Genomic DNA, 115,343 nt, shown 5'->3' with positions numbered 1-115,343 from the left:
TCTGCCTCGATCCCGAGGCGGTCGAAGCGGCAATCACGGAAAAGACGAAGGCGGTCCTTTGTGTTCATATGTGCGGGTCCATGCCCCATCTTGACCGAATCAAGGCGGTTTGCGATCGCCATGGTGTCACCCTGATCGAGGATGCCGCCCAGGCCTTTGGCGGATCCTGGAAGGGGCGGGCACTCGGAACGATCGGTCGGGTGGGCTGCTATTCCTTTGACTACGTCAAGACCATGACCTGTGCGGAGGGTGGGGCCATCGTGACCGACGATCCCGCCCTTTACGATGTGATCCAGGCCTATGCGGACCACGGACACGACCACAAGGGCGTTGATCGTGGCGCCGACCTTCATCCGCATATTGGAACCAATTACCGGATCAGTGAGCTGCACGCCGCGGTGGGTCTGGCCCAGCTGCGCAAGGTCGACCGGATGATCGAAACCCAGCGCCGCAACAAGCAATACCTCAAGGACGGTCTTTCCGATCTTCCCCGGGTCCGTTTTCGCGAGATCCCCGATCCCGATGGCGATTCCGCCACCTTCCTCTCGTTCATGCTTCCGACCGAGGCCGAGACCCGCGAAGCTTCGGCCCGATTGGGGGCGGCCGGAGTTGACGGTTGTTTCTACTACTACGTGAACAATTGGCACTACCACACCAAGTGGGATCACTTCAAGAATCTGACCAGTCCCGCCTTGCTGCCGGTGGCCCGGTGGGAGCCCGAGCGGGAATGGAAATCACTTCACCTCCCGAAGTCGGATGCCATCATTTCGCGCAACATCTCGATGTTAATCAAACTCTCCTGGACCGAGGAGCAACTGGCGGACCGATTGGCGAAAATGCGGGCGATTCTGGCCTGATTGGAGCGCCCCGCTCACCGAGCCGTCATGGGAAAATCCGTTGCCATCATCGTGCCCGCCCGGGTCGCCTCGACCCGGTTCCCCAAGAAGCTGCTTCATGAAGTCGCGGGCAAACCGGTCATCCTCTGGACGGCCGAACGGATCCGCCGCGAAGCGCCGGAGTATCCGCTTCATTTCGCCGTCGACAGCGAGGAACTCCTGAAACTGCTCGAGCGCGCCGGTTTCGATGCCGTCATGACCGATGTCGACCACACCTGCGGAACGGACCGGATCGCAGAGGCCAACCGGGAGATCGGTGCGGACCAGGTCATCAATGTCCAGGCCGACGAACCCCTGGTGACGGGCGGACAGATCCGCCAGCTGGCGGCACTCATCCAGGAGGACGTCGAGATGGCCACCCTCGGAACACCGTTGCTGGAGGAGGCGGATTACTTCAACCCGAATCACGTGAAGTGTTTTTCCGATCGCGATGGACGGGCCTTGATTTTCTCGAGAGCTCCCGTTCCGCACTTCCGCGACCGCAACGGAGGGTTTGACCGCGAGGCCGCCGCCGCCATTCCCCTGCTCATCCATCTCGGGCTTTATGCCTATGATGGCGCTTTTCTTCAGCGATTTGCCACGATGCCGCCGGGTCGCCTTGAGCAGGTCGAGAAACTTGAAATGCTTCGCGTGCTTGAGGCGGGTTATCGTATCCGGATGGGGGTGACCCACGATGCCCTGATCGAGATCGACACCGCCGAACAGGCCGCCGCCTTCGAATCGGTCGTCAAACAGCAGTTTTCCTGAAGGCCCCCTTTCCCACCCACCTGATGAATCCAAACTACAAGAACCTGCGGGTCGTCCCGCAATTGATTTTCGGCCGCGGCAGCGTCCGGCAACTCGGAGATGTCCTCTCGACCAGGCGAACGGACGCGGCCACGCCGACTGTCTTCCTGATCGACGATGTGCTTGAGGACAGGGACTGGGTCAAGGCCCTGCCGTTCCTGACCCGGGACCAGGTCATCTTCGTCAACTGCGATGTGGAGCCGAAGACGAAGTATGTCGATGAACTGACCCTGCGGGTGAAGGATTTCTCCTCCCGCATGCCGGATGCGCTCGTCGGGATCGGCGGTGGCAGTACGATGGACCTGGCCAAGGCGGTTGCCCTCATGCTGACCAATCCGGGCTCGGCCGCGGACTATCAGGGGTGGGATCTGGTGAAGAACCCCGGTATCTACAATGTCGGGATACCAACCCTGGCCGGAACCGGTGCCGAGGTCTCCCGGACGACTGTGCTGACCGGACCGGTTCGGAAATTGGGCATCAATTCCGATTTCACTCCATTTGATCAGATCATCCTCGATGCCGACCTTATTGCCGACGCCCCGAGGGATCAGCGATTCTACACCGCGATGGACTGCTATATCCATTCGGCGGAGTCGTTGAACGGCACCTTCATCAACGAGTTTGCCCGGGCCTTTGCCGAGAAGTCCCAGGAAATGTGCCGGGAAGCCTTTCTGGGTGATCTCAGCGACGCGGTGGCCGATGAGAAACTGATGGTCGCCAGCTATTTCGGGGGATTGAGCATCGCCTATTCCCAGGTGGGAGTCTGCCACGCGCTCAGCTACGGGCTCTCCTTTGTCTTCGGAACCCGCCACGGGGTGGGCAATTGCATCGTCTTCGATCAGTTGGAGGAATACTACCCGGAAAACGTGCGGGAGTTTCGCCGGATGATCGAGCGTCACCACATCACGCTTCCTCGCGGGGTGACGAAGGACGCCACCGAACACCAGATGAGTGAGATGATCCGGGTCGCCCTGAGTCTTGATCCGCTCTGGCAGAACGCCCTGGGGCCGAACTGGAAGGACCATATGACGCCGGAGCGCGCGCGAGCTCTCTTCGAGCGGATGTGACCGATCTGCTGATGGAGAAGAGACGAGGCTTTGTCTGCCCCTCCTGGCTGGCCAGACCGGCCTACTTCCTCTTCAGCGCGATTGTCTTTCCATTGGTGCTGGCTTTGGGTTGGCCGTTCCTTCTGCTGAAGGAAAAGCGGCGGAAGACATTGCTGCCGCGCCTGGGATTTCAGCCGTATCCGAAAACTGATGTCGATGGGCCCGGTCCGGTCTGGATCCATGCGCTTTCCGTGGGCGAATTGCTCTCGGCCGTGCCCCTGATCGAAGGACTGCGCGCCCGGCTTGGAGACGCGCGTCCGATCGTGGTCTCGGTGTCGACCTTGAGCGGTCGGTTGATCGCCGGGAAGAGGCTGGAAGGAAAGATCGACGGTCTCTTTTACTTTCCCTACGACACCCCGTTGGCCTACCGGCGTTGCTTTTCGCGCATCCGGCCCGACCTCTTCGTCCTTGTCGAAACGGACGTCTGGCCCGGATACCTCAGTTTCTTCAGGTCCCGCGGTATCCCCTGCGTGCTGGTCAATGGGCGCCTGACCGAGAGGTCTTTTTGTTCCTTTGCGCGTTGGTGGAGTCTGTTTGGTCCGGCCTTTGCAGTCTTTCGGATGATTTACCCGCAATCCGTCCGGGAGGCTTCGAGGTTCCGCGACCTGGGAGTCGGGCCCGACCGGTTGGGCCGGCCGGGCAATCTCAAGTTTGATGCCAATGGTGGTTCGGTCAGCGAGGATGGCGGCCGGTCTCTGCGCAAAATCCTCGGGTTTGAGCCCAATGATCGGATTCTCATCGCCGGCAGCACCCATGCAGGGGAGGAACGCACACTTCTTGAGGTCTTTGCACGGCTGCGAGGGGAGGTTGATGGGTTGAAACTGATCCTGGTGCCGCGGCATCCGGAGCGGGGGCTGGAGGTCAGGGATATCTGCCGGGCCAGTGGGTTTGAGGTCGCCCTGTTGACCGATCGCCGGATCGAGCGACCGGATGTCGTGGTGGTGGACCGGCTTGGATTTCTCGGTCGTTTCTATCCGTTGGCCGAGATGGCTTTTGTCGGAGGGAGCATTGTGCCCAAGGGGGGGCAGAATCCGATTGAGCCGGCTCTGGCCGGCAAACCGATCGTATTCGGGCCGGACATGAGCGACTTTCCAGATATTGCTCCGGAATTGGTTGAACGGGGCGGGGCGCGGGTGATCACCGATGGTGACGCCCTCCACAAGGTGATGCTGGACTGGCTGATGCACCGGGACGAAGCGGCTGAAGCCGGCGCGAAGGCGCTGGAAGCGGTTGAGGCCCATCGCGGCATCACCGATCATCTGGTGGAGGAGCTCGTCGAGCTTCTTGCCGCGACCTCTTCGGCTTCAGGTCGTACGGTTTATTCTGGCCCCGGGAAGAGTCCGGACTGAAGGTGACGAATGCGAAGCATGTTGGATCGCCTCGTTGTCATTCTTGCCCGTTTCCTCTTCGAGAGCCTGCGCGCCCTGCCGCTCCGCGGTGCAGCGCGTCTCGGCCGATTCTTCGGCGGGATGGCCCATCTGGTCGACCGCCGGCACCGAAAGGTGGCCGTGACCAATCTCACCGCGGTCTTCGGAAACGAGAAAACCCGGAACCAGATCGCGGCACTCGCCAGGGAGAACTTCAAGAGGATCGGTGAGAGCTTTGTCTGCGGAGTCTGCACTGCCGGAATCAGTCCGCTCGACCTGGACAAGATTCTTGAGGTGGATGGAGGGGAGAAACTGCTGGAGGTCGGTGAAGATGGGCGGTCCCCCAGCCGGATTCTTGCCCTCGGCCATTTTGGCAATTTCGAGATTTTCGCCACGGCGGCGCATCGTCTGCCCGGCATGCAACTGGTCACCACCTACCGGGCGGTCAAACCCGCTGCGCTCAACGATCTCCTGCTCTCTTATCGTCAGAGTCTGAACTGCGTTTTCCTCGAGAGAACCCGGGATGCGGCCAAACTGAAGTCCATGCTCAAGGCGGGTGGGGTGGTCATCGGACTGCTCAGCGATCAGAACGGGGGGCCGCGCGGCATCAAGGGCCCTTTTCTGGGGGTCGAATGTTCAACTTCCGCCGCCCCGGCGGTATTTGCCCGTCGTTTTCACTATCCGTTTCATGTCGCGGTCTGTTACAGGACCTCACTGGCCCGTTGGCGGATCGAGATCAGTGATGCCATCCCCCTGCTGGAAAATGGCGGGATCCGGACGGCGGAGGCCATCACTGCCGACATGAACCGGATCTTCGAAGAGGCCGTGAGACGCGATCCGGCCAATTGGTTCTGGGTGCACAACCGCTGGCGGCTTGTGGCCTGATCGAGGTATTCCCATGGCACCTCGGGTTTGGATTCAATTGTGTCTTCGACCCACCTTGGTGGCATTCGGGTCCGGTTTGATTCCGGTGGGCTGGTCGGAGGAGGGTGGGAGTTCGGAGCTGAAGTTTGACCGGCAATTGGAGGACGTTGCTCCGGTGGCGGAACCGGCCGACCCACACGCGGCTGGTCCGGTCGTCATCAAGTCGACCGTGACTCCCGAATTGCCGACTTCGCCTGCCCCGCCCCCGGTACCGGAGATCAGTTCCTATTGGCGTTTCCGCTGGATGGGTTGGGACGGGATTGCCTTCGAGATTCAGGAAAACACCTCCATCCCGAATCCCCCCGCAATGGAGGAGAAGGAAATCCTTTCCAAATTCTCACGATTCTCGGTCGATCGCGTGAAATTCACCGCGAAGATCGGGATGCGGATTGATCTGGATCTCGCCACTTTCCTGAACGGCGGAGATGCCGCGGACCTCGGAACCCGGATGGAATTGCGGCGTTTCCGGATTTTGACCAAAGGCGACTTTCTTCTTCTCTTCCCTTTTCTTTATCAGTTGGAATTGGGTTACGTCCCACATGCGTTCTATGTCGAAAACATGTATCTGGCTATGGACCAGATTCCCATTCTTGGCCAGGTCAAGACGGGTGGATTCAGTGCACCCATGGGTTTTGAAAACATGGTCAGCAGTCAGTGGCAGACCTTCATGGAGTTGGACTCGGCCAGTGCGGCCCTCACCCCCGGAATCGAGCCCGGCGTCCAATTCAATCGAACTTTCAGCAACAATCGGATGACCTTGACCGGGGGACTCTTCGCCGACGGCCTCACAAATGATGCCAGCAGCGCATCCAGCGATTATGGACGGCTGATCGGCCGGGTGACCTGGTTGGCCCGGGTCGACGAGGGTGATGACCCGGACCGATCTGCCGGTCTCACCCATTTCGGAGCAAGCGTGAACTGGATCAAATCCGGAAGCAGCCAGATCCGCTATCGGGCGCGTCCGGAGGCTCACGCCGCCCCCTACGCCATCGATACCGGTGACATTCCGAGTGACTCCGCTGCGACCGTCGGCCTGGAATTTGTCCATCTGCAGAATGGTCTTCTGCTCCAGACGGAGGTCTTCCATTCCAAGGTCGATCTCGACGATGCTCCCTCCCTCGGTTTTTTCGGCGGGTATGTATCGGGCTCATGGATCATTTCCGGCGAGCGCCGGACCTATGACCGGAAACGTGGCGTCTTTTCATCCGTGGCGCCATCGAGGGAATTCTCCTGGAACGATTGGAAGGATACCTCTTGGGCGTTCTCCATACGTGGTTCCTACACGGATCTCTCGGATCATTCGATCGACGGCGGTCGAATGCTTCTCGGCACGGTTGGTCTGACCGCTTATCTCCAGGACAGAATCCGGGTGAAGCTGAACGTGGTGGCTGGGAACTCCTGGACCGAGACGACCACAGCCAGGCATCTCGCGATCGAAACCCGGCTCTCCATCGACCTCGGACCCTAGACCTTGTCCTGTCCTGACGTTGGTTCGCCCCATCTGATTTTCGCTTTGCAGCCGGGTCGCGATTGGGCATGGTCAGGATGGTTCTGCCCCGCCTTTCGCCTCAACGCCTCGCTCCGATTGCCATGACCAAAGGAATCACTTCCCGGCTTTCACTGATGATGTTCCTCCAGTTCTTTGTCTGGGGAGGGTGGTATGTGACGATCGGCAACTATATGACCGCTGCCGGGATGACCTCGGTTACCCATTGGGCCTATACGGTGGGCCCGATCGCGGCCATCCTCTCGCCCTTCTTTCTTGGTCTGGTGGCGGACCGCTTTTTTCCCGTGGAAAAGGTTCTCGGGATCATGCACTTGATCGGGGGGGCCGCACTGATAGCGACTCCGTCTTTTGAGAAGCAACCGGCCCTTTTCATTCTTGGTCTGGGGATTCATATGCTCTGCTATATGCCGACCCTCGGGCTGACCAATTCCCTCGCCTTTCATCATATAGAGAATCAGGAAAAGCAGTTTCCGCTCATTCGGGTCTTCGGCACGATCGGCTGGATCGTGGCCGGCATCCTGGTCAGTGCCGTCCTCAAGGCGGATGCGACCGCTTTGCCACTGCGCGTGGCAGGTGGGGCGGGCATCCTACTTGGATTGTTTGCCTTCTTTCTGCCGCATACCCCGCCTCCCGCTGCCGGGACGGTGATCCGCATTCGTCAGATCGTCGGACTCGATGCCCTGGCCCAGCTTCGCGGAAGCTCGTTCTGGATCTTCATCGTCTGCTCGTTCCTGCTCTGCATTCCCCTGGCGGTCTACTACAATTTCGCCCCGATCTTCGTGCATGACCTCGGACTGCCTGCGCCGGCCTTCAAGATGTCCTTCGGACAGATGTCCGAGGTGCTCTTCATGCTTTCCATGCCGTGGTTTTTCCGGCGCCTTGGCGTGAAGTGGATGCTCGCGGTCGGGGCCGGAGCCTGGGCCCTGCGCTATGGCCTCTTCGCCCTTGGGGCGCCCGATGGCACGGCGGCCTTTATCCTCGGAGGCATCGTCCTGCACGGGATCTGTTACGATTTCTTTTTCGTGACCGGCCAGATCTATGTTGATCGGAAGGCCAATCCGGCCATCCGGGCCCAGGCCCAGGGCTTTCTCGTGCTGGTGACTTATGGCCTGGGCATGCTGATCGGCGCCCAGGCCTCGGGACTGATCTTCAACTCCTTTCTCGGAGACGCGGTCCGGTTGACGCGTGAGCAATGGACACAGTTCTGGACCATACCGGCTGTCCTTGGGGCAGTCATCCTCGTGGTTTTCGTCGTAGCCTTTCGTGATCGAGCGGTTGAACCGGAGTCGGTTCGTTGATGATTCGATCGGTCCTCCGATGGTTTCCTGCCTGCCGGTTCAGGCAATCTCGTGTGTCGACTTGGTCGGGATCGCCGTCAAGGTAAGTCGGTGGCCGCAGGCCGCACTCGATGAACCCTTTGAACCGCGATTTTCTCCTTGAGACGCCCCTCGCGTCGATCGCGGGCATCGTGGTTCCGGTTGGTGCGTCCTGGGCTCGGTTTGGCCAGGCGCTCGCGATTGAAATCGGAAAGAGGGTGGGCCGGGCGCCTCCGGTCAGCCCTGCGGAGGATGATTTCGATCAGCCGCAGCCTTTTCGCAGTCACCGGATCCTGGTGGGGACCGTGCATACCAACCCCCTCATCGCCTGGCTTTATCGCCGCAAGCACACCCTGGTGGACGATTTCTATCCGGGACCGGGCGGCTGGGTGATCCAGACGGTTCACAATCCGTCGAATCTTCGACTCAATGTCATTGTTATCGGGCTCTCCGACCCGGCGATGATCGACGAGGCGTTGCGGGCGTTTTCCGAGGTGGCGGCAGTTGACGGCGGAGTTCTCGGGTATGTCAACCGGGTTCAGACCCGCTTGGAAGTGCCAAGGCTATCACCCCTCGAGAAGCGGCGCTGGAAGCGCAAAGTGCGGGCGACCTTCAGGGCAAATACCGGGCGTGATGCCCTGGATCGGGGGATTGAGTCGGGCCTGGTCTATGCCTTGACCGGCCATCCGGAATACCTCGAGCTCTTCATGTTCGCCCTCCGCCACTATCATGAGCTCGTCAAGCGGGCGGGAGGAGAATGGGAATTCGAGCACATGCTCTTTCCCTATTCCTGGATCTGGCGCCTGGCCTGGCTTTGGGACATGGTGGAGGAGAGTTCCCTGCTTACCGACGAAGACCGCTTCGAGGGAGTCACCGTGCTGTGCGGTCTGGCCGACTACTGCTCGCGGTTGGTCTACTTCCGTGACCCCTCCTTGAGGACCCCCGCCATCCGGCAGAACCATCCGACTTTTGCCGCCCTCAGTCTTTTCTTTGCCGCCCGGTATGTCCGAGCCCACTATGAGAGTGATGCCTACGGGCAGGAAATGGAGGCGGCACGCCTCATATTCGAGGGACAACGCAACAGCTTCAAGCCCGATGATGATGCCAACGGCTACTGCTGGTTGGTGCCGTCACATCTCCTTCACTACGATCTGGCCCATGATGACCTCAGGTGGATTGAGGACGGTCACCTGCGCGAGGTCTGCGAGTATGCGGAGCTGACCACCGACAATTTGATGGCGCCGGTCGGTTTCGGCGATGTCATCCGCTACTACCCCGCCGGATGGTGCTACGGCTCGTTGCGTTTTGTCCTGACCGCGGCCGCAGCCTTTTATCAGTCAGGGGCCTGGCGCCGCCTGCTCCCGGAGATCCCGCCCAGTGCCTTTGATCTGACGCCACGACATGCGGAGATGGGCAATTACCTGGTGGATTCTGTCGGGCACTATGCGCGTGATCTCAAGGAGGAGGGGCCCGTTCTGTCACCGGGCCTGCAGCTGGCGCGCTTGACCACGGATGCCTACCGTCATCTGGATCGGACCGGCGAGTCCGAGTTCCAGCCATACCGCCCGGAGGGCGTGCGGTCCGACCAGGTGCCCCCGGGCAAGGCATTTGACAAATGTGTCCTGCGGGCCGGCTACGATCCGGACGATGCCTACCTGATCCTGGACGGGGTATCGGGGTTCGTGCACGACCACGAAGATGCCGGCTCGGTCCTGCGCCTGACCTGGAAGAACCGCATGTGGCTGACCGAGGGCGACTATATCCGGTCGCTGCCCAAATTTCACAATTCACTTGTGTCGATCTGCGACGGCCAGGCGGGGCCGCTCCCGAAGCTGGCTTCACTTGAGTTTGTCCACGAACGCGGGGAGGTGCTCTTTTTGCAGATCCGGGTGGCCGACTACAACGGGGTGGACTGGAGGAGGAACATCGTCTGGAAAAGAAACGCATGGTTCCTCTTTGTGGATACGGTCGATTTCCGACAGGAGGCCGATTACGTGATCACGCTGTTCTGGCGTCTGCTCGGAAAGATCCGTTCTTCGGCCCGGTCCACGACTGTCCGGCAGGACGGAGTCCTTTTCCGGATGACCCATGGCGACTCGAGCCTCAAGTCCTTGTCGGACGAACATTCAAGGGTGATCCGGACCCAGGACGGATCCTTCCACCGAGACTATCCCCATGCGACTGATCCGACGCGGGTCCTGCGCCAGGAGCGCCGGGCTCGAGGCGGTGGTCCCGGTTCAGGGCTGGTCTTTTTCAATCTGATGACCTGCGGTGATGCCGGTCAGGTCGGCGCCTGCCGGCTGCAGGGTCTGGCCGACGGTGTTGCCCGCTTCATTCCGGGCCCCGACGACGAGACCTGGACAATCGACGGCCGTGCCGGCATCCGCGCCGGTGACGACGGACAGACGGACCTGATAGTCGTATCTGAAGCCCACTTACGATATGTTCATTGCCGGTCTGTGCGGATCGGTGGACGCTCGGCGACCTTCTCCGAACCGGTCTTTCTGGAGATCGACCGGGCGCGCGGCCGGGCGGTGGTGCTGGGACTTCCCGGATCCCGGGTGTCCGGCGACCTGCTCAAGCCCGTGGGCCTGCTTGCGCAGGCGGAAAGCCATTTCGAGGTCCTGTCGCCCGACGTCGATCCAGAGTATTCCGCCGGGTCGGTCAGACCGGATCCATGCGGTGCTTCGGCGGAAACGTTGGTTCCTGAGGCGGTGGCAGGGGGGGCTGGGATCGCTCTATTGGCGGAACTGGAGCAGGCGGCGTCGGCGGTCGCCTGGTCGGCTTCGCTGGAGCGTCTCTTCGTTCTGGAGGGCAATCGCCGCCTGACCACCATGGATCTTTCCGGCCGGCAGACCGGACTCGCGAGATTGAAGCGACCGGCTTCGGTCATCCGTCCGCTCCGTATGGGTGGGGCCGCCTGCGTGGTGGTCGGGGGCGCCGGTTACCTTGAAATGGTCGACGCTTCCGGTCTTGGCCGCTGGCTGGTGGCTTTGCTCCGGTCGCATTACCGCATCCAGAATGTGAACGATCTCTCGATTGCGGTGCTGGAAGAGGGTGAGGAGCCTTCCATCCTGGCCTGCACCGATGGTTGGCTGGTTCACTGTATCACCCTTTCGGGTCGGAGACGCTGGGTGACGCAGATTCATCACCACGCTGCGCGAAGCATGGTCGTCGGCGATGCCGATGGGGATGGCCGGGCGGAGATTCTGGTGGGGACGGAATACCACACCTCCGACCTGCTTGAGGCAGACGGTGCGATCCGTTGGACGATCAACGGCGGGCCCGAGTTCATTGCTTTGGGTTTCTGTGATCTCGATCGCGACGGCATTCGGGAGTCGATCTATGGCGCGGAAAGCGGGGCGGTCTACGCCGTCCACTCCAAATCGGGCAAGATCATCTGGGAAAGCAATGTGGGCGACCGGTCTCAGGCGGCGGTCATCACGGGACCTGCCAACGAGGAAGGCCTGATCGTGGGGAGCCTCTGTGGCGAGGTGGTCCGTTTCGACGCGACCGGTCGCAAGGTCTGGAGAAGGAATCTGGGAGGCGAGGTTTTCAAGCTGGCGGATCTGCGGCCATCTGACGGCTTGGTCGCTTTCCTCCGCGACGGGAGGGTTGCCTGGCTGGATGGGTCCGGTCGGCTGATCAAGCGGTGGGACCTTGGTTCAACCCTTGTGCAGGTTGAGCCGGAACGGAATCCGCAGACCGGTTTCACCTTCTTCCTCGCCACCGCAGACCGGAGAATCCTGAGAATGTGGATCCAGTGAACCCGGTCGAAAGTCGCTCATCCCGGCTGGCCGAAGTGCGCCGTCCAGGATCGGTAGGCCCGGCAGTCGGCGATCATCTGATCGATGGCGGCAATGAGGGGCTGCGGCTGGATCAGCCCGGAAAAAACCGCGCGGTCGTCGATTTCGTCCCGAATGACGAAAGCGGGGCGCTGGGTCACCTGCAAGTCGAAGAAGTCCCGGGTGGATCTCCTGACCCGGTCCACGACGGCATCGGACCGGGCCGTCGCTTCCAACTCCTCTGCGCTCATTCCGAGAAGCGGGGCCGCCACTGAGGCCGCGACCTCCCATCGTCCGACCTGGAGACCTTCCTCCATGGCCGCAGCAGCGAGTGCGAGTCGGACGGAATCGTCGTGGCACCCATGGTCGCGTGCGGCTTCGGCCACCGCGTTGGGCGCCAGGTATTCGCTGATCCCGGGTTCCCACCAACCACTGTGAAGCATCGGGACACGGCCAACCATCGTGCCGCTACGTCTGTAATACCACTCTTCTTCTTCCCTCGTGCGTGGAAGGCCGGATTCCGGGATGGTGGCGATCCTCCAGTCGAACCTGGCCACATCGCCATATCGGGACTTGAGAAGGGCCCAGGTGGATTCACTGTAAAAACACCATGAGGATACGACATCGAGGTAATAGGTGATGTTGACCATGCCGACTCTCTATCCGACCATCCGTCCGCCGGTCAACATGTGTCGTCGCTGGTCTCCTTCGCCTTGATTTTCGTGGAACGGCCCGGATGACGGGATGAACTCGTCTTGACCATTCTTCTCTGCATACGTTTAAGAGACAACCCCTAGGGGCTTTATCAACAATTCGATCCCATGGACCTGCTTACCAATATACTGATCTGGGCCGGTATCCTGATTGCCGTCGTCGTGGTCGCACTCGCCGTCCATGAATTCATCTGGAAGCCCCGCCAGCAGGGCTTGGATGGAGAAACGGCGCGATCCCCGGCCCCGAGTGCTTCGCCGGCCGTTGCAGCCGCTCCCCAACCGGAACAACCGGCAGAAGACGGAGGGGGAACGGGGTCGATGGTTGCGGATCGTGTTCCGATCGCTGAAGCAGCCGTGATCGAGGGGGACGAACATGCGCCGGCGCCTGCGGTGGTTCCTGCCGAGCAGTTCAAACGGCTGAGCCGCTCCCAGCGATTGGGCCTGGCCCGCCTGACCACGATGCCGGCCTCCTTTGACCGGGTGGCCGGCCTGGCGGTGGCGGCATGCAAGGAAGCGGATTTCGACGCGATTCTCGCCTCCGGGTTGATCCAGACAGATCCCGAGGGTGAACGTTTCACCCTCACGGAACAGGGCCGGACGCTCGGTGCGGAACACCTGACACCGGAGGATGGAGAGCTTGTGCGGCAATTCCATACCGAACACTTTTCCCGATTGGTCGAAAAGGTTCACGCGACCGACCTTGAAGATCGCGAAGCGGCCGTTGAGGGTTTTGAGCTGGTCCAGGAAGAATGGCCGCACCTGCTCTCGGTTCTGGAGCGTCTTTCGCAGCAGGAGGGCAGGGAGCGGGAGTTCCTCAAGTTCTCTGAAGCGGTCAATGCGACCGGGATCTTTCAGACCCGGACCGATGATGGGATTCGATGGTGCACCGGATGACGACGGAAAAGGCCCGGGCGGTGGGTGACCGCGAAAAGGAATTGGACGCGGTCACGAGTCTGGGTTCGATCTACGCCCAACTCGGTCGGCCGCAAGATGCCCTGGATTGCTACTCCCGCGGCGCCGAGCTCTGTCGGGAACTCGGAGACGTCCATCAGGAAGGCAGCTGCATTGGAAATATGGGGCTCGCCTACCAGAACCTCGGACAGCTGGATGAGGCGGAGGCGTGTTTTGAAAAGGTCCTCGTCGTCATGCGGGACGAGGGGGATACCGCGCGCGAGGGATTTGCCCTGGCCAGTCTGGGGCATATCGCGGAGAAGCGGGGAGATTATACCCGGGCCATCGAATTGCACGAAGAACACCTCAAGCTGAACCTCGAGCACGGTAACGAGGCCGGCGAATTGCTGGCGCTTGCCCACCTTGGTGAAGCGCACCTCGCTTCCGGTCAACCGGCCGAGGCGGTACCGAGATTCGAACGCCAACTGAAGCTTTCAGGTTCATCCGGGAATATGCCCTCGGAGACCCACGCCCTGGGCAATCTGGGCCGGTCTTATCGGGCCCTCGGCAATCCCGACAAGGCGGCGGAGTATTTCGCCCGCCAGATTGAAGCCGCCCATCTGCTCAAGGATGCCCAGTCCGGGCTCTTCGCCATGGGGCAACTGGGGCAGTGTCACCAGGACGCAAACCGGACGTGGAAAGCGGTGGAATGCTTTGACGATCAGCTGAAACTGGCCCGACAGATCGGCGACCAGCTGGCCGAGGCGCAGGCCCTGAGAAGCGCCGCGCGGGCTGTCAAGTCTCTCGGCCGTCTGCCGGACGCCATCACCCGGGTCAGTGCCGCGGTCGCGATTCTTGATTCGATCGGGTCTCCCGAAGCCGGGGAAGCTCGGGCCGATCTTGATCAGTGGCGCCAGTTGCAGGGATAAGGCGCCTGCCGAAGATCGGAGAGCTGTGTCGGGTGGCGCATCGCCGTTGTGCCTGTGCGCCAGCGGGTTTCGATGACTTGTTGACGCAAAAGGGCATTGCGTTTCGGGCCGCACCCTTGGTGAAAAATGCTCTCAACTGTCCCTAAGGCCGGGCTGCTTCGGGCCGATGAAATAAGGACAAAGTCAGTCCAGAGAACATCAGCAGTCTGAGAGAAATCGAGAGGGTGGTGGGAGCATCCCACAAGTGAGATGGTCGAATTGGGCGGCCGGACACACGCTGTCTCGAGTTTCCCCGCAACCTCCCCCATCGACATGCCCGCAAATACCTACGAAGCCCTGAAAGCCGCCAACCGCCTGCCGACTCCGCCGGGCGTGGCCATCCGGATACTTCAACTGGTCGAGAACGAGGACACCACCCTCGATGAATTGACCCAGGTGATCAGCAGCGACCCCGCGCTGACGGCCAAGATCCTCAAGTACATCAACTCTCCGATCATGGGTCTGGGTTTCCACGGATCCAGTCTTCAGGAAGCCGTTGCGCGGATCGGAATCCGGGGCACCCAGATGATGGCGTTGTCCTTCTCGCTCATCACCCAGACGCATGCCGAGAGCTGTCCGAGTTTTCAATTCGAGGCCTTCTGGTCGGAGTCGCTCGCTCGTGGAGTGGCTGCCCGGCGATTGGCCCGGGACTTGGGTGGATGGGATTCGGAGGAAGCCTTCATTTCGGGCCTCGTCTGCCGGATTGGCAAACTGGCCCTCTCAATCGGCATGCCGGAAGCCTATGAGCCCATTCTCAGTGGAGCCGTTCATCCGGAGATTCCGCTGGAGCGACGGGAACGTCTTGCCCTCGAGGGCAGTCACGTGGAAATCGGAATCGAATTGCTCCGTGACTGGCAGCTGCCGGAGAAAGTCTGGAAGGCGGCCGAGGGACTGGTTCGGATCGACGATCAGGCGGCGGCCAGCCGTTGCGGCGGGATTCTCCGGGTCGCCGATGCCATCGCGGCCTTTCTCATGATCGAAGGGGGGCACAACGCGGCGGCCATGCAGCGCCTGAGTGGATTGGCTCTGACCGAAACCGGCCTCGAGCCTCCTGCTCTCCGCGCGCTGATGGAAGCCGTCTCTGAAGACTGGAGCGTTTATGGAAAGCTCTTTTCTGTCGACACGCAGAAGGCCCCGGATTTCGACGCGATCGAGCGCGAAGCGGAAGAGCATCGCAACCTCCTTCGCCTCGCGTCCGAGATGGAAGTGGTCAGTCTGAAGTCCGAGAACAAGGAGTTGAGCGAACTGGCCCGCCGGGATCGGATGACCGGAATGCTCAACCGGGCGGCCTTTGATGAATCGCTTCCGGCCGCGGTGGCGGGTGCACGCGATCAGGAGCGTTCCCTTGCGGTGCTTATGATCGATGTCGATCGCTTCAAGAGCATCAATGACACTCATGGCCATCCAGCGGGTGACTCCGTGCTCAAGCATCTTGCGCGAATCCTTGACGACAACGCTCGTCGACGGGACGAAGTCTTTCGTTATGGCGGAGAGGAATTCGTGGTCATCGCCCCGGACTGCTCGAAGGAGGGCGCCGGTTCCATTGCCGAGGGCTTCCGCGCTGCGGTCGAAGCGACGCCGCACGTCGAACTCAAGCGAACGATTCCCCTGACCATCAGCGTGGGGGTCGCCTGGGTCGATTCGGCGCATCTGCCGGAGAATCCCACGGAACTGGTGGAGTTCGCAGATCAACGTCTCTATGAGGCCAAGCATGGCGGTCGCAATCAGTGGCGGATCGACCCGCAGGAGACTGCGGCAACCATGTCCGAACCGGCAGTCTCCTCGGGTGGGGGGCTCTTTTCCCGCCTTCTGGGGCGGAAAGGCTAGGGCTTGCGCGCGATGAACACCCAGGTCGAATTCCGGTCGGGGAAGTTCCCGCCTTATGAAGGCGAGGAGGATCAGATCAACCCCGGGCTCTGGGGAAAAAGGCTGACCGAGTATCTGGCGGCGAAACTCTCTGATCTGGGAATCGAATACGGGGAGATGAACGCGGAAGACTGGGGATGGTACCTGCCGATACGGATCGGAGATGCCCGTCTCGCTCTTTGTTGCGGCCATCAGGATGGCGACGCCGACGAGTTTGTCTGCTTCACCGAACCGAGCACCCCCATCGTGAAGAAGCTCTTCAGGAGAGTGGATGTGACGGCGGAACTGACCCGCCTCACGGAGGCCCTGCGGCATATTCTCTCTTCGGATCCGGATATCAAAGACGTTGTCTGGATCGACCCGGTGTGATCTGATTTCGAGATGGTCGGTCTGGTGCGACTGCAGTACCCGGTCGGACGGTCGCTTCAGTGAGACGGAACGGACATGAAAGCGGATTTCGGAAGAACAGCCTCGGACTACCGCAGTTTCCGCGCGGGTTTTCCCCGCTCCTTCTTCGAAACCCTGGTCGGCGCGAAGATCATCACCGGTCGTGAGACCGTCGTTGACCTTGGGACGGGGACCGGCACGGTGGCCCGCGGATTGGCTTCGTTGGGATGCCGGGTCATCGGGATCGATTCCTCACCGGACATGCTCAACCAGGCTCGGGAGATGGCGGGATCCGGAAGCCCCACAGTCACCTGGCGGCAGGCTGCAGCCGAGGATACCGGGCTCGATGGAGATTCGGTTGATGTGGTCACAGCGGGTCAGTGCTGGCACTGGTTTGACCCGGAAAAGGCAATCCGGGAGATCCGGAGACTGTTGCGTGCGGGCGGACGTCTGGTCATCGCCCATTTCGATTGGTTGCCCTGCTCAGGTAATGTCGTTGAGCTCACGGAAACTCTGATTCGGGAGATGAATCCGGATTGGACGATGGGCGGGGGTTGCGGTGTTTACCCGCAGTGGTTCCGGCACCTGATGGAAGGAGGCTTTCTGGACATCCGTAGCCTGACCTATGATGAACCTATCCACTATTCCCACGAAGCCTGGAGGGGACGGGTCCGGGCCAGCGCGGGAGTGGGCGGGAGCATGTCCGGCGAACGAGTGGTGGAATTCGATCGACGCCACGCCCGCCTGCTCGCCGAGGAATTCCCGGTTGACCCCCTGCTTGTCCCCCACCGGGTCTTTCTCGTCCATGGCCGGCGGCCCGGACAAGAGTCAGGCCTTTGAGTTCTTCTGGACCCAGTCGACCAGCTTTTCGTCGTCCGTTTCGTAGGCCCAGACTGCTCGGAGGAAATCAGCGGGATGGATGTCGTGGACCCGGAAGAATTCACGGTCGCCGCCGCAGCCGTACATCAGCGAGTCGGGCAGTTCTCCGCGCAGACGGGCCCGGGCCTTGGGAATCAACCGCGGCAGCCAGCGGATACCCCGAACCTCCGCGGTCTTTTCCGGCAGACCCGCCTCCTCTTCGACCCGGTCGCCGGGCACGCCTTTCTGGACGTAAAGGAAATAGTCCCGACGCACGCTCGCAATGAGGATGAAGGTCTCGTAGTCGGGCTCGCCGTAACGGATGGCATCGTCGACAAAATCGTAGACTTCCTGGACCTTGGCACCAATTGAATCAAGGAACGCCTTTTCCTTCCCGGTAAAGTAGGTCGAGGGATCCCGGTTGCCTTCCCGGTAAAGCTGTTTGGCCCTATCGTAGAGACACTTCAGGGTCGAGGTGTAGGTGTAGTGACTCATGAGAAACGCGGATTGAATTCGTGTGGAAGACGTTACGGGGGATTTCTGCCATGGCAACTGGAACAGCAAGTTTGCCGGATCGGGCGTGGCCGCCTTTCCGGAACGGCACGGACCCAGGTCCGCCTCCACAGGCTCCGTGCCTTATTCGGCCCTAAGCCACCCGGAAATCGATCTGGCGTTTCAGTCGGTCGACCCGTTCCACCTGAACCTCGATCTGTTGCCCGGTTTCGTAGCGCCGGCGTTTCTTCCGACCGATCAGGGCGGTGCCGCCTGCATCGAGACGATAGAGGTCGTCGGTCAGGGTGGAGACATGGACGAGGCCGTAGGCCATCGATTCGGTCAATTCGACGAACATGCCGTGGTTGCGGGTCTCGAGGATGACGGCGGCGAAGCGTGTCCGGCGGGTCTTCTTCAATTCCCGCTCAAAGAACTCAAGCAGCTTGACCTTGACCGATTCGCGCTCCGCCTCGGTGCTGTTCTGCTCGGTCAGGCTGAGGTGTTCGGCCAGGCTGACTGCCTTGGCCGCGGGCAGGGGGACGGAGGAGATCCCGGGCACACGCGGCTGGTTGCGGTGCCTGACCAGGAAATGTCCGAAGACCCGGTGGACGACCAGGTCGCTGTAGCGGCGGATCGGGGAGGTGAAGTGGGTGTAGTCAGTCTTGTTCAGGCCGTAGTGGCCATCTGGAGACGCCCGATAGCAGGCGCGTTTCAGGCTGCGGAGAATCTGGATGCGGAGGAGGTGGCCCTGGGGATGCGTCTTGAGCAGCTTGAGCACGCGGACAATCTCCGATCGGTTGGTCAGGTCGCCGGTCGCGACGTCGAAGGTGGCGAGGAAGTCGCGCAGCTCGTTCAGCTTCTCGGGGTCGGGTTTGTCGTGAACCCGGTAAAGCGCGGGCAGGCGGACGCCCTTAAGGGTGGCCGCGACGGTCTCGTTGGCCAGGAGCATGTACTCCTCGATCAACTGATGGCTTTCGTCGTATTCGACTTTCTCAATCCGGTCGGCGTAGCCGTCGGCATCGACGTAGATCTTCATCTCGGGCATGTCGAGATCGAGACTGCCCCTGTCCATTCTCTGGCGGCGCAGACGGGAGGCGAAGGTCCAAAGTTGACGGACCCACTTCTGGAGATGCTCAAGATCCTTGCGGTCGAGCGTGTTGAGAGCCTGTCCGGTCGAACCGGTCTGGTGGGCGGGGGGCAGAGGGAGTCTGCGGACCTTCCCCAGGTCGTTCTCCGTGATCAGGGCGTAGGCCTGTTTGTAGGTCAGCCGCTTGTTGCTGCGGATGATGCAGTTGGCGAACTCGGTCTTCTGTACTTTTCCATTCCGGGAAAAGGTGATCAGGACCGATTTGACCAGCCGGTCCACCTTTTCGTGAAGGCTGCAGATGCCATTGGAAAGGCTCTCGGGCAGCATCGGGATGACCTTGCCAACCAGGTAGGTCGAATTGCCCCGCCTCTGGCCTTCCCGGTCGATCGCGGTATCGGGCTGCACATAGGCGCTGACATCGGCGATGTGGATACCCACCCGGATGGCTTTGCCGTCGAGATACTCAAGGCTGAGGGCGTCGTCGAAGTCCTTGGCGTCGTCGGGATCGATGGTCAGGGTGGGGACCGAACGCAGGTCGAGCCGGTTCTTGCGCTCTTTCGGCCCGACCTCGGCCGGAATGGTTGCGGCCTCTTCGAGCACCGGATCCGGGAAAGTCGTCTGGAGGTTGAATTTGCGCAGGATGGCCTTGAATTCCGCCGACGGTTCATTCGTTCTGCCCAGTATCTCAATGACTTCGCCTTCGGGATTGACGTGGCGCTGCGCCCATTCGTGGAGTTGCACGACCACCTTGTCGCCCACCTGTGGAGCAGGGGAAAGGGTGGATTCCTTCGGGTCCGGCACGTAGATGTCGTGAATCAACCGGGGATCGTCGGGCGCCACGAAATGGAAGAGCTTCGTCCGCTGGAGGGTTCCGGTCAGAATGGTCTGCCTGCGCTCGAGGATGCGGATGACGCGCCCGCTTCGCTCCCCCGGACCCGGGGCGCCGCCGCTCCTGAACGCCTTCCGGTCGCGTGCCCCGGGGCGGCGGGATTCCAACCGGACCACCACGTGGTCGCCGTGCATGGCGACCGAGGTGTCCTCGGCCTTGATGCTCACCGCAGGGGGCTCAGGCTGTCCGGGTGCCCGGTCGGGAATGACGAGGGCGGCCCCGCTTTGGCGGAACCGGATCCGTCCGGTCACCAGGTCGGCATCCGAGGGCAGGCAATAGCGGTTGCTCTTGATCCGGACGATCTGGCCGGACGCCACCAGGCTTCGAATCTCGAGTTGGAGCTTGCGCCGATCCTGTTTCTTAAGTTGCAGATTTCTCTCCAGGCTCCGATCGTCAAGGGGCACGTAGTCGGCCCGACGCATCAGTTTGAGTATTCGATCCTGTAATTTCATGACTTTGACAGACCTTCCTTTTCGTCAGCAGTGAGGTCGGCAGCCCAAGTGCATTCGATTCGATGAAGATTGTCCATGCAGCAAGTGAGATGTTTCCTTTCGTGAAGACGGGAGGATTGGCGGATTACACCGGTTCACTGACCAAGGCGCTCGCGCGTTTCGGACATGAAGTGGCTGTCTTTATCCCGGGCTACCGGGTGGTCCTCGACCATCCGGAGATGGCCCGGGCGGAGAGCCGGCTGAAGATTCGCCTCGAGATGGGGGACGAATTTGTCTCCGGAGAGGTCATCACCCTGCAGCTGGCCCGGAGGCTGACCCTCTACGTGATTCGTCGCGATGAGTATTTCGACCGGCGGCAACCCTACGGATACGGCGGCCGGGATTACGACGACAATGACCGTCGTTTCACCTACTTTGCCAAGGCAGTGGTCGAGGTGCTGAGAATCATCGATTTCAAGGCCGACGTTCTCCACTGCCACGATTGGCAGACCGGTCTGCTCCCGCTTTTGTTGCGGTTCCAGGAGGGCCGTCAGCGTGAGACCCTCGCGCTGAAAACGATTTTCACCATTCACAATATCGCATTCCAGGGGGTTTTCCCGAATCGTTCCTTCGGCTACACCGGGCTGCCGGCCGAGGTTCTTGCCATCGACGGAATCGAGTTCTATGGCCAGATGAGCATGATGAAGGGGGGGATCCTCTTTGCCGATCAGGTCACCACGGTCAGTCCCAACTACAGCCGGGAGATCTGCACGCCGGAATTCGGCTTCGGTCTCGATGGAGTCATCCGCAGCCGCCAGGCGGATCTGACCGGATTGATCAATGGCGTCGACATGGAGGTCTGGAATCCGGCCACGGACAGGCATCTTCCGGATCAGTACACGGCGGACGATCTTGGGGGCAAGGTCATCTGCCGCGAACACCTGCTGAAGGCGCATGGATTTGATCCTGACTTCAAGGGACCGGTCATTGGAATGGTCTGCCGTCTGTCCGAACAGAAGGGGATCGACCTGGTTCTTGCCTCGATGGACTTCTTTATCGAGAACGACTGCCGCCTGATCATCCTCGGCCGAGGCGAAGAGAAGTATGAGAAGGCTCTTGGCCAACTGGCCGAGAAGCATCCCGACCGGATCTCGGTCAGCCTTGTCCTCGATGAGGAAATGAGCCACCTGGTGGAGGCCGGTTCCGATTTCTTTCTGATGCCTTCCATCTTTGAGCCGTGCGGACTCAACCAGATGTATTCGCAGATCTATGGAACGATTCCCATCGTGACCCGGGTCGGTGGTCTGGTCGACACGGTGGTGGATCTGATGGAGGATTCCCGGAAAGGCACGGGATTGATGTGCGCGCCCAATGCGCCCGATCTGCGTCGAGCCCTGCAGGATGCTTTGGAGCTTTTCGCGGACCGACCCAGGTTTGAGGCCGCCCGTGAGCGCGCCATGAAAGTGGACTTCTCGTGGAAAGTGGCCGCCCGCGCCTACGAGGAACTCTATCGTGAGCTGATTTGACCTTTCCCGGAGTCGCGTTTACAGACGGTCCGGGCGTTGTCCGCCTGACTCATGAACGCCACTCCCACCATTCTCTGGTTGCGCAAGGACCTCCGGCTCGATGACCATCCGGCCCTCAGCTGGGCCCTTGAGCGGGGTGGTCCCGTCCTGCCTGTCTTCATTTCGGATCCCCGTTCGGAAGGCGCCGCCGCGGACGGAGACGCGGCCCGGGCCTGGCTTCACCGCTCCCTGAAGTCGCTCGCCGGGAGGCTGGACGCTCTCGGGGGCAGGCTGATACTGCGGCGGGGGCCGTCCCTCGAAACCCTCCTTTCCCTGGTCCGCGAGACCGGAGCGGATGCCGTGGCCTGGAACCGGCGCTATGAGCCGGATGTCATCGGCAGGGACTCCGCGGTGAAGAAAGCCCTGCTCGCGGCGGGAGTCGAGGTCCGCAGCTTCAACGGTTCTCTCCTCTTTGCGCCCAATCGGGTCGAGAACAAGGCGGGGTTGCCTTTCCGGGTTTTCACGCCTTTCTGGAAGCATTGTCTCGGACAGGCGGTGCGCCCGGCAATCCCTTACAGCCTGGATCGCTGGCCGGCCCATACCGGCACGGTCGATTCGGAACCGCTCGACTCACTCGGTTTGAGGCCCGATGTCAGTTGGGATGCCGGACTCTTCAGGATCTGGGAGCCCGGGGAACCGGCGGCACTCGCGCGCCTCGACCACTTTGCCGGGGAGATCGTCTCCGGGTATGCCACGAACCGCGATCGTCCGGATCTCGACGGCAGTTCCCGGCTCTCCCCTCATTTGCATTGGGGCGAGATCAGTCCCGTCCGGATCTTTCATCGGATCCGGGCCGCCGATGCCGGCAGGGGAGGTGAGGTTTTTCTGAGCGAGATCGGTTGGCGGGAATTCGCCCACCATCTCTTGTTCCATTTTCCGGATACGATCGATCAGCCGCTCCGGCCCGAGTTCCGGTCGTTTCCCTGGGAAACGGATGCCGCGGTGCTTCGGGCCTGGCAGCGGGGGCAGACCGGTTACCCGATCGTGGATGCAGGCATGCGTCAGCTCTGGGCGACCGGCTGGATGCACAATCGTGTCCGCATGGTGGTCGCGTCCTTCCTCGTCAAGCACCTGCTTCAGCCATGGCAGGCGGGAGCCGCCTGGTTCAGGGACACCCTGGTGGATGCGGATCTGGCCAGCAACACCCTGGGTTGGCAATGGACGGCGGGGTGCGGCGCGGATGCCGCCCCGTATTTCCGCGTCTTCAACCCGATGCTGCAGGGGGATCGTTTCGACCCGGAGGGCGCCTACGTCCGGAAGTGGGTTCCTGAGTTGGCCCGGCTGCCCTCAGTCTGGATTCAACGCCCCTGGGAGGCACCGGCTGCCGTCCTTCAGGAGGCGGGGCTTGAACTGGGTCACGATTATCCCGCTCCGCTTGTCGATCATGCCGCGGCCCGCAACCGCGCACTTGCCGCCTATGAACGGATCCGCCAGAAGGGATGAGAGTGACTCCGGCGGGGTGACGGTCTTTGAGCGGGAGCTCCTGTTGGAGGCCCCTCCGGAGACGGTCTATGCCTGGCACGCACGGCCGGGGGCTTTCGGGCGCCTTTCACCTCCCTGGGAACGGGTTGAGTTGGTCCGGCACACCGGAGAAGTGGAGGATGGAGCGAGGGTGCGGCTCCGTCTGTCGGTGGCGGGGATGCCGGTTTATTGGGATCTTGAGCACACGGACCATCAGGCGGGTCGGCAGTTCTGTGACCGCCAGGTGAGGGGTCCCTTTCGTTCGTGGCATCACCTGCATCGGTTTGAGCCGGTCGGACCGGATCGGACTCTCCTGCGGGACCGCCTTACAATCGGACTGCCATTCGGCGCCCTCGGCCGACTCCTGGGCGGCGGTTTTCTGCGTCGGCAGCTGGAAAGGCTCTTCCAATACCGGCACGAGGTGACAGCTTCAGACCTGAGACTGATGGTGCAACGCGACAAGGAGCAGAAACCGCCTATGAATATCCTCGTGACGGGAGCCTCCGGGCTGATCGGCGAAACCCTCGTTCCTTTTCTGACGACCCAGGGACATCGGGTCGTCACCCTCGGGAGAAATCCGGATCCCGGAGATTCGAACGCCTTCCAATGGGATCCGGACAAAGGGGAACTGGATGACCGGGCGTTTGAAGGAGTCGAGGCGGTCATCCATCTGGCGGGCGCCAACCTCGCGGCGGGACGATGGTCCTCTGCGCGGAAAAAGGCGATTCTGGAAAGCCGGGTGAAGGGCACCCGGTTGCTGGTTGAGCGGATTGCGCGGGCGGGGGGGCAGGTGCGCAGCCTGGTCTCGTCCTCGGCCATCGGCTATTACGGCGATACCGGGGAGACCCCGGCCGATGAGTCGTCGCCGAACGGGCGGGGCTTTCTGGCCGAGGTCTGCCGCTGTTGGGAGGAGGAGGCGATGAAGATCAGGGGTTCCGGTGTCCGCCTGGTCCTGATGCGCACCGGGGTTGTCCTGACTCCGAAGGGAGGCGCGCTTGGGGCGATACTGCCGGTCTTCCGGAAGGGAGCGGGCGGACCCGTGGGTGGAGGCCGGCAGTGGATGAGCTGGATTTCGGTCGATGACCTGGCGGCCGCCTTCCTCCATGCTCTGGAGACCGAATCCCTGTCCGGACCCTGCAACGGGGTGGCCCCTGAACCGGTCCGGAATGCCGACCTGGCAGAGATACTCGGCCGTCTCCTGCACCGCCCGGCGGTGGTGCCGGTTCCCTCGATGGCCCTGCGCCTCCTGTTTGGTCAGATGGCGGATGAGACGCTTCTGGCCAGTTGCCGGGTTCTGCCGGGGGCTCTTGAAAAGGCCGGGTTCACTTTCCGTCACCCGAATCTGGACGCCGCCCTCCGTCATGTTCTCGGTCTGGCGGAAGGGAGCCCTTCATGATCGGGCTGCTGGATTGCCTGATCGTGGGCGCGGGGATCAGCGGCCTCCTCGCGGCCCGGAAACTGACAGAGTCGGGTCTTCGGGTTCAGGTCCTGGAAAAGAGCCGGGGTATCGGCGGGCGAATGGCGACCCGTCGACAGGAGGGTGAGGTTTTTGACCACGGAGCTCAGTTTTTCACGGCTCGTGATCCGGTCTTTCAGTCATTGGTCAAAGAATGGGCGGAGGCCGGCGTGGCGGCTTTGTGGTTTGAAGGGGCGGATGAAAACCGGCATCCCCGCTTTCGCGGCGTGCCGGGAATGACGGCGGTGGGAAAACACGTCGCTGACGGGATCTCGGTCGAACGCTCGGTCCGGGTGGTTTCGGCGGGCCGGGCCGGCGGGGAGTGGACGCTTCGATGTGATACCGGGCGAACGTGGAGGGCGCGTTCGGTACTCTTCTCGTCTCCGGTTCCCCAATCCCTGCAGATTCTCGAGGCCGGTGGGGCGGAATTGGCGCCGACGCTTGCGACCGGTCTGGCCGCGATCCGCTACGACCCCTGTCTGGCCCTGATGGTTGCCTTGGACGAAGGGAATTGTCGGCTGGAAGCTCCGGGATGGGTCCGTCCCGTTTCAGGACCCATCTCCTGGGTGGCGGACAATCGATTGAAAGGCGTATCCACCTCCGGTCGGCCCGCCCTGACCATCCATGCCGAACCGGATTTCAGTCGCCGTCACTACCGAAGCGATGAGTCCGTGGTTGTCGCGCATCTGCTGGACGCGGCCCGTGACTGGATGGAAGGCCCGCCGGTCTTCAGCCGTATGCACCGCTGGCGATTCAGTCAGGTGGCCCAGGGTCATCCGGACCGGTTCGCACTTGATGAGGACCGGCGGCTGGCTTTCTGCGGCGACGCTTTCGGGGAGCCGCGGGTCGAGGGTGCCGCTCTTTCCGGACTGGCGGCGGCCGGGGCGGTCGAAGGATGCCTCCGTTAACCCTTCACGATAATTTCTAGCCAATTCCGGCGAAACCGTATTCGTTGCTTGAATGCCCGAAGTCGTGGTGATTGGCGGGGGATTGTCCGGCCTGGTTTGTGGTCTCCGGTTGCAGGAGAGCGGGATCGATGTCGAGGTGCTTGAGGCCTCGGACGCGGTCGGGGGTCGGGTACGTACGGATCGGGTCGACGGTTTTCAGCTGGATCGTGGTTTTCAGGTCCTCCTCGACAGTTATCCTCAGGCAAAGCATTGGCTGGATTTTGAGGCACTCGGTCTGCGCCGTTTTCTTCCCGGCTGCCTCATTTTCCGCGAGGGTCGGTTCTTTCGCCTTGAGGATCCGTTTCGCAATTTGAGCCGGGTCGGCGCAAGCCTCATGTCGCCTGTTGGCAGCCTGGGCGACAAACTCAGGGTGGCACGGCTCCGGGCCCGGGTGACCTGGTCAAGCCTCGATTCCGTTCTTGCCCGGCCGGAAATGACAACCCGGGAGTCACTCGAGGGCGAGGGTTTTACAAAATCGATGATCGAGAGCTTCTTTGGACCCTTCCTCAGGGGGATCTTTCTCGATCCCGACCTGCTCACCTCGAGCCGCATTTTCCACTGGGTTTTTCGTTTGTTTTCCACCGGTCAGGCCAGCCTCCCGGTCGGCGGGATGCAGGCGATTCCCGAGCAGTTGGCCGCAAAAATCCATCCGGACAAACTCCGCCTCAAGACGCGGGTAATCGGCATTGAGAAGGGACTGGTCCGACTTGAAGGCGGGAAGCACATCCAGGCCCGATTCATCGTCGTGGCGACCGACCCGTCGACGGCCGCCCGATTGCTCGGACAGCCCGACCTCACGATCTACAACAGTGTGACCACCTTCTATTATTCGGTGGAGGGACGTCCGGTCCGGGAACCGGTCCTCGTGCTCAACGGTGAAGGGAAGGGGATGATCAATCATCTTTGTGCGCCGACTGAAGTCGCGGCGGAATACGGCCCGACCGGCCGAAGCCTGCTGTGTCTCAATTCGCTCGGCGTGGACGACCGGTCCGATCGTCGACTGGATGAAGCTGTCCGGGAGCAGATGGTCGGATGGTTCGGCATGGCCGTGGCCGATTGGAAACTCCTGAGAATCGATCGGATTCCCTGCGCGCTGCCTTCCCAGCGCCCGCCCGCCCTGAGCGGCGCCCGCAAGCCGCTCCGGGTGGCCGACGGGCTCTACCAGTGCGGAGACCACACCCGGTTTGCCTCGATCGACGGTGCCATGGAGTCCGGGAGCCGGGTGGCGGAGGAGATCTTTGCGGCCATCCATGCCTGAATTTCAGGGATTCCTTCGGGTTATCTTGACTAAGTTAATGCAAGAACCTTAGATACTTCACAAATGGCAAACACCCATCCTAATATTCTCGCGGCAGTGGGTCGCACTCCGCTCATCAAATTGAACCGGATCGCATCGGGCATCGACGCCAACATTTACGTCAAGTGCGAGTTCTTCAACCCGCTGGCCAGCGTTAAGGATCGCATCGGTGTCGCCATGATTGAAGCGGCGGAGAAGGACGGGCGGCTCAAGCCGGGCGGGGTTGTCATCGAGCCGACTTCGGGCAATACCGGCATCGCCCTGGCCTTTGTCTGCGCGGCCAAAGGCTACCGATGCATCCTGACCATGCCGGAGACCATGTCGATGGAACGCAGGGTGCTACTCCGGCTTCTCGGAGCCGAGATCACGCTGACTCCGGGTGCAGAAGGAATGAACGGGGCGATTCGTCGGGCGGCCGAGTTGGTTGTCGATCACGGCGGCGGTGCGTTCATGCCGAACCAATTTGAGAATCCGGCGAATCCCGCGGTTCATCGCCGGACCACGGCTGAGGAGATCTGGGAGGATACCGACGGAAAGATCGATGTCTTCGTCGCCGGGGTAGGGACCGGCGGAACCATCACTGGGGTTTCCGAGGTGATCAAGGGACGGCGGAGCCTCCACACGGTGGCGGTCGAGCCCGAAGCCAGTCCGGTCATTTCCGGTGGAAAGTCGGGGCCCCACAAGATCCAGGGCATCGGCGCCGGATTCATCCCGAAGAACCTGAACACCGCGATCATCGACGAAGTGTTCAAGGTTTCCAATGATGATGCGTTCGTCACCGCCCAGCAGGTGTCGCTGACCGATGGCCTGGCGGTGGGCATTTCCTCCGGTGCGACGATCCGGGCCGCCCTGGAAATCGGGAAGCGACCTGAGATGGCCGGCAAGACTATCGTGGTGATCGCGGCCAGCCCGAGCGAGCGATACCTGAGCACCCCCCTGGCCGAAAAGGCCCGTCAGGAAGTCGCGTCCTGATCGCCCGTGGCGTGCTTCCGGGGTGTGCGTTGCGCCCGGGAACAGCCTCTGAGCGACCGTTGATTTCGAAGAACCGGCCGCGTGATCCCCATTTGGGAATTGCGCGGCCGGTCTTTTTGAATCTTGTTGGTTGGTTTAAGCTCTACCGAGACCGTGATGGGAAAGACATTATTTGAGAAAGTGTGGGACACCCACGAAGTGCGAAGGCTGTCGAACGGCCAGACGCAGTTGTTGATCGACACCCACCTGATTCATGAGGTGACGAGTCCGCAGGCCTTCGGCATGCTGCGGGACCTGGGGCTCAAGGTGGCGTTTCCGCATCGGACCTTTGCCACGGTCGACCATATCGTGCCGACCGACCAGCGGACGGAGCCCTTTGCCGATCCATTGGCCGACGCCATGATCAAGGAACTCAAACGCAATTGCGATGAGTTCAACATCACCTATTTCGACATCGCCTCCGGCCGCCAGGGCATCGTCCACGTGGTGGGTCCCGAGCAGGGCATCACCCAGCCGGGCACCACGATTGCCTGCGGGGATTCCCATACCTCGACTCACGGGGCGTTCGGCGCGGTCGCCTTCGGTATCGGGACGACCCAGATCCGCGACGTCCTGGCCACCCAGACGATGGCTCTCGGACGCCTGAAAGTCCGCCGCATCAACGTCGATGGTCAGCTGCCTCCCGGGGTTTATGCCAAGGACGTCATCCTGCACATCATCCGGCTGCTCGGCGTGAACGGCGGGACCGGGTTTGCCTACGAGTACGGCGGCGAAGTCTTCGACCATTTCTCGATGGAGGAGCGGATGACGGTCTGCAATATGTCGATCGAGGGCGGCGCGCGTGCGGGCTACGTCAATCCCGACGAGACCACCTTTGCCTTTCTCAAGGGCCGGCCCTACAGCCCGAAGGGCGCCGCCTGGGAAGAGTCGGTCGCCCGTTGGAAGTCCTATGCCAGTGATCCGGATTGTGAATACGACGATGTCGTCTCGATCCGCGCGGAGGATATTCCGCCGACCGTTACCTGGGGGATCAATCCCGGCCAGGCCATCTCGATCGACGAATGCGTTCCGACGGTCGAAGGGACCGTTGCGGAGGAAAAGGAACTGGTGGGCGAGGCCCTCGAATACATGAAACTGGTCCCGGGTTCGGCGATCAAGGGCACCCGCATTGATGTCGCCTTTGTCGGCAGTTGCACCAACGGGCGTCTTTCGGATTTTGTTGAGACCGCCCGATTCCTCAAGGGCAGGCAGGTGGCTCCGGGAATCAAGGCGATCGCGGTTCCCGGTTCCCAGGCGGTCAACGCCATCTGCCGGGAGATGGGAATCGACAAGGTATTCCGCGAGGCCGGATTCGACTGGCGCGACGCCGGTTGTTCGATGTGTCTGGCCATGAATCCGGACAAGCTGGTCGGGGATCAGCTCTGCGCGAGTTCGAGCAATCGGAATTTCAAGGGCCGTCAGGGCAGTCCGACCGGTCGGACCGTTCTGATGAGTCCGGTCATGGTCGCGGCGGCGGCGGTCAAAGGTGAAATCAGCGATGCCCGGGAGGTTTTCGGGGTTCGCGAATTGGCGGAGGCATAGTCAGATGGCATTGCAGGCAATCAAAAGAATAAGTGGACGGGGCGTTCGTGTTCCCGGCGACGCGATCGATACCGACCGGATTATCCCGGCCCGATTCATGAAGTGCGTGACCTTCGACGGTCTCGGCGAGTACCTCTTCTACGACGTCCGCAAGAATGCCGACGGATCGGATCGACCCCATCCCTTGAACGATCCTCGTTACAAGGGCGCCACCATCCTCCTCTCCGGTTCCAATTTCGGTTGCGGGAGTTCCCGGGAGCACGCACCCCAGGCTCTTTATCGTTACGGTTTCCGGGGGATTATCGCCGAGAGTTTCGCCGAGATCTTCTTCGGCAATTGCACGACCCTGGGCATTCCCTGCTTCAGCCTGCCCAAGGCCGCCATTGAAGAACTGGCCCGTGCCGTCGAGCAGAATCCGGAGCTCGAGATCGTGCTCGATGTGGAGGCATCCGAAGTGCGCTATGGAGACGTTCGCCGACCGGCTGAGATCCGGAACTCGGCGCAGAGCGCCCTGGTTTCCGGCCGGTGGGATCCGATCGGAGACCTCCTTGACGGACTCGACGATGTGCGTGCGGTCGCCGGGAAACTGCCCTATATGGCTGCTTGAGGTCCGGACCGGATCCCGCAGGGAACATCCCCGGATTCTTCATGACCTACCGGAGTGGTCCAGCCTTCGAATCTGACTCTCACCAACAACGTCTGCCATGGTCGAAATTCTCCGGGGTGCCGGTATCTTTGTTTATCCGTTGGGTCTTTGTTCCCTTGTCGGGCTGTTCATCATCTTTGAGCGGCTCTATGCATTGAGGCGCCAGGCGGTCCTCCCGAACGGTCTGGTCGATGCCATCATTCAGGGGAAACCCGCCAAAGGGGGGGACGATTCCGTCCTCGCGCGGATCCTTTCCTTCGCCGAAGTCCACCTGCACGATGAGGGTGCGGTTCTTGCCTTCGGTCGGCTCGAGGTCAATCGCATGGAGCGGGGATTCGTCTTCCTGGAGATCATCATCGGTGCCGCACCGCTGATTGGATTGCTCGGCACGGTCACCGGCCTGGTCAAGGTCTTCAGCACCATTTCACCCGAGACCGGTCTCCCGGATCAGGCGGCCTTCACCCAGGGAATCGCCCTCGCCCTCACCACCACGGTCCTGGGTCTCGCCATCGCCATCCCCTGCCTGGTCGGCAGCGGCTACCTTCAGCGGAAAGTGGAAACTTATGCGGTGCAGCTGGAGTCTCTGCTCCAGCGGATTGACGCCCGCGCCACCGAATCCAAGTGAGCACACTGCTGGCCCGCCGCCGGCGAAAGGCGGACATCAATATCGTCCCGCTCATCGACGTCCTGACCGTCCTGATCTTCTTCTTCCTGGTCTCGATGCAGTTCCGGGAACAGCTGACTTTGAACCTGACCCTGCCCCAGGTTGAGACGGCCGGCCGCAACGAATTCGCCAGTCCGGTCATCATCGGCATCGATCGCGACGGGATCGTTTTCTTCAACGGCACGGTGGCCGACGAGAAGCAACTCGAGGCGCTGGTCAAGGTGATCAGCAGCCAATCGACCGATGTGACCGTCCTGATCAAGGCCCATGAGGAAACCCCCTTGAACAAGGTGACCCAGGTCATGGACACCTGTCGCCGATCGGGCCTGAACAAGATCCGCCTCCAGTCGCGGTAGGGCGATTGCCGCAGTTGGCGGTTCCTTCCGTGCGGGGGCGCACCTCGAGTGCGCCTCTGGAGCATCGGGATCGAATTGGGATCGATCGCCCGCCATCCGGCCGGTCGGTCCGCGTTGCCAAAGCCCCTCAGCCCCCGTTCGAATCAATGACCAGGGTGACCGGTCCGTCGTTGCAGAGGGCGATCTCCATCCGGGCTCCGAAGACCCCCGTCGCGACCGTTCTGCCCAGCAGACTTTCCAGTTCGCGTACACACCTCTCGTAGAGCGGGATGGCCGTCTCCGGCCGGGCCGCATCATTGAAGGAGGGACGGTTCCCTTTCCGGTGATTGGCCAGCAAAGTGAACTGGCTGACCACTAGGGCCTCTCCCCCGGTGTCGAGGAGCGAGCGATTCATGATGCCCTCGGCATCCTCAAAGATGCGCAGGCGGGCCAGCTTTCCCGCCATCCAGACGGCCAGGGTTTCGTCGTCGTCGCGATGGATCCCAAGCAGCACCAGCAGACCCGGTCCGGTCGCGGCGTGCACCTGGTTCCCGATCGTGACCGATGCATGGCTGACCCTCTGGACAACGGCGCGCATCGCGCTGGTGGTGGTCAGTCTTCGAGGCTCAGTTCGATCTCCTCGTCGGCATCGTAATCAATGCCGGGAAGACCGAATCCGAAGAGCTTGAGGAATTCCTTTCGATACCCTGCGATATCGGTCAATTCCTCAAGGTTCTCCGTGGTGACCTCGGGCCAGATCCGCGCGACCGCCTCCTGCACCTCGGGCCTCATCTCGAGGTCGTCGATCCGGATGCGTCCGTCACCGTCGAGCGGGGGAACCGAACCGTTGAAAAGGCGGGTCCGGAAAAGGCGGTCGATCTGTTCGATACAACCCTCATGGGTCCCCATTTCCTTCATGATCTTGTAGAGGATCGAGATATAGAGGGGGACGACGGGGATGGCGGAGCTGGCCTGGCTGACCAGGGCCTTGTTGACCGAGATGAAGGCGCGGCCACCGCTCACGGCCAGTCGGTCGTGTATCCGCCGGCAGGCGGCGCGGAGGTCTCTCTTGGCGGTCCCGATGGTGCCGTTGGTGTAGATGGGCCAGGTCACTTCGGGCCCCACGTAGTCGTAGGCGATGGTGGTGGTTCCAGGTGCGAGCACGCCAGCCGCCTGGAGGGCGTCGATCCACATCTCCCAGTCCTCGCCGCCCATCACGGCGATGGTGTCTTCGACTTCCTCGACAGTCGCCGGTTCGATCGTCGTCTCGCTGATGACGCCGCTGTCGGTATCCACGGTCTTGCCGGTGAATGATTTTCCGATCGGCTTGATCGTGCTCTTGTGGATCACTCCGGTCCGGGGATGGGTCCGCCGGGGCGACGCCAGCGAATAGACCACCATGTCCACCGTTTTGAGGTTCTTCCGGATGACCTCGATCGTCTCCGCCTTGATTTCGTCGGAAAAGGCGTCGCCGTTTATGCTCTTGGCGAAAAGGCCTTCCTTGCGGGCCAGCTTGTCCAGAGCGATCGAGTTGTAGTAGCCGGTCGTTGCCGGGCGTCCGTTGCCGGCCGGCCGTTCAAAGAAGACACCCACGGTGTCCGCCCCGCAGCCGAAGGCCGAGACGATCCTCGTGGCCAACCCGAATCCCGTCGAGGCGCCGATCACGAGCACCCGTTTGGGACCGTCGTTGATCTTTCCCTGGCGGCGCACGTAGTCGATCTGTTCCTTGACGTGTGTCTCGCAGCCGGTCGGATGAGCGGTGACACAGACGAAGCCACGCACTTTGGGTCGGATGATCATGGCAGGACTCTGTTTGTGCCACCTATCGGGGTCGAGAAAAAGATTCAGGGGAATCGATTACTGGAAAACCAGCAGTCCGATCAGGCCGAGCAGGAGGAGAATCGCCAGAATGGAGAGGAATTTCTGCTCCTGGCGCGTCAGCTTGAACAACATCTTTAGGGCAATTTGCAGAAAAATCAGTTACGGATTGGTTACTGGACCGGCATTGCGCCGGTTGCGGATTGTGGAATAGAACACGACCGCAAACATCCCAAGACAATGATGCAAAAACTTCTCTTGAGCCTGATTCTGGGGCTGGTTCCCTTCCTGGCAGAGGCGTCCGGGCCGGTCAAGACCGACCATGTGACGGCTGAGCTCGTCGCCGAATCCACCTCCATCCAGCCTGGTCTGCCCTTCTGGGTCGGGGTTCGCCTCGAGATGATCGATCACTGGCATACCTATTGGACGAATCCCGGCGATGCCGGTCTGGGGACCAGCCTGACCTGGACTCTTCCCGAGGGATTCACGGCCGGGCCAATCATCTGGCCGACCCCGCAGCGCATCCCGCTTGAACCGCTGGTCAGCTACGGTTACGAGGGAGAGGTTCTTCTCATGGTGAGAATCGATCCTCCACCAACCCTGCCGAGGGTCGAGTCGGTCGATTTGAAGGTGCGGGCGGATTGGCTCGCCTGCCACGATGTCTGCATTCCCGGCGGAGCCGACCTTTCCCTTGTCCTGCCCGTCACCTCCGGCCCGCCGACAGCGGATCCGGCTTGGGAGGGTCTCTTTGCGCAAACCCGCGAGTCCCTCCCGCTGGAAGGGGTGGGTTGGCCGGTTGCGCTCAGCCCGGAGGGCGACGACCTCAGGCTTGAGGTCATGCTTCCTGAAGGGGCAGAGGTGGATCCTTCGGGTGTATTCTTCTTCAATGCCACGGATTCGGTCATAGAGCCCGCCGCGCCCCAGGTCGTCACTTTCAAGGACGGGAGGCTCTCGCTTCTATTGAAGCCGGCGGTTTACGCTGCCGGTCCGGTCAACGCGGTGGACGGTGTCCTCTTCGCGTCCGGTGGCTTTGGTGCCGTCATCCCCGGTCAGGCCGTGGCGATCGCAGCCTCGATTGAAGGCCCGGCTGATGCGATCCCCCTTCCGGTCGCTTCAGTCGCCTACGAGGACCTTTCCGGCAAGAAACGTATCAGTCTGCCCGTGGCGGTGGCTGCCGCGCTGCTTGGTGGACTGATCCTCAATCTGATGCCCTGCGTTTTTCCGGTTCTCTCGATCAAGATTCTCTCTTTTGTGCAGCAGGCAGGGGAGGATCGCAGCCGAATCCTCCGTCACGGACTTGTCTTCGCCCTCGGCGTTCTCGTCAGTTTCTGGGTCCTCGCCGGGCTGCTCATCGCCCTTCGGGCGGGAGGCCAGCAATTGGGCTGGGGTTATCAGCTGCAGTCGCCCTTGTTCATTATTGCCATCGCCGCCGTCCTTTTCCTGCTTTCGCTCAGTCTGCTCGGGGTCTTCGAGATCGGCGGATCGTTGATCGGAGTGGGGGCCAGTGCCCGGACCAGCGGCTACGCCGGCTCATTCATGACCGGTGTGCTTGCGACCATCGTGGCGACGCCCTGCACCGCTCCTTTCATGGGTTCCGCGTTGGCCTTCGCTTTGACCGAGCCGGCCGTTGTTTCCCTGACGGTGTTCACCGCGCTCGGCTTGGGCATGGCTGGACCTTATGTCATCCTGTCCGCGGTTCCGGCCCTGCTTCGTTTTCTCCCGCGCCCGGGAGCGTGGATGGAGACCTTCAAGCAATTGATGGCCTTTCCTCTCCTGGCCACGGTCATCTGGCTGGCCTGGGTCCTCGGTCTGCAGGTTGGGATGGACGGGATCGCCCGGTTTCTCTTCGGACTGCTGGCCATCGCCATCGCGGCCTGGATTTACGGTCGCTGGAATACCCTGGTCCGTTCCACCCCGGTCCGGCTGGCGGCCCGGTTCTCGGCTTTGGTCTTCCTCGTTGCCGGTCTCTATGTCGCATCGACCGGGACACGCATGGCGGCGGGTTCGGCGATCCCGACCTCACAGGCGGCCCCCGGTGAAATCACCTGGCTGCCCTATGATGCGCAGCAGCTCGAGGAATTGAAAAACGGACCCGATCCGGTCTTCCTCGATTTCACAGCGGCCTGGTGCCTGACCTGCAAGGCCAATGAGCTCGTCGTTTTCCGGTCGGATGAGGTCAAGAAAGTCTTCCGGGAGAAGGGGATCGTCGGAATGAAAGGGGACTGGACGACGCGCAATCCCGAAATCACCCGGGCCCTGGCCCAGTTCGGACGCACCGGAGTTCCCCTCTATGTCTATTTTGCCGGCGACGGCGCCGCCCCGGTCCTGTTGCCGGAGATCCTCAATCCCGGAATCGTCCTCGATGTGATCCGAGGCGGCAACTAGAGTCCGGCCCGAATGGCCCCGATTTCGGGAGATCCGGATTCGGGGATGGCCACGGGGTCATTGTGTATACCGAGAGTGCTGAGTGACGCGTCCTGTTCGGGTTTTTCTCTCACGGAGACATAGCTGCCGATTTTCTTGGTCGCCGCGGAAGAGTTGAGGTCCCTGATTTATCCTCTGTGCCCCCGTGCCTCTGTGAGAATCACTCTTTGTGGGATTTTCTCTCACGGAGACACAGAGGCACCGAGGGTATCGTTGAGGCTTTTTTCGAGGGTTCGGGTGCTACCGATTCTCATGGCCGCTTCGCCCAAAGTTGAGGTCCCTGATTTATCCTCTGTGCCCCTGTGCCTCTGTGAGAATCACTCTTTGTGGGATTTTCTCTCACGGAGACACAGAGGCACCGAGCCAACTCCCTCAGTCTCCGGATCCGGTACGGACCAACCGGTCGAACCGATGCCAGACCGGGAGAGGAATGGCCTCGGGTCGGGTCTGCGCGGTCAGGCCGGCCTCGTCGAGCACCACCAGAAACGAATCGGCCAGCTCCGGATCAACTGTCTTGAGCAGTGAGCCGATCTGCTTGCGCCGGTTGCGGAAGAATCCGCGTATCAGGTCGGTGGATGCGGGAAAGAGGCGGACAGGCTCCGGGCGCAGGTCGAGCCGGATCAGGGTGGAGTCAACGTCCGGACGGGGATGAAAGCACGCACGGGAAACCTTGTGGGTGCCGGTTGGAAGGTAGGCGGATTGCAGGACGATGCTGGTTGCGCTGAAGCTCTTGCTGCCGTGGGGTGCGGTCATCCGCGCGGCGGTCTCCGCCTGCAACATGAGGACCATCCGGGAGGGCAGGGGGCCGGCCAGCACCGCCGCCATCCAGGGTGTCGATATGGCATAAGGCAGATTGGCCACGATTTTGAATCCACCGTCCGCGTCTGCGGGATACCCGGCGAGGGGAAACCTGACCGCGTCCCCTTCCATCAGGTGCAGGCGACCGCCGGAGGACGGGACCAGTGATTCATTGAGAAACTGATACAGGCGTCGGTCGAACTCGACCGCATGCACGATGGCGCCGGCCCCGAGCAGGGCCGCGGTCAGGGTTCCCAATCCCGGACCAACCTCGATCACATCGTCTCCGGCTTCGATCCCGGCCAGCCGGACCGATTTGCGGACAATGTTTCCGTCGACAAGGAAGTTCTGTCCCAGGCGGATGTCCGGCAGATGGCCGAGGCGGGTCAGCTCACGTCGGGTGGCGCTGGGCGAAAGGACCCGGCCTTCCGGTACGGCGTCCTCCGGGCCGAATGAACCGGTCGCATTCATGGAGAGACTCAGTGGCGACCGGCCCGGTGGAACGCCGCGACAAGGTCAGCCGGTGAAGGCGCGCGCATCAGTGCCTCGCCGACGAGAATGGCATCGGCTCCGGCGGCCCGAACCCGGGCGGCGTCGGCCTCGGTGAAAATGCCGCTCTCACTGATTCGAACCACATCGCCCGGTATCTTGGGAAGCAGTCGCTCGGACAGGGCCAGGTCCGTCTTGAAAACGGTCAGGTCGCGATTGTTGACCCCGATGATCCGGGCTCCGGCGGCCAGCGCGCGTTCGATTTCCGGCTCGCTGTGCACTTCGAAGAGACTGTCCAAACCGGCGCGGGTGGCCGCATCAAAGAGTTCCTTGATCGCATCGTCCTCAAGTGCCCGCACAATGATCAGGATGGCACTGGCCCCCGCCCGGGCGGCCTCGAGGATCTGGATCGGATGTACCATGAAGTCCTTGCGCAGACAGGGGACGAGGGCTCCGGCTGTATCCAGATGCTCGACCACCGTCGATAGGTCATCGAGAGAGCCGCCGAAGTAACGGGTGTCGGTCAGGATGGAGATGGCATCGGCGTGGGCCCGGGCATAGGCGTCCGCCTGGTCCACGGCGGAGGCATGGGCAGCGATCTCGCCGGCGGAGGGCGAGCGTCTCTTGATTTCGGCGATGACCGCCAGTTCATCCGGGTGGCCGAGGGCCTGCAGGAAGGAGGGGCGGAGCGCGACCCGCCGACCGGCATCCTCAAGTTCCCGGGCTGAAACCGCCCGGATTCTTCCGGCGATCTCCAGACGCTTGGCTGCCATAATCTCAAAGAGTTTGTCCACGGCTTCTATCCGAAGGCCCGGTGCGTTGAAGGCAACTGCGATTTTGTCGATTTGATTCCGACGCGGGGCCGGTCTTCGACTCCGGCGGGTCTTTCTGAATTCCGGACAGAACCGGATGCTTTCCGGAGGGCGTCGCGAGGGAAGCCCCGGCAGAACCCCATCCCCGGCTGATTCCAGAAATGTCGTGCGAATTCGGGCGCATTGGCCATAAGTGATCGGCCATGAGTCATGTCGACGCCTTGCGCAACACAGTGGCCCGGCTGCGGGCGCCGGACGGATGTCCCTGGGATCGTGAGCAGGATCACCGGAGCCTGCGCATCTGTCTGATCGAGGAATGCTGTGAGCTGCTCGACACGATCGACCGTCTGGATTTCAACCACATGCGCGAGGAATTGGGTGACGTTCTGCTCCAGGTCATTTTCCACGCCCAGTTGGCTGAGGAGGAAGGACGCTTCGATCTGGAAGCCGTGGCGGCGGAGATCAATGAGAAGCTGATCCGACGGCACCCCCATGTCTTCGGTGATAATCGCCTGGAGACGAGTGAACAGGTTCTGCATCAATGGGATCTGATCAAGGCGGGTGAGAAGGGCAACGGGGCGACCATCACGCCCGATCCCCTGTTCAAGGATCTGCCGCCGCCGCTTCCGGCTCTGCTTCAGGCGATGGAGGTGATCAAACAGATCCGCAAGAAATCGATAGCCGCCAATGGTGTGATCGATCAGGCAGGCATTGCCCGGATCGCGGAGGGACTTACCGCCGAAGAGGCGGGTCGGCGGCTTTTCGAAATCGCCGCGGCCTGCCGGGAGGTGGGCGTTGATCCCGAATCCGCGCTGCGGGATCATGTTCGGGGTGTGGTCACCAGACTGACCGAGCGGCACCAGGAATCCCCATCTTGAAGAGAAAATCGGCAGACGACCCTCCGGTGGAACCCCTGGCAGCCTGGGATCGGGACTGGGCGGAGCCGTTTCTTGAATTCGTCGCCCGGGAACGGCGTCTCTCGGTTTACACGGTTCGCAACTACCGGCAGGCGGTTCGGGAGTTCGGGCGGTGGCTCGCGACGGATGGCGATTCCACCCGATCGCCCGGGGAAGTTGATGGCCGGATGATCCGCGACTACCTGATCGAAGCCCAGCGCAGGATTTCCCGGCGAACACTGCACAATCGGGTTTCAGCTCTGCGCTCGTTTTACCGTTACTGGAGGCGCCAGGGACGCCTCTCGTCGAATCCCCTGACGGGAGTGGTGCTGCCGCGACTTGAACGTTCCCTGCCGAAATTCCTGACCGAAGGGCAGATGCTGGCCCTGCTCGGTGGGCCGGGCCGACTGCTCGAGAACGGGACCATCGATCCGTTCACCGCCTGGCGGGACCGCCTCGTTCTCGAGTTGCTTTATGGCGGCGGCTTGCGGGTCAGTGAACTGATCGGGCTCGACTATGGACAGATCGATGTGGCCTCCGGGGTGGCCCGGGTCCTGGGCAAGGGCAGGAAAGTGCGACTTTGTCCTCTCGGTCGGATCGCCACCGCCGTATTCGTCCGCTTCCGCGATGAATACGCGGCTCAAACCTCCCCGAAGGACCCGGTTGTCATCAATTCCCGGCATGAACGTTTCAGCGTTCGTTCCATCCAGTTGCTCCTGAAGAAGTACCTGGCCCTGGCCGATCTCCCGGCCGACCTCACCCCGCACAAGATCCGCCACTCCTACGCCACCCACCTGCTCGACAACGGTGCGGACCTGCGCCTGGTCCAGGATCTGTTGGGTCATGCCAGCCTCTCGACCACCCAGATCTATACCCACGTCAGCGTGACCCGCCTGCAGGAGGCGCACCGTCTGGCCCATCCGAGGGCCTGATCAAGAAACAACCTTACCGAGTATGAGTTGGGACTTTCCCTTCCGCCCCAAGTTGTGGGATTCACTCCGTGGATACAACCGACGGATGTTCCAGGCCGATCTGACCGCCGGACTGACGGTCGGGGTCGTGGCCCTGCCGCTTGCCATGGCTTTCGGGATCGCCAGCGGGGTCACCCCCGAGGCGGGGATCTATACCGCGATCATCGCGGGATTTCTCATCTCCTTCTTCGGCGGGTCGCGCCTGCAGATCGGCGGGCCGACCGGGGCCTTCGTGGTCATTGTCTACGGCATCATCACTCAGTATGGCCTGCCCAATCTTCTGATCTGCACGATGATGGCCGGAGTCATCCTTGTCATCATGGGTGCCTGCCGGATGGGCTCGATCATCAAGTTCATTCCCTATCCCGTGACAATGGGATTCACCAACGGGATTGCCGTCCTCATCCTCTCGACCCAGATCAAGGATTTTCTCGGACTTCAGATCGAGAGCCTGCCGGGCGAGTTCATCCCGCGCATGGCGTCACTGGGCCGACATCTGGATTCGATCAACTGGCTGACCACTGCGGTGGCGGTGAGCGGGGTGGTCCTGATCAAACTCTGGCCCCGATCGTGGGGGCGCCGGCTTCCCGGCTCCTTTGCGGTTCTGGTTCTGGGGACCGCCGCGGTGGCCCTCTTCAATCTGCCGCTCGAGACGATCGGAACCCGATTCGGCGGCATTCCCGCGTCACTTCCCGCCTTTGCCTTTCCCGAGGTCGAATGGTCGCAGATGCGCGACCTGGTCCGTCCGGCCACCGTGATCGCCTTGCTCGCCGCCATCGAGTCGCTTCTTTCGGCCGTGGTGGCGGACGGCATGTCGGAAGATCACCACGATTCCAATCAGGAGCTGATTGCCCAGGGGATCGCCAACTTCTGCACTCCGCTTTTCGGGGGCATTCCCGCGACCGGCGCCATCGCCCGCACGGCCACGAATATCCGCAATGGGGCCGTCTCACCGATTTCGGGAATGATTCATGCCCTGACCCTGCTGGGCATCATTCTGATAGCCGCACCGGTGGCCAAGGACATCCCGCTGGCGGTACTCAGTTCGGTCCTGGTCGTGGTCGCGGTCAATATGGGAGAGTGGCGCGAGTTCCGCCGGCTCTTTCATTACCCGAAAAGTGACGGTGCGGTCTTTGTCACCACTTTCGGCCTGACCGTCGTCTTCGACCTGACCCTCGCCATCGAGGTGGGGATGATCCTCGCGGCCATTCTCTTCATCAAACGCATCTCGGAAACGACGGAGATCGAGGCGGTCAGCGAGCATACCGAAACCGAGGGGGCATTGCATTCCATTGTGGGACGCGACGTACCTCCCGGAGTCCAGGTCTACCGGGTGCACGGCGCGCTCTTCTTCGGAGCTGCCCGAAAACTGGAGGCCGCGCTCGAACGCGGAGGGCAGCAGCCCCGGGTCCTCATCCTGCGCATGCGGACGGTCCTGACCCTGGACTCCACCGCGATCAATGCGATCGAGGGCCTGATCATCCGCCTGAAGCGCAAGCACGTTGTCCTGGTCCTGAGCGGCACCCCGCCGGGGCCGACCGAGATGATGCGGCGATCCGGACTGCTCGATCAGATCGGTCTGGAGAACGTCGTCCCGAATATCGAGGCCGCCCTCGATCGGGCGCGGGAGATACTCGGGGCATCCGCAAGCTCCAGGCCGGCCTGAACCCGATCGTCAGTCGCCCGTCCGGTGCTCAGCCTCCGTCGGCGCCGGCCGGTCCGGCTCTCTCGGCCTTCAGATGAGTCAACTCTTGGGACAGACGGCGGATCTCATGAGCGGGAATTTCCATGATCCGGTCGGCGAGAGAAGGATCCTCATGGACACGCCTCATGAAGGTCCGCTTGTCCAAGGTCAGGATCCTGGCCTCCATCGCGATCGATGGCCTGACCATTCAGCTCTTGGGCGGAAGCGTCCGGGCGAAACTTCGGCCACGTTCGACCCAGGCCTTGAGTTGAGACGGGGTAACGGTTCCCTCTGGGCCGACCATCACCCATCCCTTCATGGACCGACCCGTGATGTCGAACTCCCGGACATGGGGCATGGCCAGGCACTCCTCGTAGAAATCGGGTCCCACCCTGACGATGAGGTCATCGTTGAGAACCCCGCAGGCCATATTGCCGTGGATGAGGCACCCGACGCCACCGAACATGCGGCGTTCTTCAAAACCGGGCGTGTTCCGGAAGGTGCGAAGCACGCGCGCGGCAAGGTGTTCGTTGCAGGCCATTGCAGGGAGGAGCTTTCAACTCAACGGCAGTAGGCGAAATGAGGGCCGCGGATGTCGGTCCAGACGGAGCCGCAGGCCTCAAGGGTTTTCGTGTCCAGATCTCCGTCGACCGCGGCCAGATTGGCCTCAAGCTGGGCTTCGCTGCTGACTCCCACGATGACCGAGTCGACGACCGGTCGGCTGAGCAGCCAGCGAAGGGACAACTCGACCAGGCTGATTCCGGCTGCTTCGGCGATTGCCTTGAGCCGCTCGACCGCCTTCAGATTGACCGGATGCCAGAATCGATCGTGGTAGTGCCTGTTCGAGGCGAGCCGGGTGGATTCGAGGGGCTTGTCCGGCGCGTGTTTTCCGGTGAGGAGTCCGCCTGCCAGGGGATTGTAGACCACCAGCCCGAGCTTGAATTCCTCGGAAAACTCGACGCATTCCTCTTCGATGCTCCGGGTGATCAGGTTGTAGGGCAGCTGCAGGACGACCGGCCTGGCCCAGCGGTTGACTTCGCTCTTCCAGACCGCTTCCGCGACTTTCCAGGAGGCGAAATTGGACATCCCGACGTAGAGGACCTTCCCCTGGCTCACCAGGTGGTCCATCGCGGCCAGGGTCTCCTCAATCGGCGTGCTGCGGTCCGGCTTGTGCAGGTAGCAGATGTCCAGGCAGTCCGTCCCGAGCCGCCGCAGGGAATCCTCCACGCCCTTGATGACATGCCATCGGTGGAGTCCGCCATCCCGATGGGTATCGCCCTGGAAATGGCTGCAGACCTTGGAGGCGAGCACGACCTGGTCCCGCCGGCCCTGCAGGGCCCGGCCGACGATTTCCTCGGTTCGTCCCGCATTGTAGCCGTCGGCGGTATCAATCATTCGAATACCCCTTTCGATGGACCTCTGGATGATGCGGGCGCTTTCCGCTTCACCCACCTGGGAGCCGAAAGTCATGGTCCCGAGCGAGAGCCTGGAAACGGTTGTCCCGGTTCCCCGGAGAATCTGATTTTGCATGATGGTGTGTGCTGGTTTGGAACCGCCGCTCAGAAGAGGATGAAGACCACGCCAACGGCGATGATCAGGACGATGGCGGTGACCCACCAGATCGTCCGGATGCCCGGTGGACGGGCACCCCCGCCGAATTCGCGTTCGACGAAGGCATCGTAGTCGAACGCGTCATCATCGGGCAGATCCACGCTCCCGGAGGCATCGTCGTCGCCCCAACCGGTCCGTTCATCCGCCCCGCAACCAGGGCAGGCCCGGGCTCCGGGTGGCACCTCTTCGCCACAAACCGGGCAGATCTCCGGGGTTGACGGCGTCTGTGATCGTGCGGCCATCGATGGGCGGTTCCCGTTTCAGGTTTCCCGCAGCATCGGGGTTGCCCGCCGGCAAAGCTGAATACAGTGTCCCCAGGGATCACGGAGCATGATCAGGTGATCGCCGGCCGGGGTGTGCACTTCGTCGACAAAGCCCGCCCCCGCTGCGACAAGCCGATCCCGGTCCGCCACCGGGTCTGGGGAAACGAAGGCGAGGTGGAAGAGCAATGGATTCATCTCCGCGTAGGCCGGGACCTCGTCGGGTGGATTGTTGTAGATCTCCAGCAGGGTGTTTCCGCTGTCGTCGGCCAGGAAGTGCATGAAGGGCGGTGTGTCCATCCGGCGGACGATCTTCATGCCCAGATGATCCCGGAACCAGGAAGCGACGGCGGCGGGTTCGGCTACGTTGAAAGCAGTGTGTTCGATCTTCATGGAGGGACGGGATTTGAACAGGACTGATGTCCGGGTGTCAATTGGACGGAGCCTCAACGTCTTCAGCCGGATTTTCGACGAGCGGAACCCAGGACAGCTTCTCGTCGGCGTGGGTATCGTCAAGAGGCGGAAAGGATTCAGGGTCGTCGAGGCTTCCGGTCGTGATGTCGACCCTGTCGGGCCGATTGTCACTTTCATAGGTGAGGGAGGTGCCACAGCGGCCGCAGAAGCTGCGCCAGGCTCCGGTGTCCGTCCGGTAGCGCGTCGGCTGCCCGGAAATGATCCGAAATCCGGCACGGTCCACCACGATCCAGGCGACGGTCTGGGCGCCGATGGCCCGCCGGCAATTCGCGCAATGGCAATTGGTTTGAAAATAAACGGGGCCGGAGGCCTCATAACGAATCGCGCTGCAGGCGCAGCCGCCGTGAATCAGGGTAGAGGGCATGTTCCGATGATGCAGATCCGGACCGTGCCCGGCAAGTGAGGGCTGACAGCCGCCTGGATGTCTTCGGTCTTTTCGCTCGATCCGGACTCGTTCCGGTCAGAAGGTGGCAGGTGTCCCTATGCGGGACGGCCACTTTCATGTCGACTCCGTCAGCACCCGATCACGCGAGCAATGGCGCCATCATCATGCGCCTGCTCCGTATCAGCTGGCAGTATCGGCGGGCCTGCACGCTTGTTCTCACCCTGCAACTGGTGCTGGTGGCGATGGGCCTGGGGGGGCTGGGGCTGATCGGTCTGGCCATTGATTTTCTCCGGCACCAGTTGGATCCGTCGGTGAAACCGCCTCTCTGGCCCCTGGGCCTGGAGCCCCCAACGACCTGGGCGCCCCTCCAGACCATCATCGCGATCAGTCTTGCCATCGCCCTGATTGCGCTGGTTCGCGGGCTTCTCGAAAGCAGTTTCCAGATCGCTCTCTCCAGACTGGTTCACCAGAAGATCACCTACAATATCCGGTCGGAGGTCTTCACCAAGCTGCAGCGGTTGAGCTTCCGGTTTTTTGACAACAACGCGAGCGGTGCCATCATCAACCGGGTTTCGGGAGACGTGCAGACCCTTCGCCTCTTCATTGAAGGGGTGCTCATGCAGAGCATTGTCCTGCTCCTCACCCTCGGGGTCTACCTGGTTTACATGCTGAATATCCATGTCGGCCTGACCCTGGCCTGTCTCTCGGTCATGCCGCTGATCGGCGTGGCCACCATCGTTTTCTCGCGGATCGTTCGCCCGGCCTACCGAAGGGTGCGGGTCTTGATGGACGATCTCGTCCTGGTCTTTTCCGAAACGATCGCCGGTATCCGCACGGTCAAGGTCTTTGATCTGGAAGCACACCAGATTGAGCAGTTCCGCGAGGCCAATCAGCGAACCCGCCGCCAGCAGTTCTCGATTTTCAGGAAAGTATCCGCGTTTCGCCCTCTGGTGGATTGGCTGACCCAGAGCACGCTCTTCATTCTGCTTGGTTATGGAGGCTACCTGGTCGTGCGGGGCCAGATACCGATCGGGGCCGGCCTCGTGGTCTTTGCCCGCCTGCTCCAGCAGGCCGCCAATCAGGTATCGTCCATCGCCGATGTGGCCGACTCCATCCAACAGAGCCTGATCGGCGCCCGGCGCATTTTCGAGATTCTTGATGCGCCGGCGGAGGTGGAATCGCCGCCGGACGCCCGGCCGATTCACCGGGCCCGGGGCGAGGTGGTCTTTGAAAGGGTTGCCTTCGAATACCGGGATGGGAAAGCGGTCCTCCACGACATCGACTTTCGGGTGCGTCCCGGCGAAATGATTGCCCTGGCCGGAGCCACCGGGGCGGGCAAGAGCACACTCCTGAGTCTGATACCCCGCTTCTATGATCCGACCGGGGGCGTTGTCCGGCTCGATGGACAGAATCTGCGGAACCTGCGGCTCGATGATCTGCGTCGTCAGATCGGGATCGTCTTCCAGAACAACTTTCTCTTCAGCAATACGATCGCCTGGAATATCGCCTACGGTCATCGCGAAGCGACAGTCGAGCAGATCGAAAGGGCGGCCCGGACCGCCTGTGCGCACGACTTCATCATGGAGTTCCCGGATGGCTACGAGACGATCCTGGGCGAAAGCGGGATGAACCTGTCCGGCGGCCAGCGCCAACGCCTGGCCATCGCCCGGGCCGTCCTGCTCGAGCCGCCCATCCTGCTGCTGGACGATCCGACCGCTTCGGTCGATCCGGAAACGGAGTTTGAGATTCTCGAAGCGATCAACCGTGCGGTCGAAGGGCGCACCACCTTCATCGTGGCCCACCGCCTGAGCACCCTGGCCCGGGCCGATCGCATCGTGGTCCTGAGGGGAGGGCGGGTCGTCCAGATCGGCCACCACCGCGACCTCATGAAGAACCCCGGACTCTACCGCGAAGCGATTGATGTCCAGGCGATCGATGCGGAGAGTCTGGATCTTTTGCGTCAGGCCGATGTCCGCAGAAAGAAGGAGGGGAGATGAGCACGGTCCGGCACGACCTCTCTCTCGCCCGGATCGATCGGAGGGAACGCGATGCCCGGGAGCGTCCCCTCGACTTCCGGATTCTCGGTCGGCTTTTCGGCTATACCCGGCCGTTTGCGGCGAAACGAAACGTTCTCTTCTCCCTGGTGGTTCTTCGGGGCCTGCAGATGCCGTTGATTGCCTGGTCGCTGGGAGCGGTCATCAACGGGCCGATTACTCTGGGGAACCCGGCCGGCATAGCCTGGGGAGTGGTGGGTTTCATCGCGCTCTGCACCTTCGCCTCCCTGACCATGCTCTTCCGCTTCCGACTCGGGATGCAGATCGCGGAGGACGTGGTTTACACCCTGCGCAACGAAATCATGGAACACCTCATGCGGATGCCGATGGGGTATTTCGACCGTTCCCGCCTCGGGTCCATCATCAGCCGGATGACCTCGGACATCGACACACTGCGACGGGGGGTCCAGGTCGTCTTCTTTGCCAGCATCATGCAGGGTGGGCAAATGGTCGGGGCCGCCGTGTTCATGCTCTACTACAACTGGAGACTGTTCCTCGTCATCCTGCTGGCGGCACCGTTCGTCCATCTCTTGAATCTCTCATTCCGCAAGCGGATGAGCCGCGCCTCGCGGACCTTGCAGGAGAGCTTTTCCCGGGTGATCGCGACCATCTCGGAATCGGTCAAGGGCATCCGGGTCACCCAGGGCTTTGTCCGGGAGGACGTGAATGCGGGGCTCTTTGATGATCTGGCCGAGGATCACGCGGGCTACAACGTGGCGCTCGACCGCAGTTCCGCCCAATACATGCCCGCGCTGGAGTTCAGCTCCCAGGTCTGTGTCGCGGCCATCCTTCTGGTCGGAGGCTGGCGGGCCCTGCTGCCGGTCGATCCCATGCCGGTCGGCGACCTCATCACCTTCTTCTTCCTGACCAATCTTTTCTTCAATCCGATCGCCCGACTCGGACGGCACTTCTCGTTCGCTCTTCGATCCATGGCCGGCGCCGAGCGGATTTTCGGTCTGCTCGACCGCAAGCCGGACTGGTCGGACCGCGCCGATGCGACGCCACTTCCGCGGATCGAGGGGAGGGTTGAATTCCGGGAGGTCTCCTTCCGCTATGAACCGCAGAAGCCGGTTCTGCGCGGCATCAGTTTTCTGGCCGAACCGGGCCAGACCGTCGCGCTGGTCGGTCCGACTGGAAGCGGCAAGAGCACGGTAATCAATCTGCTCTGCAAATTCTATCTCGCCGATTCGGGCGAGATCCGGATCGATGGACGTGAGATCGGCTCGGTCACCTCGCCATCGCTGAACCGCCAGATGGGCATCGTCCTGCAGCAGAATTTCCTCTTCAAGGGTTCGATCATGGAGAATATCCGGATCGGGCGTCTCGGGGCGACAGATGCGGAAGTCATCGAGGCGGTTCGGTCGCTCGACTGCCTTGATCTGATCGAGGGTTTGCCGGGGCGATTCGATACCGAGGTCTCGGAGGATGGGATCGGGCTGTCACAGGGTCAGCAACAGCTGGTCTGCTTCGCCCGTGCCATGCTGGCCAATCCCCGGATCCTCATCCTCGACGAAGCGACCAGCTCAATCGATACCCTGACGGAAGCCCGGTTGCAGACCGCCCTGGCCCGGCTGCTCAAGGGGCGGACCAGTTTCGTGGTGGCGCATCGCCTCAGCACCATACGAAAGGCCGATCAGGTGTTGGTCCTTGACCAGGGCCGGATCGTCGAGCGGGGTTGCCATCTTGAGCTTCTGCGGCGGGATGGCACCTACGCCGCCCTTTACCGTCAGTTCGCGGACAGCGAGGGCTCGCGTCCGGAATGATGGGGCCCTTCCTGCCACGGGCACGGCAACGGAGTGCCGTGTCTACAACCCGAAGGCCGAACCTGTAGTCGCCTCACTCCGTTGAGGCGCCCGCAAGACGCTCCTCCCGTTTGCTGGTCACTCGATTCGAAACCGTTCATCCATTTGCGGCTTCGACTCGACCCGCTCCGGCAGGCGGATTACCGTGGCGGGGTTCAGTCGTGATCAACTGTCAAAGTCAGATCGGAACCAACCATGAGCCGTCTTTCAGATCGTCAATTGCGTGAGGCCGCCATTGCCCGAATCGAAGAGCGGGTGCTCTGGCTGGCGGTGTCGATCGTGAACCACGCCAACCACGTGCGCAGGAGCACCGACGGTGTCAAGGTCGGCGGACACCAGGCGTCCAGCGCCTCGGTCGTGACTATTCTGACCGCGCTTTATCTGGAGTACCTGCGGGCCGGCGATTTCATTTCGATCAAGCCCCATGCCTCACCGGTCTTCCATGCCATTCAGTTCCTTCTCGGTAATCTCGATGAGACGTACCTGACACGACTCCGGCAGGTCGATGGCCTGCAGTCCTATCCCAGTCGGACCAAGGATCCGGATCCGGTGGATTTCTCGACCGGGTCCGTCGGACTCGGAGCGGTTGCGCCCAACTTCGCGTCCCTCGCCGCCGCCTACAGCGAATCACACGGATTCGGTGAACCCTCGTCCAGCTCACGCTTTGTCAGCCTGGTCGGTGATGCGGAGCTCGACGAGGGGGCTGTCTGGGAGGCAGTGGCCGAGCCGGTCATGAACGGCCTCGACAACCTCCTTTGGGTGGTCGACCTGAACCGTCAGAGTCTCGACCGGGTCATTCCCGGCATCCGGGTACGTTCCTGGCGGGAAATGTTTGCCGCCAATGGCTGGCGGGTGATCGATCTGAAGTACGGATCAAGGATCAAGGCGGCCTTCGAAGAGCCCAACGGGGAGCTTCTCCGTGATTGCATCGACGGACTCTCCAACGAAGCCTACCAGAGCCTGCTGCGGCTGCCGGCGGGGGATCTGCGGGAATGGCTTCCCCGGAAGAGTCGGTTTCCGGATGACCTCGGTCGATTGATCAACCGATGGCCGGATGACGAACTGCACGGTCTCTTCGGCAACCTCGGTGGTCACGACTACGGAGAACTCCGCCGCGCCCTCCAGAGTTTGAATACGCACAAGGGGCCGGCCGTCATTTTCGCCTATACGATGAAGGGCTGGCGGCTTCCTTCCATGGCCCATCCGCTCAATCATTCGGTCCTGCTCAACCGGGAACAGGTCGAGGTCCTTCGGCGCGAGCTGGGGATTCCGGACGGGTCGCCCTGGGTGCGGTTCGAGCATGGTTCCGTGGAACAGTCCCTGCTTCAGGAGACAGCCGACCGATTGCAGCCCTCGCCCCGTCCGACGCACCCGCCCCTGAGGATGGCCGTCGGCAAACCGTTGGTCTTCGCTCACCAGGGACGACGTTCCACCCAGCAGACTTTCGGAGCCCTCCTGACCGCACTGTCCCGCGACCAGCCCGAATGGGCGGCGCGTATCGTCACCCTCAGCCCGGACGTGGCCAGTTCGACCAATCTGGGCGGATGGATCAACAAACATCATGTCTGGTGCCGGCATCAACGGGAGGACCTGCCGGAATCCCCGGAGAAGCCGGTGCTCAACTGGCAGGAGGCCGAGACTGGCCGGCACATCGAGCTGGGGATCTCCGAGAACAACCTCTTCATGGCACTCAGCCAGTTCGGACTCACCCATGAACTCTTCGGGCAAACCCTCTTCCCGATCGGAACGCTCTACGATCCGTTTGTCCGACGCGGACTCGACGCCTTTTTCTACGGCCTCTACGCGGGTGCGAAGTTCATCGTGGTCGGCACCCCCTCGGGCGTCACCCTCGCTTCGGAGGGAGGGATTCATCAATCGGTCCTGACACCGTCGATCGGGACGGAACTCCCGGATCTGGCCTATTACGAGCCCTGCTTTGGCCAGGAACTCGAGTGGATCCTGCTCGATGCCCTGGAGCGCCTGCGGCTCCGGGATCGTTCCACCTACCTGAGATTGACGACCAAGCCGGTGGAACAGGATCATTTTCCAGGCCCGGCGACTCCGGAGGACCGGGAGAAACGCCGCCGGCAGGTGCTGGAAGGCGTCTATCGAATGGACGATCCTGACGGATCGACCCCGGCCCGGGCCGCGATTCATCTCTTTGCCTGCGGGGCCATGATTCCGGAGGCCCTCCAGGCCCGCGACGCCCTCTGGTCGGAGGGGATCAGGGCGGCTCTTTTCAATGTGACCGGTCCGGGTCTCCTTTACCGGGATTTCCAGAATGCGGTCCGCCGGGCCAGCGAAGGAGAGGGCGACGGGATCGGACTGCTCGGCCGACGCATTCCCGCCGACGAAAGAACGGTCCCGGTCGTCACGGCGATCGACGGGCACCCCCATGCCCTGGCCTGGATCGGCGGCGCGCTTGGCGCCCGGATCTGGCCCCTCGGGGTGACCGATTTCGGTCAGTCCGGCAGCATCCCGGAGGTTTATGCAGCGCACCGGATCGACGCCGGAAGCATCCTGGCGACCTGCCGCCGGGCGGTCGCGGCCGCGGGCTAGAACGCGGGATTCTGAACGGACGGGCGGTTGGTTTCAGGCGCCATCACGCGCGGATTCTTCGGTCGGTTGCGGCACCGTCCGTCAATTGGAGAACCGGCGGACGGTGGACCACCGGGTTAACGCAACGAAATGACGATACAAAAAACCATACGTAGCAGGCTACGTATGGTTTCCCGGCCCAAAACAAACCGTAGCATGCACGAATGGCGCTTAGTTAAGGGTGCTTGTCGTTGTTTTGTCTCGGACAACCGTTGCGGCTGGCCGGGGACGTCCGGCCCTGCCACGGATGCTCGGATTCCGGTTGGTAGGGCGAGGGCCTCCGGACCCGCCGTCGAAGAGCAGTCAACCTCTCGTTGGCTGATCCGACTCTTTCGCTAACTAAGGCCATCCCAGTTGGCTACGGTTTGTTTTGAGGAGGGGACGCGTTCGCGCCCCGCCGGGGTGGGTTGGTGGCCCGGTTGGGTCCGCTTCGGCAGGCTGCACGATGATGATTTCCGGGGCGGATTCATCCTGGGCCGTCAGGGCGGGAAGAGTGGGAAGGAAGACAGTTGCGGCGATGAGGGCGTGGGTCACCGTGCGACCCGTTCGAAAGGTGCGTTTCATGATGGAGATGAGGGATGAAAGGTTGTGAGTCGTTCGGCTTCAGTTGCCGACTTTGATCGTGACGGGCTGGGTCAGGCTGAACTCGAGCATGGTATTGGGCGGGACGACGATGGAGTCGCCCCTTTTGAGGGCTCCGGCGACCGCACCGATCGCGGCGCCTTCCGCGGCGCCGTCACTGCCGTCCACCAGCGCGCCGATGGCGGCCCCGGCGGCCGCTCCGCGGGCCGCGTCCTTGATCGCCCGTTCGCCCGCCTGCTGGAAGGGCGACGAGACGATGGTCACATTGCCACCTGCGAGGGCGATGCGGGTCAGGCGAAGGTCGAGAGTGGAATGGCCGCGGGCCCGGCGTGCCTGGGAGGAACTCTGGACGGTGCCGTAGATGACCGCACCGCCCGGCACAACCTTGACGCCATCGGCATAGAGGTCGTACTCAAGCCGGGTCGTGAACGGGGTACCCGCGGGACTTTGTGAGGAAACACTGTCCTTCATTCGAACGAGCAGCTGGGTGCCGGCGGGAAGCGTCACCTCCCGGGGGACAACCGCCACGGGCTGAGGCGGAGAGGGCGGTGCCGCCTGTGGTGCCGGTGCCGCCGGTGCCGGCGGCGTGCTGAAGGTCAGGGTGGCAATTTCGCTGGTGGCCAGCGTCAGGACATTGCCATAGGCCTCGAATTCGACCGCGGTGGCCGTCCCACCGTGGAATGTGCCGTTCAGCACATTGCCGTTCTTGAGTTCGAGCACGTCGGCTTGGGCGGACATGCCGCCGAGCATCAGCCCGAAGATGGGGATGATTGCGTATTTCTTGATCATGATAGTATTGGATTGAGACATGGGTTGGGAGGGATGCCGGGCCACCTCAAGTGGAACGGGTCGGCCGGTGGCTTCGGTGGAAGTGAAACATAAGGAGGTCGCCCGCTCAACCGGGCTCTGTTGGATTCATGGCAGGGCCTTTCAAATGCGGGCCGTGAATGGCGCGGTGGACCACTCCAGCCGGCTCCCTTGGTTCTCTTGTTTGGGTCATGTGTGGAGCCGCCGATTCAGATCACTCGACCAGTTCGAGGTCGCCGGGCACCCAGGTCTTGTCGAACCACGCTTCCAGCGGGCCGTAGAGGCGCAGGAGGATGTTGTAGCCCTTGCCGGGCATGGTCTGGATCCAGTTGCCTTCGTGGCCGGCTGGCGGCGTCGGCCCGAACCACATGGTGTAGGAGCCGTCGGCGTTGCCCTTTACCGTCGGATTGTTGCTGTCGAGCCCGCCGGTTTTCTGATCGGTTTCCAGAACCGAACGGGTCTGGTTGTCATAGACCATGAAGGACCAGAAATCCTTGGCGGGAACCGGGCCCGGCAATGTGCAGGAGTAGGTCCTGCTGCCGTCGAGGTAGCGGCCTTCCGAGTCATGAGCACCGATCAAGTAGACGGAACCGGTGCCGACCGCCGGCTTGGCCATGGCCGGGGTGATGGCGGTGGCGTAGTAGTGGAACATGATACGGTCATCCAGCACCAGCTCGCCATTGTTCATGAATTCGTGGCTGCCACCCGTGAAACAGGAATACCACTGGCGCTTGCCCGGGTAGAAATAGGCGCTCTCATAGCGGGGCCGGAAGGTGATCGAGCGGGCCGTGGCATTGCCGACGGCCACGCCCTCTTCGAGGATCTTCTTCATCCGGGCGTCCGGCGCGAAGGGTTTGCCCTTCTTGATCCCGATGGCGGCGAACTGACCCACTATTTCAGGATTGAAGGCATCGGCGGGCTCGTACTGGACGACGGCATTCAATTCCTCCCAGAAGTTGTAATCGTTGGCGTGGATCGTATTGATTTTCGCTCCTGAAGCGTTGACCACTTTTCCCTTGGGCGGGTTCGCCAGCTTGGAGAGGGGGAAGATGCGGAACTGGGTCCTCAGTCCCAGCGTGGCCGCTTCCAGGTCGCCGTCCTTGACCAGCGCCCGCAGGAACATCCAGTTGCGGTAGGTGGGGGTATTCACGACGCGATAGCCATCGGGCAGCTCGCCGTGATAATCCGGACCCACAAAGACATACTTGCCGCCTTTGCCCTGATTGGGACCGGTCACGCCAAAGTCCGTCACCCAGCGGAAGAACGCATCGTCCACCGCACCGACGAGGCGCCCGGCGGGGACTTCCACGATGGCCGGCTCCGCCTTGACGTTGATCTCGGCAAAGGCATAGGGCGTGGTCGTCTGAGGCGTCAGAAGCAGACTGCGGGCGTCATAGAGGTCTTCCCACAGCACGAGGTCGCCCGGTTCCGCGCCGGCCTGCTTGAGGCCTTCCAGCATGGCGTAGATGGACGTGGGCGGGATACCGTTGAGAAACGCATCGACGGAGCGGGACAGGTCGAGGAAATCGTAGGTCTTCCTGACCGTGGTCTCACTGGGCATGCCGTCCGTGAAGTCGAGTTCGCCCAACATCCCCGTCTGTACCCGATCAGGGGTGATCAGTCTCGAGGGCACATCGGCCTTATATTTGGGCGGTGCCGCGGAGGCGGCGCCGAGGGTTGCGGACAGGGCTGCGGCTGCGACGAGCAGCCCGGGCAAGGTGTGTTTTACTTTCATGTTGGATCTGGGTTTCATGCTATTTGGCGTGAATGGCTGACGGCGTGGATCCGATCTCATTTTGTATCCCTGGATTTTCCCCAGGCATGAGATCAGACATTCTCATTTTGGGAACAGGAGCGTGATTTGAAAACGCAGTCCCCAATCCGGACCGTTGGCCGGCTTCTCGGCGTAGTATTTCCCGCCGAGCATGAGCGAGACTGGCTTGCCGCCGATCTTCACAAGCTGGCTTATGGTCAGGTTCAGTGGCACGGTCCACTGGCTGTTTATCCAGTCGTAGGTGGACTCCGTGTTGAGGCCGTAGGTGGTTTGCTTCTTGGTCGTGTAGGTGAGGAAGGGCTGGAGGAAGGTGGCATCGACCTCCGCCCGATTGCTGTTGCCGGCGAAAGACCAGAGGTGATTCGCGAGCACGCCGTAGGTCCAGCCGTTTTCCTGTTTCAAGACGAGTGCGGTCGGTCCAGCGCCCCACTTCTCGGTGCCCAGCAGGTCATCGGTGGCGGTCGGGAGCAGGAAGACGGGCCCGACTGCCCAGATCCAGCCGCCGGATGTCGGTTCTTTGGGTGAAAAGAAGAGACTCTGCACCGTGTCTGAAAGACCGGATTGGCTTGATGTATTGATCCACTTGTCCTGGTAAACGTAGGGAACGATCGTCCGTGAGATGAGGTTCCAATCGTCGTTCAGGGTGATGGGAATGACCGGCTGGACATTCAGTTTGTATTGGAGCCCGTCGCCATCCGGACCCGCGCCGAAATCAAAGTTGCTTTGCAGCGGTACGCTGATGAGGGCGGCCACCGGATTGGAAAGCTGCTTGGCCAGTTCCGCCGCCGCCGCGTCCTGGCCGGCGCTGGTGGGCTCGGCCGCAAAGACTGACGTGGCCGCTGTGGCAAATCCTGCGGCTGCGAGCAGCAGCACGGGCATTGAGCGTCTTGCTTTCATCGATTGCATTTGGAGCTAATCCAATTAGCCGATTCAGGTTCGTTAACTGGAAATCCCAAAACTGATAGTAAGGGATAGAACGGGTTCATTTCCCGGCATTTGCGTGCTGCCGGATGAACTTTTCGATCTCTTCGGAGACAACATCAGGCTTGGTCACTACCATCAGATGCCCTGCGCCCGGGATGTCCACGAGCGTGGCGCGATCTCCGAGGTCGGCCTTGAGCAGCCGTCCGTTTTCCGGGGGAGGGGCCTGATCGTTTGCCCCCTGCAGAATAAGGAAGGGTATATTCCCGGCCGGCGCCCACCAGTCGGTGAGTCTGGTGGACATTTCCGCGGTACGCTGAATCGGTCCGGCGTTCGGTGCACGGCTCTGCCTGAGGGCTTCGCCGGCCAACGCCTTGTCGGCCGGATCACCCACCATATATTGCATGGCGTCCAGATAGTCGGCATCGGATGTGCCAGAATCGAAGATCGAGGCCAGGGCTTTCTGCGCATCAGGAGTCGGGGCGACCTTCCCACCTGCAGCGAGCAGAATGACACCTTTGACCAACTCCGGATGGTCGGAGGCGAGCATCCGCGCCACGCGGTTGCCGAATGCATGACCGGCAACCCAAACCGGACCGGCGTCCAATTGTTTGATCACCCCGGCGACATCGTCCGCCAAAGTGTGCAGGGTCACGCCCTCCGCCGTTCCGGTGCTCGCGCCCGCCCCACGCGGATTGATCCGCACCGCACGGTAACCGGACGCATCCAGCGACCGGGCAAGATTCGCGAGGTAATTCACGCTCAGGCTGCCACCCGGCAGCAGGACGACCGTCTCGCCTTTCCCGACACTGAAATACTCCACGGTCGTGTTGCCCACATGGACGAGGTGGGATTCGTCCCCGGGGCCCTCCGCAGCCGGAGCCGGGCAGAGAATTCCGGACAGGCCCAGGATGGCGGCCAGCAGTGCAGGCAGATGGTGTGTCGACTTCACAATCAAGTAGCCGTTGGTTGATTACCTGCCTGCGCCCGCGGTCGCCTTGCGACTGCGGGCGCAGTTCGTCAAATCACTTCACCAGTTCGAAGTCGCCGGGCCTCCAGGTCTGGTCGAACCACGCCTGCTCCGGTCCGTAGAGGCGCATGAGGACGTTCCAACCCTTGCCGGGAACCGTCTGCACCCAATTGGATTCGTGTCCTTTCGGTGGGGTCGGCCCGAAGTAGAGATCCACCGAGGTATCGGCGTTGATGACCACGTCTTTCCGCTGGCTGCTGATACTGGGGAACTGTTGGTCGGTTTGCAGCATGGAGCGGGTTTGGTTGTCATAAACCACGAAGGACCAGAAGTCTCTCGCGGGGATGCCGGCAGGCAGACGGATTCGGTAGTTCTTGCTGCCATCGAGCGGATTGCCTTCCGCATCCGTGGTGGCGGCGGCGTATTGCGATCCAACTCCCACCATTTTCATGGCCATGGCCGGGGTGATTCCCGTCGCGTAGTAATGGAACAGGACCCGTCCCTCCAGGTTGCGCACGCCCGGCTCCAGCAGGAATTCGTAGCTGCCCCCATGGAAGTTGGTGAACCATTGGCGGTCATCGAAATAATAGACGCCCTCCAGGCGGGGCCGGAAGGAAAGCGCCCGGGCGGTGGCGTTGGCCACGGCCACCGCGTCGGTCAGAATCGCCTTCATCCGGGGAGATGGGGCAAACTCCTTGCCCTTCTGGATGCCGATGGAGGCCAACAGGCCCAGGGTCTCCGGATCCGAGGCCTCATTTGGCTCGTACTGGACGATGGCATTCACTTCTTCGAAGAATCCAAAATCGTTGGCGTGGATGGTGTTGAATGCCTTGCCGGAGACGTTGATGAATTCCATCGGTGGTGGGTTGTCGGCGTCCTTCAACGAATATACCCGGTAGTATTTTCTCGTATTCTTGAGGGCGGTGGCCGTGCTCCCATTGTCGAGAAAACCCCGGTAAAACATCAGGTTGCCGTAAGTCTTCGAGCGCAGCACGTGGTAGCCTTCCGGGATATCACCTTCGTATCCGGGAGGAAGCAGGAGATACTTGCCGCCCTTGCCCCGGTCGGGACCGGCGTTGCCGAAGTCGCCCACATATTTGAACCAGTGGTCATCAATGATGCCGAGCACATTGGGCGGGGTTTCGATGACCAGGGGTCCCTCGCTGGTGTCATACCAGGCCATGTGGTAGATGCTCTCCGTGTTGGGGGTGAGATAGAGTGACCTGGAGTCCATCAGGTCTTCCATGATGATCACCGTTTGGTTGTTGTCCGCCCCCTGGGTGGCCCAACCGGTGCGAAAGGCTTCCGCCGAGGCTCCCGGCACGGCATTGAGGAACGCCTTTACGCCATTGATGAAGTCCAGGTTGTCGTAAACCAGCTGCGTGGTGGCGTCGTCGGGATACCCGTCGAAAAATGACAGCGTGCCGATGCGGGTCGAAACATAGTCCGGCGTGATGATCGACTCGGGGATGTCCGTCGTCATCTTCATTTTCGGCGGCTCGGCGGCCCAGGTGGTTGCCGTCACCGCGCTGACGAACAGAGCGGCGAGGAAATTTTGTTTGCGTATGGTATTCATGATTTCGATATCCGGGATTGAATGTGAGCGGGCACAGGAAACGGACTTCCTTTGGGGATCACTCTTTCAATGACCGCCATTAGCTCGGGTTCATTAAGTGGTTTGAGGAGATAGTCCATGGCTCCAAGGGCCCGCACCCGCGCCTCGTTACCCGGCTGGTCGTGCCCGGTGATGACGATTACGGGGAACGGCATGCGCTGTCCGGCAAGACACTCGAGCAGGTCGAACCCGCTCATGATTGGCATGTGCAGGTCCAGCAGGAGGCAATCGGGCAATCTTGAAGCGCAGAACTCAAGCAGGCTCCGGCCGTCCGTAAAGGCCGTCACCTCGAGTCCATGGGTCCTGAGAAGACGGCTCAGGGCTTTGCCCATCTGCGGCTCGTCGTCCAGGATGGCTATAAGTGGCGAGGTTTGGAACACAGGTCCGCATCCTGTCACGGGAACGGCTTTCTGTCTATTGCACCTTGGTTCAATGGAAGAGTGAACCCCGCAGGGAACGTCGTCACGGGTCATCAGTGAGCGGCAATCGGTCGGTCGGCTGCGGACCGGGCCCCTGATCGCGACTACGGATCCCTGATCACCGGCCTGCTCAGGCCCAGGCGTTCGCCGGCACGCACCAGGTCAGCCAGTGACTCGACACCCATCTTCTTCATGACCCGGGCGCGGTGAACCTTGATCGTCTGTTCGCCAGTTCCCAACTCGGCGGCAATCTGCTTGTTCAGGTGTCCGGCAACCACATACCGCATTACTTCGGCCTCACGGGGCGTCAGTCGGCCGTGCCGCTGTCGCAGATGGGCTGCCTCCGCTATCCGCTCGTGCTGCTCCTCCGCGCGTTGCAGGGCTGCACGCACTGCGTTCAGGAGGGCTTCGTCGTTGACCGGTTTGGTGAGGAAGTCCACGGCACCGGCCTTGATGGCCTGGACCGTCATGGGTATGTCACCGCGACCCGTGAGAAACACAATCGGCAGAAGGATTCCGGAGTGTGAGAGCCGTTCCTGGAGTTCGAGGCCATCAAGGTCCGGCATTGCAATGTCCAGGACCAGGCAACCGGATTCATCCTCGCGATACGAATCAAGGAAGGCTTTCGCTGAAGGGAAAGCACGTACCTTGAATCCCTCCGCCCCGAGCAGTCTCGAGAGGGCCTTGCGCATTCCGGGTTCGTCGTCGACGAGAAAGACTGTGGGAGTGGAGGGTGGCATCGGTGGCTGGATGAGCGGACGTTCGGGAGTCAAGTGTTTTGGGTGCGGAACGCTGCAGACGGCGTTTTAGACGCCTGCGAACAGGCAATCCGCCCAGTCGCCGAAAGCGCTTCTGCGCACAGGTGTCTCCGTCAACTGGTTCACGTCAGTCTCGGGTTTGGCGGCCGGATTGTCGAGCGACTTGAGTTTTCCATTGGGAATCCGGACTGCCTTCCGGGCGGCTTCGGATTCGGAAACATACCCGGTTGCGGGAGCCCTTGGCGGAGCTGTCACCGGGTTCCCGCACCGACAGGGTCTCTTCGGAAATCATATCGCCGCAACAAGACAGGCCCGATCGTTTATCCGGTCTCCGCCCGCGCCGTCTCCACGGCCGGCAGCTCCAGGCAGAAGACCGCTCCGCCACCGTCCGGTGTCTCCGCCCACAATCGTCCCTTGTGTGCCCTGATGATCGAGCGGCAGATGGAGAGGCCGAGACCCAGCCCCTGCTCTTTGGTCGTGTAGAACGATTCAAATACGCTTTCCAGGTCCGCCGGAAGCCCGCATCCGGTGTCCGAGACCGAGATCCGGACCTGGTTGTCGTGGTGCGATGTTGCCAGGGTGAGATGCTTTCCGGAGACCGGGTTGTCGGTCATGGCATCACAGCTGTTGCGGACCAGGTTGAGGAGGACCTGCTGGAGCTGGATACTGTCGGCCATGACCTTGGGCCGAACCCCGGACAGGTTGCGGCGCACGGTGACCCCCTGCTCAATAAGGTCGCTGCGCGCGAGCTGGAGGACTTCGTCAATGGTGTCGTTGACACTGAGGCAGCGAAGACTGGTTTCCCCGTGCTTGAGCAAAGAGCGCAGCTTCTGGATGATCTGGCCGGCACGCTGGTCTTCGGAAACGATGTCGTTAAGAATATCGCGGGCTTCGCTCAGATCCGGGGGGTCCTGCGCGAGGAAACGCAGGGCGGCCTGGGCGTTGGTCAGGATGATGGCCAGTGGCTGGTTGAGTTCGTGCGCCAGCGAACCCGACAGCTCGCTCACCGTGGAAACTCGGGAGAGATGGGCCAGCTCACTCCGTTGCTGCTCGATCTCGCGCTCGGATCGTCTGCGTTCCGTGATGTCGACAACAACGCCGGTCATCGATGTGGATTCACTTCCGGGATCGGTGGCGACCTCACCGCGGGCGGCAATCCAGCGCACCTCGCCGTCGGGGCGCATGATGCGGTACTCCGTGTCATAAATACCCTGGTGATCTCTCGCTTCGGCCAGCGCCGCCTCGATCACGGGTCTGTCTTCCGGGTGGAGTCGCTCGAGCCACATCTCGTAGGTGAGGGCCGTTTCCGGAGGAAACCCGAAGAGATCCCTGGCGCGCCGCGTGGCCCACATGGTGTTCTCCTGCGTATTCCAGAACCACAGTCCAAGGTTGGCGGCCTCGGCCGCCAGATCCAGCCGGCGTTCGCTCTCGCGCAGGGCGGTTTCCGACTCGGCGCGGAGGATGGCGTTGGCAAACAAGTCGCCCACGATGCGTTGCCGCTGGATGATCTGTGGCGGCACCGACTGTTCTTTCCGGAATGAACCCAGGCTGAAAACCCCGACCGGCTGCCCGCCCATCATGATGGAAACATCGAAGGAGGACTTGATGCCGTACCGTAGATAGGTGGCGCGATCGACGCTGGCTTCGGGAGGAAAGTCGTCGATGGTGCGGATATGGGTGTCCCGCCCGGCGGACAGTTCCCGTGCCTTCCAGGGGAAGTCCTTCTCCGTCAGGTTGGACGGCATCCCGGGAAACCCAGGTTTGTTCCAGACATAAGCGACCAGTCCCGTTCCCCCGCCGAAGAGCAGCGAGTACACCGCGATCTCGAATCCGAGAAGATCTGCGACTCGCCCCATGGCCGCGATGATGACTTCTTCCACCTTGGCGGCGGGCGCATGCATCAGTGTGGCGGAAAGCTCGGTGACCATGCGCTCAAACTGCAATTGGTCGCTCAACTCGGCGCGGCTGGTCAGCAGACGGGACTCGCTTGTCCGCAGTTCCTGCACCAGTTGTCCCGAGCGCAGGAGATCCCGGCTCAACTCCAAACCCATGACCAGGACGATGGCGAGAAACGGCAGGCTGATGAAATACGGCGACTGGATCACCTGGTTGTCCACCAGGGCGCTGTATCCGGTTGCCAGGAGAATGAAGCCCAGGATGGAGCCGCCCACCCTCGTGGCGCGCCGACGTTCCCCGGGATCTCCTCTGCGCCACAATCTAGCGGTCGCGTCCGCGACATATAGAACGAGGAAGAGCGCGCAGAGCTGATCGACGTGTATCCAGAAATTGGTTGTATAGGCGGCAGCCACTGAAATGGTTTCCCCGAGGAAATCCATTTGTCGCAGCGCGGTGATGTCGCGCTGGATGATGTTCGCCCCTGTAGCGAAGTTGAGGGCCAAGGCCAGGATCTGCAGCGACACGGCCGACCAGCCGAGCCATTTTCGGCCGTTCCCGAAGCTGGCCTGGACGAAGCCGACGAGGGCGATCACAACCACGGCGACGGCCAGGTAGGTCCAGCGGACGGTGGAGCCAAGCTCCTCCGGTGTGGCTGACCGCATCATCATCAGTTCACCGGCCGCGATGCCGGCCACTCCGGTGGCGGCCAGCCCGAATGCCAGGTTGGCCCACGAGGCCCGGTGTCTCGACCAGACAAGCACATGCATGGCCGCAAGCGTCAGGCACGCCGATGCAACCATGGACCAGATTGCGGTGACCCAGCTCATGGTCGGGATTGAGATCGGGTGTCCGTCGCCATGGGGTCATTCGGAATGTGCCAGCGCCCAGATGATTTCCGCGACTTCTGCCGCGGTCAATCCCGTCGTGTCGATCGGTCTGCCGATGTCGCCGACCCGGGCGGCCTCATCCTGGATGCGGGTGAGCTCAACATGGCGCTTGAGCTCCCAATCGAGTGAATTCCGCCCGCGCCGCCGCACTCGTGCTTCATGTTCGGCCGGGTCACAGATCAGGCGGAAACTGCGCAGGTCCGGGTCCAACGGCCTCAGCAGGTCCTTGAGTTGCCGCAGCTGGGCCGCGTTTTCGAAGATGTAGTTGATGACAATGTCAGGGTAGCCGCTTTCCCGGTGGAATCGGACCAGCAGTTCCAGCGTGCGGTGCAGGTGGAGGGTTCGCGTTTCGTCGTAGATCTCAAAAGGGTGGACCGCTCCGATGTGATCGCCGTCCAAATGGACGGACTTCTCAAACTTCCAATGCAGTTCCTCGGCCACGCTGGATTTGCCGACTCCGAGTGCGCCGTTGATGATGATGATCATGTCCTATTCGTAGCTGATATTGATGCTTCCCACCAGGGGAAGGGTTCCGGAAACATTGAGGATGTGATCGGTCCGGGAAAAGACGATACGGATGAGGTATTTCTTGCCCGTATCTTCCGGTTGATCCGGGGCTGATGCGGAGGGCGGCGGAACGAGCCGGTAGTGGTATTCGAGGATGGTGCCGCCGTCGTCATCGCCCTCTTCAAGATAGGGCGCTCCGAGGGTGGCGACGATGTCCGGCTTCTTCGGTGCCCGAAAGTTCCATTCGGGCGCATCGCTTTCCTCGATGTCGAGAACAGCCCTGCGACCGGCGGTGTCGATCTTCAGCTGACCCAGCGACTTGATCGTCATGAGGATGGCATCCTTCGGGATCAGGGTGAAGTATTCCTCGCCCAGGTGAAACCCCGTGAGTTTGCCTTCAACGAATCCCAGGCTTACGGAAAGGTCGAAATCGGGAGGTTCCTGTGGAATCTCCGGGTAGAGCTTTTCAAAGATGAGGGTCCAGACGACCCCGTCCCCGGTGGATTCACGGGTGGTCGGCGGCAGACCGAGCAACCACATGTCCTGCTCGAGCATGACGGGATTCAGGCAGGTGATGGTGAGTCCATCCGAACGGTCGACGGTGAAGTTCTGATCGAACTCAACCAGTTGGTTCTTCAACTCAAGCAGGCGCAGGAAGACACATCCGCTGGTCGAAAAGACGGCAAGGCAGACCAATCCCCAAACGATCATTCTCCACGGTTTGAAGTGTGTCGCCTTGCGCGGAGCTCTGTTTTCTGTCAGATCTTCGACCATGGGGAAGTCACCGGCCTCGATCAGGTTCAGCCGGTTGGGTCCCGAGCATGGACCCGATCTCTGTGAATTCTACAACAATTTGAGTCGGGCCTCGCTTCGCACCTTCCGGCCGCTCGGGACGAAGACGACCATCCGGGTATGCCGTGCCATCGCCCGCGACAACCAACCGGACCGGGACATCAAGTTTGACCGGGTGGCCTGGTGTTCGGGCATCATCGTGGGATGGGGTTTCCTCTGGCACCTGGATTCAGCGGAGCCTGATCTCGGCCTGGGTGTGGCCGACGATTTTCAGGGTAGGGGAATCGGAACCCGACTGGTCCGGGAGGTCATGGCGGAAGCGAAGAGGCGAGAGGTGGAGAGGGTGTGCCTCATCGTGGTGAAGGAGAATGAATGGGCCCAGAAGATCTACCAGCGGGTTGGCTTTCAGGTGCGGGGCGAATTCGTCGACGATTCGGACGGCCTCACCTATTACAGAATGTCGGCCGAGGTCGGCAAAGTTGATGCAGGCGAATGAATGCGGTCAGGCGGACACAGGCGGGCGACCAACCGGTCGGAGCGGGGTGGTTGGATTTACCGGATTCCCAAGGCTTCCAGAAACGATTCGGCGATAATCATGTGACCGGTCTTGTTCGGGTGCACACGGTCGCCGGCCAGCGACTGTGAGGGGCAATGGGCAAGCACGCGGTCAAAGGCGGCCTGGAGGTCGACAAAGACAGCGTCATAGTCCGCGGCCAGGCGGCGAACCACCGCCCCGTAGGCATCCATCTGAATCCGCATCGCGTCCTCCGGGCGGGGTTCGATGAAATAGGGAGTCATCAGGACAAGACCGTCGAGTCCGGGACGGGTGCGGTCGAGCAACCCGCGGTAGACTTCCTCGTAACGGTCGATGGCAACCTGATTCGGGTTGAGGGCATTGTCAAAGTGCCGCCAGACATCGTTGATTCCAATGAGAATGGAGAGCCAGTTGGGGTGAAGCGCGATGACGTCTTCATCCCATCGGATCTGGAGGTCGATGACCCGGTTGCCGCTGACCCCGGTATTCAGCACCCGGACTTTCTTTTCGGGCTGCCGCACCGCGAGGAGGCCGTTGACGAAGGCAACATAGCCCTCGCCGAGACCGTCGCGTTCGCCGACCGGCCGGGCCCGGCCGCAGTCGGTGATCGAGTCGCCGTTGAATAGCAGGGTGGAACCGTCAGAAAGCGTCTTCATCGCTCTGGGTGGTAGGCTATTTGCCGCCGATTGCAATCTCCACTGTTCAATCCGAATGCATGGGCGTGGCTGTCATCCACCTGCGACCAGGATTCAGTTAAGGGGTCAACCGTTACTGCCTGATATTCTATTGGTGTCAGGATGAGCCCTATTTCCGGCCAGGCTGGGCAGACCGAAAGGCTTCCATCCGTCCTCAACAAACAACCAGGGATGACCCGTCGGAGCCGTGGACTTCCGGGCCCTGCCTGGATACGCATCCGGTCAGGACCAACAGGCAGGCGAGCAGTGGAGTCGATACCCAGACTTTCACCGTCAATTCAACGAACCGACCAGCTTCTGGAGAGTCCGGGATCTGGTCCGGTGACCGTGTCAGCTTTCTTTAGCTCAGGCGCGACGCGAACCTCCGATGGCGCAGGAGAGGCAATTTGACGGAATAGAAATTGAATTTCTGACCGCCGAGGGAGGCTTCATACATGGCGCCGGGGCCGAATTCTGAACCGGAGCCGGGAGACAGCCTCTGGTGAATGACTGGTATCATGGTGCAGGTGATCAGGTTCGGTGCGCGTCGAGTTCAATCGGGATCGAACGGCGTGCCGGTCTTGAGCCCAAGGCGCTCGAAACGCGCAAAGGCGGTGACTTCACGAAGGCTGCCGGTCTGTTTGGTGAAACTGGGATCTTTCAGCACCAGGCTGACCCAGCGGAGGTAGTCCACGCCGGTGAGCTTGCCCGGACCACGGACCTTCTCCATGCCGGCAAAGTCGGACTCGGACGGCACGATGTCGGCCCCGACGAATCCGTCGGGCAGCTTGCCGCTCCAGTTCGGGCCGATCAGCAACCGCCGGAGGGAGCCGGGCGCACTGAACTGGCTGCCGATCATGTGCCACCAGCGCGAGTAGTTGTCGTGAAGTTGGACGTTCCAATTATGATCCTTGATTCCGGGGACGATGATGACCTCGGGTTCCTTCGCCTCAGCGGGAGTGAGCTTCTCTTCGGCGCTTTCCAGGTTTTCATTTTCTCCAGATCCGGGGCATAGACCCGCAGGACCATGTTCATATCCGGATCCTTCCGTTCGATCGGGCGCCGGTTCTCGTCCGGTACGCCCCCGGGTGGCTCAGCGGCGATGACAAAAGGGATGCCTCCGTTCCCGTCGAGCTTGTAACCGGCGTTCTCGCCGACTCTGTATTTCTTGCGGTCATTCGGCCGAAATGGGTCGCCCGGAGGTGGTGAGCGTCAACCCACCACTGAGTTGTCAGGTCGACCCGTTATCGAATGACTAGGGCTTGTAGTTGGTCATGCCTGGTCCGGTCTTGTCATAGACGTTGAAGAACTCGTCCGGCATGATGGTGGCGACTCCGCCTTCCGGCCTCTCGATCAGATCCTCCTCCAGCGTCTTGACCCGCACCTTCCAGCCCTCCGGGAGCTTCCGGTAAACGCCTGGCAAGGCGGCCAGGAATTCATCATACGTATATTGCGGTTCGAGGCCCAACTCGAACCCCTTCATGATCCAGGTGTTGCCTTCAGCATCGTCAAGGAGAATCACGGTCCTGCCCTTGTTCCAACCCAACCCACTGTCCCGGGCGATAGTCACGGGCGTGTAGGGCGGCATGTCACCGACGCTGGTGTTGTTGCCCATGTTCAGTTGGGCGACCCACGCGGCTGCAAGACCGTTGAAATCTCTTTCGACCCCGACATCGATTTCCACCCAATCGGGAAGGGAGAGTTTCGGGCCGTTCAAGGACGCACCGAGGACGCCGTATTGCCTCTTGATGTGATCGAAATCGAGGCCCTCGAGCAGCGCTTGCGGGGCAGTGTCTTTCGACGCCGGGATGCCCTTTGCCGTGTTCATGCTGTTGTAGACGGCGGCGACTATGTTCCCCGTGCCTGCCTCGCGGCCCACAAGGAAGATTTCGATGAATCGCACCTGGTGTACATCATCCACACGATCGAACTTGGCATCGGCGCCGTCGCTCAGTACCGCAGGTTGCTCAGGGGCGGCGGGTGGCGTTGTATCTTGTCGTGCGCAACTCGACAGTAAGGCTGCCGAAAGGGGGAGCGCTAGCAAGTTCACTTTCATCGTTCTCATATTCTGTCTCCTTTTGAATTCGTCGGAGTTCGCTCTGCCACCGCCGACCACGGGGGTCTTTGCGTCCATCGGGGACAACGGCGTCGAATGCCGCAAAACACCTCATATGTCCTCCCCGTCGCCGCCTGGTGGTATACGCCGGCCAGTGCAACGGGGTTTCGAGTCCGCATGGGTGAGGCCACCGGATCGCGGCCGCAGCCCTTGCGGTTTTTCCTTCAGATAAGACGTCAACCTACTCAATGATGCTGTACGCAGAGGCTTCCACTACCTGTTCGGGATTCTTGATGTCGAATACCACCTTGTGCAACTGTCCCGGTGTAAATATAAATTTGCCTTTGTCTGCATATTCCTCATTCACCGGCATGCCTTCATCACGGCCGATATCGAATGTTTCATGAGCTGTATAAGAACCATATACAGTCGCAGTAATGTCCATTTCACCCACTTTTGAATCATTGATAAAGAGTTCGACAGTTGAAGGCCCATTCAATACAGGTTCTTTCATTGTGTGTTTCAGGGTGATCTTAAGATCCCCGGCAGGGATTTTCACGTCCCCGTCAAAATCATGCCAATACAGGCCAAGGGTGGAGTAGCTGTATCTCAACTTTCCGTCTTTGATAAACAGCGCCTGTCCGCCAATATGTTCGCCAACCGCGTAAATCACACCCTCGGTCGTATCATCAGCCGTTATATAGGCATTGACCTCATAGTTGGTTGATTTGATCTCAGGTCCGGCCAGCTCGGGAACCCGGTACACATTGGGTGTCAGTTCCCAGTGTTTTTTCCCGGCCCGCTGCGGATTGGATTCCGGTTGCAGCGGTCTACCCATAGAACCGCCGATAGGATAGACATCGTACTTGTCCGCCTCTTCCCAGAACAGTGTTTCCAGTTCCTTGACTTTTTTCGGGTACTTGTCCGCCACATTCACCTGCTGGATGGGATCTTTTTCAATGTTGTACAATTCCCATTCGGTATTAAGGGGGTCGAATTTCGCCATGGCTTGAGGATCCATCGACCAGGGAATGCGATACGGTTTCCCGGCAATGGTCCAGCCATCGTGATACAACCCCACAAATCCCAGCATTTCAAAATACTGGGTGGGATGGTTGGTTTTGGCATCGGGATTGTTCCATGCATAGGTGAGCGATTTTCCCGGATACGGCTTTCGTTTCTGGCCGTTCACATAGTCGGGTGCAGGAACACCTGTTACCTCCAGAATAGTTGGAACGAGGTCGGTGATATTCTGAAATTGTCTTCGCCATTCGCCCCTTGCCTCGATGGCTTTGGGGTATCTTATGGCTGTAGCGGACATTGTTCCGCCGAAATGGGACGCCATCTGCTTGGTCCACTGGAACGGGGTGGAGGATGCGTAGGCCCATGCCACGGAAAAATGGTTCGCCATGTGCGGCCCGCCCCAGGCATCCAGCCCGCCGAACTCTTCGAGTTTTTCCAGCTGCTGTTCCATGGTCAGCGGCGGGAACCCGTTCTGCATCAGGAGCTCGGAAAATGTGCCAGTGGGGGTTCCTTCCGCCGTGGCGCCGTTGTCGGCGGTCAGATAAATAATCAGGGTATTGTCCAGCTCGCCCATTTCCTCAAGATGCTCGATGAGACGCCCGATGTGATAATCCACATGTTCCAGAAAAGCGGCATTGACCTCCATCTGCCGTGCCAGATACGCCTTCCCCTCCTTGCTGAAGGAATCCCATGTGGGCAGGACTTCCGGCCAGTCCACCATCCTGGCGTCTTTGGGCACCAGGCCCAGTTTTTTCTGGCGTTCCAGCTGCTGCGCTCTGTAGGCATGCCATCCGTCATCAAATTGTCCCGTATACTTGTCACGCCACTCTTTTGGCACCTGGATGGGCGCATGAACCGCACCCGGCGTGTAGTAGATAAAGAAAGGCACATCCCGAAGGCCTTTCCAGTTGTCCAGCCACTGGATGGCCTGATCGGCCATCCCCTGGGATAGATGGAATTCCGATCCATCGGCATTTGTTGCCGGGGTGTCAATAGCCGTGGTGTTTTCGTACAATAACGGATGAAACTGATTGGTCTCGCCGCCCAAAAATCCCCAGAAATACTCAAACCCCCAGATACCGGTCGGCCAGCTCTCAAACGGACCGGCTGGCGAGGCCTCTTCCATGGGGGTATTGTGCCATTTGCCGAAGGCGGCCGTGGCATAGCCATTGTCGGTCAGGATCCTGGCAATGGATGGGGTGGTGTAATCAATCTGCGAGTTGTACCCCGGATAGCCGGTGGCGAACTCCGATATGATGCCGGTGCCGATCTGGTGAATATTGTAGCCGGTCAACAGTGAGCCCCGGGTGGGGGAACAAACTGCAGCGACGGACATATGCGTATATCGGATGCCTTCATTGGCGATTCGGTCAAAAGTGGAGGTGCGCATGACGCCCCCATAAGATGTCGCATTCGAATAACCGGCGTCATCGAGCATGATGACCAGTACATTGGGTGCCCCATCAGGCGCTTTGGGCTGCCCGACAAAATAGGGTTTTGAGTCCGCCAGGGTTTTCCCCTGGACCCCTTTCCATTCTTTTTTCGGATAGGGGATGGCGTTGCCGTCTCCACTCTTTAGCGCGGCGGCTGCCTGGCTGCAGAGCGCAATAGTGAACACACTTAAAGACAGAATTGCGGTCTTTGATGATTTCATTGTTTCCTCTATTCTTGAGTTACTCGGTTTTACCCATAGTCGTTTTATGTGTCTTATTTGTCCCATAGATTTCTATTTTTCCTACGACCTCATCTTACGTAGCCCACCCCCTCGCGACGCGGATGTGTTCCCGTCGACCATCAGTCGTCCTCCGGCGAGGGCATGAAGCCCGGATCGCTGGCCGGTAGGTTCTTGAAGTGGAGCTTTTTCAGCGTCCGTTCGAACTCGAAGGGCGCCTTCTCGAAGTAGTCGTTGGCCACCGGCGAGCTGGTGTCCATGCCCACGTCGAACGTCTCCGAGACCGTGAAAGCCGCGGGCAGGGTGCGCCGTACCGTGCCGGTGGCGCGGCTGCTCGCGCCACTTGTGGACGGATTCCTGCATGGACGGCCCGACGGTGCCGCCCATCGGTTGGGAGGGAATGGCAGAACGTCCTGGGCATAGGTTGGAAGGGTGCCGCAGGAGAGGGCAAGTGCGTGCATTATCGCTGCCTTCGTTCTCATGGCAGGGATCGGATATGCGATTTATAAACGGTCATGTCTTCGGTTAGAGGTCAGAAAGCGATTCCGTAGGTGATCAGGCCTTCATCAAAATCGTTCCCGAAATCGGTGACGACGCTGGTGCTGAAACCAATTTTGATCACTTGGTTCTTGGCGACGGGGAGCGCGACGGTGACCCCGGCCCTGAGGTTGTCCTGCTCGTCCACCAATCGATCGCCGCCTATCGTCTGCCGGCCGCCCTTGAAGTAGGTGGATTCCAACGACATCCAGAAGCCGGGCTTGAAACGTCTCACGATGTGGACTTCACCTGAGACGATGGGGTTCTGTTTCCGTTCACCAGCGACAAAGTCGTTGTCATCAGTGAAAATCCAGGCGCCGGCTTCGAGTTCCAAATGCCACCTGGAGGTAAGTGGCAGGATACAACCCACCCGGGGTCTGAAAGCCCATCGATTGGTTCCAAGATTGAGCAGTCTACCCCAGTCGTAGTCGCCGGTCGGTGCGACCACCTTGAGGCTCGCTCCAACGATCGGACGGGGATTCGCTCGCAGATCCACGAATTCCTTGGGTCCCATGGACGGAGCGCCGATCAGATTCACCCCCAGGGCCACGCCGAGATCGTTGACGCCCGAGTAGGTTCGCTGGACCGGCTCTCCAAGCAGGAAGCCCTTCGACCGGGCCCAGGAGTAGGGCACTTCAACGAGAATATTGGCCGTCCGGCCCAGAAGACCAAACGTCTGCATATAGGACAGGATGGCGGTGTGGATCTGTGAGTCCATGCTTTCGACAGGCAGCGAAGGATCGGTGAGCACGTTGCCGTCGGCGAAGGCGTAACCGGTGACAACAACCCTGGTTCCCTCCGGAGCCGGCCAGTAGGTTCGGGGTGACATCTGCTGGGCTTGAGACAGCGGCGTGGACAAGACACTCGCAACGATAAGGACCAGGCCGATTGCTTTCGACGGCAAATCAGGCCCGATTCGCACGGCACTGGAGGCGGTGGGATGCGCAGAATGTTCGCCGAACCGGGATGCCTCTGCTCTTGGTCGGGTTCGGCCGCCCTGCAGAACGGTCACAGAGGGTTGCTCGCCAGCCATTCGCGGATCTCCTGTTCGAGCCGTTCCCGCATTTCCTCGTAGTCGGCGACTGCGGTTGGCTCTCTCCGGGAGCCGCCGGCGATCGTCTCGAGAATTGCCACGCAATCGGCATAGTCATCGCAGATTTCCCGGAAATCCGACGAGACCCGGTAAGAGCGCTCAATCTGAGCCCTCCGGTCGGGAAGGACCCGCAACAGACAGGTCCAGTGTTCCATGGCTCCATCGCCATGCGTATTCATCGGTGGCTTCATGGTTTCCCGCCTCGGGATCACACGGGTCCATGCGTCGGAGCCCCGGCAATCCACCCACTCTTGTATTCAGTCGTTGCGGGACCGACAAGGGTGGGAGGGTAACTTACGGTGTGATACCCTGGCTTCCAGCCGGCCTTGCGGACGACAGGATTGCAACTTGCTGTCAGGAGTCCCGTTCGGCTAGCGTTGAGGTCCGCGTCATGAGTGATCCCTCAGCTCAGGAGGTCCTCCGTGCCCTCGACCTGCTTCTCGACAGCCCCGACTTTGCCAGGTCGGAGCGGTCGCGCAGGTTTCTCGATTTCGTAGTTCGGGCCAGACTGGAGGGCAGGGAGTTTGAGATCTCCCAGAATACGTTGGCGACCGAGGTCTTCGATCGACAGGGATCGTTCGACCCCAGCACCGATCCCATTGTCCGGATGCAGGCCGGGCGGGTGCGGCGTTCCCTGGAGCACTACTATCTGACGCATCGCGACCAACATCTGGTAAAGATCGTCCTCCCAAAGGGAACTTATGTGCCTGAGTTTCTGAGCAATGACGAGACGAGGGAGATTGAACCGGAGTCCGGTTCGCGGAACATGACATTCGGGAACATCCTGTCCGATCACCAGGCTCCGGTCATTGTGGTCTGTCCGTTCGCGAACCTGACCGGTGATCCCGAGCTGGATTATCTCGCCCGCGGCCTGTCCATGCACATTGCCATTGGCGCCGATCAGAGGCGGGATGTGAGGGTTCTTGTCAGCTCGACCGATCCGATTTCCGCCACGACGACGACATCGGGCCCATTGCCGGAGAATCTATCAGTGGGACTTTGCCTGCGTGGCGCGCTTCTGAGGAACGGGACCGTATTGAGTCTCGATGTTCAGTTGATTGAATGCGAGACAGGCTACCAGATCTGGGCTCGCCAATTTGTCCATTCGCAACCCGAGGTTGAAATCGCGGCATTTCTGGAACACGCCGCACGGCAGGTGGCGCTCATGATGTTCAACGAAGGGGGCATCCTCTATCGGCACCAGATCCGGCAGCTTCCTTCCGAGCACAACACCGATCCGGATTCGTATGAGGCCATTCTTCGCTATTTCGACTGGCAGCTTGCTCCCGATCCGGAGGCCTTCGGACGGGTCATTCACGGGCTTCAGGTGGCGGTGAGAAAGGATCCTCGAAGCGGTATTGCCCGTTCGTTCCTGGCACGCTGCTATGCAGACCTCTGGGCTCTCGGATTCGATGGGATCCCGGTTCGGATTGAGGAGGCCCTTGATCTCGCACTCGAAGGGTTGAGCCGGAATCCCCAGGATTGCCGGACCGAGGCCATTGCCGGGTATGTCTGCCTCGTGATGGATGACATGAAGTCCGCACGGCGGCATGCCGAGGCCGCACTGGTCAACGCGGGCGGTTCGCTGCTCTTTCTGGACGCGATCTCCTATTTGCTCACACTTTGCGGCGATTGGGAGCGAGGTTCCGCGAAGCTTCGGCAGGCCATCCAGGGTAATCCGTTTCATTCCCGGTTTGTGCATGGTGCGCTCTGGGCTGAAGCCCTGCGGCGCGACGATTTTGCCTTGGCTTTGAGCGAGGCCATGGCCACCACGACTTCGAGCAGCTTCTGGTGTCCGCTCATGCAATGTGTGGCGCTGGCCCACCTCGGCCGAATCGACGATGCGGTCCGTTTTCGAGAAAGAATTCTCGAGTTCAGGCCCGGATTCTCCGGGAATGCGGACTGGCTCATCCGACGCTACATAAAGGACGACGCGCTGGTCGCTCAAATCAAGGAAGGGCTGGCGATAGCCGGCCTGACGGTTTCCTGAAGATCCGCGGATGACGACGCGGATGTCAGGTGTGACTCACCGCTTCTTCTGGTCCACCACTTCCCATTGTCCCTCTTCCGTACCCGAAAGGGTGACGTCAAGATGGGCCACCCTCTTGTTTTCTTTCCACGCTTGAATGTTGACGACCCGGATGTTCCTGCCGTCCTTATCTGACTTGGAGATCAAGGCGGCCTTTCCCCTGATCCGTGATTCGGGATTCATCCATTCGCGTGCGGCGTTCAGGATATCGTCCTCGAGGAGCGCGAGCACGCTCTCATCGAGCATTTCCCGGTCAAGCGGTGTTCCCTGAACAGGAAAGATCGAGGAACCGATGCTGCCTACCAGAGCGACGGGTGCCTTGATGATGCCGGTGAAGAACCCCTGGACAGCTCCTTCACCGTCATTGTTGCTGGCGCTCTGCGCTCGAACGGCAATCATTTCTGCCCGATCGAGGTAGGCCGGAATTGGTTCCCGGACGGCCTGGACTTCTGAAAGGACCGGCGGTACCAGCTCGCGAATTCGTGCAGATTCTTCGAGGATTGGCGGTAACTGGCTTCTTGAATCGTCGGCCTTCGCCAGGCGACCACCCGGCCCTTCGATGGACTCAGAGTGGTGAGCCTGTCGAACCGGAGAACCGCCCTACAGATCGATCCTCAATGGAGGGTCCTACTCCCGCCCGACCGGTTCGGCCACTAGTCACTGAAGATGACTCGCCAGTCGTCCTTCATGCTTACGACAATCCAACCGTGCTGTTCGGCCTCGTCGAGGCCGCGGGCGAGCCGGCCAATGTGCGAATCGCGGTCATAGGCCCATTCGCGGTCGGCATCATCGTGATGGATATAGACGCCCAGCGAGGGACGTGATCCCGACGTCGTCCACTCGAGCATCTGAAAGTCACCGTCCGAGTTGCCGGCTGCGAAGATGGGTCTCCGTCCGATGTGCTGATGGATGCCGATCGGTTTGCCTTCCTTGTCGTCGATGAAATTCATCTCGGGGAGACGGACGATGACGGGAGTGTCGTCGCGCACCTCGTATCTTGTCTTGATGCTGCTGCCGATCACCTGCTCGGGCGGGATGCCGTAGACCCGCTCCGCCCACGGACGCATGAACTCGATGCCGCCGCCCGAAACGATGAAGGTCTTGAATCCGTTCGAGCGCAGGTAAGTGAGAAGTTCGAGCATCGGTTGGTATACCATTTCGGTGTAGGGCCGGCCGGTTTCGGGATGACGGGCCGTCTCGATCCACTCGGTGACAATTGTTTCAAATTCCTCCGTCGTCATGCCGGCGTGGGTGGCCATGGCCAACTCGACGAGCGCGTGTTTACCGCCGGCCAGTGCAGCCTTGATGTCTCCCTTGAGAACCGAGGCGAATGGCTCCTGTGTCACCCACTCGGGATGTTGCGGTGCGAGCACCTTGATCCGGTCGAAGATGAAGAATGCCTGGAAATACATCGGTTGTTCGCTCCAGAGCGTGCCGTCATTGTCGAACACCGCGATGCGCTCGGGGGCGGGCACAAAGGTATCGGATGACTCGTCCGCGACGCGTTCGACGAACGTCACGATTGAGTTCTTGTGGCCGGTGTCGTTCCAAGAGGGAAGGGGGGCGAGGATGGCTTCAGCGCGGACGAGCGATGGGGCAATCGCGTGGGCGAGGATAAAGACAAGTGCACAGGCAAAAGTGTTCGTGTTCATGAGTGGAGAGTGTGGCGTGAGGTCTTCGGGTTTGATTCCTGAAAGCGAAAAGACCGCCACCCTTCCGGATGGCGGTCTCGAAAAGAACCGGTGTTTATCTGCCGCCCATGGCCGATTTGATCTGCTCCTCAACCTTGACGAGGTTGAAGGAACCGGGTGTCTGGCTGGGCGGGTATTCCTGCATGGTCATGAGGAACCTCGCGGCCAGCTGCTGCATGGGGGCGAGAACGAACACGCGGTCGAGGAACCAGTCATTGTAGGTGTTCGAATTGTGCTGGGCGCGCTCAAAGGGATCGCGCCGCAGATTGAAGAGAAGGGGAACGCGCAATTCGATGAACGGTTCGCGCCAGACCTCGAAGGCGACTCCACGGTTCTCGAGGAAGACTGCCTTCCAGTCGTCGTAACGCATGGCCACGATCTGCCCGTCGTCGTTGACATACATGAACTCATGGCGGGGTGACTCGGCGACCTTGCCGGTGAGGTAATCGAGCTGATTGTAGCCGTCGATATAATTGCGGTAGTGCCGACCATTGAGGTCAACCCCCTTGAGAAGCTGATTCTTGATCTCGGGGTTTCCGGCGATGGCGGCGAAGGTGGGCAGCCAGTCCTCGTGCGAGACGATGCCGTTGAGGGTCACACCAGCCGGGAAATGACCGGGCCAGCGGACGAACGCGGGGACGCGGTAGGCGCCCTCCCAGTTGGAATTCTTCTCGCTGCGGAAGGGCATGGTGCCCGCATCCGGCCAGGTATTGTAGTGAGGGCCATTGTCGGTGGAGTATTGAACGACGGTATTGTCGGCAATGCCGAGATCGTCGAGGAGCTTGAGCAGTTCACCGACCTGCATGTCGTGCTCGATCATGCCGTCGGTATACTCGTCGTTGCCCGGGTGACGGTGTTCTTCCTTGACGTGGGTGCGGAAATGCATGCGGGTTCCATTCCACCAGCAGAAGAAGGGTTTGCCGGCCTTGACCTGGCGGGTGATGAAATCCTTTGCCGCGGCAAGCGTCTCTTCATCGATCGTCTCCATCCGCTTCTTGGTCAGCGGGCCGGTGTCCTCGATGGTCTGTCCACCCTTGCCGTCCGCCTTGCAGTGGAGCACGCCGCGTGGTCCGAAGTTCTCATAGAAGGTCTTGCCGTTGGCCATGACCATGTCGCGCGGGTAATCCTCATTCTCCGGTTCCTCCTCGGCGTTGAGGTGATAGAGGTTGCCGAGAAACTCGTCGAACCCGTGCATGGTGGGCAGGTGCTCGTCCCTGTCTCCCTGGTGGTTCTTTCCGAACTGGCCGGTGGCGTAACCCTGACTCTTGAGCACGGTGGCCATGGTGACGTCGGTTTTCTGCCACCCTTCCTTCGCACTGGGAATGCCGACCTTGGTCATTCCGGTGCGAACCGGCACGCTTCCGTTGATGAAGGCGGCCCGGCCGGCAGTGCAGCTCTGCTGTCCGTAGTAGTCGGTGAAGGCGACGCCCTCCGCTGCGATTCGATCGATATTCGGCGTCATATAGCCCATCATGCCACGGCTGTTGTGACTGATGTTCCAGGTACCGATATCGTCGCCCCAGATGACGAGGATGTTGGGTTTCTTGTCGGCGGCTTGCGCGGCAATCGTGAGGCCAAGCGAGAATAGGGCGAGAGCCCAGCGTTTCATTTTCATAGGATACATGCGGACGGTTAGATCATGGAACTCCGTTTAGGGTAACGGGTTCCGGGGCAGATTTGTGGAAAAGTGGAGCACACAGGGCAAATTGCAAGCAACAGAAGCATTTGTGCCGTGTAGCCGCCGCGCGGAGGAGTCCTCCGGTATGGTCCTCCCCGTGCGGTAACCCGGGTTGGCGGGAATCGATCTCAGCAGCCCTCGAGGTAGCGCGCTCCCAGTTGCAGGCCCAGCTTTTCGGTGGCCTCGCTGCCATTGAAATCCTGGTCTTCCAACTCGATGCAGACACAACCCTTGTAGCCATGCTCGGCGAGAAGACGGAAGGCCTCCCCCCAATTCATCACGCCGTGCCCGGGGATGGCGTAGCGCCAGTGGTTCCCTCCGAACCCGAAGGACTTGGCAAAGGTGGGGGGCTGTTCGTGGCCCAGCTCGTAGAGACGCTCCGGGGAAAGCTCGGTGTCCTTGCCGTGAACGTGACCGACGCGGTCGATGAATTCGCGCAGAAAACGCAGGGGGTCGATCCCCATGCGGATCAGGTGGGACGGGTCATAGTTGACGCCCATCGACCTGGACGGGCATTCGGCAAAAAAATTGCGGAAACCCTCCGGGGTGCAGCACAGGGCACCCGGTCCCGGCCAGCCCTCAACGACGATCCGCGCCCCGCAGGCTTCCAGGGTCGGGGCCAGGGCGGAAAAACTCTCGACCATGAAGCCGAAATTGTCGCTGCGCGGCAGCTCCGGCTTCTCGGGCAACATGGCGAGGAAGTGATTCATCGGCCCGATCCTGGCACAGGCCTTGATGTAGTCGGCGTTCTTTGCCACGGCCTCGGCGCGCTTCCCTTTGTCGGCCGAAATCATGCCCTGCCATTCGGCCAGGTCCACCGAACCGACCCGCAGGCCGGCGTCGACGACGGCCGAGGCGAGGGTGTCGCCGTCGCGGCCGAGGTCGAGAGCGCCCATGCCGTTGGCTTTGGCCCACTCGAGCACGGCCCCCAGATCCTTCTGCCAGTCGGACCAGCCGCGCCGAAAGCCGATGGTGAACCCGGCGGTGCGCGTCCCGCTCATGATCGCCTCACTTTCTTGACGGCTGTTTTCTCCCAGCCCCTGGCGTCCCTGCTGGAGCTCAGGATGAGTTCGAGGACGGCCCGTCCTTCCTCGACGGAGTGAAGAGGACGCCTGCCTTCGCTCAGACAGTCGGCAAAGTGCTCCATTTCCGCGGCTATGGTGTCGACCGGTTTGAACTCCCGCTTCGCCGGTTGGCTGTAGCCGTTCGGCAGAAAATACAGTTCATTGCCAGATCCAAACACCTGGCCCTTTTCGCCGATGACGTGGATCTGGTGGGTGCCATGCGGATTGTTGAAGGCCCATGACGTCAGGACCTCTCCGATGGCTCCGTTGGCGAAGCGGACCTGTACGCTCGCGGTATCCTCACCCTCGATGGGTTGGAGGAACCGGCCCATGGTGCCGCGGATGGCGACGGCCGGTGCACCGGCGAGGTGAAGAAGCCGGTAACTCGGGTGGTAACCGGTGTCGATCAGTTCTCCGCCTCCCTGCCACTTGAGCTTGGCGCGCCAGGCCCCGCGGAACCCATCCGGACCCGCCTGGAAGCAATCCTGGGAGCGCAGCCAGAGGACTTTGCCGATTGCACCGTCGTCGATCATCTTCCTAGCCTCCCGCACCGCCGGCATGAAGAGTTGGTTATGGGCCGACATGTAGGTCACGCCCGCCTTCTTGACCGCGGTGGCGATGGCATCGGCCTCCTTAAGGTTCATGCACATCGGCTTTTCGCAGAGGATGTGCTTGCCGGCGGCGGCGGCGTCGAGAATCGCCCTGGCGTGAAGGTGGTGGGGCAGGCAGATGTCGACGGCGTCGATCTGGTCGCCCATGGACTTGAGCATGACCTTCCAGTCCCTGAACCGGGCCGCAACGCCTCCGAGTTGCTCGCTCCGCTGCTTCAGGTTCTTGTCGGAGATATCGCAAAGGGCGACGCATTCGATCTTGTCGCGGTGGGCGTTGATGCCGTTGGCGTGGGCTCCGGAAATGCCGCCCGCTCCGATGATGGCGAGACGGACCTTGGCGTTCTTCAATGCGGTCATGCAGAAACTCCTCTGAATGGGGATTCGGGGGGACGGATGGAAGCGTCATCGTCGCCCGACCCTCAAAGGGATGCAATGCGAATTGAAGAGGTCGCGCCGGCAATCAGGACCCATCGCGGAATATCCGCATGAGGCATCCGGCGCCACCGCTTACCTTTTTGCAGATCGGGACGGTGTCGGGTGCCGGCCCGAAAGCGGACCTCATTTATATGCCCGGCAATCCTGATCCCGATGCGATGGGCGATTTTCACACTGATCCTGACCCTGTTGGAGGGTGTCGCAGCCTGTGCGGCGGACGAACCTGAACTCGGTCGATTGATCGACTTGGCAGATTCGGTTCGGACAGGTGAGGAAATCACCCGCCTTCTCGGCGAGCCTGACTGCGAGGATTCGGAAAGCCTTTATGCCTACACGAAAAGAGATGCTTTTTCATTGGGATCCAGATGATCCGATACGAGCGGCTATCCCACGGGTTTGACCTCATTTTCTTTGTCAGGAAGACCACCGGCGAGATTCGTCGTGCGCTCGTCATCGAAAACGTCAGGCCGCCATCGGTTCCGGTCTCGTCGCGTATCGACTAGGGCAACTGGACCAGTCGGACGGTCGGGGGTCAGTTGGGTATGGACCAATGAGAGGCGCCACCCTTCTTGCCAAAACCTCAATCGGCCGACTTACTTCTGACCAATTGGTTGAGGCTCACGCCCGATTCCGGAGCCTGCATCGCGAGGGCCTGTTGGAATTCAGGGCCTTACTCTTTGATTCCGTTCCTGAGTGGCACGCCCGTAGGGTTCCGAGGAGCCAGGCGACGACATTCGAAACGGAGTGAAGACATCGTTCCGAGCGCAGCGACATGACCGGGGTCCGCCAAGCGGACAACCGGACCACCGCAGGTGAGGCTCCCGGGACTGATCGACCGGTCGCAGTAGACTCTGCGTCTGTGCCACCCTGACATTGCAGAGTGGCACGCCCGTAGGGAGTCGTTCCGAGCGCAGCGACATGACCGGGGTCCGCCAAGCGGACAACCGGACCACCGTAGGTGAGGCTCCCGGGACTGATTGACCGGTCGCAGTAGACTCTGCGTCTGTGCCACCCTGACATTGCAGAGTGGCACGCCCGTAGGGAGTCGAACCCCAAACCTCCTGATCCGTAGTCAGGCGCTCTATCCAATTGAGCTACGGGCGCACAGAAACCATGGAAAAAGAGGCAATGGGGCCGGGAGTTCAAGCCCCTTTTTCAATTTCAGTCCCGTCGCTGGGGATTATCCGACCGGGTTGCCAGCAGAGCAAGAAATGCCGGAATCAGCAGGGAGATCCAGAGGGCGGCCCGGTAGGATCCGGTCGTTGAGGTGGAAAGGCTGAAAACGAAGGGTCCGATTCCGCTGGCGATGACCATGCTCGACATGCCGACTCCGCTGATCGCGCCGATGTGCCTGCGCCCGAAGAATCTTGGGGTGGAGATGCCGGCCAGAGCGACGAAGGCACCTCCGCAGACGCCGTTGCCGGCGACAAACAGAGCCGGCCCCCATCCCTCGGCAAGGTTGAGGGCGCCGACGACCGAGGCGATCGCAGCCAGATTCATGGCGAAAAGAAGGTACTTGAGCCGGGTACGGGAACTGATCCAGCCGCAGAAGAGGTTGGTTCCTACACTGAAGAAGGCCATGGGCACGAAGTACCCGATCACGGTCGTCCGATCGATCCCGGCCTCCGCTCCGAGCGAGACGATGTGAAACGTGATCGCCGTGCCGAAAAGGGAATAGAAGGCGAAAGACAGGATGAAGGCCCAGAAGGGGAGGGTGCGGACGGCCTCCGCCAGGGAGTAGTCCCGGTGGGCGATGGCGTCGGCGTGGAAGATCCGCTTGCGGCCGGCGGCCTCCGGCCCGTCCATCCGCAGACCGCATTGCTCGGGATTGTCCCGATAGAGAAGCCAGCCGAGCCCGCCCATCCCGATCAGCGTGATCACCCCGAGAAGGCCCCAGGTGCCGTCGTAGCCGAAACGGCGTATCAACATATCCAGGACGCGTGGGGCGATGGAAAAGGCAAATCCGGTGAAGACACCGCTCAACGCGAGCGCCGTCCCCCGATGGTAGTCGAACCACTTCCCGATCATATTGCGGCCGGTCAGGGCCAGAACACCTTGGGCGGAGGCGCGGATCAGGTAGAACCCGATTGTGATCACGAGAAACGGAACTGCCACCGTTGCGATTCCGGTCGGGCCGATAATCGCGGTGAGGGCGGCACTGATCCGGGTGCATGCGCTCAGGTAGAAGAGCACAAGACCCGTGGCGACTGAGGCGTAGACGGCCATCCGTCTGGCCCCGATCCGGTCGAAAACCCGTCCGAGCCAGGGCAGGGAGAAACCACTCAGAACGGTACCGACCAGATAGGCCGTGCTCAGTTGGAGGCGGGAAAGGCCGAGCTCGACGATCAGGATGTCGGTGAAGACACTGAACCCCATGGTCTGGCCCGGGATGGTGAAGATCATCCCGATGGTGGCCGCTGCGACGATCACCCAGCCGTAAAAGAAAGTGATCGACGCGGGGCGGAACGGGAACCCGGGGTCCCAGAGTCGGGAGCGTCGGGACGGCTTCACCGGTTGATCTGTCGGCGTGGAGTCTGGGAGCATGCGAAACGGGGTTGATCCCCGTATCGGCTCAGTGGGTCAAGAACCTTCCCGGATCATCCCTAAATCCTCCGCACGGATCGGGGATTCCGGGAATGAAAAAGCCACCGGCTTCTGGCCGGTGGCTCTTGGTTGTTGATCTTCCCGAGGGGATTGGTCTCAGGCGTGGGTCCGGAGGGTCCGGTTGGCTTCTTCCGACTGGCGCACATCGGTGAAGGCGCTGTAGGCGAGGCTGGCCAGGACGAGGACGAAGGTGGCGGTTACGGTGATCATGATGGTGGTCTCGGTGAGGGTGGTTTGGTTTGGTGGTGACGGTGCTGTTGCGGTTCAGGCCTGGCCGGTCAACCGGTGGCTGGTTTCTTCGTGGCGGAGGTCGTCAACGATACTGGAGATCAGGCCGGCGATGATGAGGAGGGAAGCGATGATGGTCATGGTTGTGGTGAGTTGAGTGTTGGATTTGGTTTTCTGCTTTCTGCCTGATGTAATGCTGGAGGCGTGCCAAGTCGTGGAATGAATTTGTAAGTAATTGGACAAGACATAGATAAAAACTTAATTTTTCTGATCGTAACAGCGAAGCTCCCGGCGCGAGGTCGGGGTGTTCGGTCTGCGAAACAGCCGGCGTCCCAATTTTGGGACAGCTCTGTCTGATGGTCTTGAGATGGAGGGTCGTGCTCCCCGAGCGCGTTGTCCCTGGTTACGGGCCTGTCCGACCGTAGAGGACGGAATCCTGGATGCTCCGGGCGGCGGCCCTGCCCCCAGGTGGACTCAAGGTGGTGTTCCTGGCGGACCAGAGGCTCCTTTCCAATCCGGTAAGGAGTCGGGAAGGCGGATGGTGATCCGAAGGAGTCAGTCTCGAGGGTGGCCCGGCCGTTCAATCATCTCGACATAGGAATGCCAGGTGGCGTGGCCGAGAAGTGGCAGGATGACGATGAATCCAAGGTAGCGGGTGGCGAAGCCCACCCCGATGAAGAGGGCGATCAGAACAGCCCAGAGCACCATGCCCGATCGGTTCCTGAGCGCTGTCTTGAAGCTCACCACGACAGCCAGCGGAACATCGAAATCCTTCCGGTCCAGCAGCAAAGGAATAGTCACCACGCTGATACCGAAAACAAAGGCCGCAAAGGCTGATCCGGCCAGGGCGTAGCAGCCGAGGAAAACCCAGCCGCTGCCTGTTCCGAGAATCTGTTCGATGGCCACGTGGGCCTCGGGGATGTCGCCGGCAAAATAGATGGCGATCAGGATGACCGAGGTCCGGCTCCAGAGTCCGAGGAGAATGACGAGGACGATGCCGAACAAACTGATCGCGAGAGCATTGTGGCGCCAGGCAGTCAGGGAATGGGCCAGGCTGCCCTTCCCGGTTTCCGCGCGGATGTGGCTGAGGTCGAAAAGGCCGCCGGCCAGGAAAGGGCCCACCAGAATGACGCCACTGGCGAGGGCGATCCGGTAACTGGTGCTTTCGACCAGGAGCCAGACTGCCACCCCAAGGCCGGTCAGGATCAGGCCGTAAAAAAGGCTGGCCAGCGGCATGGCCCGAAGATCCGACCAGCCGGAACGTATCCAGCCAAGAGCGGCCTTGCGGTTGATGGGGCGGATTTCCGGCAGGCGGAATCCCGAATCGGACGGGGGCAGGGTCGATTCCACTCGGAATCATTAAGGAACGAGCCGGCCGGTTGGCAAGTCCGGGATGGGGCCGCGTAAGCGGATGGCCGGCCGTTGGCACGGTCCCCCCGACACGGACGGAATCCCGGATCTCGAAAGGGCAGACACCAGGAAATCTGAAGGAAAATCGGTCTCCGGGCCTTGATTTCGAGGAATAAATGCGTTCTCAATTGTGCAATCATATGAATTGGACCATTTTTGCTGTTATTGTCGTTGTCTTTCTGGCTCTTCAGGTCACCCGGGCTCTTGGCAGTCTGAAGGAAGAGGATGCCCTCAAGTACCTGGATGCGGGAGCGGTCGTGATCGACGTGCGGACGCCGGCGGAATTCGCCAACAAGTCCATTCCCGGAGTGATCAATATCCCGCTCGACCAGTTGGCCGATCGGATCGCCGAGGTCGTTCCGGAGAAGGAACAGATCGTCCTTCTCCACTGTCGCAGTGGGAACCGCAGCGGTCACGGGACGAAGGTCCTGAAGTCGATGGGCTATGAGAGTACCTACAACCTCGGTTCGTTTGGTCATGCCGCCCGGATCATGGAATCGAGACCCGTCCCGGCGAATTGACGAAGGAAGGCAACGTCGGATTCGGATCCGGCGGGATTTTGTCTTTTCCAACTATCGGATCTGAGCTATGATCCGCCAGTTGCGTTTTTGCATTGGGTCGGTGGTCCGCGGAGCCAGCGGCCTGGAAGGAACTGGGCATGATCAGACTGGCATCTTCGGACCAACAGAGTGTGATCGAGCACGCCATTGCGTTGCTTGATCTGGTCTTTGAAGGGCATGATTCGCCCCCGGTTTCGGTCAGACTCTGGGAGGGCACGCTCTGGCCGGATGGGGAACGGCGGCCGGCGACCCTGATCCTCAAATCTCCCGGAGCCTTGCGCGGGATGTTCGGATCGATTTCGGAGAAACGTCTGGCTGAAGCGTTTATTGCCGACCGGTTCGATGTGTCCGGAGACCTCGAGGCCGCCTGTTCGATGGCTGATCTGCTGGCGGACCTGGCGGACTCGAACCTGGCGAAACGGATTCGGCTGATGGCGCACCTTCGCCGATTGCCGGCCGATCCAGGAGAATTCGCCGGCCGGGGAGCCTCCGTTTCCCGGTTCGGTCGGCGACACTCCCGTGAGCGGGATCGTCAGTCGGTCCGCTTTCATTACGACCTCTCCAATGAGTTCTTCCAGCTTTGGCTTGATCCCCGGATGGTTTACTCGTGCGCCTATTTCGGGCAACGCGACGGAGACCTGGAACGCGCGCAGGAAGCCAAGCTGGACCTCCTCTGCCGCAAGTTGCGACTCAAGGCAGGTGACCGGGTGCTCGATGTGGGCTGCGGCTGGGGGGGATTCGCTGTGTATGCGGCGCGTCACTACGGTGTCGAGGTGACCGGGGTGACCTTGAGCGGTCGCCAGGCCGATTGGGCGAGTGAACGGGTAGTCGGGGCCGGGTTGGCCGGCCGCGTTCGCATCGAGCCGGTCGACTACCGGGAGCTCAAGCCCGACCATCCTTTTGACGCCGTGGTCAGCGTGGGGATGGCCGAGCACGTCGGGCGCGAGCGACTGGGTGAATACTTCCGGACCCTCCGGGATTTCCTGCGGCCGGGAGGGGTGCTCCTCAACCATGCGATCGGCGAGGGTGGGCGTCCCCGCCGTGCGACCTGTCCCTCGTTCATTGACTCCTATGTTTTTCCCGACGGGGACATCCCGCCTCTGCCCGTTGTGCTGGGATCGGCCGAGGAAGCGGGCCTGGAGATTCGGGACGTCGAGAACCTGCGCGAGCATTATGGCCTGACCCTCCGGCACTGGGTGCGCCGCCTTGAGGCTGCCCATGCCCAAGCGCTTCGCCACGTCGACGAGTCAACCTACCGTATCTGGCGCCTCTACATGGCCGCCTCGGCCTATGCCTTCGACCGTGGCTACCTTTCGGTTTACCAGACTCTGCTCAGTCGACCCGACCCGGATGGACGGTCGGGCCTTCCCCTGAGGCGCGACGACTGGTATGGCCGGGACTGAACCTCTGTGTCTCCGGCCCGGGGCCGGAGGCAACCGCGTCACTTCTCATTTTCAGCCGGTGGGCCGTCGAAAGTCTTCTGCGGACCCGACCGTTCTTTCCGGCCGGACCTGACAACCACGGTCCCGGCGATCTTGTCCTCGATCGCCTGGAGATTGGGGTCCCAGAGCAGGCGGAGGAACCCGATCGATCCCGTGGCCAGGCCGGCGGCATAGCCGCCATAGCGGACAAACGCGTCCATCGGGGTGAGCGGGCGTCCGTCGAGTTTGACCACACGGGTGCGAAAAAGCCATTTCCCCGGGGTCAGGCCTTTCAGCCATACGGTGCAGAGGGTGAAGTAGACACCGGCCCAACCAAAGGTCAGTCCAAGGGTGCTGGAGAAGTCGGTGGCGGTATTGACCAGAGAGTTGCCCCGGGCCGATTGTCTCAGTCGTTCGTTTTCTTCCACCAGCTGGTCAACCTGAGACTGGAGGGTACCAGCCGCACGCCGCAATTCGACTGTCCCCGCGGAGGGGGAAATGTAGACGGTCTCAATTGAAGGTCCGGCGGCAACGGACCCGAGATTGAAGGCCGCGGTGCGGATGATCGGGCGCCCGACCAGCAGAAAGCTGGAAAGAATCACCACGCCGGCACCGAGCAGGATCAAGACCCAGCGGAAGGCCTGCCAGAACCTGGCCTTGCTCACCCGCCGGCTGCCGATGGACGCCATGGTCACGCCGGTGAGAAGCCCGAGGACAGGGCCGGCCAGGAGGGATAAAGCGCCGATGACCAGGAGATCCGCGGCCATGGCACCGGCCCGCTGCCAGGGGGCCGCGAGAGGCATGTCGAGGATGCGCGGGTCGAGATGAAGGACCTCGGGATTGACGACGCGACCGGTCGACTTGTCGGGTTTGACGGAATTTGCAGGTGTGGACTCAGGCATGATTGCGACGCCACCACGTTGAACCCGCCCGGCATTGGGTCAAGGCCGACGGCGGAGGATCCAGGGGTATCCCGGCGCGCCTCGATCAGCTATCGGCGGTCTCGGCGGAGCCTTCGTGGCAGTAGGGACAGGAGATGTCGGGCACGTAGCGGGGATCCTTCTGCTCCTCCACAGTCAGGGGCATCTGGCAGGCAAAGCAGAGGACGGATCCGGTCTCTTCAAGGGAACCGTTGAGCCCGACCCGGCGGTCGAAAACAAAACACTCCCCGTCGTAGTGGGCCCCGCCGCATTCCTCGAAGTACTTGAGGATACCGCCCTCAAGCTGAAGAACATTCTTGAATCCTTCGCCCTGCATGAACGGACCGGCCTTCTCGCAACGGATGCCGCCCGTGCAGAACATCACGATCGGTTCGTCCTTCATTGACGAAGGCAGGCGGCGCACTGCTTCCGGAAAGTCACGAAAGTGGTCGATGCCGACTGGTCGGGCCCCGTGGAAGGTGCCGAGTTTGACCTCGTAGTCGTTACGCGTGTCCAGAAGGGTGACGGGCCGTCCCTCGTCCAGCCACTGCTTCAGATCCTTTGGGGCGAGTTTGGGCGTTGTCTGGCGGGTGGGACGAATCCCCTCCACACCGAAGGCGATGATCTCCTTCTTGATCTTGACCAGCATCCGGTTGAAGGGCTGTTCGGTCGCTCGGCTGTACTTGGGCTCGAGGTCCTCGAGTCCGGAAATGCCCTGGATCTCCCTTAGGATCGCCTCGATCGCGGCGTCCGTGCCCGAGACAAAGACATTGATCCCTTCCGGGCTCACCAGAATGGTTCCCTTGAGGTCGAGGTCCAGGCAGCGGGCCTTCAGGCGGGGGCGCAGTTCCTCCAGACCGGTCAGGTCGGCGAACTTGTAGGCGGCAATCGTGCAGAAGGTCTCCATGGGTTGCAGGCTCCCATCAGAAACCGGAATCGCGCTCCCGCCAAGCCTTGAGGCCGGGTCTTGCCGGGCAAGGGGGCGGTCGGCCGGACTCCCGTCCCGAGGGTTGGATGGGTTTGTCACTTATTATGTTACAAACCCGGTTGTCGGCGGTTTGCACAGGGTGCGCCGGATTAGGGTGCCGTCGGGATGGATCCTGATACGACGGAACCCCGGCTGGGCGTAGTGGAGGGCGACCCCGGGTTGACGCCCCGGCAGATCAGGTGATCGAGCGAATGCTCCGCCTCATCGGGCAAAGGCAATCGGTTTTCAGCCCCCGGATTCACGCAGGATGAGGATGCGGTTCTGGTGTAGTTGTTTACTTGTGACAAGATGGGGGTCCTTCAGTCGGATACGCTTGCCGGAGACTGTGCCCTCCTGGTTGCCCAAGGCTCCCCAGGTCCGCATGAGGAGAATATCGATTTCGGGGTTGTGACGGAATCGATCCTGGAAGGGAGGATCCATCCGCTCGGCGGCGGTCACATGGATGCCCATTGGGTGCAAGTAGGGGTCATGGGCGCGGATGAGCCGGGCGAAGCGTATGGCAAAGGCGTCATTGAGCAGGCTGTTGCGGTCGGCCAGATAAAGGTTGTACTCATTGGCCGGATCGACGATGTAGAGCGAGGGAAAGGCGGCCAGACGGGCCATCAGGGTGCGGATCAACAACTCCTCATGCTCGGGCAGAAAGGCTCTTCGGTCATTGAAGGGAAACCCCACGTGCCGGACGATCTCTAGGCCACTTCCTGCTCTCCGGGCTGGGTCTTCCAGCGGCGGTGCATCCAGACCCATTGGGTGGGGGCCTGGCGGATGAAGGCCTCCGTGATTTCGGAAAACCGGCGGGTGTTGGAGAGAAGGTCGGCCTCGGTGTCCCCGGTCCGGTCGATGGGGATCTCCGGGGCGATGGTCAGGTGCAGCTTTCCATCGACCCTGCGTATGGCCATGGCAATACAGGCGGCGTTGGTCCGTTGGGCGAGGAGGGCGGGTCCGACCGGGGTCGAGGCGGGGTGGCCGAAGAAATCGACATAGACCGACTTGACCGCGATATCCTGATCGATGAGCAGGCCGAGGAGGGCTCCCTGTTTGAGGGCCCGGAAGAGTTTCAGGTTGGCTTCGCCCTTGTAGATATTGGTTGCCCCCAGGCGTTCCCGGGATTCTAGGAGCAGCGCATTGAGCTTCTCGTCGTCAATGCGGGCTCCGACGATATAGGTCGGGTAGCGCAGTGCGCAATAGACGCCGGTCAGTTCGAAGGCACTCAGGTGACAGGTGAGGGTGACCACGCCGTTTCCCCGTTGGAAGGCCTGCTCCAGGTGTTCGGCACCCTCAACCGTAAGGATCTCGTCGAGTTGTTCCTTGGTGGTGATGGATTGTGAAATGAGGAGGTCGGCGAAACTCATCCCGAGATTGCGGAAGACCTCTCGGGCCATCCGGCGGATCTGGGCGGGTGAGGACTCATTGCCGAAGGCCTGAGTCAGGTGAGCGATGGTTCGGCGTCGGTCCCGTCCGATCAGGAAGTAGGCCAGACCTCCCATCATGCCGAAGAAGGCGTGGGACCAGCGGTGAGGCACCACCCGGCAGACGACAATGGCCATGCGGAACAAGGGACAGAGAACCGCACTGCGGGTGCCCCGGCGAAACCGATTCCAGGCATTCCGGATCATCACCGGAGGGAAACGCCTGCGAAGTGGATGGAGCCGGTCTGCAAGATGCCGACTTTGTGTAGAGGAAGATCGATCAAGAGGAAAGTCTAGGCCGCTTTCCGTGGGAAGGGAAAGCGTAAGTTCGCGGCCGGCGGCGGTCGCGTTTTACCGGCCCGGGGTGGTTCAGGCGCCCTGGGCGGCCCCTGTGCCGGTTCCTTCGTCGTGGCCCGGTTGCGTCTTCCAACGACGGTGCATCCAGACCCATTGGGTGGGGGCCTGGCGGATGAAGGTCTCGGTGACCTCGGAGAACCGACGGGTATTGGTCAGCAGATCCGCTTCGGTATCCCCGGTTCGGGCGATCTCGATCTCCGGGGTGAAGGTAAGGTGTTGTTTGCGGCCGATGCGTCGAATGCCGGCTCCCAGACAGACTGCGCCGGTCCGTTGGGCCAGAAGGGCAGGACCGACCGGAGTGGAGGCGGGACGGCCGAAGAAATCGACGAAGACGGACTTCACCTTGATGTCCTGATCGATGAGCAGACCGAGAAGGGCTCCTTTCTTGAGGGCCTTGAATAGAGCCAGATTGGCTTCTCCCTTGTAGATGTTGGTCGCGCCGAGACGTTCCCTCGATTTCAGGAGAATTGCGTTCAGTTTCTCGTCGTCAATCCGTGCCCCCACAATGTAGGTCGGGTAGCGAAGGGCACAATAGACACCGAGCAGCTCGAAGCAGCTCAGGTGGCAGGTGACCACGACGACCCCCCGTCCCTGTCGATAGGCTTTCTCCAGGTGCTCCTGACCTTCGACCGAGAGCACTTCCTCAAGCTCCTCCTTGGTGGTGATTGACTGGGCGATCATGAAATCGGCCGCGCTGTGGCCGAGGTTGCGAAAAACCTGTCGGGCCATCGACCGTATCTGGCGTGGCGAGTATTGATCCCCGTAAATATCGGTCAGGTTGGTGAGGGTGCGTTCACGATCCCGGGGGATGACCAGATAGGCGAGGTTGCCGAGGGTGGCGAAGAACAGATGAGACCAGCTGTGTGGAAGCACCCGGCAGAGAAAGATGGAGAGGCGAACGAGCGGACTGAGAACAGTGCTGCGGGCGTTTCGGCGAATGCGATTCCAAGTATCCCGGTTCATCGGATGCGGAAAAAAGAATGAGCTCAATCGGCCGGGTCATGGTCGACGGGGGCCAGGCTTCAGACCTTGCCGTGATTTTCAACCCAGGGCCCTGACCGTGTCAAAAGAGAACGCGGGTGGATCAGACTCGGGACCAGCGGAGCTGAGTCACCAGATCGAAGTTGCTTTCTCCGGGCGGGATCCGGCATTCAAGGTGCCAGACGGGTTCGTAACGATGGTCGATCCCGTCTTCTCCTTGGATGATCTCTGCCGCCCAGGGAGCTTCGACGGTGATCTCCCAGGCGGGAAGGCGCAGAACGGCCCGTTTCGCTGCCGCATCGATGAGCCAGGGTGCCCGGCTGTGCAGGTGGAAGGTGAGCCCGAGGGGTTCGGTGAGGCAGCCCTGGTCCCGGATGGTCAGTTCTTCCGGCCTGGCGGAAAACAGCTCGCGGCAGCACGATGTCATGATCTCGCGCCAGACGTGACCGAGGTCGATGCGAGCCCGCAGCTGTTGAGCGTCTCCCGTCCCTTCGGGGATGACGGCTTCCTCGGCCGAGTCCTGCCCGATGGGAGTGGCGCGGGACGAAACGGGGGCCAGCACATTGTGCAGTTCGGTCCGTTTCAGCGTGAAGCCGCGGGCATCGTCGTAACGGATCATCCCCCGGTCGATCAGAACCGGTTCATCATCGAGTTCGACGGTGAAAGCGCCCTTGTCGAAGTGGGTGTGGCTGGCCCGGGCTTTGCAGCCGGCCAGATGGATCCGCACCTCATGACCATCAGGGAGGGCCCGACGGCTGGTCAGTTGTCCGGTCTGGCTGAGCAGTCCAAAGACGGGAACCACGCATTGCGGTTCCGGGAGCTTATCGGGGGCCGCGATGAAGGCGAAGGGGCCGTCGATCATGTACTGACGGTAATAGGTGTCGCCACGGAGCTGAAGCAGGGTGGCGGCGGCAATCCTGGGATAGACGTCGTCTGGAAAGAGACCGGCCAGGATGGCGATGGTGTCGCCGGTGAATCGGTCATTGGAGTTGTCGCCGTCGAGCAGAACGCCGCCCGGACTCATCGCCGACATGATCGACACGAATGACCCGCTTCGGGCTAGAGCCGGGGGCAGGATGTCGTGAATGTCCGTCCCGCGGACCCGGGCGTAGGCGAGAAGTCCCGGGAGAACCGCCTGAAGGGTTACCGAGAAGTAGCCGACCCCCTCATCGGTCCCTCCATCGGGGAGGATATAGGCGGCCATCCCTTCCTGCATATCCTTGAGAGCCATCTCGGTATAGGGGAGCACCCGAGGCCAGGCTTGTTCGAGAACCAGGCCGGCCAGGATACGCGCCCGGCAGAACCAGGGACCCTGGTTCATGGTGTAGACATACTCCCATTTGACCATGTCGCGCTGGATCACGCTTAGACCCTTGTCCCACAGGGCGACCCGCACCAAATCCCGCGCCCGTTCGGTCAGGGCGAAATAGAGCCAGTCGTAGAGCAGGGCGCAGGTGGTCGTGGCCATTTCTTCGAGAAAACACCGCTGGTCCCAGGTACTGCCACGTGCGCGGCTCTCGGCCGACTGGCACCAATGGGTCGTATGGACGAAACACATGAGGTGGTGCAAAGCGTGTCGGATGAGCGCGTCGTCCTGACGGACGAGGCCGACGAGGGCACAGAGGACCGGCTCCGCCATCCAGGGTTCGCGTCCCTGCTCACGTTGACGCAGGTAGCGGTAGTCGGACCAGGGGATATAATCTTCGAGGTGGTCCAGGGGTTCACGTGCGAGCGACGCCCGGGCTCGTTCCTCAAGCTTCTCGAAATGGCCTTTCCAAACCGGAAGCGTGGCCTTGTGACGAAGCGCGGGAAGATCGGATTCACCAAAGAACAAGCCTCGGGCGAATTCCGGTTTGCCCCATGACTCGGCGGGTTTGATGAGGCCCTCCCAGCGGCCATCGTAACGGGGGCGGGCGATTTCCAGGTCTTTGACCAGACCGCTGGATCCGACGCCCCACCATTGCAGGCCCACCTGGATGGGCCCCGTCTTCTGCGCGGTGGCGACGATGCGCAGCCCGGTCAACCTGCCGGCAGGTCGCTGACGGTCGACTTCAATCCGCTTGCTTTCTCCGGTGACCGGATCACCCAGGGTGCACCATTGATCGTCGAGCCGTGCTTCGAAACCGACGGTCGCTTCGGCCGGAATGACGACGCAGAAGATCAACCGGTCGAAGCGCTCCGGCAGATCGCCGACTTCGAGGGTGGCGGCTCCGGCCACGGCACCGGCCGGACAGGTCTCCCAGATGAGCTTGGTGCTGTCCCAACCGTATTGATGACGAAAGCCGATACCGTCTTTGGCAACTGATCGGAAGGGGAGCTGGTGGGAAATGCGTTCATCGTGAAAGGGAGCGATGACCGATTCTGCGGGATTGAGCTCGAAGAGGAATTGGAGGGGCACGGATGGATCGGTGGGCAAACCCAATCCAGGAGGCAATCCCAACCGAGGATGAATCGTTCGGACGTCTGATCCGCGGCGGAGATTTCCGTCTTTTGTCCTTCGCCCGCCTTACCGCTTGGCGTCGATCCGGAACTGCCGCTCGTGGGCTTCCCAGATGGCGATGAGCTGGGCGAGCTTCTCCGGATGTTCAGCGGCAAGATCCTTCCTTTCGGCGCGGTCTTCCGCCAGATGATAGAGTTCCCACCGATTGTCGTTTGAACGGCGCATGACGATCTTCCAGTCGCCCAGCCGGAGGGCCCGATTCCCAAAATGATGGAAGAAGAGCGGGCGAGCCTCCCAGTCCGGGTCGTGTGCGAACGATGGCACCAGGCTGAGGCCGGGGAATGGCGGTGCGGTCACCCCGTTCCATTCGCTTGAAGGCGCAACGCCGGCCAGCTCGAGCAGGGTCGGGGTGATGTCGACGATGTGCCCGGGCACGCGGCGCAGTTCGCCCCCGGAAGCAATACCGGCAGGCCAGTGGACGATCAGCGGGGTCGAGATGCCTCCCTCGTGATTCCAGTGCTTGTGCAGGGAGAAGGGGGTGTTGGCAGCGGTCGACCATCCCGGCCCCAGGGTGAGGTAGGATTCGGCCGAGCCGGACGGCACACCCGTGCGGTGGCTGTCGCCGCGGATCATCTGCTCGGCGGTGGCTCCGTTGTCCGAGAGAAAGAGAATGAGAGTGTCATCGAGTGCCTTCATCGCGGCCAGTTGATCGACGACCCGTGCAATTTCGCGATCCATCCGGTCGACCATGGCGGCGTGCACCGCCATTTTCACCTGCTGGAATGCCTTTTCATCCGCGGTCAGCTGCGCCCAGGCGACGGCGCGGCCGGTTTCGTTCGGGTCAACCCAGGATTTCAGGCGGATCTCGGACAGACTCCAGGGTGCGACGATATCGGGCCGGCGCTCGGCCAATTCACCGCTATAGATATCCAGTTCTTTGAGCCGCTGCAGGCGCTTTTCGCGAAGAATGTCCCAGCCCTCGCGGTAGAGCTCGCGGTAACGGTCGATGTCGGCTTCCGGCGCATGGAGCGGGAAATGGGGCGAGGTGAAGGCGAGGTAGAGAAAGAACGGGCTTTCTTCGTGCTCCGATTGGTGTTCCTGAAGGAATTCGATGGCGTGGTCGGCGATGGCGGTGGTGGCGTAGTAGCCGGAATCCGGAGTCGGCTGGGGAAGGGGGTGGTCGTCGAGCAGGTGGTCCTTCGGGCTGAAGTAGCGGTTGTGATCCCTGAGTTGGTAGGATCGGTCGAATCCATTGGCGGGATGGATGGCCGTGTATCGGATGTGCCACTTGCCGCTGGTATAGCTGCGGTAACCGGCCTCGCGGAGGTAGTGCGGGAGGAGGCGGGTCCATTCCGGCCAGTCGGGTCCGCCGCGGGGGTCCATGTCGACCTGCTGGGCGTAGTATCCGGTCAGAATGGAGGCCCGTGACGGCCAGCAGCGTCCGGTCGAGTAGAAATCGGTGTAGCGGAGGCCGTCGGCCGCCAGTCGATCGAGGGTCGGGGTCCGGATTTCTCCCCCGTAGCAGCCGAGGTCGGAATAACCGAGGTCGTCGGCCAGGATGATAAGGAGATTCGGAGGTGTGCCGGCGAGTCGGGATTGTGCGGCCTGAACAGTCGACGGGGTGGCAACTCTGGCGCTAATGAGGGCGAGGAGAATGAAAAGGGTTCTCGATTGCGGCAGGCGGGAAGGGTTCATGATGGGTCCTGGAATCTGGATGGAAACCGACGCATCCTGCAATGCGAACCGCGTTGGCGGTGGATTCCCGCGGGTGGAAGGTGGGCGAAAGTCGGGATGGAGGCTCTGTTTGTAACGTATTATGTTACAAACGGCGTTTCCGGATCCGGGGTTGGGGGTCGGGTGAGTCTGTTTTGTCGCGGGATTTGCCAATCTCAGGTTCCTGGTGCATGCATCCTGCATGAACTTGAAATCTCTGTTTCTGGCGGCCTCTTCACTGGTGATTGTATTCCCGGTTTCGGCGGGCGAGTGGATGAAGAAAGTGATGCGCTACGATCTCGATGGGACGACCTTTGAGAGCACGGTCGTTTACAGGGCCGGCGGCGATGACCTCCGGCCCGGCGTGCTCATGGTGCCGAACTGGATGGGGCCGACGGAGGAATCGTTGAAGAAGGCCCGGTCGGTCGCGGGTGACGATTTTGTCGTGATGATGGTGGACATGTATGGCGTGGGGGTTCGTCCGGCCAACGGAGAGGAAGCCGGCAAGGCGGCCGGGATGGTCCGCGCGGATCGCGGGTTGATGCGGGCAAGGGCGGCCAAGGCGCTTGAGGTTTTCCGGTCCGAAGCAGGCTCGATCGGACTCGATCCGGAGAGGATCGCGGCCATCGGCTTCTGTTTCGGAGGCGGGACCGTACTTGAACTGGGTCGCAGCGGAGCAGAGCTCGACGCGATCGTCACATTTCATGCGGATCTGGCTTCACCGACCCTGGAAGCCGATGCCGGGGCGACCCGGGCCAAAGTGATGGTGCTGCACGGTGCGGATGACCCTTATGTGCCCCAGTCCGATGTCCAGAGCTGGGTGGCCGCCATGCGGGCGACCCAGGTGGACTGGCAGTTGGTTCAATTCTCGGGCACCGTCCACAGCTTCACCGATCCCCTGGCGACAGCGACCGGTCAGGCGGAATACAACCCGGTCAGTTCCGCCCGGGCATTCGAAATGATGGACGAGCTCATTGAGGAAATCTGGGGTGACCCGGAAGACGAATAAGTAACTGATCAGTTACTCCGGGACTGCGCTCCGGCGTATTTCCGCCTGCCGCATGGGCATGGAGTCGATCAGTGAAAAGATCCGGCCGACTTCGACCGGGGTGTGGCTTGCGAGCTTCTCCGTGCCGTCCTTACCGATCAGCTTGAGGGAAAACGTGTCGACGTTGAATGATGTTTGCACGATGAGGTCCCGTTCCAGCAATCCCGCGAATTCGGTCATGAGAAAGGCGGACTGCCGTTGGAATTCCGGATCGGTGACCGACGGTGCCTCGATCAGGAGCAGCCGGTTCTTCCAGAGGTGGGAGCGGGTGTCGGTCCGGGCGGACGAGTCTGTGGTCATGGAGGCCATGATGAGAAAGAGGACACTGACAAGGCGGACACTGGTGATGCGGCGCGGGGTGACAGGCGGGAGGTGCGCATTCATCGGTGCGGTCCGTCGTTCGATGCCGCCACGCGTTCGATGGGCAGGTGGACCTCGAAGCGTTTGACGAACCAGGGGGTGAAGGGACCGTTCCAGTAGACAACGTAGGCGTCTCCAGTGATGCGGACGTCCTCTCTGGCCGCGACCCAGGCGGTAAGCTCTTCGCGGATCCGCTCGAAATTGTCACGCGAGTAACCTCCCCTGGCCCCTCGGGACGCCACCAGTCGTTCCGGGATGTCGATCACTTCGACTCCGTTTTCATCTCCGGTCACCTTGCTGATCTCACCCTGGGCGACCCAGAAATACATGGCCGCATCGTCCACGGTGGCCTCGACGGGAACGGTCATCGCTATGCCGTGAGTGGAAATGTAGCGGAAGAGAGGGCGGAAAAGCGAGTTGCCGTTCTCGAAGTAGTCACCGCCGGAGGCGCTCTTCAGAAGGGTGCCGGCGGGCAGTGTCTTGATTTCGGAAGTGCCGGCCTCGGTGGCCGGGAAGGCGGATTCATAAGCCATGGTTGAAGATACCACGATTGAGGTGGCCAGGAGGAGTCCGAAAATCGGGCGCATGCTGGTGATTCGCTCCCGAATGACGGACGGATGCACCTGCGGCCGATCATGGGCGGGTGGCCCGTCGCCTCGTCCGGGATGGATTTGGATTCCCTTGCGCCCAAGGCCCGGCAAGAATCCACGGTCATGTTTCGCAGGTTTGGATTGAAGTTATTTCTGGTCATCTCGGTTTTGTTTCTGGCTGGGGCAACGGGTGCCTCTTCGGATTTGATGACTCCGACGGGGTTGACGGTGTCGGATATTCTGGGAGCGGAGACGCCGCTTTCGCAGGACCTACCGACACCCGTCGAGGTGGTTGGGGTCGGGGTGGGCGAGCGGCACTGGTATCACCACGAGATCCGCGCCTATCTTGATGCGCTGGCGGAGGTGTCGCCGAGAGTGCGGGCCCTCGGCGCACAGGGCCGCACCCATGGGGGGCGGCCGCTGACGGTCTATGCCGTTTCTTCGGCAAGGAACATCGCCCGATTGGATGAAATCCTTGCGGAACGTTCCGGACTGGCCGATCCCGGCAGTCGAATGAGCTTGAATGAAGTTCCCGCGGTGGTGCACCTCGGGGCGAGCGTCCACGGTGACGAGCCGAGCGGTGCCAATGCCATGCCCCTCATTGCCTGGTACCTGGCGGGGGCGCAGGATCCCGCCGTGGTCTCCGGTCTGGACTCGGTTGTCGTCCTGCTCAATCCCGTCTTCAATCCGGACGGGCTGGATCGGTTCGCCATGCAAACGAACAGTCTGAGCGGGAGGGTTCCGAGCCCGGACCCGAATGATGATGAGCACCAGCAGGCCTTCGTGACCGGCCGGACCAATTACTACTGGTTTGATTTGAATCGGGATTGGCTGGCCCACCAGCATCCGGAAAGCCAGGCGGTGGTCGCTCTCTTCCAGAGATGGCTGCCGAACATCCAGCTCGATCTGCATGAAATGGGAACCGACACGACCTACTTTTTCCAGCCGGGTGTGCCCTCTCGGACCCACCCCCTGGTCCCGGATCTCAATCAGGAACTCACGCGAAAGATCGCCGGCTTCTTCCAAGGGGAGTTTGACCGGGACGGAACCCTCTATTTTTCCGAAGAGCGATTCGACGACTTCTATATGGGGAAGGCTTCGACCTACGCCGATCTCTTCGGTTGTGTCGGGCTTCTCTGCGAGCAGGCCAGTTCCCGTGGCGCGGTTCAGGACTCCGTCAATGGCCGGCTGACGTTCCCGCTGACCATTTCGAATCAGTTCCGGATGTCCCTGGCCGTGGTTCGGGCGGCGGTGGGATTGCGGTCCGAGTTGCTTAGCTACCAGCGACAGTCATTTGCCAACGGGCTCAAGGCGGGAAGGGAACGTGGTGGCTGGTACCTGGCGACGGCGGACGGCGATCCTTCGCGTCTGGCCGAGTTTGTGCGCATACTGCGGGGACATGGCATCCGGGTGGATGGCCTGGCTGAATCCGTGGAAGTGGACGGGCAGCTTTTCCCGGCCGGGCGGAGCATCGCGGTGCCGCTGGGCCAGGAGAGATACCCTTTCCTGGAGAGTCTTTGGGAGCGTCGGACCAACTTTGGGGAGGCGATCTTTTATGACATCTCCGCCTGGACGCTTCCCCTGGCCTTCAATCTGCGCCATACGGTCGAGCCGGTGGCGAAGGTCCGGACGGCCGAGCTGGAGACGGACGCCGGTTTCACCGGGACCCGCGCTCTTCCCGATGCCGGCCTCGCCGGCTATCTGATTGATTGGAGGGACAGTTGCTCGCCCGCCCTTCTTGCGGAGATTCTCGGAACCGGAGCGGTGGTCAGAGTGGCGACCCGGCCCTTTTCCACATCGGTCGCAGGCGGCGATCGTCAGGACTTTGGATACGGAACGCTCTTTGTATCCGGAGCGCTTGCAGAAGGCATCCCGGCCGAGGCCCGCGATATCCTGACGCATGCGGCCGCTCGTGGATTGCCGGTATACGGCGTGACGGGCAGTGGCACTTCGGAAGGGATCGACCTTGGAAGCCGGGAATTCAAGGTGCTGCGCCCGCCCAAGGTTCTGCTGCTGACCGGTCCCGGAATCAGTCAATATGAGGCCGGCGAAGTCTGGCACCTCTTTGACCAGCGGATCGGCATGACCCTAACCATGGTGGAGTGGACCCGATTGCCGAAGGTGGATCTCGACGGCTTCACGCATCTCATCCTGGTCGGGGGCGCCGACCAGCTCCGGTTTCTGGACTCCGGAGTGGCCGACCGGGTTCGGTCGTTTGTCGAGAACGGAGGCGTTCTCTGGGCCCAGGGCCGGGCGGTGGAGTGGGCGATCACCTCGGAAATCGCCGAAGGCACCTGGCGGAAACAGGGTGAAGGCGGAGCCGGGAATTCCGATGGTGCGCAGCGCCGACCCTTTGCGTCCGCCCGCGATGATCGCGCGCTGGAAGCGGTCAGTGGGGCCATATTCTCAGCCTCCCTCGATCCGTCTCATCCAATTGGATACGGGTTTACGGACGATGTCATCCCGATCTTTCGCATCGGAACCCGTTTCCTCGAACCATCGGCCAACCCCTATGCCACACCGCTGCAGTATTCGGACGAGCCATTGTTGGCAGGCTACATTTCGGAGGCCAACCTCAGGCTGCTTGCCGGCTCGGCGGTCATCATGGTTGAGGAACGGAAGGCAGGAAGAATCGTGCTCTCGCTTGATGCCCCGGCTTTCCGCGGTTTCTGGTGGGGAACCCAGCGATTGTTGGTCAACAGCGTCTTCTTTGGAGACTTGCTGGAAACGCCCTGAGTCCGACGCCGATTGCTGCTTTCGCTCGATCGGGGGTGCGAAAGAGACAGAGCCGACCGGGGAACCCGGCCGGCTCTGCTGCGACTCTGATACTTATTCAGCTATGGGACAATTTGTTGACGACGATCGGCATTTCGACGGTCATCTCGATGGGTTGACCATCTGCCCCTCGGGCGGGTTCAAACTCCCAGGATCGAACGGCGCGGATCATCCGGGCCACAAGAACGGGATCGTTGGTTCGGGGTTGGGCGGCCTGGATGTTGTGGGGCTTTCCGTTTTCGTCGACCGTGAAGCGTAGGGTGACTGCCTGGCCGACCTGTTCGGGGGCGACCCCCGGCTGGACAACTCTGGTCGGGACCGGTTTGGTCACATTGACGGCGTCGGAAGAATCCGCGGAGGGATTCTGATAGGCTTGAACGGGCGCGGCGATGAGGCCGACGAGGGTGAGACTGAGCGCGATGGCTTTGCTGCGATGGATCATGGTTTTATGGTCAGGGGTTGATGGTTTGGGTCTGAAGGAACGTGAAGTCCGGTTCAGAGACCGGACCCACGGTTGCGGCGCGAGGCGCGTGATTGGTTGAAGTCCTGAACGGCACTGGCGGAAAGTCCGGCCAGGATGACGAGAAAGAATGCGGTGATCATTGTGGTGGGTGGATCGTTGGTGTCTGGTCTGGTGAGTCCTTGTGATGGTCTTCAGCTCTGTGAGGTGAGTCCCTGGCTGATGTCTTCGTGGCGGAGGTCGCTGATCGCACTGTTGATGAGGGCGGCGAGGATGAGGGTGGTGGCGATGATGGTCATGGTCGTGATTTGTATTTTGTTTGGTTTGGTTTCTGAGATTTCTCTCTCTTGTTCTGCCTTTCCTAATGCCATTTCCGTGCCAGGTGCTTTTCGAATTTCGCAAAGAACTGTTATTCAGGGTTTTAAAAACACAAAAAATCTTTTGACCCCATAATGCAGATTGAATGATGCCGTGGTTGTTCGGGATTTGGAACACACCGCGTCCCGAATTCGGGACACATTTGGTGGGGAAGGGTGACCCCTCCGGACAAGACGGGATTGGGGGCTACCCGATTCCCTCCGGGCATCGGATGCGTTTCAGACCGCTCGGAGCGATCACCTATGCGGCGCCTTCAGGCTTCGGTTGGAAGAGCTGTCCGGTCGCTTCGGGTCGAAGTCGTCTTCATCCACGAGTCGTACCAGACGGGCGGGTGGAACTTCCGGGCAAAGACGTGGCGGACCGGGCCCAGGCGGTAGACATCGCGCGACAGGTGTTCCTGTTCGGCCCAGAACCGGTCGGCGAGTCGACGCTTGGATCTCGTCCATTTGCCCGGGTCGGGATTTCCGATTTTCCGGTCGATTGTTTCCAGGGCGAGTTTGCTGCGAAGTTGCTCGAGCCGCCAACCGGGCCTGGCCGTGGATCGGAGGGTCTCGAAAATGCTGCTGGCCTTCTTGAGGTCCACGTTGCGCCGATCTCCCCAGAGCATGAGCCAGTCGGCCCAGGCATCCGCTTCCGCACCCAGATACCGGCGGGCGTAGAGCTTCAGGATCGAACGGGCAGTCTTTGCCCGACCACTGCTGATCCCGGCCAGAATGGCCTTGTTGATGTCATCGAAGACGCCTTCGCTGTAGGCTTGGAAGCCGGAGGCGCCCTGATCACGGATCCGCCGGATGGTGGCGGGAATCCGGTTGGGCGAAATGACGGCGCCCCATTTCGTGTAGATGTCGCTGCAGGCCGCGGTATCGCCATAGCCGATGTGGGTGAAGGCGACCTTTCGGCAGCCGCGCGGAACGGCAACTTTCTTGAAGCCGGCTTCCCCGTAAAGGATGTGGAGCGACATTCCTTTGAGCCAGCCGGGTGCTTTCCGCCGGCACCAGTCGTTGAAAAGCCGATGTTCATCCTCCGTCCACCACCAGGAGCAGACCCACGGCTCGATCCCGGGATGCCAGGTCAGGGCGATCCGGTGGGCCTCGTGCATCAATTCGGCGAAGGTCAGGATCCAGGGATCGCATTTTCGGCAGGCACAGCCGCCGAAGTCGTAGGCGAAGCCGGTGAAGCTGGAGAGACGGATGCCGGACTGCGCGAGTTCGCGGAACCATTTCTCGATGTTGCGATGAATGATGGCCCGGCCCCTGGGATGGCTGGGACAGACGAGCTGACCGAATACGCCTTCCTTCAGCTTGGCCGCGTAGGACGGGTGCTGTTGATCGAGGTAGACGTGGTTTGGGGTGACGATCAGGTTGGTCGCCATTCCCAGGTTCTGGGCTGCCCGGAACGCGGCGACTTTTCGATCGGCACTGGCCACGGCGAGAGTCTGGAACTGATTGTCGGTCGGATCGCAGACATCGGTCGTCGTCATCCAGTCCGAGAACCGGTTGAAGCCCCACCACTTCATCTCCCGGAGGTATTCCTCCCGCTCCAGTGGCCACATGGCTTCGTAGGAATTCCCGAAATGGGCGGGGCAATAGCATTCACGGATCGGGAACAGGGGATCGCTCATGACAAGGGCATTCTCGGGAAGGTTCTCATGGGACTCAACGCGGGAGCCGGATGACGCGTTCGATGGCGGCTTTCGGGGCTTCATTCCCTTGCCCTCGCGGGGATTCCGCGTCATTGCTGGGTCATGAATGTGTGCGTGGTCGGCGGAACTGGAAACATCAGCACTGCCATCGTCCGGCTTCTTCTCGAGGTGGGGCACGATGTAACGGTCTTCAACCGGGGACGGGCAAAATCCCTGCCCGACGGAGTCCGTCTCATTGAGGGTGACCGCAAGCACCGCCCGGCATTCGAGGCGGCCATGCAGAAAGAGAAGTTCGAAGCGGCCATCGACATGGTTTGTTTCGACGCCGAGGATGCCCGGAGCAGCGTGCGGGCGTTCCAGGGGGTGGAGCATTTTGTGCAGTGCTCGACCGTCTGCACCTATGGCGTGGACTACGACTGGCTGCCGGTCACGGAGGACCATCCGATGCGGCCCATCACCGATTATGGCCGCAACAAGGTGGCCGCGGACCGCGTCTTCCTCGCTGCCCATCATGGCGAGGATTTCCCTGTCACCATCATCAAGCCCTCGACCACCATGGGTCCGAGCTGGTTTCTCCTGAGGCAGGTCGCCTGGGAGGGATCCTGGGTGGATCGCGTCCGCAAGGGTAAACCAATCGTGATCTGCGGAGACGGACGGGCCATGCATCAATGGCTGCATGTCGATGATGCCGCGCCGGCCTTTGTCCATGTTCTCGGCCGGGACCACTGTGTCGGGCAGACCTATCATATGATGAAGCGGGAGTTCGGGACCTGGGAGGAGTATCACCGAACCGCCATGAAGGTGATCGGCCGGGAGGTTGAGATGGTCGGCGTGCCTCTCGCGGGACTGAAGGCCGCCGGGGTTCCCGGCGTCGGGATCTGCGACGAGATCTTTTCCCACAATACCATCTACAGTCCGGAGCGCCTGATGCGGGATGTGCCGGAGTTCCGGCCGGGGATTTCGCTTGAAGACCTCATGGCCGATATCCTTCTGGCCATGGAGAGGGAGCAGCGGGTGCCCGATTCGGACGCGGCGGATTGGGAGGACAGGCTGATCGCCACACAGCGCGGCGCAATGGGGCTCGGATCATGACGAGAGCGTCATCCGTCGTGGGCCTGACGGGTATCGTTGGTCTGTCGATGCTTCTGGCGGGCGGGTGTCCCGCCGAATCCGACGGTTCCGGCGGGGTGCCGATCTTCAACGGACGGGATCTGGCCGGCTGGGTGGTCGAGCCGGAAGCGATGGCTTCCTGCTGGACGGTTGCCGACGGCTTGCTTCATCTGCGGAGTGATCCGGCCCAGACCGGCTCCATCCTCTGGACCGAATCGGAGTATGCGGATTTTGTTTTCGAATGTGAATTCCGTTTTGGTGAGGGAAGAGTGGATACCGGGATCTTCCTTCGGGATCCTCGCGAGCAGATCCAGATCGGTGAGTCCGGATCACTGAAGCGCGACATGACGGGCTCACCGTATATCGTGGGCAAGGGTTACCCGGTGGAGGCGGAGGGAGTGGCCGAATTGCTCAAAACCGACGGCTGGAATCATCTTGAAATCCGGGCGAAGGGCTCGGTCTACGATGTTTGGCTCAACGGCGTGCACGTCATGGCCTACGATTCACCGACGGCGGGAAAAACCGGCCGCATCGGGATCCAGCTCCACCCGAAACGGGAGATGTCGGCGGACTTCCGGGGTATTCGCCTTGACAGGTTGGAGCGGGTTTTTCGTGGATCGAAGGTGATGAAGTTATCCATCAGTGGGAGTGGTCGTCATTTCGTGGATCAAGAAGGGAGACCTTTCTTCTGGCTGGGAGACACGGCCTGGAACGGCGCGCTCAAGGCGACGGAGGAGGAGTGGGTCCGCTACCTGGATGCCCGGGCCGGACAGGGCTTCACGGTCATCCAGTTTGTCCTGAATCGCTGGCGAGGGGCCGATCAACCGCTTCATGGCCGGATCTTTGACCTGGTGGACGGGCAGGTGGTGGCGAACGAGGAGGCCCTGGGATGGATGGATACCTATATCCAGGCCATCGTTGACCGGGGGATGGTGCCGGCTCCGGTCATGTTCTGGACCAACAATCCCAAGCCTTACCATCAACCTGAGGATTGGATGCAGAAGGATCTGATGAATCCCCATTTCGACGAGGCGGCCATGATCCAGATCGGAAGACGGATGGTGGAACGTTGGCACAAGTTCCGGCCGTTGTGGATACTGGGCGGAGACGGTGATTATCGGGGACGGCAGTTCGCCGATCTGTGGAGGCGGGTGGGCCGCGGGATTTTTGCGGATCACCCCGAGGCCCTGGTGACCACCCATCCCTGCGGGTTCACCTGGGTCGGAGATCTCTATTGTGACGAACCGTGGTACTCCTTCGTGGGGATTCAGAGCGGCCATGGGTCCTCGGAAGGCGACCTCCGTGCCCTGACCCAGGGGCCGTATGCCTACCGGTGGGCGGAGATCCACAAGCCTTTCATCAACCTGGAGCCCAATTACGAGGGTGCGCTTTCCTACCAGACCAAGCAGCCGCACACGCCCTTCAAGGTGCGACGGGCGGCCTACTGGTCCCTGCTGGGGGCACCCATGGCGGGTCTCACCTACGGTACCAACAGCATCTGGGCCTGGCTCCGTGGTGACGATGAATCGGCGGAGGGCCACGGTGATGGGTGGAAGGGCGGCCCCTGGACCAACTGGCTGGACAGTGAGGGCATCCGGCAGATGAGCCTGATGAAGGAGATACTCATGAGCCTTCCCTGGACAGAACTCCTGCCGGCGGATCACCTCATCGCCGACCAACCGGGACTTGAAGAACCTGAAGCGTTCCTCAAGGCGGCCGCCGTGCCCGATGGGTCGATTGTGATCGTCTATGCGCCGACAGGGGGGGCCGTCAGCCTGCAGTTGCCTCACCCGGAGCGGGTCGGCCGGGCGGAATGGATTGATCCCCGTAACGGTGAGAGGCAGTCGGCGACGCCCGAGGGGGGCGACAGGCTGACCTATCAGGCACCGGATACCCGGGATTGGCTGCTCTTGCTGCAGCGCGGTTGATTCGAACGGCAGCGAGGTCCGTTGAACTTGCCTTTCGGGGCATCGAACCATGAGGTGGATGACTGATGAAGACGATCATGGTGATGTTCGACTCGCTGAACCGTCACATGCTGCCGCCCTACGGGTGCGACTGGGTTCATGCCCCCAACTTCAGGCGACTGGCCGAGCGCACGGTTACGTTTGACCGCAGTTATGTCTGTTCCATGCCGTGCATGCCCGCCCGGCGGGATCTGCATACGGGACGTCCCAATTTCCTCCATCGCAGCTGGGGGCCGATCGAACCGTTTGATGACTCGGTGCCGGAGATTCTCAAGGCGAACGGCGTGCACACCCACCTGGTGACCGATCACTATCATTATTTTGAAGAGGGGGCCGGCAACTACCACACCCGCTATTCAACCTGGGAGTTCTTTCGTGGCCAGGAGGGCGATCCCTGGGTCGGCCAGGTAGCACCCCCGGAGGTGCCGGAGTCGATTGGCCAGAATGCCCGCACCGACTTCTGGCATCAGCAGGACTGGAAGAACCGGAAAGTCATGCCGAACGAAGAGGACCAGCCTCAATCGAAGACCTTCAAGGCGGGGATCGACTTCATTCGTCGCAATCGCGACGAGGACAACTGGTTTCTCCAGATCGAAACCTTTGATCCGCACGAACCGTTCTTTTCCAACCGAAAGTTCAAGGACCTCTATGCGGCTCACTATGACCGTTACCAGGGCCCCCACTTCGATTGGCCTCCGTATGCTCCGGTTACGGAAGGGGCCGAGTTGGTGGAGCATATCCGACATGAGAACGCGGCCCTCATCAGCATGTGTGACGCCAAAATGGGGGATGTCCTCGACGTGATGGATGAACAGTCCCTCTGGGAGGACACCCAGCTCATCGTCTGGACCGATCACGGGTTTCTCCTCGGTGAGCATGATTGCTGGGCCAAGTGCTGGATGCCCTTCTATGAGGAGGTCGCCCATACCCCCTTCTTCATCTGGGATCCCCGTTCCGGCAAGCGCGGCGAACGGCGCCGGTCGCTTGTGCAGCCGTCGATCGATCTCGGGCCGACCCTGCTCGACTTCTTCGGACTCGAGCCGACGATCGACATGGTGGGCAAGTCGCTCAAGGATACGGTGGCCGAAGACGCCCCCGTCCGGGAAACGGCCATTTTCGGCATGTTTGGATCCCATGTGAACATCACCGACGGGCGTTATGTCTATATGCGGGGCACGGACCGCAGCGACCGGCATCCGCTCTATGAATACACCCTGATGCCGACCCATATGCGTCACACCTTTCCGGTCGAGGAACTTCAGGGGCGGATCGGATTGGCCGAGCCCTTCAGCTTCACCAAGGGCTGCCGGACCTTGAAGATCGACGGAGGCACCGATCTTCCCGGCAAGGAGAGGGTTGAGCGGGATTTCTCGACCCGGCTCTACGATCTGGAGTTCGATCCGGGCCAGCGGCAACCGGTCGAGAATCCGGCGGCTGAAGAACGCCTGGAAAAAGCGCTGGTGGACTGGATGAGGTCATGCGATGCGCCGTCCGAGCAGTATGTCCGGCTGGGTCTGAAGTCATTCTGACCAATCCGTTACTTCAGAGGTCAGGCGGGGGCTTGCGCGCCCCTGCACCGTTCGCTTTCATGGCTCAAGTCGAATCCCCGATGGAATCATGAGATTATTGTTGGTTGAGGATCAGGCAGACCTTGCCAGGCAAGTGGAGCGAGCCCTGAAGCAGGCGAACCATGAGGTGGAAATCGCCCGCGATGGTCCGGGTGCGGTGGCCGCCGCCCTGGAGGGTCTTCACGACCTGGTCCTGCTGGATGTGAATCTGCCGGGCTTTGACGGATTCGAGGTGTTGAAGCGGATCCGCCAGTCTTCCATTCCCTCACGGGTCCTCATGCTGACCGCCCGGGGGGAGGTTGGAGACCGGGTGGCGGGGCTCAAAGCGGGGGCGGACGATTACCTGACCAAGCCGTTCGCGATTGAGGAGCTGCTGGCGCGGATTGAAGCCCTTGGGCGACGGACCGGGGCGAGCGAGATGTCACAGATCCTGAAGTCCGGAGATTTGATCATGGATATTGGACGCCGGCGGGTCACCCGGGCCGGTCAGCGGATCGATCTGTCGCCACGGGAGTTTGAAATCCTGCAGATCTTCATGAAGGAGCCGGGGCGCACCTTCTCGCGGGATGAGATCAGCGAGAGGATCTGGGAGCGTGAGCACGAATACGATACGCGGACAGTCGAGATTTTCATCATGCGCCTGCGCAAGAAACTCGATCGGGATGGAGATCCTTCGGTGATTTCGACCATCCGCGGAGTGGGTTATACCCTGAATGAATCCCTGTGAAGCCCGGTGCCGTGACGGAGCGCCGGTGGAGCCCTTTCTGACCGCATGAGGCATTGGTCGCTTAAGATCAAGTTTGGGGTCTACGCCGCGGGATTGGTCCTGGTCGCTCTGGCGGTTGCCGCGGCGGTCACGCTGCCGGCGGTTTACTTCAATCAGCTTCGTCAGCTTGACCGGCAGCTCGCCGGGGAAGCCGAGGAGTTGTTTCGCGATCTCGAGAATTTCCGCGGTGCGCCGATCAATCCCCGGCGGCCCCTGAGTGCCCGATTTATTCCAGTGGCCATGCATGACCGGTTGATCGTGCTGAAAGGGCCGGAGGGCCAGTTGCTCTATGCATCGCCCGGCCTGGATGATGAAGACCTGGAACAAGTGCCTTCCGGCTTTGCCACCATTCTGGTCGGGGCCGAACCATTCCGGATCGGCGTATTTCGGAATGAACCCTTTCACCTCGAGGTCGGTGCGTCGGTCGCTCCACTCCAGGCGCTCCAGGCGGAGCTGGTTCGCGCCATGGCGGTGGCGGCGCCCTTGACCGCCCTGGTCGTCTTCGGGTTGGGTTTCTGGTTGGCGAAGTATGCCATTCGACCGGTCTCCGCCCTGACCGCCGCCGCGGAGCGGATCAGCGTGAATCGGCTGAGCGAGACCCTGCCCATGCCGCCCACCCGCGATGAGATCGCCCGATTGACTGAGGTTTTGAATGATGCGTTCGGCCGGTTGAAGGAATCGTACGAAGTGGCGACGCGATTCTCGGCGGATGCCTCGCATCAATTGAAAACACCACTGGCGGTTCTGCGACTGGGACTGGGAGCCCTGCGGGCCAACCCTGATCTGCCCGATGACCTGCGGTCCGAGGTGGATCTGTTGCTTCGACAGACCCGGAGGCTGACCCTGCTGATCAACGAACTGCTCCTGCTGGCGCAGGCCGATGCCGGGCGCCTGGTTCTCGAACGGAAACAGGTGGTGCTCAATCCGATGATTGAGGCGGCCATGGATGATGTCGAAACCCTGACCCGGGATCGCGGCATTGAAGTGGAAACGCGCCTGCCTGAAGACCTGAGCGTCACCGTGGATCAGGGTCGGTTTCGCATGGCACTGCAGATCATCACGGAGAATGCCGCGAAATACACTCCGGATGGCGGCCGAATCCGTCTGAAGGCATCCATAAAGGATGGCTTTCTGCGTCTGAATCTGGCGAACACCGGCAAGGGGATCCCGGATCAGGATCACGAACGGATCTTTGAACGCTTTCACCGCGGCACGAGTGTCGGGGAGGAAACGGAGGGTCACGGACTCGGGCTGAATATCGCGCGCACCCTCTTCAGAGCCCATCAGGGGGATCTCAAGCTCGTACGATCGGATGGAGAATGGACCGAGTTTCAGCTGACCATCCCGGTCTGAGGGCACTCAGCCCTGGGAAGCAGGCAGGACGTCAGGGTCTCGGGACAATGCGGTCCGCCAGATCCTGCTGAAGTCGAGTCCGGAGTTCCGCAGTCAATGCCGGTTCGATCGCCCGATACCATTCCTGCGCCGAGACATCGTCGACCTTGCGCCAGAGCCGGAAAAACCGGGATACGGCATCCGATCGTTCGTCGATCGAACCGATTCCCATGGCAAGGTCGAGAGAGGTCAGGATATCATCCTGGCTGACGACATCGGCGAGGCTCCGGCGTCCCAGATCCGCGATCGTCGACGCATCTGTCGTCTGGACCCACTCGCGCATCTCGCGCGGATCGGTTGCGGCCCAGGAGTTGAAAGCCCCGACCAATCCGACCCTGGCTTCGTCCATGGGCAGGGTACTCAGCCAGCCAATCGCTTTGTCGGGATCCATGGCACCCCAAGTGGTCCCCAGGTGGGAGATCACCTGAGAGCGGGTGGTCGGATCGTCGATGGTGTTGGACCAGGCGACCGCCGCCTCAATGTCCCGGGTCGCCCAGATACTTGCCAGAGTGCTGGCGGCCTGATCGCGGACTTTCCCCGGTGCCAGTTCATCGATCCAGGCGGCGGTCGCAGCCGGATCCGAAGTACCCCAGATATCCGCGATCACCGTGGCGAGGTCCACCCCTTCGGTCGCGGAAATGTCCGGGGAAAAATAATCAGCAGCGGTCGGCGGGTCCTGACGGGCCCATTCGGCGGCGACGGCGAGAGTTGATGCCCGGCTGGCCGACTCGGACGGCAGGGAATCGGCCCATTGCGCCGCGGATTCGGCATCCTGTTCGGCCCAGGTGGTTGCCACCGTAGTCAGGAGAAGGCGGGATTGGAGACCGGAATCCGTCAACCAGGCGGCGGCGAGGGAGGGGTTCCGACGTGTCCAACCGATCATCAGATCGGCCTGCGACTGCTCACGAATCGGCCCCGACAGGTGTTCTTCGGTCCAGACCCACGCGTCCCTTGGATTGTCTGCGCCCCATTTGTGGACAGCGAGACTGATCAGTTCGGTCTGGATCAGCCCCGGATCAAAATCATGGTGCACATGGTTTGCCGCGGCCTCGGGATCGGTTTCGGACCATTCGCCCACCACGCCACGGTAGTAATCGAGACGATCCTGGGTTCGGGAGATGCTGAGGCCGTCCCGCAGGGAACCGGCGATATCGTTCGCGGCGGCCTCGGCTCCGGCCCTGCGAAGCATTTCGGAGCGGGTTGAGGGATCGCGGATCCGCATCGCCATGGCCAGAGTGACGGGGCTCCCGGCGGGGGAGGGCCCCGTAGTCGAATCGCCCGACCTGACACCTCTCTCTCCTGAGAAACCGGATTTGAACTCCTGACCTGCCGGTCGTGCCTCCGGATCCACAGACCCCGATTCTGCGGAGCGCGACTCTCCGTGTGTCTTGAACAGACCGCTCCTCTCGGCTGTCCAGGTTCCTACAGCGCCGAGGATGAAACCTGTGAGCACGAGGATGGCGTTTGCCACTGGCGTCCCGTTACGAGGTATCTTCACTGTCAGGAATGGGTCAGCTTGAAGGGAAAGGCCACTCAATGCGGAGCGAGATGGCAGTGCTCAGCCCTATGATCGGCTTCAGAGTTCCCGAAATGAAATTGCGGCAATATGGATTCGAGTCAATTCTGGGCGATTTGAATGTGGGCATACAGACCGCATCAACGCGAATTTGGTAACAGATCGGTTACCATGATTGGGTCGCTGACCGGATCTGTGCCAGGGAATGATACTCACGTGTGTGTCTTGCCGACAGGAACTTGCTTGGGAAACAACCGACTGACCGGTCTGGCCGGAATGCTTGTTTCCGTTCTTGTGGCGTCATTTGCGCAAGGGCAGGAGACTTCGGTCTATGAACTGCTGGCCGAGTATGAAAGGCCGGGCGGGCAACCGCTCGGTCCGCTTGTTCACCACGGCAACGGCCTGTTCTACGGGACAACGGTCTCGGGTGGAACCTGGGACAGGGGCACGGTTTTTCAGATTTCGGCAGACGGCAGCCGAACCACGCTCCACTCTTTCTCCCTGGCTGATGGAGCGGCACCGGTGGCCGGCCTGGTCGAGGCCGCCGATGGTTCACTCTTTGGAACGACCTCCGAGGGTGGCGCTGGTGGCTATGGCACGGTATTCCGGATTTCGCCGGCAGGAGCATTTTCCATGCTGGTCGACTTTACCGGAGTCGGCGGCTCGGCGCCGGGATCGGTCCCCGGAGGGCTGGTTCTCCATCCGAACGGATTCCTTTATGGAACAACGGCGGCCGGGGGGGCGGGGGGATCCGGCACTGTCTTCAGGCTGTCTCCCTCCGGAACCCTGACCACCTTGGTCGCGTTTACCGGCAATGCTGGAGCCAGACCGGGAACGGATCCCCAGGGGCCGCTGACTGTCCGCAACGGCGACCTCTTCGGCGCAACCCGGACAGGTGGTGCCGGAGGCTCGGGAACTCTCTTCAGGATCTCGACGGGTGGCGCCTACACCCTTCTTCGGGAATTTGCAGGAAGCGACGGAAGCCGGCCGGCGGGCGGGCTGCTGCTGCAACCCGACGGGTTGCTTTCGGGCACCACCGAGTACGGCGGCAACAACGGAGTCGGGGTTGCTTTTCGAGTGGATCCGGCCAGCCCGGGCAGCTTCAGCGTGCTCCATCAATTCTCGGATGTGACGGGTTCCCAGCCCGTGGGCACCCTGGCATCCGGGGGAGCGGGAACTCTCTACGGAGCCGTTTCCGTGGGCGGAGCGGACGGCCTGGGCGGGATATTCAAGCTGGCCCAGAACGGGACCTACCAGCTCCTCTTTTCATTCTCCGGCCTGGATGGCCCGTTCCCAGGGGCATCCCCGCAATGCGGTCTGGTCGAAGCCGGCACTGCCGACTTCCTTGGTGCCGCCAGTGCGGGCGGTCCCGGGCAACGGGGCATGATATTCCGGATCGATGCCAATGACGCGTATCAGGCAGTCGGGGACCTTTCCCCCGCGGAGGGATGGGCGCCCTCCGGCGGACCGGTTCGGGCCGGCGATGGCAGTGTCGTTTTCCCGATGGCGCAGGGCGGAGCGAATGGAGTGGGGTTGATCGCCTCGATCGCTTCGGATGGATCGGTGCATGCCCTCCAGAGCCTTTCGGCCGGGAGCGGCGGTTGGCCCAATGGTTCGCTTGCAGCTCTTGCCGCGGGTTGGCTCGGGGTCACCCAGCGTGGAGGCGCCGTCGATCGTGGTACGGTTGTCCTGATCGGTCCATCGGATCCGCCGCAGGCTCTGGCCAGCTTCAACTCGTCTTCCGGCGAGGAACTTCGGGGACCATTGACCGCCGACCAGTCGGGCTTTTTCTATGGTGTCGCCGAGTCGCTTGGATTTGGGGGACACGGGGCGGTGTTTCGGGTCGCGTTGGACGGTGTCGTGGAGCGTCTTTTTACCTTCACCGGCACCTCCGGCGCCCGACCGGGAAGCCGGCCCAAAGCTCCGCTCGCCGCGGGCCCTGACGGAAGCCTCTACGGTGTGACGGAAGCCGGCGGAATTGCGGACCAGGGAGTTCTGTTCAAGATCGCGACGGACGGCAGTTATTCGGTGGTGGCGGAATTCGACACCACGGGACCCCGCCGGCCCCGAGGAGGACTGACGGTGGCAGGGAACGGGCTGATCTATGGAACGACGAGCCTCGGAGGTCCGGCGGACGCGGGAACAGTCTTTGAGCTGGCTTCGGAGAATGGAACCTGGACGGTTCGGGCGGCCTTCACCGGTCTCTCTGGCGAAGTGCCGGGAACCAACCCGATCGGACCGTTGGCGCTTGGGGCATCCGGCCGGCTTTATGGCATGACGGTGGAAGGTCCAGGGGGAGCGGGCACCGCATTCGCCCTTTCACCCGGTGGCGCGCTGCGATCGCTTGTCAGTTTCTCAGGGATTTCGGGTCCGTATCCGGGGGTGACGCGGTCGGTTCCGGAAGCCCAGATCGAGTGGGTCGGCGGCCTTTGCGAAGGTCCGGATGGTTTGATTTATGGAGTGACGCCGGCAGGGGGAGCGTTGGGGGGCGGAGTTGTCTTCCGGATCGGAACTGCTCTGACCTTTGCTTCATGGAAACTCTCAATGCTGGGCGACAGTGCGGCGCCGGATCTGGGAGATCCGGATCACGACGGACTGTCCAATCTGCTGGAGTACGCTCTTCAGAGATCGCCGACCGTGCCTGATTCGAATTTGCTCGTTCCTGAAACGCGCAGGGAGAGTGACGGAACATGGATGAGCTTGTCGCTGACGCGGGATCCGGCTCGCAGCGATATCACCGTGGCGGTCGAATCGGCGCCCTCTCCGGCGGGACCCTGGAACACGGTGGCAACGAGTATTGCGGGGGGGGCTTTTTCCGGACCAGGGCGGGTTGACGAGACCCCCGCGTCTTCAGGCGTCTGGATGACGATCATTCGGGATATTATTCCCAGTGCCCCGGGCGCTCCCAGATTCATGCGGGTGCGAGCGTCTTATTGACCGAGATCCATTCCGATTATAAAAAACCTTACAATCCGTTACGGTAGAATATTTGTGATCCGGTCCGGGATGACGTTTTCTACTCTCATAGCCTGATTTGAATCACTCCAACCCACCCTGCAATGAAATCGCCTGTTAGGTATCTCCCGCTCTGCGCTTCGCTGGTTCTGATACTGACAGTCCCGGCTCGCTCCGAGGACCGGCGGGCACCGGATCTCGACGGTGACGGCATTCCGAATATCGTTGATCCGGATATCGACAACGATGGGATCCCGAACTCGATCGATCCCAACGTGGATGGAGGCATCGCCCTGACCGGACCGTTTGCGGGCCGCTACATCGGGGATCACCTGGACAACGATAATCCGGCCGAGATGGATATCGACGGTGATGAACTTCGGGACGATTCCCTGGGCGAGCTTGATATCGATGGTGATTCCCTGAAGGACGACGATGTAGCCGAAGAGGATATCGACGGCGACGGCCGCCGGGACGATAGTCCGACCGAACTCGATATCGATGGCGATGGCCGCAAGGACGACGATCTCTCCGAAGACGATATCGACGGGGACGGATTCGACGACAACGATGACGCGAATGAAGACGACATTGACGGCGACGGCATCAGCGATGACGATGACGACGATATCGACGGCGATGACCGGCTGAATTCGTCCGATGACGAGGACGACACCGACGGCGACGGCCTCAAGGACGATGATCCAGACGAACACAATGACGACGGCGACAGCTTGGATGACCGCGACGACGACGACGACGACAACGACGGTCTGCACGACGAAGACGACCTGGATCACCATCCGGAGGACGACGAACACGAAGTGGAAATGGCCCTGACCGCTCAGGCGGCGGCACCGTCCGGAAGCCGGGTCAGGGTGAAGGTCCAGCAGATGGCGTTTGGTGAGACCAAGTTTGAAGTCGATGGGCGCGGCCTTCCCGCAGGCGACTACCAGATCGTGGTCGACGGAATTTCCCGCGGGGTGTTGACAATGTCCGGGAGCGGAAGCGAAACCGAGGCTGAGGCTGAATACGAGACCGGTCCGGACAACGCAGAGGAACGCCTTCTGGACTTCGAGATCATCGGACTTTCGGTTGAGATCGTGCGGGATGGCGTGATCTACTTTTCCGGGACCGTCCCGACGCCACCATCCGTCGGGTCTGACGATGATGAGGAATCGGATGATGTCCCGGCGATCCCGGGCTCCGGTTCGACGACGGGTGACCCGGCTCCCGATACGATCATGGGCCTCAGTCTGACCCTCGATGACGGGGGAACCCTGGCGCGTCTGGATTTCCTGACTGAGACCAACGGGCAGGAGGTGGATCTGGTCAAGACCGACACCAGCGGGTTCACCTTCGTCTACGAAAAGGTCTCTTCGACCACCGCGACAATTGTGGTGACTTTTGATGCATCAAAGCGTGATGAATACAGCCTGAACTTTGCTGCCAAGTCGTTTGTCCGCAGCGAGTACAAGGACGGTGTCCTCAACGATGTTGATGTCGGTCTCTTTCAGTGATCGGCAGTGACGGGAGCCGCGGCTCTCCGCGCTTTCCGCTTTCCTTCCGCCTGGGAATCGCGGAAGGTCCATTGGATCATGAAGCTGCCCATCGCGCTCTGTCTGTTCCTGATTGCAGGCGCAACTGCCTTTGCTCACGCACCGGTTTCGCGGCTGCATCATTGGGAAGTCGCCAGTCCGGACCCGGATCGGATCTTCCTGAGTTTCCTGGGGGATCCGGCCACTTCGCGGGCAGTGACCTGGCGGACCGATGCCAGCATCACGGAGGCTCAGGCCCAGATCGCACGGGCGCTGGCCGAGCCCGGGTTTGATCGGTATGCGGTCACCGTCGAAGCGACGACGGAGCCGGTAATTCTGACCCGATGGAACCTGAACCATCAAGGGGTGGTTCATCAGCATTCGGCCGTATTCGAGGGACTCGAGCCTGACACGCTCTATGCCTATCGGGTCGGTGAGGTCGGAGGGTATTGGTCGGAGTGGATCCAGTTCAGGACCGCATCGGTGGGTTCGGATCCGTTCCAATTCGTGTATTTCGGCGATGCCCAGACAGATATCCTGAGTCACTGGAGCCGAGTGATCCGGATGTCGCAACAGGTGGCACCGAATGCGGTCATTGCCCTGCATGCCGGCGACCTGATCAACAGTGCCCACGCGGATGAAGAATGGGCAGAGTGGTTCACGGCCGGGGGATTTCTTCATGGCCAGCGAACCGGTATTCCGGTCGTTGGCAACCATGAGTTTGGGCGTCTCGGCACTGGCGATGGAAGTGAACCGAAGATCCTCTCACTCCAATGGCGCCCGCAGTTCACGTTGCCGGTTGAATCCGAACTGCCCGAATCGCTTCACGAAACGGTCTACACCGTGGACTACCAAGGGGTCCGATTCATCGTCTTGAACTCGAACCGGGAAGTGGAGGCGCAGATACCCTATATTGAGAAGAAACTGCAGGAGGCGGGTCCGCTCTGGCGCATCGTCTCGTTTCATCATCCGCTCTTCAGCCCGGGAGGCGATCGCAACTATACGAGCCTGCGGGCCGCGTGGAAACCGCTCTTTGATCGTTTCGGGGTTGATCTTGTCCTCCAGGGGCACGACCACACCTATGCAAGGGGCCAGGTTCCGGTGTTGGGCGCCGCAGGGTATGAGAAGGATTCGTTCAGCACGCTTTACGTGACCTCTGTCAGCGGTTCGAAGATGTATGAGATCGACGAAGGGAAATTCGAGGTCTTTGCCGGGGACGGCTACGTGCATACCCGACAGGCCGAGAACACGCAGTTTTTCCAGGTGATCTCCATCGACGGACCGAAGTTGATCTACGAGGCCTACACCGCGACCGGAGAGCTCTACGACCGCGCCCTCATCTCCAAGAACCTCGCTACTGGCGAGAAGCGGATCGAGCAGCAGATCCCGGACGTGCCGACCCGAACCCGCGAGAACACAGAGTCGAGATAGGGCAACGGGCCGTTTCCCGCTGCCTCCTTGGCCAGGTCAAACTGAAGAATCTTCCTTCCGTCTAGTGCGGCACAAGTTCGATCGAGGTCAGCAGGATCCCTTCGGGATTTCTGGGTGAAATCTCGTCGGCGGTCAGCCTGGCCGCATACGTACCCGGCTTCTCGAAGGTGACGGTTCCGAATCGGGTGATGGCCTCGGGGAAATACTGGGCGCGCGGGGTATCCCGCCACGCCTGAGCCTTGATGCGTCGCGTGGTTTTCGTTCCATTGATGGCCAAGGTCATCTTGTGTCCGCCGATCCACTTGGGCTGCCGTCGGCCCCGGATGATTCCAACCTCGATCCGGTAGGTGCCCGGGTGCGTCACCGTAAAGCTCCAGCTGATGGAGTTGGACCGGGTGAACCAATTGGCGGTGGCCCCGATCGGATTGAGCTGGATCTGGCGGCCGCTCCGCGAGGGATGCAGCGTCCCCATGAAAGCATTCAGTTCGATCTTCCCGGAGGGTTGTTGCAGAATCCCCGGGTCAATCTCGGGCGTTCCCCGCAATTCCAGGACCAGAACCGAAACATAAGGATCCGGCTTGCGGGCGGGGAGCTTGACGTCGAGACGGTGGATGCCGGTTCCCGAGTCGATGGTTTCTTCGAAGGAGAGCGTCGTATCCGGATCCGCGAGAAGCCAGGCCTTGCGCACCGCGGTCTTCAGGCCGACGAGGGAGAATCGCCGATTGCGCGGCCATTTCATCAACATGACGTAGAGACGGCGCCCTTTGCGGGTGAAACGGCAGTTCTCGATTTCGTAGGGGAAGGGGCCGGCTTCCGTCTTGTAGATGGCTTCGCCATTGCGTTTCATCCATGCGCCGATCGACTCGAGTCGTTCGACGCTTGGGGCCGGGATGATGCCCTCTGCGGTCGGGCCGACATTGAGCAGGTAATTGACACCCTTGCTGGCCAGGTCGATCAGCAGGTAGAGCAATTCCTCGACGGATTTCCATTCCCGGTCGTCCTTCTTGAAGCCCCAGGTGTCATTGAGCGTGGCCGGAGTTTCCCAGGCGCCCTCGATGCGGCCAACCGGAATCTGATTGTCGCCGAAACTCCCGTAGTCGCCGACATCGTGACCGACCCGTCCACTGACCAGGCAATCGGGCTGAAGACGGTGAACGAAGCGTTTCAGGTCGAGACTCTGGGCCTTGGTGATCCACCACGGAGTGTCGAACCAGATGAGCCCGATCGGGCCGTAATGGGTCAGCAACTCCTTCAGCTGGGGCTTGACCTTCGTTTTCAGATAGCGGGCAAAATCCTCCGGGGTCCGGTCCGGATAATCCCAGGTGTTTCCGCTTCCTCCCGGGTGATGCCAGTCCTGGTCCTGGGAATAGTAGAAGCACATCCTGATTCCGGCTTTCCGGCACTCCGCCGCCAGTTCCTTGAGCGGATCGCGGCCAAAGGGGGTGGCATCCACGATATTGTAGGACGAAGCCCTGGAACCATACATGGCGAATCCATCGTGATGCTTGGATGTGATCACGAGAT

98 protein-coding genes and 1 tRNA gene (1 of these 99 running past the window's edge) are annotated in these 115,343 nt (G+C 61.3%); 45 read left to right on the top strand and 54 right to left on the bottom strand.

What is annotated here, in order from left to right:
* The 8 genes from R3F07_07280 to R3F07_07245 form a co-directional block, all read left to right on the top strand.
* A protein-coding gene (locus R3F07_07280) for a DegT/DnrJ/EryC1/StrS family aminotransferase (GenBank protein MEZ5276163.1) crosses the window boundary here: on the top strand, positions 1 to 857 show its 3' portion. The gene continues 328 nt to the left of window position 1, outside the view; 857 of the gene's 1,185 nt are visible here — the last part of the coding sequence; the start codon falls outside the window, past its left edge; the stop codon is at positions 855 to 857.
* 27 nt (positions 858 to 884) lie between these two features.
* On the top strand, positions 885 to 1,643 hold the full coding sequence (kdsB, locus tag R3F07_07275; GenBank protein ID MEZ5276162.1) for a 3-deoxy-manno-octulosonate cytidylyltransferase: 759 nt from the start codon (positions 885 to 887) through the stop codon (positions 1,641 to 1,643).
* Between the two features lie 23 nt (positions 1,644 to 1,666).
* Positions 1,667 to 2,749, top strand: coding sequence for an iron-containing alcohol dehydrogenase family protein (locus tag R3F07_07270; GenBank protein MEZ5276161.1), 1,083 nt, complete (start codon positions 1,667 to 1,669; stop codon positions 2,747 to 2,749).
* Between the two features lie 11 nt (positions 2,750 to 2,760).
* Positions 2,761 to 4,137, top strand: coding sequence for a 3-deoxy-D-manno-octulosonic acid transferase (locus R3F07_07265; GenBank protein MEZ5276160.1), 1,377 nt, complete (start codon positions 2,761 to 2,763; stop codon positions 4,135 to 4,137).
* A gap of 18 nt (positions 4,138 to 4,155) precedes the next feature.
* Entirely contained in the window at positions 4,156 to 5,040 is an 885-nt protein-coding gene (locus R3F07_07260; GenBank protein ID MEZ5276159.1) for a hypothetical protein, read from the top strand.
* A gap of 13 nt (positions 5,041 to 5,053) precedes the next feature.
* Positions 5,054 to 6,547, top strand: coding sequence for a porin (locus R3F07_07255; GenBank protein ID MEZ5276158.1), 1,494 nt, complete (start codon positions 5,054 to 5,056; stop codon positions 6,545 to 6,547).
* A gap of 122 nt (positions 6,548 to 6,669) precedes the next feature.
* Entirely contained in the window at positions 6,670 to 7,884 is a 1,215-nt protein-coding gene (locus R3F07_07250; GenBank protein ID MEZ5276157.1) for an MFS transporter, read from the top strand.
* 110 nt (positions 7,885 to 7,994) lie between these two features.
* Positions 7,995 to 11,669 (top strand): PQQ-binding-like beta-propeller repeat protein, encoded by a 3,675-nt coding sequence (locus tag R3F07_07245; protein MEZ5276156.1) that lies wholly within the window; start codon positions 7,995 to 7,997, stop codon positions 11,667 to 11,669.
* A gap of 17 nt (positions 11,670 to 11,686) precedes the next feature.
* Here the strand turns inward: R3F07_07245 and R3F07_07240 are convergent, their stop codons facing one another.
* A complete protein-coding gene (locus R3F07_07240; GenBank protein MEZ5276155.1) occupies positions 11,687 to 12,337 on the bottom strand; it encodes a DsbA family protein in 651 nt (216 codons plus the stop codon).
* Positions 12,338 to 12,508: 171 nt separating this feature from the next.
* On the opposite strand from R3F07_07240, the gene R3F07_07235 reads away from it, so the two are divergent.
* From R3F07_07235 to R3F07_07215, 5 genes are all read left to right on the top strand, one after another.
* Positions 12,509 to 13,294 carry a hypothetical protein gene (locus R3F07_07235; protein ID MEZ5276154.1) on the top strand — a complete coding sequence of 262 codons (786 nt, stop codon included), beginning with the start codon at positions 12,509 to 12,511 and terminating at the stop codon, positions 13,292 to 13,294.
* Complete coding sequence (locus tag R3F07_07230) at positions 13,291 to 14,220, top strand: tetratricopeptide repeat protein (protein MEZ5276153.1); 930 nt, start codon at positions 13,291 to 13,293, stop codon at positions 14,218 to 14,220. Before R3F07_07235 ends, R3F07_07230 begins: the two co-directional genes overlap by 4 nt.
* A 312-nt stretch (positions 14,221 to 14,532) precedes the next feature.
* Entirely contained in the window at positions 14,533 to 16,086 is a 1,554-nt protein-coding gene (locus tag R3F07_07225) for a GGDEF domain-containing protein (protein ID MEZ5276152.1), read from the top strand.
* Between the two features lie 12 nt (positions 16,087 to 16,098).
* Positions 16,099 to 16,494, top strand: a complete 396-nt coding sequence (locus R3F07_07220; protein MEZ5276151.1) for a hypothetical protein — start codon at positions 16,099 to 16,101, stop codon at positions 16,492 to 16,494.
* 75 nt (positions 16,495 to 16,569) lie between these two features.
* The gene (locus R3F07_07215; protein ID MEZ5276150.1) at positions 16,570 to 17,352 is read left to right on the top strand and encodes a methyltransferase domain-containing protein; all 783 of its coding nucleotides are present in this window, start codon (positions 16,570 to 16,572) and stop codon (positions 17,350 to 17,352) included.
* Here R3F07_07215 and R3F07_07210 read toward each other — a convergent pair.
* On the bottom strand, positions 17,341 to 17,865 hold the full coding sequence (locus R3F07_07210; protein MEZ5276149.1) for a DUF5069 domain-containing protein: 525 nt from the start codon (positions 17,863 to 17,865) through the stop codon (positions 17,341 to 17,343). The two genes, R3F07_07215 and R3F07_07210, sit on opposite strands and share 12 nt — an antisense overlap.
* Positions 17,866 to 18,016: 151 nt before the next feature.
* Positions 18,017 to 20,290 (bottom strand): RNB domain-containing ribonuclease, encoded by a 2,274-nt coding sequence (locus R3F07_07205; GenBank protein MEZ5276148.1) that lies wholly within the window; start codon positions 20,288 to 20,290, stop codon positions 18,017 to 18,019.
* A 62-nt stretch (positions 20,291 to 20,352) separates the two neighbouring features.
* On the opposite strand from R3F07_07205, the gene glgA reads away from it, so the two are divergent.
* From glgA to R3F07_07155, 10 genes are all read left to right on the top strand, one after another.
* Positions 20,353 to 21,795, top strand: a complete 1,443-nt coding sequence (glgA, locus tag R3F07_07200) for a glycogen synthase GlgA (protein ID MEZ5276147.1) — start codon at positions 20,353 to 20,355, stop codon at positions 21,793 to 21,795.
* Positions 21,796 to 21,846: 51 nt separating this feature from the next.
* The gene (locus R3F07_07195) at positions 21,847 to 23,277 is read left to right on the top strand and encodes a deoxyribodipyrimidine photo-lyase (GenBank protein MEZ5276146.1); all 1,431 of its coding nucleotides are present in this window, start codon (positions 21,847 to 21,849) and stop codon (positions 23,275 to 23,277) included.
* Positions 23,252 to 24,691: a TIGR01777 family oxidoreductase gene (locus R3F07_07190; protein MEZ5276145.1), complete on the top strand. Its 1,440-nt coding sequence runs from the start codon at positions 23,252 to 23,254 to the stop codon at positions 24,689 to 24,691. The genes R3F07_07195 and R3F07_07190 overlap by 26 nt, the downstream gene beginning before the upstream one ends.
* The gene (locus tag R3F07_07185; GenBank protein MEZ5276144.1) at positions 24,688 to 25,659 is read left to right on the top strand and encodes an FAD-dependent oxidoreductase; all 972 of its coding nucleotides are present in this window, start codon (positions 24,688 to 24,690) and stop codon (positions 25,657 to 25,659) included. The genes R3F07_07190 and R3F07_07185 overlap by 4 nt, the downstream gene beginning before the upstream one ends.
* A 52-nt stretch (positions 25,660 to 25,711) precedes the next feature.
* Positions 25,712 to 26,956 carry an NAD(P)/FAD-dependent oxidoreductase gene (locus tag R3F07_07180; protein MEZ5276143.1) on the top strand — a complete coding sequence of 415 codons (1,245 nt, stop codon included), beginning with the start codon at positions 25,712 to 25,714 and terminating at the stop codon, positions 26,954 to 26,956.
* Positions 26,957 to 27,019: 63 nt separating this feature from the next.
* The gene (gene cysK, locus R3F07_07175) at positions 27,020 to 27,967 is read left to right on the top strand and encodes a cysteine synthase A (GenBank protein MEZ5276142.1); all 948 of its coding nucleotides are present in this window, start codon (positions 27,020 to 27,022) and stop codon (positions 27,965 to 27,967) included.
* 156 nt (positions 27,968 to 28,123) lie between these two features.
* A complete protein-coding gene (gene leuC, locus R3F07_07170) occupies positions 28,124 to 29,548 on the top strand; it encodes a 3-isopropylmalate dehydratase large subunit (GenBank protein ID MEZ5276141.1) in 1,425 nt (474 codons plus the stop codon).
* On the top strand, positions 29,505 to 30,155 hold the full coding sequence (leuD, locus tag R3F07_07165; GenBank protein MEZ5276140.1) for a 3-isopropylmalate dehydratase small subunit: 651 nt from the start codon (positions 29,505 to 29,507) through the stop codon (positions 30,153 to 30,155). Before leuC ends, leuD begins: the two co-directional genes overlap by 44 nt.
* A gap of 97 nt (positions 30,156 to 30,252) precedes the next feature.
* A complete protein-coding gene (locus tag R3F07_07160) occupies positions 30,253 to 30,819 on the top strand; it encodes a MotA/TolQ/ExbB proton channel family protein (protein ID MEZ5276139.1) in 567 nt (188 codons plus the stop codon).
* Positions 30,816 to 31,214, top strand: coding sequence for a biopolymer transporter ExbD (locus R3F07_07155; GenBank protein ID MEZ5276138.1), 399 nt, complete (start codon positions 30,816 to 30,818; stop codon positions 31,212 to 31,214). The genes R3F07_07160 and R3F07_07155 overlap by 4 nt, the downstream gene beginning before the upstream one ends.
* Before the next feature lie 127 nt (positions 31,215 to 31,341).
* Here R3F07_07155 and dtd read toward each other — a convergent pair whose 3' ends face one another.
* Both dtd and R3F07_07145 read right to left on the bottom strand, forming a co-directional pair.
* Positions 31,342 to 31,791: a D-aminoacyl-tRNA deacylase gene (gene dtd / locus R3F07_07150; GenBank protein ID MEZ5276137.1), complete on the bottom strand. Its 450-nt coding sequence runs from the start codon at positions 31,789 to 31,791 to the stop codon at positions 31,342 to 31,344.
* Between the two features lie 14 nt (positions 31,792 to 31,805).
* The gene (locus tag R3F07_07145) at positions 31,806 to 32,993 is read right to left on the bottom strand and encodes a trans-2-enoyl-CoA reductase family protein (GenBank protein ID MEZ5276136.1); all 1,188 of its coding nucleotides are present in this window, start codon (positions 32,991 to 32,993) and stop codon (positions 31,806 to 31,808) included.
* Between the two features lie 258 nt (positions 32,994 to 33,251).
* Between R3F07_07145 and R3F07_07140 the strand changes: the two genes are divergently transcribed.
* Complete coding sequence (locus R3F07_07140) at positions 33,252 to 35,396, top strand: protein-disulfide reductase DsbD family protein (protein ID MEZ5276135.1); 2,145 nt, start codon at positions 33,252 to 33,254, stop codon at positions 35,394 to 35,396.
* Between the two features lie 411 nt (positions 35,397 to 35,807).
* On the opposite strand, the gene rsmA is transcribed toward R3F07_07140, so the two are convergent.
* Positions 35,808 to 36,704, bottom strand: a complete 897-nt coding sequence (rsmA, locus tag R3F07_07135; GenBank protein ID MEZ5276134.1) for a 16S rRNA (adenine(1518)-N(6)/adenine(1519)-N(6))-dimethyltransferase RsmA — start codon at positions 36,702 to 36,704, stop codon at positions 35,808 to 35,810.
* 8 nt (positions 36,705 to 36,712) lie between these two features.
* The gene (gene trpC, locus R3F07_07130; GenBank protein MEZ5276133.1) at positions 36,713 to 37,516 is read right to left on the bottom strand and encodes an indole-3-glycerol phosphate synthase TrpC; all 804 of its coding nucleotides are present in this window, start codon (positions 37,514 to 37,516) and stop codon (positions 36,713 to 36,715) included.
* Positions 37,517 to 37,737: 221 nt separating this feature from the next.
* On the opposite strand from trpC, the gene R3F07_07125 reads away from it, so the two are divergent.
* Genes R3F07_07125 through R3F07_07115 form a run of 3 tightly spaced genes read left to right on the top strand, consistent with a single transcriptional unit; the run spans position 37,738 to position 41,067 of the window.
* On the top strand, positions 37,738 to 38,412 hold the full coding sequence (locus R3F07_07125) for a MazG family protein (protein ID MEZ5276132.1): 675 nt from the start codon (positions 37,738 to 37,740) through the stop codon (positions 38,410 to 38,412).
* Positions 38,409 to 39,362, top strand: coding sequence for a tyrosine-type recombinase/integrase (locus tag R3F07_07120; GenBank protein ID MEZ5276131.1), 954 nt, complete (start codon positions 38,409 to 38,411; stop codon positions 39,360 to 39,362). The genes R3F07_07125 and R3F07_07120 overlap by 4 nt, the downstream gene beginning before the upstream one ends.
* 22 nt (positions 39,363 to 39,384) lie before the next feature.
* Positions 39,385 to 41,067 carry a SulP family inorganic anion transporter gene (locus R3F07_07115; protein MEZ5276130.1) on the top strand — a complete coding sequence of 561 codons (1,683 nt, stop codon included), beginning with the start codon at positions 39,385 to 39,387 and terminating at the stop codon, positions 41,065 to 41,067.
* A 28-nt stretch (positions 41,068 to 41,095) separates the two neighbouring features.
* Here the strand turns inward: R3F07_07115 and R3F07_07110 are convergent, their stop codons facing one another.
* From R3F07_07110 to R3F07_07085, 6 genes are read right to left on the bottom strand one after another with little or no spacing between them, the layout of a single operon-like run.
* Positions 41,096 to 41,293 carry a hypothetical protein gene (locus tag R3F07_07110; GenBank protein MEZ5276129.1) on the bottom strand — a complete coding sequence of 66 codons (198 nt, stop codon included), beginning with the start codon at positions 41,291 to 41,293 and terminating at the stop codon, positions 41,096 to 41,098.
* The gene (locus tag R3F07_07105; GenBank protein MEZ5276128.1) at positions 41,294 to 41,626 is read right to left on the bottom strand and encodes a TfoX/Sxy family protein; all 333 of its coding nucleotides are present in this window, start codon (positions 41,624 to 41,626) and stop codon (positions 41,294 to 41,296) included.
* Positions 41,627 to 41,646: 20 nt separating this feature from the next.
* Complete coding sequence (locus R3F07_07100) at positions 41,647 to 42,615, bottom strand: aldo/keto reductase (GenBank protein ID MEZ5276127.1); 969 nt, start codon at positions 42,613 to 42,615, stop codon at positions 41,647 to 41,649.
* Positions 42,616 to 42,644: 29 nt separating this feature from the next.
* Positions 42,645 to 42,938, bottom strand: a complete 294-nt coding sequence (locus R3F07_07095) for a zinc ribbon domain-containing protein (protein MEZ5276126.1) — start codon at positions 42,936 to 42,938, stop codon at positions 42,645 to 42,647.
* 18 nt (positions 42,939 to 42,956) lie between these two features.
* The gene (locus tag R3F07_07090; protein ID MEZ5276125.1) at positions 42,957 to 43,349 is read right to left on the bottom strand and encodes a VOC family protein; all 393 of its coding nucleotides are present in this window, start codon (positions 43,347 to 43,349) and stop codon (positions 42,957 to 42,959) included.
* Positions 43,350 to 43,386: 37 nt separating this feature from the next.
* Complete coding sequence (locus R3F07_07085; protein ID MEZ5276124.1) at positions 43,387 to 43,794, bottom strand: GFA family protein; 408 nt, start codon at positions 43,792 to 43,794, stop codon at positions 43,387 to 43,389.
* Between the two features lie 137 nt (positions 43,795 to 43,931).
* On the opposite strand from R3F07_07085, the gene R3F07_07080 reads away from it, so the two are divergent.
* From R3F07_07080 to R3F07_07070, 3 genes are all read left to right on the top strand, one after another.
* Entirely contained in the window at positions 43,932 to 45,812 is a 1,881-nt protein-coding gene (locus R3F07_07080; protein MEZ5276123.1) for an ABC transporter ATP-binding protein, read from the top strand.
* Positions 45,809 to 47,632: an ABC transporter ATP-binding protein gene (locus R3F07_07075; GenBank protein ID MEZ5276122.1), complete on the top strand. Its 1,824-nt coding sequence runs from the start codon at positions 45,809 to 45,811 to the stop codon at positions 47,630 to 47,632. Before R3F07_07080 ends, R3F07_07075 begins: the two co-directional genes overlap by 4 nt.
* A 234-nt stretch (positions 47,633 to 47,866) precedes the next feature.
* Positions 47,867 to 50,230: a hypothetical protein gene (locus tag R3F07_07070; protein MEZ5276121.1), complete on the top strand. Its 2,364-nt coding sequence runs from the start codon at positions 47,867 to 47,869 to the stop codon at positions 50,228 to 50,230.
* A gap of 378 nt (positions 50,231 to 50,608) precedes the next feature.
* On the opposite strand, the gene R3F07_07065 is transcribed toward R3F07_07070, so the two are convergent.
* From R3F07_07065 to R3F07_07010, 12 genes are all read right to left on the bottom strand, one after another.
* Positions 50,609 to 50,833 carry a hypothetical protein gene (locus tag R3F07_07065; GenBank protein MEZ5276120.1) on the bottom strand — a complete coding sequence of 75 codons (225 nt, stop codon included), beginning with the start codon at positions 50,831 to 50,833 and terminating at the stop codon, positions 50,609 to 50,611.
* Positions 50,834 to 50,872: 39 nt separating this feature from the next.
* Entirely contained in the window at positions 50,873 to 51,640 is a 768-nt protein-coding gene (locus R3F07_07060) for a YMGG-like glycine zipper-containing protein (GenBank protein ID MEZ5276119.1), read from the bottom strand.
* Between the two features lie 232 nt (positions 51,641 to 51,872).
* Positions 51,873 to 53,393 (bottom strand): DUF1254 domain-containing protein, encoded by a 1,521-nt coding sequence (locus R3F07_07055; protein MEZ5276118.1) that lies wholly within the window; start codon positions 53,391 to 53,393, stop codon positions 51,873 to 51,875.
* Positions 53,394 to 53,495: 102 nt separating this feature from the next.
* The gene (locus tag R3F07_07050; protein MEZ5276117.1) at positions 53,496 to 54,329 is read right to left on the bottom strand and encodes a hypothetical protein; all 834 of its coding nucleotides are present in this window, start codon (positions 54,327 to 54,329) and stop codon (positions 53,496 to 53,498) included.
* A gap of 85 nt (positions 54,330 to 54,414) precedes the next feature.
* A complete protein-coding gene (locus tag R3F07_07045) occupies positions 54,415 to 55,305 on the bottom strand; it encodes an alpha/beta hydrolase (protein MEZ5276116.1) in 891 nt (296 codons plus the stop codon).
* 73 nt (positions 55,306 to 55,378) lie between these two features.
* Positions 55,379 to 56,899 carry a DUF1254 domain-containing protein gene (locus R3F07_07040; GenBank protein MEZ5276115.1) on the bottom strand — a complete coding sequence of 507 codons (1,521 nt, stop codon included), beginning with the start codon at positions 56,897 to 56,899 and terminating at the stop codon, positions 55,379 to 55,381.
* A complete protein-coding gene (locus tag R3F07_07035) occupies positions 56,896 to 57,411 on the bottom strand; it encodes a response regulator (GenBank protein ID MEZ5276114.1) in 516 nt (171 codons plus the stop codon). Before R3F07_07035 ends, R3F07_07040 begins: the two co-directional genes overlap by 4 nt.
* 50 nt (positions 57,412 to 57,461) lie before the next feature.
* Positions 57,462 to 58,097 carry a response regulator transcription factor gene (locus R3F07_07030; protein MEZ5276113.1) on the bottom strand — a complete coding sequence of 212 codons (636 nt, stop codon included), beginning with the start codon at positions 58,095 to 58,097 and terminating at the stop codon, positions 57,462 to 57,464.
* A 66-nt stretch (positions 58,098 to 58,163) separates the two neighbouring features.
* Positions 58,164 to 58,370, bottom strand: a complete 207-nt coding sequence (locus tag R3F07_07025; protein ID MEZ5276112.1) for a hypothetical protein — start codon at positions 58,368 to 58,370, stop codon at positions 58,164 to 58,166.
* A 65-nt stretch (positions 58,371 to 58,435) separates the two neighbouring features.
* On the bottom strand, positions 58,436 to 60,838 hold the full coding sequence (locus R3F07_07020) for an ATP-binding protein (GenBank protein ID MEZ5276111.1): 2,403 nt from the start codon (positions 60,836 to 60,838) through the stop codon (positions 58,436 to 58,438).
* Positions 60,839 to 60,874: 36 nt separating this feature from the next.
* Entirely contained in the window at positions 60,875 to 61,384 is a 510-nt protein-coding gene (locus tag R3F07_07015; protein ID MEZ5276110.1) for a hypothetical protein, read from the bottom strand.
* Positions 61,385 to 61,387: 3 nt separating this feature from the next.
* On the bottom strand, positions 61,388 to 62,116 hold the full coding sequence (locus R3F07_07010; protein MEZ5276109.1) for a hypothetical protein: 729 nt from the start codon (positions 62,114 to 62,116) through the stop codon (positions 61,388 to 61,390).
* 61 nt (positions 62,117 to 62,177) lie between these two features.
* Here R3F07_07010 and R3F07_07005 point away from each other — a divergent pair, with 61 nt between their 5' ends.
* Positions 62,178 to 62,693 (top strand): GNAT family N-acetyltransferase, encoded by a 516-nt coding sequence (locus R3F07_07005; GenBank protein MEZ5276108.1) that lies wholly within the window; start codon positions 62,178 to 62,180, stop codon positions 62,691 to 62,693.
* A 56-nt stretch (positions 62,694 to 62,749) separates the two neighbouring features.
* Here R3F07_07005 and R3F07_07000 read toward each other — a convergent pair whose 3' ends face one another.
* The 8 genes from R3F07_07000 to R3F07_06965 form a co-directional block, all read right to left on the bottom strand.
* Positions 62,750 to 63,388: an SGNH/GDSL hydrolase family protein gene (locus R3F07_07000; GenBank protein MEZ5276107.1), complete on the bottom strand. Its 639-nt coding sequence runs from the start codon at positions 63,386 to 63,388 to the stop codon at positions 62,750 to 62,752.
* 379 nt (positions 63,389 to 63,767) lie between these two features.
* A complete protein-coding gene (locus tag R3F07_06995; protein ID MEZ5276106.1) occupies positions 63,768 to 63,926 on the bottom strand; it encodes a hypothetical protein in 159 nt (52 codons plus the stop codon).
* Between the two features lie 33 nt (positions 63,927 to 63,959).
* Complete coding sequence (locus tag R3F07_06990; GenBank protein ID MEZ5276105.1) at positions 63,960 to 64,391, bottom strand: DUF1254 domain-containing protein; 432 nt, start codon at positions 64,389 to 64,391, stop codon at positions 63,960 to 63,962.
* Between the two features lie 270 nt (positions 64,392 to 64,661).
* Positions 64,662 to 65,462: a hypothetical protein gene (locus R3F07_06985; GenBank protein MEZ5276104.1), complete on the bottom strand. Its 801-nt coding sequence runs from the start codon at positions 65,460 to 65,462 to the stop codon at positions 64,662 to 64,664.
* Positions 65,463 to 65,703: 241 nt separating this feature from the next.
* Positions 65,704 to 68,139, bottom strand: a complete 2,436-nt coding sequence (locus R3F07_06980) for an arylsulfatase (GenBank protein ID MEZ5276103.1) — start codon at positions 68,137 to 68,139, stop codon at positions 65,704 to 65,706.
* Positions 68,140 to 68,279: 140 nt separating this feature from the next.
* A complete protein-coding gene (locus tag R3F07_06975; protein ID MEZ5276102.1) occupies positions 68,280 to 68,639 on the bottom strand; it encodes a hypothetical protein in 360 nt (119 codons plus the stop codon).
* Between the two features lie 50 nt (positions 68,640 to 68,689).
* Positions 68,690 to 69,523: a transporter gene (locus R3F07_06970; GenBank protein MEZ5276101.1), complete on the bottom strand. Its 834-nt coding sequence runs from the start codon at positions 69,521 to 69,523 to the stop codon at positions 68,690 to 68,692.
* A 179-nt stretch (positions 69,524 to 69,702) separates the two neighbouring features.
* The gene (locus R3F07_06965) at positions 69,703 to 69,978 is read right to left on the bottom strand and encodes a hypothetical protein (GenBank protein ID MEZ5276100.1); all 276 of its coding nucleotides are present in this window, start codon (positions 69,976 to 69,978) and stop codon (positions 69,703 to 69,705) included.
* A gap of 200 nt (positions 69,979 to 70,178) precedes the next feature.
* On the opposite strand from R3F07_06965, the gene R3F07_06960 reads away from it, so the two are divergent.
* Positions 70,179 to 71,777: a hypothetical protein gene (locus R3F07_06960; protein ID MEZ5276099.1), complete on the top strand. Its 1,599-nt coding sequence runs from the start codon at positions 70,179 to 70,181 to the stop codon at positions 71,775 to 71,777.
* A 36-nt stretch (positions 71,778 to 71,813) separates the two neighbouring features.
* On the opposite strand, the gene R3F07_06955 is transcribed toward R3F07_06960, so the two are convergent.
* From R3F07_06955 to R3F07_06935, 5 genes are all read right to left on the bottom strand, one after another.
* Positions 71,814 to 72,215 (bottom strand): hypothetical protein, encoded by a 402-nt coding sequence (locus tag R3F07_06955; protein ID MEZ5276098.1) that lies wholly within the window; start codon positions 72,213 to 72,215, stop codon positions 71,814 to 71,816.
* A gap of 254 nt (positions 72,216 to 72,469) precedes the next feature.
* A complete protein-coding gene (locus R3F07_06950) occupies positions 72,470 to 73,468 on the bottom strand; it encodes an HAD family hydrolase (protein MEZ5276097.1) in 999 nt (332 codons plus the stop codon).
* Positions 73,469 to 73,562: 94 nt separating this feature from the next.
* The gene (locus R3F07_06945; protein ID MEZ5276096.1) at positions 73,563 to 75,122 is read right to left on the bottom strand and encodes an arylsulfatase; all 1,560 of its coding nucleotides are present in this window, start codon (positions 75,120 to 75,122) and stop codon (positions 73,563 to 73,565) included.
* Positions 75,123 to 75,313: 191 nt separating this feature from the next.
* Positions 75,314 to 76,186, bottom strand: a complete 873-nt coding sequence (locus R3F07_06940) for a sugar phosphate isomerase/epimerase (protein ID MEZ5276095.1) — start codon at positions 76,184 to 76,186, stop codon at positions 75,314 to 75,316.
* Complete coding sequence (locus tag R3F07_06935) at positions 76,183 to 77,217, bottom strand: Gfo/Idh/MocA family oxidoreductase (protein MEZ5276094.1); 1,035 nt, start codon at positions 77,215 to 77,217, stop codon at positions 76,183 to 76,185. The genes R3F07_06940 and R3F07_06935 overlap by 4 nt, the downstream gene beginning before the upstream one ends.
* A 443-nt stretch (positions 77,218 to 77,660) precedes the next feature.
* Here R3F07_06935 and R3F07_06930 point away from each other — a divergent pair, with 443 nt between their 5' ends.
* Positions 77,661 to 77,798 (top strand): hypothetical protein, encoded by a 138-nt coding sequence (locus tag R3F07_06930; GenBank protein MEZ5276093.1) that lies wholly within the window; start codon positions 77,661 to 77,663, stop codon positions 77,796 to 77,798.
* Positions 77,799 to 78,322: 524 nt separating this feature from the next.
* Here the strand turns inward: R3F07_06930 and R3F07_06925 are convergent.
* From R3F07_06925 to R3F07_06915, 3 genes are all read right to left on the bottom strand, one after another.
* Positions 78,323 to 78,399: transfer RNA gene (locus R3F07_06925), tRNA-Arg, on the bottom strand.
* A 57-nt stretch (positions 78,400 to 78,456) separates the two neighbouring features.
* Positions 78,457 to 79,806 (bottom strand): MFS transporter, encoded by a 1,350-nt coding sequence (locus R3F07_06920; protein MEZ5276092.1) that lies wholly within the window; start codon positions 79,804 to 79,806, stop codon positions 78,457 to 78,459.
* Between the two features lie 876 nt (positions 79,807 to 80,682).
* Positions 80,683 to 81,477, bottom strand: coding sequence for a DUF2189 domain-containing protein (locus R3F07_06915; protein MEZ5276091.1), 795 nt, complete (start codon positions 81,475 to 81,477; stop codon positions 80,683 to 80,685).
* 200 nt (positions 81,478 to 81,677) lie between these two features.
* On the opposite strand from R3F07_06915, the gene R3F07_06910 reads away from it, so the two are divergent.
* Both R3F07_06910 and R3F07_06905 read left to right on the top strand, forming a co-directional pair.
* Positions 81,678 to 82,058 carry a rhodanese-like domain-containing protein gene (locus R3F07_06910; protein MEZ5276090.1) on the top strand — a complete coding sequence of 127 codons (381 nt, stop codon included), beginning with the start codon at positions 81,678 to 81,680 and terminating at the stop codon, positions 82,056 to 82,058.
* 137 nt (positions 82,059 to 82,195) lie between these two features.
* On the top strand, positions 82,196 to 83,500 hold the full coding sequence (locus tag R3F07_06905; GenBank protein MEZ5276089.1) for a cyclopropane-fatty-acyl-phospholipid synthase family protein: 1,305 nt from the start codon (positions 82,196 to 82,198) through the stop codon (positions 83,498 to 83,500).
* Positions 83,501 to 83,538: 38 nt separating this feature from the next.
* Here R3F07_06905 and R3F07_06900 read toward each other — a convergent pair whose 3' ends face one another.
* From R3F07_06900 to R3F07_06870, 7 genes are all read right to left on the bottom strand, one after another.
* Positions 83,539 to 84,420, bottom strand: coding sequence for an RDD family protein (locus R3F07_06900; protein ID MEZ5276088.1), 882 nt, complete (start codon positions 84,418 to 84,420; stop codon positions 83,539 to 83,541).
* A gap of 85 nt (positions 84,421 to 84,505) precedes the next feature.
* Positions 84,506 to 85,345, bottom strand: coding sequence for a rhodanese-like domain-containing protein (locus R3F07_06895; GenBank protein ID MEZ5276087.1), 840 nt, complete (start codon positions 85,343 to 85,345; stop codon positions 84,506 to 84,508).
* Positions 85,346 to 85,651: 306 nt separating this feature from the next.
* Positions 85,652 to 86,098 (bottom strand): hypothetical protein, encoded by a 447-nt coding sequence (locus R3F07_06890; protein MEZ5276086.1) that lies wholly within the window; start codon positions 86,096 to 86,098, stop codon positions 85,652 to 85,654.
* 14 nt (positions 86,099 to 86,112) lie between these two features.
* Complete coding sequence (locus R3F07_06885) at positions 86,113 to 87,039, bottom strand: lysophospholipid acyltransferase family protein (GenBank protein ID MEZ5276085.1); 927 nt, start codon at positions 87,037 to 87,039, stop codon at positions 86,113 to 86,115.
* 162 nt (positions 87,040 to 87,201) lie between these two features.
* Positions 87,202 to 88,152 carry a hypothetical protein gene (locus R3F07_06880; protein ID MEZ5276084.1) on the bottom strand — a complete coding sequence of 317 codons (951 nt, stop codon included), beginning with the start codon at positions 88,150 to 88,152 and terminating at the stop codon, positions 87,202 to 87,204.
* 121 nt (positions 88,153 to 88,273) lie between these two features.
* Positions 88,274 to 90,568 (bottom strand): hypothetical protein, encoded by a 2,295-nt coding sequence (locus R3F07_06875; protein ID MEZ5276083.1) that lies wholly within the window; start codon positions 90,566 to 90,568, stop codon positions 88,274 to 88,276.
* A 108-nt stretch (positions 90,569 to 90,676) separates the two neighbouring features.
* Positions 90,677 to 92,305 (bottom strand): arylsulfatase, encoded by a 1,629-nt coding sequence (locus R3F07_06870; GenBank protein ID MEZ5276082.1) that lies wholly within the window; start codon positions 92,303 to 92,305, stop codon positions 90,677 to 90,679.
* A gap of 220 nt (positions 92,306 to 92,525) precedes the next feature.
* Between R3F07_06870 and R3F07_06865 the strand changes: the two genes are divergently transcribed.
* Complete coding sequence (locus R3F07_06865) at positions 92,526 to 93,332, top strand: dienelactone hydrolase family protein (protein MEZ5276081.1); 807 nt, start codon at positions 92,526 to 92,528, stop codon at positions 93,330 to 93,332.
* 12 nt (positions 93,333 to 93,344) lie between these two features.
* Here the strand turns inward: R3F07_06865 and R3F07_06860 are convergent, their stop codons facing one another.
* Both R3F07_06860 and R3F07_06855 read right to left on the bottom strand, forming a co-directional pair.
* Entirely contained in the window at positions 93,345 to 93,755 is a 411-nt protein-coding gene (locus R3F07_06860; GenBank protein MEZ5276080.1) for a DUF4174 domain-containing protein, read from the bottom strand.
* Positions 93,752 to 94,318 (bottom strand): heme-binding protein, encoded by a 567-nt coding sequence (locus tag R3F07_06855; protein ID MEZ5276079.1) that lies wholly within the window; start codon positions 94,316 to 94,318, stop codon positions 93,752 to 93,754. Before R3F07_06855 ends, R3F07_06860 begins: the two co-directional genes overlap by 4 nt.
* A gap of 210 nt (positions 94,319 to 94,528) precedes the next feature.
* On the opposite strand from R3F07_06855, the gene R3F07_06850 reads away from it, so the two are divergent.
* On the top strand, positions 94,529 to 97,057 hold the full coding sequence (locus R3F07_06850; GenBank protein ID MEZ5276078.1) for a M14 family zinc carboxypeptidase: 2,529 nt from the start codon (positions 94,529 to 94,531) through the stop codon (positions 97,055 to 97,057).
* 97 nt (positions 97,058 to 97,154) lie between these two features.
* Here R3F07_06850 and R3F07_06845 read toward each other — a convergent pair whose 3' ends face one another.
* Entirely contained in the window at positions 97,155 to 97,538 is a 384-nt protein-coding gene (locus R3F07_06845; GenBank protein MEZ5276077.1) for a TonB family protein, read from the bottom strand.
* Positions 97,539 to 98,187: 649 nt separating this feature from the next.
* The gene (locus R3F07_06840; protein MEZ5276076.1) at positions 98,188 to 99,555 is read right to left on the bottom strand and encodes a hypothetical protein; all 1,368 of its coding nucleotides are present in this window, start codon (positions 99,553 to 99,555) and stop codon (positions 98,188 to 98,190) included.
* 123 nt (positions 99,556 to 99,678) lie between these two features.
* On the opposite strand from R3F07_06840, the gene R3F07_06835 reads away from it, so the two are divergent.
* The 5 genes from R3F07_06835 (at position 99,679) to R3F07_06815 (ending at position 106,340) form a co-directional block, all read left to right on the top strand.
* On the top strand, positions 99,679 to 100,668 hold the full coding sequence (locus R3F07_06835) for an NAD-dependent epimerase/dehydratase family protein (protein ID MEZ5276075.1): 990 nt from the start codon (positions 99,679 to 99,681) through the stop codon (positions 100,666 to 100,668).
* Positions 100,665 to 102,614, top strand: a complete 1,950-nt coding sequence (locus tag R3F07_06830) for a DUF4038 domain-containing protein (protein MEZ5276074.1) — start codon at positions 100,665 to 100,667, stop codon at positions 102,612 to 102,614. Before R3F07_06835 ends, R3F07_06830 begins: the two co-directional genes overlap by 4 nt.
* A 65-nt stretch (positions 102,615 to 102,679) precedes the next feature.
* Positions 102,680 to 104,182: a sulfatase gene (locus R3F07_06825; GenBank protein ID MEZ5276073.1), complete on the top strand. Its 1,503-nt coding sequence runs from the start codon at positions 102,680 to 102,682 to the stop codon at positions 104,180 to 104,182.
* An 88-nt stretch (positions 104,183 to 104,270) separates the two neighbouring features.
* Positions 104,271 to 104,948, top strand: coding sequence for a response regulator transcription factor (locus R3F07_06820; protein ID MEZ5276072.1), 678 nt, complete (start codon positions 104,271 to 104,273; stop codon positions 104,946 to 104,948).
* A 45-nt stretch (positions 104,949 to 104,993) separates the two neighbouring features.
* Entirely contained in the window at positions 104,994 to 106,340 is a 1,347-nt protein-coding gene (locus R3F07_06815) for an ATP-binding protein (protein MEZ5276071.1), read from the top strand.
* Between the two features lie 31 nt (positions 106,341 to 106,371).
* On the opposite strand, the gene R3F07_06810 is transcribed toward R3F07_06815, so the two are convergent.
* Positions 106,372 to 107,568, bottom strand: a complete 1,197-nt coding sequence (locus R3F07_06810) for a hypothetical protein (GenBank protein ID MEZ5276070.1) — start codon at positions 107,566 to 107,568, stop codon at positions 106,372 to 106,374.
* A 570-nt stretch (positions 107,569 to 108,138) separates the two neighbouring features.
* Here R3F07_06810 and R3F07_06805 point away from each other — a divergent pair.
* From R3F07_06805 to R3F07_06795, 3 genes are all read left to right on the top strand, one after another.
* Complete coding sequence (locus R3F07_06805; GenBank protein MEZ5276069.1) at positions 108,139 to 110,832, top strand: hypothetical protein; 2,694 nt, start codon at positions 108,139 to 108,141, stop codon at positions 110,830 to 110,832.
* A gap of 122 nt (positions 110,833 to 110,954) precedes the next feature.
* A complete protein-coding gene (locus R3F07_06800; GenBank protein ID MEZ5276068.1) occupies positions 110,955 to 112,370 on the top strand; it encodes a hypothetical protein in 1,416 nt (471 codons plus the stop codon).
* A gap of 78 nt (positions 112,371 to 112,448) precedes the next feature.
* Positions 112,449 to 113,819 carry a metallophosphoesterase family protein gene (locus R3F07_06795; protein ID MEZ5276067.1) on the top strand — a complete coding sequence of 457 codons (1,371 nt, stop codon included), beginning with the start codon at positions 112,449 to 112,451 and terminating at the stop codon, positions 113,817 to 113,819.
* 61 nt (positions 113,820 to 113,880) lie between these two features.
* Here the strand turns inward: R3F07_06795 and R3F07_06790 are convergent.
* On the bottom strand, positions 113,881 to 115,343 hold a 1,463-nt coding region (locus R3F07_06790), incomplete at its 5' end, for an alpha-L-fucosidase (GenBank protein ID MEZ5276066.1).

Source organism: Opitutaceae bacterium, assembly GCA_041395105.1.
Taxonomy (GTDB): domain Bacteria; phylum Verrucomicrobiota; class Verrucomicrobiia; order Opitutales; family Opitutaceae; genus B12-G4.
Note: the sequence above shows the minus strand (reverse complement) of the source record. Positions and strands in the feature narration are given on the sequence as shown.

Excerpts from the sequence above, each read along its gene's own strand:
- R3F07_07225 (MEZ5276152.1), top strand. The coding sequence starts at position 14,533 with ATGCCCGCAAATACCTACGAAGCCCTGAAAGCCGCCAACCGCCTGCCG.
- leuD (MEZ5276140.1), top strand. The coding sequence starts at position 29,505 with ATGCCCGGGAGGTTTTCGGGGTTCGCGAATTGGCGGAGGCATAGTCAG.
- R3F07_07140 (MEZ5276135.1), top strand. The coding sequence starts at position 33,252 with ATGATGCAAAAACTTCTCTTGAGCCTGATTCTGGGGCTGGTTCCCTTC.
- R3F07_06800 (MEZ5276068.1), top strand. The coding sequence starts at position 110,955 with ATGAAATCGCCTGTTAGGTATCTCCCGCTCTGCGCTTCGCTGGTTCTG.
- R3F07_06975 (MEZ5276102.1), bottom strand. The coding sequence starts at position 68,639 with ATGAGAACGAAGGCAGCGATAATGCACGCACTTGCCCTCTCCTGCGGC.
- R3F07_06930 (MEZ5276093.1), top strand. The coding sequence starts at position 77,661 with ATGATCCGATACGAGCGGCTATCCCACGGGTTTGACCTCATTTTCTTT.
- R3F07_07095 (MEZ5276126.1), bottom strand. The coding sequence starts at position 42,938 with ATGGCCGCACGATCACAGACGCCGTCAACCCCGGAGATCTGCCCGGTT.
- R3F07_07055 (MEZ5276118.1), bottom strand. The coding sequence starts at position 53,393 with ATGAAAGTAAAACACACCTTGCCCGGGCTGCTCGTCGCAGCCGCAGCC.
- R3F07_07110 (MEZ5276129.1), bottom strand. The coding sequence starts at position 41,293 with ATGGTCAGGCCATCGATCGCGATGGAGGCCAGGATCCTGACCTTGGAC.
- R3F07_07190 (MEZ5276145.1), top strand. The coding sequence starts at position 23,252 with ATGAACGGATCCGCCAGAAGGGATGAGAGTGACTCCGGCGGGGTGACG.
- R3F07_07255 (MEZ5276158.1), top strand. The coding sequence starts at position 5,054 with ATGGCACCTCGGGTTTGGATTCAATTGTGTCTTCGACCCACCTTGGTG.
- R3F07_06825 (MEZ5276073.1), top strand. The coding sequence starts at position 102,680 with ATGAAGACGATCATGGTGATGTTCGACTCGCTGAACCGTCACATGCTG.
- R3F07_07160 (MEZ5276139.1), top strand. The coding sequence starts at position 30,253 with ATGGTCGAAATTCTCCGGGGTGCCGGTATCTTTGTTTATCCGTTGGGT.
- R3F07_06850 (MEZ5276078.1), top strand. The coding sequence starts at position 94,529 with ATGACTCCGACGGGGTTGACGGTGTCGGATATTCTGGGAGCGGAGACG.
- R3F07_07000 (MEZ5276107.1), bottom strand. The coding sequence starts at position 63,388 with ATGAAGACGCTTTCTGACGGTTCCACCCTGCTATTCAACGGCGACTCG.
- R3F07_06835 (MEZ5276075.1), top strand. The coding sequence starts at position 99,679 with ATGAATGTGTGCGTGGTCGGCGGAACTGGAAACATCAGCACTGCCATC.
- R3F07_06885 (MEZ5276085.1), bottom strand. The coding sequence starts at position 87,039 with ATGATCCGGAATGCCTGGAATCGGTTTCGCCGGGGCACCCGCAGTGCG.
- R3F07_06820 (MEZ5276072.1), top strand. The coding sequence starts at position 104,271 with ATGAGATTATTGTTGGTTGAGGATCAGGCAGACCTTGCCAGGCAAGTG.
- rsmA (MEZ5276134.1), bottom strand. The coding sequence starts at position 36,704 with ATGAATGCGACCGGTTCATTCGGCCCGGAGGACGCCGTACCGGAAGGC.
- R3F07_06980 (MEZ5276103.1), bottom strand. The coding sequence starts at position 68,139 with ATGAAATCATCAAAGACCGCAATTCTGTCTTTAAGTGTGTTCACTATT.
- R3F07_07195 (MEZ5276146.1), top strand. The coding sequence starts at position 21,847 with ATGAACGCCACTCCCACCATTCTCTGGTTGCGCAAGGACCTCCGGCTC.
- R3F07_07235 (MEZ5276154.1), top strand. The coding sequence starts at position 12,509 with ATGGACCTGCTTACCAATATACTGATCTGGGCCGGTATCCTGATTGCC.
- R3F07_07090 (MEZ5276125.1), bottom strand. The coding sequence starts at position 43,349 with ATGAAGATCGAACACACTGCTTTCAACGTAGCCGAACCCGCCGCCGTC.
- R3F07_06855 (MEZ5276079.1), bottom strand. The coding sequence starts at position 94,318 with ATGCGCCCGATTTTCGGACTCCTCCTGGCCACCTCAATCGTGGTATCT.
- R3F07_06830 (MEZ5276074.1), top strand. The coding sequence starts at position 100,665 with ATGACGAGAGCGTCATCCGTCGTGGGCCTGACGGGTATCGTTGGTCTG.
- R3F07_07260 (MEZ5276159.1), top strand. The coding sequence starts at position 4,156 with ATGTTGGATCGCCTCGTTGTCATTCTTGCCCGTTTCCTCTTCGAGAGC.
- R3F07_07220 (MEZ5276151.1), top strand. The coding sequence starts at position 16,099 with ATGAACACCCAGGTCGAATTCCGGTCGGGGAAGTTCCCGCCTTATGAA.
- R3F07_07125 (MEZ5276132.1), top strand. The coding sequence starts at position 37,738 with ATGAGTCATGTCGACGCCTTGCGCAACACAGTGGCCCGGCTGCGGGCG.
- R3F07_07185 (MEZ5276144.1), top strand. The coding sequence starts at position 24,688 with ATGATCGGGCTGCTGGATTGCCTGATCGTGGGCGCGGGGATCAGCGGC.
- cysK (MEZ5276142.1), top strand. The coding sequence starts at position 27,020 with ATGGCAAACACCCATCCTAATATTCTCGCGGCAGTGGGTCGCACTCCG.
- R3F07_06950 (MEZ5276097.1), bottom strand. The coding sequence starts at position 73,468 with ATGAACACGAACACTTTTGCCTGTGCACTTGTCTTTATCCTCGCCCAC.
- R3F07_07265 (MEZ5276160.1), top strand. The coding sequence starts at position 2,761 with ATGGAGAAGAGACGAGGCTTTGTCTGCCCCTCCTGGCTGGCCAGACCG.
- R3F07_07015 (MEZ5276110.1), bottom strand. The coding sequence starts at position 61,384 with ATGATCATCATCATCAACGGCGCACTCGGAGTCGGCAAATCCAGCGTG.
- R3F07_06900 (MEZ5276088.1), bottom strand. The coding sequence starts at position 84,420 with ATGCCTGAGTCCACACCTGCAAATTCCGTCAAACCCGACAAGTCGACC.
- R3F07_06935 (MEZ5276094.1), bottom strand. The coding sequence starts at position 77,217 with ATGACCGCATTGAAGAACGCCAAGGTCCGTCTCGCCATCATCGGAGCG.
- R3F07_07100 (MEZ5276127.1), bottom strand. The coding sequence starts at position 42,615 with ATGCAAAATCAGATTCTCCGGGGAACCGGGACAACCGTTTCCAGGCTC.
- R3F07_07250 (MEZ5276157.1), top strand. The coding sequence starts at position 6,670 with ATGACCAAAGGAATCACTTCCCGGCTTTCACTGATGATGTTCCTCCAG.
- R3F07_07050 (MEZ5276117.1), bottom strand. The coding sequence starts at position 54,329 with ATGAAAGCAAGACGCTCAATGCCCGTGCTGCTGCTCGCAGCCGCAGGA.
- kdsB (MEZ5276162.1), top strand. The coding sequence starts at position 885 with ATGGGAAAATCCGTTGCCATCATCGTGCCCGCCCGGGTCGCCTCGACC.
- R3F07_07240 (MEZ5276155.1), bottom strand. The coding sequence starts at position 12,337 with ATGGTCAACATCACCTATTACCTCGATGTCGTATCCTCATGGTGTTTT.
- R3F07_07070 (MEZ5276121.1), top strand. The coding sequence starts at position 47,867 with ATGAGCCGTCTTTCAGATCGTCAATTGCGTGAGGCCGCCATTGCCCGA.
- R3F07_07115 (MEZ5276130.1), top strand. The coding sequence starts at position 39,385 with ATGAGTTGGGACTTTCCCTTCCGCCCCAAGTTGTGGGATTCACTCCGT.
- R3F07_07075 (MEZ5276122.1), top strand. The coding sequence starts at position 45,809 with ATGAGCACGGTCCGGCACGACCTCTCTCTCGCCCGGATCGATCGGAGG.
- R3F07_06795 (MEZ5276067.1), top strand. The coding sequence starts at position 112,449 with ATGAAGCTGCCCATCGCGCTCTGTCTGTTCCTGATTGCAGGCGCAACT.
- R3F07_07210 (MEZ5276149.1), bottom strand. The coding sequence starts at position 17,865 with ATGAGTCACTACACCTACACCTCGACCCTGAAGTGTCTCTACGATAGG.
- R3F07_06815 (MEZ5276071.1), top strand. The coding sequence starts at position 104,994 with ATGAGGCATTGGTCGCTTAAGATCAAGTTTGGGGTCTACGCCGCGGGA.
- R3F07_06840 (MEZ5276076.1), bottom strand. The coding sequence starts at position 99,555 with ATGAGCGATCCCCTGTTCCCGATCCGTGAATGCTATTGCCCCGCCCAT.
- R3F07_06845 (MEZ5276077.1), bottom strand. The coding sequence starts at position 97,538 with ATGATCCATCGCAGCAAAGCCATCGCGCTCAGTCTCACCCTCGTCGGC.
- R3F07_07245 (MEZ5276156.1), top strand. The coding sequence starts at position 7,995 with ATGAACCCTTTGAACCGCGATTTTCTCCTTGAGACGCCCCTCGCGTCG.
- R3F07_07035 (MEZ5276114.1), bottom strand. The coding sequence starts at position 57,411 with ATGACCCGTGACGACGTTCCCTGCGGGGTTCACTCTTCCATTGAACCA.
- R3F07_07215 (MEZ5276150.1), top strand. The coding sequence starts at position 16,570 with ATGAAAGCGGATTTCGGAAGAACAGCCTCGGACTACCGCAGTTTCCGC.
- R3F07_07230 (MEZ5276153.1), top strand. The coding sequence starts at position 13,291 with ATGACGACGGAAAAGGCCCGGGCGGTGGGTGACCGCGAAAAGGAATTG.
- R3F07_06940 (MEZ5276095.1), bottom strand. The coding sequence starts at position 76,186 with ATGAGCGGGACGCGCACCGCCGGGTTCACCATCGGCTTTCGGCGCGGC.
- R3F07_07005 (MEZ5276108.1), top strand. The coding sequence starts at position 62,178 with ATGGGGAAGTCACCGGCCTCGATCAGGTTCAGCCGGTTGGGTCCCGAG.
- R3F07_06860 (MEZ5276080.1), bottom strand. The coding sequence starts at position 93,755 with ATGAATGCGCACCTCCCGCCTGTCACCCCGCGCCGCATCACCAGTGTC.
- R3F07_07080 (MEZ5276123.1), top strand. The coding sequence starts at position 43,932 with ATGTCGACTCCGTCAGCACCCGATCACGCGAGCAATGGCGCCATCATC.
- R3F07_07065 (MEZ5276120.1), bottom strand. The coding sequence starts at position 50,833 with ATGAAACGCACCTTTCGAACGGGTCGCACGGTGACCCACGCCCTCATC.
- R3F07_06965 (MEZ5276100.1), bottom strand. The coding sequence starts at position 69,978 with ATGAAGCCACCGATGAATACGCATGGCGATGGAGCCATGGAACACTGG.
- R3F07_07145 (MEZ5276136.1), bottom strand. The coding sequence starts at position 32,993 with ATGATCATCCGACCCAAAGTGCGTGGCTTCGTCTGTGTCACCGCTCAT.
- R3F07_07040 (MEZ5276115.1), bottom strand. The coding sequence starts at position 56,899 with ATGAATACCATACGCAAACAAAATTTCCTCGCCGCTCTGTTCGTCAGC.
- glgA (MEZ5276147.1), top strand. The coding sequence starts at position 20,353 with ATGAAGATTGTCCATGCAGCAAGTGAGATGTTTCCTTTCGTGAAGACG.
- R3F07_07180 (MEZ5276143.1), top strand. The coding sequence starts at position 25,712 with ATGCCCGAAGTCGTGGTGATTGGCGGGGGATTGTCCGGCCTGGTTTGT.
- R3F07_06955 (MEZ5276098.1), bottom strand. The coding sequence starts at position 72,215 with ATGATTGCCGTTCGAGCGCAGAGCGCCAGCAACAATGACGGTGAAGGA.
- R3F07_07205 (MEZ5276148.1), bottom strand. The coding sequence starts at position 20,290 with ATGAAATTACAGGATCGAATACTCAAACTGATGCGTCGGGCCGACTAC.
- leuC (MEZ5276141.1), top strand. The coding sequence starts at position 28,124 with ATGGGAAAGACATTATTTGAGAAAGTGTGGGACACCCACGAAGTGCGA.
- R3F07_06970 (MEZ5276101.1), bottom strand. The coding sequence starts at position 69,523 with ATGTCACCCCGAACCTACTGGCCGGCTCCGGAGGGAACCAGGGTTGTT.
- R3F07_07010 (MEZ5276109.1), bottom strand. The coding sequence starts at position 62,116 with ATGATCGTTTGGGGATTGGTCTGCCTTGCCGTCTTTTCGACCAGCGGA.
- R3F07_06865 (MEZ5276081.1), top strand. The coding sequence starts at position 92,526 with ATGAACTTGAAATCTCTGTTTCTGGCGGCCTCTTCACTGGTGATTGTA.
- R3F07_06895 (MEZ5276087.1), bottom strand. The coding sequence starts at position 85,345 with ATGGAGACCTTCTGCACGATTGCCGCCTACAAGTTCGCCGACCTGACC.
- R3F07_07060 (MEZ5276119.1), bottom strand. The coding sequence starts at position 51,640 with ATGATCAAGAAATACGCAATCATCCCCATCTTCGGGCTGATGCTCGGC.
- R3F07_07105 (MEZ5276128.1), bottom strand. The coding sequence starts at position 41,626 with ATGGCCTGCAACGAACACCTTGCCGCGCGCGTGCTTCGCACCTTCCGG.
- R3F07_07085 (MEZ5276124.1), bottom strand. The coding sequence starts at position 43,794 with ATGCCCTCTACCCTGATTCACGGCGGCTGCGCCTGCAGCGCGATTCGT.
- R3F07_06870 (MEZ5276082.1), bottom strand. The coding sequence starts at position 92,305 with ATGAACCCTTCCCGCCTGCCGCAATCGAGAACCCTTTTCATTCTCCTC.
- R3F07_06880 (MEZ5276084.1), bottom strand. The coding sequence starts at position 88,152 with ATGAACCGGGATACTTGGAATCGCATTCGCCGAAACGCCCGCAGCACT.
- R3F07_06905 (MEZ5276089.1), top strand. The coding sequence starts at position 82,196 with ATGATCAGACTGGCATCTTCGGACCAACAGAGTGTGATCGAGCACGCC.
- R3F07_06810 (MEZ5276070.1), bottom strand. The coding sequence starts at position 107,568 with ATGCTTCGCAGGGCCGGAGCCGAGGCCGCCGCGAACGATATCGCCGGT.
- R3F07_07020 (MEZ5276111.1), bottom strand. The coding sequence starts at position 60,838 with ATGAGCTGGGTCACCGCAATCTGGTCCATGGTTGCATCGGCGTGCCTG.
- R3F07_06945 (MEZ5276096.1), bottom strand. The coding sequence starts at position 75,122 with ATGAAAATGAAACGCTGGGCTCTCGCCCTATTCTCGCTTGGCCTCACG.
- R3F07_06985 (MEZ5276104.1), bottom strand. The coding sequence starts at position 65,462 with ATGAAAGTGAACTTGCTAGCGCTCCCCCTTTCGGCAGCCTTACTGTCG.
- R3F07_06910 (MEZ5276090.1), top strand. The coding sequence starts at position 81,678 with ATGAATTGGACCATTTTTGCTGTTATTGTCGTTGTCTTTCTGGCTCTT.
- R3F07_06960 (MEZ5276099.1), top strand. The coding sequence starts at position 70,179 with ATGAGTGATCCCTCAGCTCAGGAGGTCCTCCGTGCCCTCGACCTGCTT.
- R3F07_06995 (MEZ5276106.1), bottom strand. The coding sequence starts at position 63,926 with ATGATACCAGTCATTCACCAGAGGCTGTCTCCCGGCTCCGGTTCAGAA.
- R3F07_07270 (MEZ5276161.1), top strand. The coding sequence starts at position 1,667 with ATGAATCCAAACTACAAGAACCTGCGGGTCGTCCCGCAATTGATTTTC.
- R3F07_07030 (MEZ5276113.1), bottom strand. The coding sequence starts at position 58,097 with ATGCCACCCTCCACTCCCACAGTCTTTCTCGTCGACGACGAACCCGGA.
- dtd (MEZ5276137.1), bottom strand. The coding sequence starts at position 31,791 with ATGCGCGCCGTTGTCCAGAGGGTCAGCCATGCATCGGTCACGATCGGG.